Consider the following 114,351-nt stretch of genomic DNA (forward strand, 5'->3'; position numbering starts at 1 on the left):
TAATCGGGGAGATTTCCATGGCATTCCGTCGTTCGTTCATTCTGGGCCTCAGCGCCCTCATACTTGCACCTTTCGCCGCGTTCGCAGCCGATCTGCCTGACCTCAAAGGCAAGACGGTCGTTGTCGTCACGGAGAATGCCTATCCGCCGCTGCAGTTCATCGATCCGAAGACCAACAAGGCGATCGGCTGGGAATATGACGCGATGAACGAGATCGCCAAGCGCCTCAACTTCAAGGTCGAGTACCAGAACACCAGCTGGGATGCGATGATCCAGGCCGTCTCCGAAGGCCAATACAACATCGGCATGACCGGCATCACCATCAAGGATGACCGTAAGCAGAAGGTCGATTTCTCCGATCCTTACATGCGCTCCGAACAGTTCATGCTGGTCCGCGGCGACGAGAAGCGCTTCACCGATGCCAAGAGCTTTGCCGCCTTCAAGGACGGCCTGATCGGCGCGCAGCCGGGCACGACGCCCTTCTACACCGCCGTGTATGAAGTCCTGGACGGCAACGAGCAGAACCCGCGCATCAAGACCTTCGAAACCTTCGGCGCGACCGTCCAGGCGCTCAAGACCGGCGACGTCGATCTGGTGCTGACCGACGGCACGGCCGGCAAGGGCTATGTCGATGCCTCCAACGGCGGCCTCAAGCTGATCGGCGGCCCGCTCGGCTCCGAGGATTTCGGCTTCATCTTCCAGAAGGGTTCCGATCTGGTCGCGCCGGTCAACGCAGCGATCGCCAGCCTGAAGGCCGATGGCACCTTCGACGCGCTGAACAAGAAATGGTTCCTCGACTACAAGATGGGTCAATGAAATCCGCTGATCGACATACTGGAAGCCCGCTCTGATGGCCCCTATGACTGGCCCGGGCGGGCACCGCGGCAAGGATGATTTTCCCTGGTGGTTGATCGCCCTTGCCATCCTCGGCGTCGGCGCCTCCTTTGCAATCGCGGCAAACGGCCTGTACGCCCAGATTTTCACTCTCCTGCTGAATGGCATCGGCGTCACGATTTTCGTGACGCTTGTGGCGTTTACGCTCGCCATGCTGCTCGGCCTTGGGCTCGCACTGCTTGGCCTGTCGGATTTCCTCGTGCTCAGACAGGTTGCGCGATTCTATATCGAGATCGTGCGCGGCATTCCGATGCTCGTGCTACTCTCCTACGTCGCCTTCGTCGGTACGCCTGCCTTCGTCGCGGTCTATAATGTCGTAACGTCTCCGCTGGTCTCAGCCGGCTGGACAAACGCGCTCGTCACCCGCGACGTCCCCTTCGTCTGGCGCACGATCATCGCGCTGACCATCGGCTACTCGTCCTTCATCGCCGAAATCTTCCGCGCCGGCATACAGGCCGTCGATCAGGGGCAGATCGAGGCGGCGAAGGCACTCGGCCTCAGCCGGTTCCAGCGCTTCCGCCTCGTGGTCTTTCCGCAAGCGATCCGCGTTATCCTACCGCCGCTTTCCAACGATTTTATCGCGATGGTGAAGGACAGTTCGCTGGTCTCGGTGCTCGGCGTCGCCGATATCAGCCAGCTCGCCAAGCTCTATTACTCGGCCAATTTCCGCTATTTCGAGACGCTGTCGATCCTCGCCTTCATCTATCTGCTGTTGACGATCGGGCTGTCGCTGTTGCTCAGGCAATTCGAGGCCTGGATGCGCCGACGCTCAGGCAGCGATCGCTCCGCTTTTCGCCGCATGGCGCCCGGCCAGCCACCGGATGCGCAAATGTGATCGATATCGAGAGCGCGACCGTACCGATACACCCCATCGTCGCCATTGCCGAAGGTTTTGAAAATTGATATGAGCATGCCCATGAGTAAGATCATGAGCAAGGACGGACGTTACGTCACGGCTTTCGTGCTGCAGGACCACAAGCGCCTGCCGGCACGTTTCTTTGCGATGATTTCGGGCGCGCTCAACAGCCGACTTCGCTGACCACACCCGAGGCCGACGGTCCTTATCCGTCTATCCCCTTTTCGACACCGCCAATATGGATCTGTAGCCATGAGCGCTCCACGCACACTGTATGATAAAATCTGGGACGACCACCTGGTCGACGCGCAGGATGACGGCACCTGTCTTCTCTACATCGACCGCCACCTCGTTCATGAGGTGACCTCGCCGCAGGCCTTCGAAGGCCTGCGCATGAGCGGTCGAAAGGTTCACGCGCCGCAGAAGACGCTGGCTGTCGTCGACCATAACGTTCCGACCTCGACGGATCGCCACCTCGGCATCAAGAACGAGGAAAGCCGCATTCAGGTCGAGCAGCTGGCCAAGAATGCCGCTGAATTCGGCGTGGAATACTACTCCGAAAGCGACAAGCGTCAGGGCATTGTCCACATCATCGGCCCCGAGCAGGGCTTCACCCTACCCGGCATGACCATTGTCTGCGGCGATAGCCACACGTCCACGCACGGCGCCTTCGGCTCGCTCGCGCACGGTATCGGCACCTCCGAGGTCGAGCATGTGCTCGCCACGCAGACGCTGATCCAGAAGAAGGCGAAGAACATGCTGGTGCAGGTCGACGGCCAACTGCCGCCGGGCGTCACCGCCAAGGACATCATCCTTGCCATCATCGGCGAAATCGGGACCGCAGGCGGCACCGGCTACGTCATCGAATACGCAGGCGAAGCCATTCGCGCGCTGTCGATGGAAGGCCGCATGACCATCTGCAACATGTCGATCGAAGGCGGCGCCCGCGCCGGCCTGATCGCTCCGGATGACATCACCTTCGAATACATCAAGGGCAAGCCGCGCGCGCCGAAGGGCGAAGCGCTGGAGCAGGCGATCGCCTACTGGAAGACGCTGAACTCGGACGAAGGTGCGCACTACGACCGCATCGTCAAGCTCGATGCCGCGAGCCTGCCTCCGATCGTTTCCTGGGGCTCCTCGCCGGAAGACGTCATCTCCGTTCAGGGCGTCGTCCCGAACCCGGATGAAATCCAGGACGAAACCAAGCGCACCTCCAAGTGGCGCGCCCTGGACTATATGGGCCTGAAGCCGGGCACGCCGATGACCGAGATCAACATCGATCGCGTCTTCATCGGCTCCTGCACCAACGGCCGTATCGAAGACCTGCGCGCCGTTGCAAAGGTCGTCGAAGGCAAGACGGTGGCCTCCACAGTCGACGCCATGATCGTTCCGGGCTCCGGCCTCGTGAAGGAACAGGCCGAAGCCGAAGGCCTCGACAAGATCTTCAAGGCTGCCGGTTTCGACTGGCGCGAGCCTGGCTGTTCCATGTGCCTCGCCATGAACGACGACCGCCTGAAGCCGGGCGAACGCTGCGCTTCGACCTCGAACCGCAATTTCGAAGGCCGCCAGGGCTTCAAGGGCCGCACGCATCTGGTTTCGCCGGCCATGGCCGCAGCCGCCGCGATCGCCGGCCACTTCGTCGATATCCGCGAGTGGAACTGATCCTCTCCAAGGCAAGAATGACAAAGGGCGGCCCGTTGGCCGCCCTTTTCGTTTGAAGATGTTGCCGGACCTATCGTTTTGATAGGACAGGCTGGCTAACGCGTGAACCATGCCCTGCCCGCGGCGCCTGTTGCGCCCGCTGACTGAGCCAGACGCTGCCGAGCACGATCACGATGCCGAACATCTGCATCGGGCTGAGTTGCTGGCCAAGCACCACCCAGCCGAGGATCACAGCCGTCGTCGGGCTGAGAAAGCCGAGCGGGGAAACGACGGAGGGCTCAAGCCGCGAGAGGCCACGGAACCAGAGAATATAGGTGAGCGCCGCACCGATCAGCCCGAGATAGGTGAAGCCGAGAATATTGGCACCGGTCAGATGCGGCAGCGGCGGCTCGAGCAGCAGTGCGGCCGGCAGCAACAACAGGCCACCCGACGTCAGCTGCCACGCCGTAAAGGTCAGCGGCGAGACATCGGGCCGCCAGCGGCGGCTGAGCACGGTTCCACCAGCCATGGAAAAGGCGCCCCCGATACCGGCGGCGATGCCGATCGGATCGAGCGTTGCATTCGGCGTCAGGATCAGCAGCGCGACACCGCCGATGCCGGCAATAGCGGCGACGATGGAAAGGCTCCGAATCGGCGACCCCAACAACAGCCGCGCCAGCACGATGACGATCAGCGGCTGGACGGAACCGACGGTCGCGGCCACGCCGCCAGGCAGCCTATAGGCCGAAATGAACAGCAGCCACCAGAAGACAGAGAAGTTCAGCGCCCCGAGGACCAGCGCCTTCAGCCACCAGACGCCGTGCGGCAGTTTCCTGACGATGGCGAGCAAGAGCAGCCCGGCCGGCAGCGCACGGAGCATCGCGACCGTGAGGGGATAACCGGCCGGCAGAAGCTGTGTCGTCACCAGATAGGTGCTGCCCCAGATCGCCGGCGCGATAGCGGTCAGCAACAGGTCGAGATTGCGGTTCATGATCCTGGCCCCGGAATTTATCTTGACCTCAAGATAATACAAAATACCTTGACGTCAAGATAAATTCATGGCGAGGTCCCGACATGGACCGCATCGACAAAATTCTTGAACAATGGCGCCGCGAACGGCCGGATCTCGACACCACGGCCATGGGCCTCTTCGGGCGCATGCGCAATCTTACGCTTCACCTCTCGCGCGAGATGGAAAAGACCTTCGCCCGCTTTGATCTGAACTCGGCAAATTTCGACATGCTGGCGACCCTGCGCCGCTCGGGCGAGCCCTATACCCTCTCCCCCAGCGATCTGATGGAGACGATGATGGTGACTTCGGGCACGATGACCAATCGCATCGATCAGCTGGAAAAGGCCGGCCTCGTCGCCCGCAGCCAAAATCCGAATGATGGCCGCAGCTTCCTGATATCCTTGACGCCGAAGGGGTTCGAGTTGATCGATGCAGCCGTGACGGCGCATGTCGAAACACAGGCACGGCTGGTTTCGAGCCTTTCGGATGAAGAGCGAACGGCACTGAACGGCTTGCTGCGCGACTACTTAGCCGACTTCGAGCCCCGTCTCTAGGCTTGCCCGCCGTTCGCCACACACCTCGCGAATACAGCTGCGCAGCCAGCGATGCGCCGGATCCGCATCCAGGCGCGGATGCCAGAGCAGCGAGATCGTGACATCCGACGTCGGCACCGGCAATGCGAAACTGTGCATGCCGACACGCAGATTGCCCGTATATCCCTCCGGGACGCTGACGATCAGGTCGGAGGCGCGCGCCAAGGCCAGCGCCGCTGAGAAGCTGCCGACGATTGTTGCGATTTGGCGCTCTAGGCCCAGCGTGTTCAGTGCCTCGTCGATCTGGCCTTTCTGCAGCCCGCGCCGGGAAACGAGGATATGCCGGCCGGCGGCATAGCGCTCCGGCGTCATCTCTCCTTCGCTCAACGGATGCCCGCTGCGCACGACGCCGATAAAGCGATCATGGAACAGCGCCTGCGCGCGTAGTTCCGGCCCGGTATCGTCGCCAACCACGCCGGTCTCCAGATCGATCGAGCCATCCCGCAGCGGCGTGCTGTCCTTGTCCAGCTTCTGCGTGAAATAGAGCCTCACGCCCGGCGCCTGTTCGGCAATGCGGGAAATCAATGCAGGCCCGAAATTCTCCACGAAGCCCTCGCGGGTGCGGATCGAGAAGGTCCGAACGAGTTGTTTCAAATCCAGGGTTTCGGCCGGACGCAAGGCGGCCTCCGCCTCCTGCACGAGACGACCGATGCTTTCGCGCAATTCCAGCGCCCGCGGTGTCGGCACAAGCCCGCGCCCGGCCCTGACAAGCAGCGGATCGCCCGTCGTCTCGCGCAGCCGGGCCAACTGTCGGCTCATGGCGGAAGGGCTGAGCCGTAATCGGCGAGCCGCTCGCGCAACGCTGCCTTCGGCAAGCAGCACATTCAAAGTGACGAGCAGATTGAGATCAGGGATCGACATGGCGCGACCATAACATGTTTTTCCGATACATAGCGTCAAACGCACGAATGAAGTGCAAACGATGCGCATTCCGCCATATCGCTTTCACAACTACGTTTCTGCCGAGACTTTTGTAACGCCGCCAGAAATGGAGCTCATGGTGACACCAATCATCGAAAAACCGGACGGGACCACCTCCGCAAACGTCAAGAATACATCCTCGGTTCGCTGGGCACTTGCGAGCCTTTCGCTGTCCATGCTCATGCCCTCGCTCGATACCAGCATTGCCAATGTCGGCCTGCCGACGCTTGCAAGGGCCTTCGACGCGTCCTTTCAGGACATGCAATGGGTCGTGCTTGCCTATCTCCTCGCCATCACCACCTTGATCGTCAGCGTCGGGCGTCTGGGCGACATTTTCGGACGGCGCCGCATGTTGCTGATCGGCATAGGCCTTTTCACGCTCGCCTCACTCTTTTGCGGCATAGCGCCGACACTGCCGCTCCTGCTCGCCGCCAGAGGCCTGCAGGGCCTCGGCGCGGCCATGATGATGGCGTTGACGGTAGCCATGGTCGGCGAAACCGTGCCGAAAGAAAGGACGGGCAGCGCCATGGGCCTGCTTGGCACCATGTCGGCAATCGGCACGACGCTCGGCCCTTCGCTGGGCGGCATGTTGATCGCCTGGTTTGGCTGGGAAACCATCTTCCTGGTCAATGTGCCACTGGGCGTCGCAAACCTCCTGCTCGCAATCCGTTACCTGCCGGCGGATCGCGGCGACCGGAAAGTCGCCCAAGGGCGTCCCGATGCGATCGGCACCCTGCTGCTGGCACTGACGCTCGCCGCCTACGCTCTCGCCATGACCATGGGACAAGGCCGTTTCGGCACGCTCAACCTCGGCCTGCTGTTCGCAGCCATCCTCGGTATCGTTCTCTTCGTCTTCGCCGAGGCAAAGGTGAAGTCGCCGCTGCTGCGCCTTTCCATGTTCCGCGACGCCTCCTTGAGCGCGGGCCTTGGCATGAGCGCTCTGGTCTCCACCGTCATCATGACGACGCTGGTTGTCGGACCTTTCTATCTCTCGCGTGCGCTTGGCTTCGATACCGCCCATGTCGGCGCCATCATGTCGGCAGGCCCCCTGGTCTCCGCCTTGACGGGCTTCCCGGCCGGCCGCATCGTCGATCGCTTCGGCGCCCGACGCATGACGATAACGGGACTTGTCGGCATGGCTGTCGGCCTGTCCCTGATGGCGGTATTGCAAGGAAGGTTCGGCGCCGCCGGCTATATCGGCCCGCTTATCATCGTCACGTCGAACTATGCGATGTTTCAGGCATCCAACAACACCGCGATCATGAAGGGCGTAAGCTCCGAGCAGCGCGGCGTCATCTCGGGAATGCTCAGCCTGTCCCGAAACCTCGGCCTGATCACCGGCGCAGCCGTCATGGGCGCCATCTTCTCGCTGGCCTCGGGTACGACCGATATCACCACGGCGTCTCCGGACGCTGTCGCGACAGGCATGCAGATTACGTTTGCGACGGGCGCGCTGCTGATCGTCGCGACGCTGATCATCGCCATCACCGGCCTGGCGCGTGCAAGGGGAGCCGTCTTGTCGCCAAAGGAATTGTAGGAAGCTTAACCGTATTTCCGGCGCTCTTTCGGCCGTGCGCACAATGTTAACCGGCATCGATTGTCATAGGCTCGGGAATAATATCAAGGTCAAGTCTCTGCAAATGCTCCTCGACGACGATAAGGGGTCCGTGACGGCGTCTGCGAAATTGACGTCCTTGGAAGCGATGCGCGGCATCGCCTCCATCATCGTCATGTTCCATCATTTCTGTCTGGCTTTCCTGCCATCGGTCAAAGAGCCCTTTCCCGTGGGCCTCGCTGAGACGCCGTTTGCCTGGCTCATGCGCGGGGAATCCGCGGTCACCTTCTTCTTTGTGCTATCCGGCTTCGTTCTGGCTCTGAAATTCTATAAAAGGCCCAACTATAAGGCTTTGGCCACGTCCACCTTGAAACGGCTTCCAAGATTGATGGGTCCCGCCGCCATCTCGATCGGCCTCGGCTTCCTGATCCTGTTTTTTCGTCTCAACTATAATGGGGACGCCGCCTCGATAACGGGATCGGATTGGCTCAAGACATTCGGCAATGCGCACCTGCCGTCGGGTTTCACCCCGACGGCGGAATCGGCAATCGGGCAATCCCTGCTCGTTTTCCTCCTGCCGGATCATTTCGGCTACAATTCAAATCTCTGGACGATGAGATTTGAATATTACGGCAGTCTCCTTGTTTTTCTGCTGTGCGCACTCGCCATGCGCGTATCACCGGTTACGCAGCTTATATTGACGATCGTTTCAGCCTATTTATTCTGGGTCTACGGTCACGCATTCCTGCCGTTTGCTGCGGGAGCCTATCTGGCGTTGCTGTTTGCATGGAGTGGGCCAAGAGCAATTGGCAACATCTGGATCGCTGCCCTGATCGGCCTCGCCTCGGTGTTCCTGTTGTGCTCGCTGGATCAGGATTTACAGGTTGCCGGCTCGATAGGGCTGATGATCAGCCTTCTATACTGCCCCAAACTCGCGCGCCCTCTCTCCGGCAGGCTGGGTCGTCTGTTGGGCCGCTTCTCCTTTCCGCTCTACCTCGTGCACTTCCTGGTGATCGCATCGGCGTCATCTTTCGGCTTTACCACCCTGTACACTTGGTCCGGTTCCTACGCATGCGCCGTAACAGTAGCGGGAGTGGTGACCGTCTTTGTCAGCCTAGCGGCCGCAACTCCATTGTTGCTTTTCGATCAGAAGTGGGTCGCAGCGATCAATAGCATAACTGCGACTTTGAGCCGGAATGCAGCCACCATGTACCGGACGTATTGCTCACGGTCCAAGGGGTCAACAGAAACGCAAAAGGCCCAGGCGCGATCGCACCCGGGCCTTCTCTAAATCGTGGTTTGCTTCGAAGCCTGATCAGAAGCTCGCCTTGACCGGATCTGGACCAATGCGGCCGCCGGCGGAATCGAGCTTGGCAAGTTCCGCAAGATCATCGCTATCGAGCTTGAAATCGAAGACCTTGAAGTTTTCCTCGATGCGGCTCGGCGTGATCGACTTCGGGATAACGATCAGACCGTTATCGATATGCCAGCGAATGACGACCTGTGCCGGCGTGCGGCCGTGCTTGGCGGCAACCTTGCCTATCACGGCATTGCCAAGCAGCTTGCCCTGGCCGAGCGGGCTCCAGGATTCGGTCTTGATGCCGAGCTTGTCATGGACGGCGCGCAGCTCTTTTTGCTGGAAGGTCGGATGCAGCTCGATCTGGTTCAGGACGGGTGTCACGCCGGTCTCGCCGATAATGCGGTCGAGATGCTCCTTGGCAAAATTGGAAACGCCGATGGAATGAGCGCGCCCTTCTTCCTTGAGGCGCACGAAAGCCTTCCATGTATCCAGGTAGCGGTCGCGATGCGGCGACGGCCAATGGATGAGATAAAGATCGACATAGTCGGTGCCGAGACGCTTCAGGCTTTGGTCGAAGGCTTTCAGCGTGGAATCGAAGCCCTGCGCCTCGTTCCAAAGCTTGGTTGTGAGATAGACGTCCTTGCGGGCGACGCCGGACTGGCGCATGCCCTCGCCGACGCCATCCTCGTTGGCATAGATGGCCGCGGTATCGACATGGCGATATCCGGCTTTCAAAGCCGTGCTGACGGCCATCGGCGCGACGTTTTCCGGTGTCTGCCAGACGCCGAGGCCAACCTGCGGAATGGATTTACCGTCATTGAAAGTGATTGTCGGTTGTGTGGTCACGATAAGTCTCCAAAAGATAAGACGGGTGTGGAGTGAAGGCGTGATTCAAATTCTGAAAAGGGAGGACCATTTCCGCGCGGGCGCGCCGGTCGAAAACCCATATAGTGGAGAATATTGGGATTTTAACCCCGAGCCGCCGTTCAGACAACTCGGACGGTCGTCCCCTTGCGCAGCAGAGGCAGGATACGGCGCATATCGCGAAGGCTGATCGCAACACAGCCCGCCGTCGGCTCGTAACCCGGTCGAATCAAGTGAAAGAAGATGGCCGATCCGCGATTGCGTCGCCGCGAGCCGATATTCCAATCAAGCACGAGGCAGATATCGTAGAGACCGTCGCCACGGCGCATGTCCTCATGGCTCGGCTTGAATGGCGCCTTAACCAGGCGATTGTAGTTGGCATCGCCCGATTGATCGCACCAGAGCATATCTTTGCGGATGCGCCGCATCGGCAAACCCGTCTGCGGAAGCTGAACCTGGTCGCCACGTGTGAAGCCATAAAGCAGTTTCATGGCGGCAATCGGCGTCGCGCCGTCCCCCTCGCGCTTCAAGATGCTGCGACCGGATCTGCCGATTGCGGCCGGGATGGTCAGTGATCCCACCTGCACCAGTGCTCGCGTCTTTTTACCCGGCGCAGGACGCACAATGATGGTGGAAGAGGCCCGCCCGCCCCTCGCCCTTGTCTTTTCCATTTCGCTCACATGTTTTTGCTTTGCGCGTGATTTCATTTGAAATCATAGCAGTTTCAAGCAAACGACCAAGCCTGAGCCGCCTGCCGACTTGCTAAAAATGCAATTTGGCGTAGGACTTAGGTGGGATTAGAACAAGGATCCGAACGGCATGACCGCACGCACCATTCTTCTGGTGGATGATGACAACGACCTGCGCGAGATGCTGGTCGAGCAATTATCGCTTTATGAGGAATTCACCGTCCTGCAGGAAGCGACTGCCGGAAAGGGTGTGCAGACAGCGCGCACCGTGCCTGTCGATTTGCTCATCATGGATGTCGGCCTGCCTGACATGGATGGCCGCGAGGCGGTGAAGCTGCTGCGCAAGAACGGCTTCAAGGCGCCGATCATCATGCTGACGGGCCATGACACGGATTCCGACACCATCCTCGGCCTGGAAGCCGGCGCCAACGATTATGTCACGAAGCCCTTCCGTTTCGCGGTGCTGCTTGCCCGAATTCGCGCCCAGCTGCGCCAGCACGAGCAGAGCGAAGACGCGACCTTCACTGTGGGACGATATCTCTTCAAGCCGAGCCAGAAGCTGCTGACGACCGAAGACGGCCAGAAGATCCGCCTGACGGAAAAGGAAGCCGCCATCATCCGCTACCTCTATCGCGCCGACAAGAAGGTCGTCACCCGCGATGTCCTGCTCGAGGAAGTCTGGGGTTACAATTCCGGCGTCACCACGCATACGCTCGAAACCCATGTCTATCGTCTTCGTCAGAAGATCGAGCGCGACCCCTCCAACGCCGAAATCCTGGTAACGGAAAACGGCGGCTACAAGATCATTCCGTAGGCGATCGATGGCGCTGAACGACGATATCCGACTGCTGTCGCAACTGCCGCTCTTTCACGGCATGGGCGACGAGCCGCTGCGGCTGATCGCCTTCGGCGCCGACCGACGCCATGTGACCGAAGGCCAGACGCTTTTCAGGGAAAAATCCCCAGCCGAATGCGCCTATGTCGTCACACGCGGCAGCTTTGAGCTGAGTACGGCTGATGCCGCCGGACAGAAGCAGGTGCAAGCCGTGGTCCAGGCAGGCACCATGCTATCAGAGCTCGCGCTGGTGACACTCGTGGAGCGGAAATACACAGCCGTTGCCGCCGAGGAATCCGACGTGATCCGCATCACGCGCGCCCTCTTCCATCGGCTGATCGAGGAGTATCCGGACGCCGGACTTCTTATCCAGAACCGCATTCGCGACAATTTCGCCGCCCTGGCGAGACAGGCAGCAGCACTTCTTGGCCGCTTTTCCTAGAGCAATTCCAGGAAAAGTGCGTAGCGGCTTTCCGTCAGGAATTGCGTGAAAACAAACAGATAGAGCGGCTCGGGGATGCCGTGAAAAGCTGAACCGCTCTAAAACACCCTATCCCTTTTAGAGATCGAAATGCGCCACGACCGGCACGTGGTCGGACGGACGATCCCAGCCGCGGGCCGCCTTGAGGATCTCGATCCGCTGCAGATGCGGGCCGAGGTCCGATGACGACCAGATGTGGTCGAGGCGACGACCGCGATCGGCGGCCTCCCAATCCTTGGCGCGATAGCTCCACCACGTATAGAGCTTCTCGGTTTCCGGCACCTGCTGGCGCATCAGGTCGAGCCAGGCGCCACGCTTCATCACCTCGAGCAATCCGTCCGTCTCGACGGGCGTATGGCTGACGATCTTCAAGAGCTGCTTGTGCGACCAGACGTCATGCTCGAGCGGCGCGATATTGAGGTCGCCGACGAGGATTGCGGAGGTGTTCTGTTCTGCATTGGCGTGCAGATGCTTCATTTCCTCGATGAAATCGAGCTTATGACCAAATTTCGGATTGATGGCACGATCCGGCTCGTCGCCACCAGCCGGAACATAGAAGTTATGGAGGCGAATGCGCCGACCGCCGCGTTCAAAGATCGCGGAAATGTGCCTGCTGTCGCCGACATTGCAATAGTCCTGGCGATGATCTTCCGTCAGCGGGAAGCGCGAGGCGATGGCGACGCCGTGATAGCCCTTTTGGCCATGGATGATGATATGCTCATAGCCAAGCGCGCGCAGCGGCGCGTGCGGGAAGAGCTCATTGGGGACCTTCGTCTCCTGCAGGCAGAGGATATCGGGCCGAGCTTGCATGACGAATTGCTCGACGATGGGCATGCGCAGCCGCACCGAATTGATGTTCCACGTCGCAATCGAAAATCCCATGCCGATACCTTCCCAAGGGAGCAATTCCGGAAAGGACGCAGCGGTTTTCCGTCGGGAATTGCATCAGAACAGACAGCTGGAGCGCTTCGGTTACATCGCGAAAGCGCTCAGACCGGGAAAGGCTTTAGACCGGCTGGCGCGGAAAGGAAAGCGCCATTCGGCGCTTCCATGGAGGTCAGGGAAGAAGGCGGCGATCAGCGCGTGTAGTCGATGCGGAAAACACTGTCGTCGAAAGAGACGTTGGTCTTGACGTTGTTGATGATGACGTCGGTCGTCTTGCCCTGCGGGTCGATCACCGTCCACTGGCGCAGATCGTAGCTCTTGGAATCGAAGATCATGGTGATCTGCGAATCGCCAAAGACCGTGCGGTTGCCGAGCGTGATCTTCGTCAGATCCGGCTGAGAATCGACGCTGCGCACCATATCGGCCGACAGGTCGATCTTGTTGGCAAGCAAGAGGCTCAGCGGCGTCTTGGACAGCTGATACATATTTCTGGTCTGCGTCTGGTCGTTGATGACCTGAACGTTGTTACCGTCGCAGATGACGCGCATACGAGACGGGGGATCGTAGTTGAAGCGCATCTTGCCCGGACGCTGAATGAAGAAGGCGCCGCTCATCTGATCGCCGCGCGGGCCGATCTGCAGGAAGCCGCCCTTCATCGTCTTGATGGACGAGAAGTGATCTGCAATCGCCTGGGCAATACCGGGATTAAGGCCTGCTGCCTGCTGCGCGAAGACGGATGCGGGCGCAGCACCTGCCGCACCGACAGCGACCACGGCGCCGAGGAAATGCCGGCGGGTCAGGGACAATCGGTTGGAGGGCTGCGCATCAAATTTTGTCATCGAATTCTCCTTCATGCTGTGTCCATGGCGCTCAAAATCGGCGTCTTCATGGCGCAACGGCCCATGGGCGGTTGTGGGCCGCGATCAAATTTGCCTGAACATAGGTAGAATAAAAATGTGACACGGAAAGACGGATCGCCTTAGCGATCCAGAATATCCGCTTCGGTGGGAACGAGGATCTCGCGCTTGCCGGCATGGTTGGCCGGGCCGATGACGCCCTCCTGCTCCATGCGCTCGATCAGCGATGCGGCACGGTTGTAGCCGATGCCGAGACGACGCTGGATATAGGAGGTCGAGGCCTTGCCATCACGCAGGACGATCGCAACCGCCTGGTCGTAGGGATCTTCCGAATCGGAGAGATTGGATGTGCCCGCCGGACCGCGCCCGTCGTCGTCATCCTCGTCGTCATCGGCCGTAATCGCATCGAGATATTGCGGCGCGCCCTGCGTCTTCAGATAAGCGACGATGTCTTCCACTTCGCCATCGGCGACAAACGGACCGTGCACGCGCTGGATGCGCCCGCCGCCGGCCATGTAGAGCATGTCGCCCATGCCGAGCAGCTGTTCGGCGCCCTGTTCGCCAAGGATGGTGCGGCTGTCGATCTTCGACGTCACCTGGAAGGAGATGCGCGTCGGGAAATTCGCCTTGATCGTGCCGGTGATGACGTCGACCGAGGGACGCTGCGTCGCCATGATGACATGGATGCCGGCAGCGCGCGCCATCTGCGCCAGACGCTGCACCGCGCCTTCGATATCCTTGCCGGCGACCATCATCAGGTCGGCCATTTCGTCGATAATGACGACGATATAAGGCATCGGCTTCAGATCGAACTCTTCCGTCTCGTAGATCGCCTCGCCGGTATGGCGGTCGAAGCCCGTCTGTACGGTGCGGCTGATAGCCTCGCCCTTGGCGACGGCCTGCTCGACGCGGGTGTTGAAGCCGTCGATATTGCGCACGCCGATTTTCGACATCTTCTTGTAGCGCTCTTCCATCTCGCGGACGGTCCATTTGAGCGCAACGACGGCCTTCTTCGGATCGGTGACGACAGGCGAAAGAAGGTGCGGAATGCCATCGTAGACGGAGAGTTCCAGCATCTTCGGATCGATCATGATCAGGCGGCACTGCTCCGGCGTCATGCGATAGAGCAGCGACAGGATCATGGTGTTGATCGCCACGGATTTACCCGAGCCGGTGGTGCCGGCGACAAGCAGATGCGGCATCTTGGCCAAATCGGCAATGACGGACTCGCCGCCGATCGTCTTGCCGAGCGACATGGCGAGCTTCGCCTTCGAGCCCTCGAAATCGCGGCTGGCGATAAGCTCGCGCAGATAAACGGTTTCGCGCGTCGAGTTCGGCAGTTCGATGCCGATGGCATTGCGGCCGGGGACGACGGCGACACGCGCGGCGATCGCGCTCATCGAACGAGCGATATCGTCGGCAAGGCCGATGACGCGGGAGGACTTGATACCCGGTGCCGGCTCAAGTTCGTAGAGCGTGACCACAGGGCCGGGGCGAACATGAATGATCTCACCCTTCACGCCGAAGTCTTCCAGCACGCCTTCGAGCATGCGGGCATTCTGCTCCAGCGCATCGGCAGAGAGCGTGGCATCGCGGGCAACGGCCTTCGGCTCGGCCAGCAGATGAACAGCAGGAAGCTGGAAGCCATAGGGGCGAATGAACGAGGTTTGCGCCTCACGCTCGGCGCGCGGTCCCGGCTTCGGGCGCGGTGCGGCGGGCGTGACGCGATGGCCGGCGGCGGCGCTCTTGGGCGAAGACGCCAGCGGCCATGCCTCATCCTCGTCGTCAGGCAGGATATCGGCGGGACGACGCGAATCGCGATCGTAGAAGGCATCCTCGTCCTCATCCTCATCGTCGCCGAGGCTGATCGAGGGCGCGGAAACGACACGGCGCGCGGCCGGGGCATCCATGGAGGGGTCGAGGCGGTCGCCGCGAGCCATCGGCGCCTTGGCGCGCACCGGCTCGTTCAGCGTGCCGAATTCGTCGTCATTGAAGTCGTAGGGCGCATCGAAGGCATGATCGCGGCGCTTGCGCGGCCCCATGCCGAAGAGACGGCGAATGCGGGCCTGGGCATTGTACCAGGCATGCATGACCGCACCGAAGGCCATGAAATTGCCGAGGAAGCTGCCGCGATCGTCATCCTCGTCCTCGTCGCCGACACGGCGGGCGCGGCTGCGGGTTTCCTCGTAGTCGTCCTCATCTTCATCCTCCTCATCAATGATGTTCTCGCCAACGACGCCGGCGGCAAAAAGCATCAGCCAGATGGCAGGAACAGCAAGGATCGCACCGATGATCGTCGCGACGACGCCGCTCGGATAGGTGCCGATGAAAAGGGCGGGAAGGCGCAGAAGGAGATCGCCGACAACGCCACCGATGCCGTTCGGGATCGGCCAGGTCGGCGGCGCGGGAAAGCAGGCGATGGCACCAGCCGCGACGATGCAGCCGCCGATCCAGGCACCAAGGCGCGACGGCACGCGATGAAGCTTGCGGTTCGAAATCATCGCGAAGGCCCAGGCGACGACGGGCAGCATCGCCAGCACCGAGGCAAGGCCGAGCGACTGCATCATGATGTCGGCAAAGGCGGCGCCCGGAAAACCAAGCAGATTGGTCGGCGCATTGGCCGTCGCGTAGGAATAGCTGGGGTCCATAACGTTCCAGGTCGCCAGCGCCGCAACGGCAAGCGCCAGAAGGAACAGCAATGCGAAGCCGGTCAGACCCTTGACCTGACGCCAAACCACACTCGATAGCGACAAACGGTCGGGACGACCGCTCAACGCCGCCGAATTGCTTCTGCCCATGATACCCAGCCCCGTTCCTTGTCGATAGCGCAAGCGAATCGGTCGATGCCCACTCGCCGGCAGGTTAGAGCTACCTAATCAGAGGAGGGTTAATGGCATGTTAACCATGCGCGCCAACCAAAGGAATCGCCGACTTTTACAGCGAAACATCGTCGCGCAAACAAAAAGGGCCCGAACCGAGGTCCGGGCCAAAAGCGACCTACTTGCGATGAAATAGGACGCGACGGGACGTTAAGCGATGCCGGAGGCGTTGCTCCGGCATCGCAAGCCTTGATCAGGAATTGTGGTAGGCGGCTTCACCGTGCGAAGCGAGGTCGAGGCCTTCGCGCTCGGCTTCGGCCGGGACGCGCAGACCCATGACCACGTCGACGATCTTGTAGAGGATCGCAGAGCCGATGCCGCACCACAGGATGGTGGTGACGACGGCGGTCAGCTGCACGACGACCTGGCTGCCCATGGTGACGCCATCGGCATAGCCGACGCCGCCGAGCGAGGCGCTGGCGAAGATGCCCGTTGCAATGGCGCCGAAGATGCCGCCGACGCAGTGCACGCCGAAGACGTCAGCCGTATCGTCGTAGCCGAACTTGTTCTTCACGACGGAGACGAAGAAGTAGCACAGCGGAGAAACGATGAGGCCCATGACGATCGCGCCCATCGGGCCGGCGATACCGGCAGCAGGCGTGATGGCGACGAGGCCGGCGACCATGCCCGAAGCGCCGCCGAGCATGGAGGCCTTGCCGCGGGTGAAGGTTTCAACCAGCGACCAGGAGATGATGGCGGCTGCGGTGGCAACGAAGGTGTTGACGGTGGCGAGCATGGCGCCGCCCGAAGCTTCGAGGTTCGAACCGGCGTTGAAGCCGAACCAGCCGACCCAGAGCATGGATGCGCCGACCATGGTCAGCGTCATGGAATGCGGAGCCATCATGTCCTTGCCGAAGCCGACGCGCTTGCCGACGAGGATGGCGCCGACGATGCCTGCAATGCCCGCATTGATGTGAACGACGGTGCCGCCGGCGAAGTCGAGCGCGCCCATCTTGAAGAGCATGCCGTTGGAATCCCAGACCATGTGAGCGATCGGGAAGTAGACGAACGTTGCCCACAGCGCGCAGAAAAGGATGGCTGCGCCGAACTTGATGCGCTCAGCGAAGGCGCCGATGATCAGGGCCGGGGTGATGGCGGCGAAGGTCATCTGGAACAGCATGAAGATGAATTCAGGAATGACGACGCCCTTGGAGAAGGTCGCAGCCGTCGTCGAGGTCGAAACACCCGCCAGGAACATCTTGGCCGTGCCGCCCCAGTATGGGCTGGTGCCGCCGCCGAAGGCGAAGGAATAGCCGTAGATGACCCAGAGGAGCATCACGACGGCGCCGATCATCGTGCACTGCATCAGCACGGAGAGCATGTTCTTCGAGCGAACAAGGCCGCCGTAAAACAAAGCGAGACCCGGCACGAGCATGAACAACACGAGGATGGTGGAGATGAACATGAAGGCGGTGTCGCCCTTGTCCGGAACCGGAGCAGCAGCGGCGGCAGCGGCAGCAGCCGGAGCGGCATCCTGAGCGAATGCGATCGCCGGCGCCAGCAGGGCTGCCGACAGCGCGCCCACTCGCGTCACGGTCGAAGAAAGCTTGAAAAATGACATGCAAATAACTCCCTGATCGGCCGTGTCTTACAGCGCGTCTGAATCGGTTTCGCCCGTACGGATGCGCACGGCATGGTCAATGGAATAGACAAAGATCTTGCCGTCGCCGATCTGGCCGGTCTTGGCAGCGGCCGCGATGGCCTCGACGGCCTTGTCGACGGTTTCGGATGCGACGGCGACCTCGATCTTCAGCTTCGGCAGGAAGCTGACGGCGTATTCGGTGCCGCGATAGATTTCGGTGTGCCCCTTCTGGCGCCCGTAGCCCTTCACTTCGGTCACAGTCAGGCCCTGGATGCCGACTGCCGTGAGGGCCTCACGGACCTCATCGAGCTTGAACGGCTTGATAATGGCCATCACAATTTTCATCTGGTTTCCCATCCTTTGTTTACCCTCGGCGAGGAGCCGACCTTCCTTGCTGCCGATCCATGTTTCGGCAGCGACTGGGTATACACATTCAAGGGGCGTGCCAGATTCACGACACATTTATAACATTTTGAAATCAAAGGATTTTATTGGAAATACCCAATAAAGCGGCACTTCGCGTCGCCGCAAAAGCACAAATAAAGTGCAATTTTATAAGTTTGCCATTTATTTAATCATTTGCCTTTTTACGAATCAGGCCTTCCTGCGCCACCGACGCAATCAGGACACCGGATCGCGTAAACAGGCTGCCGCGCGTAAATCCGCGTGCGCCGGAAGCGCTGGGGCTTTCCTGGCTGTAAAGCAGCCAGTCATCGAGCTTGAACGGGCGATGGAACCACATGGCATGGTCAAGGCTTGCGACCTGCACGGTGGGGTCGAGCACCGACGTGCCATGGGCGTTCAGGGACACATCAAGCAATGTCATGTCGGAGAGATAGGCGAGCACCGCATTCTGATAGAGCCGATCATCTGGCACAGGCCCGGTGAGCCGGATCCAGATATTCTGCCGCTGGCTCGGCTGCGAGCGGGAGAAATAGCTCTCGATGGAGACCGGTCGGATTTCGATCGCCCGCTTGCGCTCCCAATAGCGGCGCACATTCTCGGGCGCATGGGCGAGGTAGCGTTGCTTGATCTGCTCCTCGTCCATCAGATCCTCCGGCATGGCGACATCAGGCATGTCGCCCTGATGCTCGAAACCGGTTTCATCCAGCTGGAAGGATGCGGTCAGCGCAAAGATCGCCTTGCCGTGCTGAACCGCAAGCACCCGACGTGTATTGAAGCTCGAACCGTCCCGCAGACGGTCGACCTGATAGAGGATCGGCACGGCAGGGTCGCCCGGCAGCATGAAATAGGCATGCAGCGAATGCGCGAAGCGATCGGCATCCACGGTTCTCTGTGCCGCCATCAGCGCCTGCCCGATGACTTGGCCGCCGAAGACGCGCTGCCAACCGACCTGCGGACTGTTGCCGCGAAACAGGTTCATCTCGATGGTTTCGAGATCGAGCGTTGCGAGCACGACTTCCATCGGGGTGAGCTTATCGGTCTCTCGCGACATTTTGCTTGAACTCCAATGGTAGGAACCACGATCAGGATGCTCTATATAGAACACGAAGTGACAGTAAGACACAGGGAAGCGCGAATGTTGGACATGCTGGTAGTGGGTGGCGGATATGTGGGTCTTGCCGCAGCGGTCGCAGTCAAGCAGGCAGCACCGCATCTCGACGTCATGATCGTGGAAGCCGCGCCCGAATCCGTTTGGAGGAAGGACATGCGGGCGTCGGCGATCATCGCAGCCGCTTCCAAGATGCTCGATGTTCTCGGTGTCTGGAACGAGATCGCCCCCGAAGCCGAACCGATCACCCGCATGGTGGTTACGGATTCGCGCACCGGCGACCCTGTCCGCCCGGTCTTTCTCACCTTCGATGGCGAGGTGACCGAAGGACAGCCCTTTGCCCATATGGTCCCGAACGTGACCATGGTTGGCGCATTGCGCGGCGCTTGCGAGCGTCTGGGCATCTCGATCAAGCACGGCCTCAGCGCCACCGGCTTCGTCACCGACGACAGCAAGACCACACTCACCCTTTCCGATGGCAGCACGCTGGAAACGCGGCTGCTGGTCGCCTGCGACGGCGTGCGCTCCAAGCTGCGCGACATGGCAGGCATCAAGACCGTCAACTGGGAATACGGTCAGTCGGGCATCGTCGTCACCGTCGAACACGAACGGCCGCATGGCGGCTGCGCCGAAGAGCATTTCCTGCCTTCCGGCCCCTTTGCCATCCTGCCCTTGAAGAATAATCGCTCCTCGCTGGTCTGGACGGAGAGGACTAGCGATGCCGAGCGGCTGATCGCCTCCGACGATCTGGTCTTCGAAGAGGAGCTGGAGCGCCGCTTCGGCCACAAGCTGGGCGCGCTGACCGTCATTGGCGACCGCCGCGCCTTCCCGCTCGGTCTGACGCTCGCCCGTGATTTTGTCGCTCCACGCTTCGCGCTTGCCGGTGACGCCGCCCACGGCATCCACCCGATCTCCGGCCAGGGCCTCAACCTCGGCTTCAAGGATGTCGCAGCCCTTGCCGAAACCATCGTCGAGGCCGATCGCCTCGGCCTCGATATCGGCTCGATCAATACGCTCGAGCGCTACCAGACCTGGCGCCGCTTCGACACCTTCCGCATGGGGGTGACGACCGACGTCCTCAATCGGCTCTTCTCCAACGACAACACGCCCCTGCGCATCGCCCGCGATTTCGGCCTCGGCATTGTCGAACGGCTGCCGAGCCTCAAATCCTTCTTCATCGGACAGGCGGCCGGCACGACCGCGAAGCACAATCCGCGCCTGCTCGCCGGAGAAACGATCTGAAGATCAAGGACAGAGCGGGCGTCCGAACCGCAGCTTCAGCCGCCGGATGAGGCCGTGAAGACAGCTAGTTGAGCAGCGAATGCCCGTTGGTATGCAGGCCGCGCTTCTCCGCGAGCGACATAGGCCGCAAGGTTCGGATATTCGTCGACGATTCCGGAGCTTTTCAAGCGAAGCAGCACCGAAATCATCATCAGGTCGCCGGCGCTGAAATCGCCATCGAGCCAATCGGCATCGCCAAGGTGATTGGAAAGGTCGTTCAACCGGCTGCGGATGTTTTTGTCGAGAACCTCAAGGCGCTTTTCGTACCAGGGCTCGTCACGCTCGAGGATCGTCGCAAGGCTGCGCTCGAAAATCGGCAGCTCGACGGTATTGAGCGCGGCAAAGATCCATGTGATCGCCCGCGAGCGCGCATGCGCATCCTCCGGCAGCAAGCCCTGGTGGCGCTCCCCAATGTGAAACACGATCGACCCCGACTCGAACAATGTCAGATCGCCCTCTTCATAGGTCGGGATCTGCCCGAAGGGATGACGCGCGCGATGCTCGGCCTCCTTCATCGTCTTGAACGAAACAAAGTGCACATCGTAGGGCTGACCAACCTCCTCCAGCGCCCAGCGAACACGCATGTCGCGAGCCAGCCCCTTGCCGCGATCCGGCGACTTCTCAAACGCGGTGATGGTAATCGTCATGGGATCCTCCATAGCTTGCCTGCTTAGAAGACGACTGGCTCGCCCTGATTCCGACATTCCATCGTTAAAATAATCCTCGCAATCGCTTCGATCAGCCTTTCGAATACGAACGGTTGCTAACGACCTGCGCTTGAAGCTCTTCCAGCTATTGCCGTCAGACAATCACAACCTCCCATCCTTGGTAATTTGACTCGTCATTCATCATGTAATAGTGAAAGTTACATGAGTAGAGATAGTCGTCTTTCAGATGTGTTGCACATCCTGCTGCACATAGCCTTTGAGCGCGCTCCGGTGACCTCCGAGACCATGGCGAGCTCGCTGAATACGAATTCGGTCGTCGTGCGTCGAATCATGGCCGGACTGCGCGATCGCGGCTACGTGCGCTCTGAAAAGGGCCATGGCGGCGGCTGGGTGCTATCTCGTGAGCTGTCCGAAATCACCCTGCTCGATATCTATCTGGCGCTCGGCAGCCCTGCTCTCGTGTCATTCGGCAGGCGCTCAGACACATCCGAGTGTCTGGTCGAACAGGCCGTCAACGCCAACCTTGATCAAACCCTGCAGGAAGCGCAGCGGCTGATGCTGGCCCGCTTCGGCGAAATTACCCTCGACAGGCTTGCCGCCGATGTAGAGCTGGGGATCGAGGGCCGCAGGAAATCGCTCAATCTGGAGAGCATGCATGCCTCAAAATCATGAATCCAACTTTGCTGGCAACGCCGTCAATTCTTACCTCGAGGGTCCGCCACGGCAGGTGCCAGGCTTTGCAAGTCTGCATCGCATGACGGCCATGCTGCTTGCCGAGCGGACGCAGGAGAATGGACGAATCCTGGTGCTGGGTGCTGGTGGCGGGCTGGAGCTGAAGGCACTGGCCGATTTCGGGCAGGGCTGGTCCTTCGACGGCATTGATCCATCCGGCGATATGCTGCAATTGGCCCGACACGTCGTCGTAGATCACAGCGAGCGGATCGGTCTTCACCAAGGCACCATCGATGCCGCGCCGGACGGCCCGTTCGATGCCGCCACCTGCCTGCTGACCTTCCATCATGTGCCGCTTGAGCAGCGTCTCGATACACTGAAAGGCATTCATCGCCGCCTGAAGCCGGGCGCGACCTTTGTTCTGGCGCATGTCAGCTTTCCGCAAACCGAACCGCAGCGCACGCTGTGGATCGACCGCCACATTGCTTATGGCGCGCCGGAAGCCGCCGATGAGGCGAAACTGGAAAACGCGCGCACAGCGATGCGCGAAAGATTGTGCATCCTTTCTCCCGACGAAGAAGAAGCAATGCTGCACCAGGCCGGCTTTTCCGACGTCACGCTGTTTTACGCTGCTTTCAGTTTCAAGGGATGGGTCGCCTACGCATAGACGACGACGGCACAGGACATCTTTCGGATCTCAATCCTCGATACGCCGCGCCTCCGAAATCAGCATGATCGGAATGCCGTCGCGAATCGGATAGGCGAGCCGCGCCTTTTCCGACACCAGCTCGTTTCTTTCGCGATCGTAGCTCAAACGCCCCTTGGTGAGCGGGCAGACGAGCAGCTCGAGCAGTTTCGGATCGACCTTGCTGACCGTAACATCCACTGGCCGACTCCTATTGCAGAACCGAACCGGTGTCGCCCGAGCCGGCAAGCACGATCTTGATGATGGCGATGAAGGTTTCCGCCCGGGTCTTGAGATCTGGAGCCTCCAGCAGCGCCTGTTTCTCGGCCGGATCGAAAGGCGCCATCATCGATAGGGAATTGACGAGCATCATGTTGTCGGCTCGCTCGACACTTTCCCAATCCGCTTCCAGCTTGTTGGCATCGAGATAGGCGCGGAACGCCGCAAGCAATGCGGGGCGATCGACCGTATCCTCCTCGTCGCGCGACTTGAGATCGGAGATGAACGGCGTGATTCGGAATGTCCGGTATGGCTCATGTCCCGTCACCTCTTCCATCAACCGGAAACGGCAAATGCCCGTCAGCGACACGATATAGCGTCCGTCACCGGTTTCAGCGATGGAGGTAATGCGCCCGAGACAGCCGACATGCGACAGATTGGGCGAATCGGCTTGCTCGCCAAGCGCCGGCTGAACCATTCCGATCAGACGATTTCCGGCGATGGCCGCATCGAACATGGCGAGATATCGCGGTTCGAAGATGTTGAGCGGGAGTTGGGCGGCGGGCAAAAGCAGGGCGCCCGGCAAAGGAAAGACCACCACGGTTTCAGGCAGATCGTTCGGCTTCAGATATCTGGCATTACCAACTTGCATGTTTTCCATCCTGCTGGATCACTGCGCCGCGCGCCTTGGCCAGCGCGCGGAAACGACACACAATCGCGGCCGTTGCCCATCTAGCGCCGCGCACCGACAGTGTGGTCTCGTCTGCCGAAAACACAAGGATATTCTGAGCCAAAACGTTGATACGTCCTGCCGCAGTCGACCGCCACGAGGCGATCGAGCATGCGGAAGGCGTGACGCCAAGCCCTCTCGATCAGGAAAACAGGATCGACGAAAGCTTGCGTCGGGCTGCGATCGTTGCAGGATCCTTCGGACCCCAGACCTCGAAGAATTCGAGCAGTTGACGGCGGGCGCCGTCATCATCAAAGCTGCGATCCTTGCGCATGACCATCAGCAGATGATCGGCAGCCTCGTCACGCTTGCCTTCGACATTGCGGATCTTGGCAAGTTTGACACGTTGTTCGTGATTGTCGGGGTTCGCGGCCAACTCCTGCTCGATGGCGACAGGGTCGCCAAGCTTGCGGGCTTCGTCGATCTGATCGAGTTTCTTCACGACGGCCTGGATACCGGCATCGTTTGCCAGCGTTTCCGGCAGGTCCGTCAGTGCTTCACGAGCACGTTGGCTCTGGCCGGCTGCAATCATGCATTCCGCCATGCCGGCGAGCGCCTTGGCATTTTCCGGATCGGCCTGCAGCACGGCGCCGAACAATTCCGCAGCGCCATTGATGTCCTCGGCGGCAAGCAAGCCCGTCGCCTCTTCAAGGACGGCCGCGATCTCAGCAGCCTGGTCTTCCGCGCCACCTGCAGGACCGCCAAGACGATCGATGAACTGACGGACCTGACTTTCGGGGACTGCGCCCATGAAGCCATCGGCCGGGCGGCCATTGACGAATGCAATGACAGCCGGGATCGACTGGATGCCAAGCTGACCGGCGATCGACGGATGATCGTCGATGTTCATCTTGACGAGCTTGACGCGGCCCTGAGCCTCGGTGACGACCTTTTCGAGAACCGGCGTCAGCTGCTTGCACGGGCCGCACCAGGGCGCCCAGAAATCGACGAGCACCGGCTGGTTGCGCGACTCCTCGATTACATCCTTGGCGAAGTTGGCCGTCGTCGTATCCTTGATGGGTGCAGCGCCAGAAGCCACGGGCGCGGCTCCATAGGAAGCCGAGGCCGACATCTGTCCGCCGAAGGAAGCGTTATAGGGGTTGTTCGGACCGCTCATGAATGTCTCCCGCCTGCCGGCATCCTGGATCTTGTGAAAAGCATGATTTCCGAAACGGATCGATGAAATCCGGATGGCAGCACGCTCAATGAAATGTTCGAGGCGATCGGTCAATCCGAAGACGCATCGCTCGCCACGATCTTAGCGCTAAAATCGTAGCTTAGCCCGTCACTTTCAAGACTAGTGGCGTATGACCCGTCGCCTCCATGAAGCGCAGCAGATCGGCGCTGGCAATCGATGTCGTCGCGTCATTGGAGAGAGGGTGGCAGTTGACGATGTCATGCGCCATCAGCTCCGCATCGAGCACGAACGTGACGTTCTTGTCCGTATCGTTGATCGCGCCGAATGCCGTCACGGAGCCGGGAACCACGCCCAGATATTCCATCAGCTTTTCCGGCTTGCCGAAGGACACCTTGCTCGCAGCGCCGATCAGCGTGTGCACCGTCTTCAGATCGACGCTCGCATTTTCCTCGACGGTGAGCAGGAAGAAATTATCCTTCTTGTCCTTCACGAACAGGTTCTTCGTATGGCCGCCGGGGATCTCGTCGCGCAGCGACACCGATTCGGCAACGGTAAAGACCGGTGCGTGATCCTTGGTGCTGTGGGCAATGCCAAGCCCGTCCAGGAATCGGAAAAGATCGTCGCGGGTCTTCGGGCTGCTCTCGGTCATGGCGTCTCGCAATAAAAATTGGTCTGCCTCTGATACGTCGCCCACAATTTCATTGCAATCTTTCCGGCGACAAACCCCGACGTTTCAAGGCTTTATCGCCGCTTCGGAGGACGCGCCGAAATTTTTCTTCGCGAACTCGTCATTTCCCTGTTGCATTTGAAAATCGGTTAGGCCATATAGCGCCCGTCGCCGCAAGACGACGCCCAGCGGTCCAACAACTACCCCGGATCGCGACGGGATTGAGCGGGTGTAGCTCAGGGGTAGAGCACAACCTTGCCAAGGTTGGGGTCGAGGGTTCGAATCCCTTCGCCCGCTCCAGTTTTCCTAAAGATGATCGAATATGATATCGCCCTTCGGGGCTCGATCGTTTCTATCGCAGCGTCCTCACATCATCACGGCGACCTTGCCATACCGCCATACCAGGCAACGAATGCTTTGAGCGGCTCCGCGAAATCGCTTTGCTGCATGAACGCATTTTGACCGTCGGAACATTGACGGTCCCTCAAAAATGCCCAATCGGCCCTCTCAAACGTAAGCCGTGCCTGCCAGTGCGGCCTTGAGGCCTACGCTTCCCTTGTCGATGATCGCAAGAAAGATCGCATTTGCCGCAGCCGTGTCTCGCGTCTGCCGGAAAGTCATATGCGCCTGCACATATGCGACGCTCCAGGTTCCCAGAAGCAGGCCGGCCGCCAGGTTCGCATCCGGATCCGCCGTTTCCCGTCCGACGCATTCCGATAGCGCCGTCGATACGAGCTGAGCAATCTCGTCGCGAATCGCTCTCACCCGCGCCTTCAGGGTTTCACTCCCCTCGATCGTTCTGACGAAGCCTTCACTGCGGGCGGAAAAATCCACCGCTGGGCTTTTTTCCGCAACGAGCCGATGGGCCAGCAGACGATACGCTTCGATTGGCGAAATACCCGCATCGCGCAGCAACAAGGCTTCGCGCAGCATGTCCCGCGCCTCCTCGTCACGATCAAACAGCATGTCCTCCTTGCGGGGGAAATGGTTGAACACCGTCATGCGCCCGACATCCGCGGCGGTTGCTATCTCGTCCACCGTCACCTGATCGAAGCCACGCTCCATAAAGAGGCGCGTGGCGATGTTGGAAATGTTTTGCCGTGTGGCAAGACGTTTGCGGGTTCGACGATCGATTGGTTCGGACATGCCAGCATCGATAGCAGAAAATTTATACTGAGTACACATTCCACGTTGACGCGCCAGTTTTTAAGCGTATAGATAATCATACTCAGTACATATTTGTACTAGATATCTAATCTTCGCCTCAGGCATAGCGCAAAGCCGACATTCGCAATGCAGCGTGCCGGCACCGCTGCCATGCGGGCTCATCAATCCTGGATTGAAATCGATCATGAACAGACCTCTTCTCGTCATCTTTTCCGCAATATGCCTGGATGCCATCGGCATCGGACTCATATTCCCCATTCTCCCAAGCCTTCTCGAGGATGTGACGCACTCGCAGAACATTGCGCCCTATATCGGCATCATGACCGCTCTCTATGCCGTCATGCAGTTCATCTTCGCGCCGGTGCTCGGTGCCTTGAGTGACAATCTCGGCCGCCGGCCGGTTCTCTTGATCTCTCTTGGCGGTGCCGCAATCAATTATCTCGTCATGGCATTCGCTCCGCAGCTTTGGATGCTGTTGCTCGGTCGCGCCATTGCCGGCCTCACCAGTGCCAATGTCTCCGTCGCGATGGCCTACATCACCGACATCTCCCCGGAAGATAAGCGGGCGCGCCGCTTCGGCATGTTCAATGCCATGTTCGGGGCGGGCTTCATCATCGGGCCCGTTCTCGGCGGTCTGCTTGGCGATTACTGGCTGCGGCTTCCTTTCATTGCCGCCGCTATTCTCAACGCCTGCAATCTGCTGCTTGCCCTGCTTGTCCTGCCGGAATCCCGCACGCCGTCACGGCAGAAGATCGATCTTGCCGTGCTCAATCCGCTTCGGCCGCTGCGCTGGGTCCTGTCGATGAAAGGTCTTTTGCCCATCGTGCTCGTCTATTTCATTCTGAGCGCCACGGGCGAGGCCTACGGGACATGCTGGGCGCTGTGGGGCTTCGACGCCTTCCACTGGAACAGCCTTTGGATCGGCCTTTCGCTCGGCGCTTTCGGTATTTGCCAGACGCTGGTGCAGGCGATCCTGCCCGGTCCCGCAGCCAGGCTGTTCGGCGAGCGCTGGGCCGTTATCGTCGGCATTGCCTTTGCATGCGTCGCTCTTCTTGCCATGGCGTTTGCCAGCCAAGGTTGGATGGTGTTTGCCATCATGCCGATCTTCGCGCTTGCAGGCATCGGCACTCCGGCGTTTCAGGCGCTGGCCACCCGGCAGGTCGAGTCGGCCCACCAAGGCCAGCTCCAGGGCGTTTTGACATCGGCCATCAGCCTTGCCTCCATCATCAGCCCGCTGGCGTTCTCAACCGTCTATTTCGTCGTCCAGAAGAATTGGCCTGGCGCCATCTGGCTCTCGGTGCTGGTCATCTATGCCGCCGCGGTGCCGCTGGTGCTGGTCGGCACTCGCAATGCTAACAAAGCGCAAGCGATGGCTTAAAGCCAACCCGGGTCACCGGCGGCATGATGAAAGTCGCCGGATCGTTGCAATTCGGCGGCTTCGCAGCAATAAGGTTCAAGCCTGCCGACGCGGCTGAGAGTCTCAAATCAGTCTCATTTGCCGTTCAGATCAGCAGCCATCCTGACGCTCGGAACGCGGTATTGCCTGCATGATACGAAAGACGCCCCTGCTGATCGCGATGCTCTCGCTTCTGCCCGTGCCTGCGCTTGCTCACCCGCACATCTTCATCGACGCCAAATTCGAGGTCGTAGCCGCGCCGGATGGCTCGATCAGCGAGTTGCGCAATGTCTGGAGCTTCGACGAGGTTTTTTCCTCTTCGGTCGTGATGGATTTCGACAAGGGCGGCAATCCGACGCTCAGCGCAAGCGAGTTGAAGGCCGTGGGCAAGACAGTCAGGGATTCGCTGGCGCAATACGGTTACTACACCAACGTGACCAGCAACGGCAAAGCGGTGCCGATGGCCAAGCCGGACACCATCCAGGCCGACTACAAGGACGGCTCGCTGACCCTCACCTTCTCATTGAAGCCCGAGCAGAAGACCTTCCTCAAGGGCAATACGATCTTCGGGATCTACGACAAGACGCTTTATACCGCCGTCGATTTCGCCACGGATGACGACATGAAGGTCTCCGGCCCCAATATGGGCCGCTGCAAGCGCAAGGTGATCAGGCCCAATCCCAAGGAAGTCATGGCAGAGAACCAGGCGGCCCTCACCAGCATGTTTTTCAGCGACCCTCAGGGCACCGATTATTCGCTGCTCGTGGCGACACGGTTGGAAGTCCAATGTTGATCCAGCCGCGCCTGCCGGGTGTCTGACGGTCACTCAAGCGGCGGATGATTGGCGGGTGTCGGCTCTACGGTTCCGCGTGAGAGCGATATAAAGCGCCGGGCGACGATCCAGCAGCCGAGCGCCCAGCTGGCGCCGGCGCACCAACCACCAAGAACATCGCTCGGATAATGTACGCCGAGATACACGCGACTCATGCCGATCATCAGCGTCAGCAGGATGCCCGCCGCGATAATGAAGATGCGTGTCGACCGATAAGGGCGCGTCCCTGAGATGAGCGCCGCAAGCGTCAGATAAGTCACCGCCGACACCATCGCATGGCCGCTCGGGAAGCTGAGATCGTTGACCTCGACCAGATGCGGCACGATATCGGGCCTCGCCCGCGCGACGCCAAGCTTCAGAACCGTGCTCAGCGCCCAGCCGCCGAGCACCGAACCCAGCACGAAGATGGCTATGGCGCGGCGGCGATCCAGCAGCAGATAGATCGTCACCAGCACAGTCATCAGCGTCAGCACGGTGGTGCCGCCAAGGCTCGTAATGTCCTTGACCGCATGCGTCAGCCAACCCGGCCCGATGGGTGTCGCGAGATCGCTCGGTTGGCGAAGCGCCAGCAGGATCGCCTCGTCGACGCTCTTCGTGCTTCCCTCGATCACCTCGCCCGTCAGATAGACGAATAGAAGTATGCCACCGGAAAGTGCTGCGAACATCACAAGCAGCAGAGGCTCGTAGCGGCTCAGCCATCCCGTCATGCCCGGCGTCGGAGATCGTCGATCGTTCATGCTCTGAAACCTGCCTCCTATTGTCCAACAGATCGCCCATAGAGGATCGATCTCTCCCCGTCGGCGTGCGACGGGGATATTGGCTATCTAGGGATGAAGTTGGCGACGGCCAACAGCATCAAACGCACAATCGCTCTGCATTTTATCCGCGTATTTTCAGCTTGGTGAAATGTTGCAGGTCTATTCTGATCTGCACGTGATGATCGTCGGCAGCCGCGGAGGACCCTTTCATTCATGCCGGAAAGTCCAGCAATTGCAGTTCATTGAGCCCGATAAAGCAGCCATGCCCGAGCAGCGATCATTGAAAATCGCGCGATCCGGAAGGCCTTTTTCCTCAACCGGTAGAAAAGGCTGCCGCCGTCATCCCGGCGTAATGTTTGCAAGCAGAATTTTTGCTATTTCCGGGGCATTGAGCTGTGATAGTAGTGCCTCAAGGGCGATCAGGGATCGGGTGTTGTCAGAGTGTTGAGTGTTGGAGCATCTTTCTCGGCCCGCTTGCTGGCGCTGGCTGGAACCGGCTTGCTGACGGCATCGACTGTCGCCGCATTTCCAGCCTCGTCAAAAGCGGAAGACGCCGCAAACTCATCGAAAAGCACCTGGGTCGTCACGCTTGGCGCCACCGTGGAATATGGTCCGAGCTACGAAGGTTCGAAGCACTATACCTTCGGCGCCCTGCCGTCCTTCGATCTCCATCGGCTCGGCGAGACGCAGGAATACAGCGCTCCGGACGATAACTTCGACTATGGTCTCTTCGACTTCCACGGCCTCGAAATCGGCCCCGTAGTCGGCCTGAGAGACGACCGCTTCGACCTCAATAATCTGCAGCTGCAGAGCCAGCGCAAGGTTCGCTGGAATTTCGATGCCGGTGGCTTCGCGCAATATTGGCTGATGGAAAATCAGCTGCGGTTTCGAACGGAAGTACGCCAGTCTCTATGGGGCGGCGACGGCCTGGTCGGTGATTTCGCGCTGGACTGGTTCCAGCCGGTCGGAGACAAGTGGCTTCTGTCTGCCGGGCCTCGCCTGTCGATGGCGAACTCGGTCTATATGCGCAGCAACTTCGGCATTTCGGAAAGCCAGGCTGCGAGAAGAGCCCATATCGGCGCCTTTGACGCCGGCGCCGGCATCAAGACGGTCGGCTTCACCCTGGCCGCGACCTACACGATCTCGCCCGAGTGGAGCGTACAGGTTTACGGGAAATATAACCGTCTGGTGGGTGATGCGGCCGACAGCCCCATCACCGCACGCTTCGGCTCACCCAACCAGAACATTATCGGCTTTACGCTCAACCGATCCTTCAACATCAACTTTTGAGGCGCTGAGCGCTTCGTTCTCGGCGATGTAATTGCGTGTCAGCGGGATGATATCGTTGCGCTTGCTCATCTGAATCTGGAAGACGACGAGATCCTCGTAGCGGAAAGCAGCCTCGGCGGTCGCGAGATAATATTCCCACATGCGGCAGAAACGCTCGTCATAGAGTTTGGAGACATCGCCCCAGCGCGCCATGAAACGCTCTCTCCAATGTTCGAGCGTCTTCGCATAATGAAGCCGCAGCACCTCGACATCGGTCACCGCAAGCCCAGCCGCCTCGATCTGCGGAATGATTTCCGAAAGTGCCGGAATATAGCCGCCCGGGAAAATGTATTTGTCGAGCCACGGCGTCGTGAAGCCCGGCGTTGCAGAGCAGCCGATCGTGTGGAGCACCATGATGCCGTCATCCTCGAGCAGCTCAGCGCATTTGCGGAAGAAGGTGCCATAGGATGCCAGCCCGACATGCTCGAACATTCCGACGGAAACGATCCTGTCGAAACGGCCCGTCAGACTGCGATAATCCCTCAGTGCGAACTGCACTTCCGCCGGCGTTCCGCCGACCTTTTCGGTGACGCGCCGGGTGGCATATTCATGCTGCTCCTCAGATAGGGTGACACCGAGCACATAACCGCCGGGCGCATGCTCGGCCATATGCAATCCAAGACCACCCCAGCCGCAGCCGATGTCGAGAATGCTGTTGTTCGGCTCGATCAGCAGCTTGGCGGCAAGATGCCGTTTCTTGGCAAGCTGCGCATCCTCCAGCGATTGATCGGCATGCTCGAAATAGGCGCAGGAATATTGCCGGTCGGGATCGAGGAAAAGCTCGTAAAGCCGCCCATCCAGATCGTAATGATGCGCCACGTTCGTCTTCGAGCGCCCGGGCAGATTTCGATGGCGAAAGATCCGCAGCTTGGTCCTGGCCTGGTCGATCAGGCGGGCAATCAGCGGATGCTTGCTGTTTTGCGCCTCGCGCAGCATCATGGCGACGAAATCGTAGAGCGTGCCACTCTCGACGATGAAACGGCCGTCCATATAGAGTTCGCCGAGTCGCATATCGGCATCGATGAGGAAAGCCCATTCGGCCCGGTCATCAGTGAAACGGACATGAACCGGCTCGCCGCTCCCATCGCCGAATGTCAACACGCGGCCGCCGGCCGTCGTCACCGTCAGCGCACCGCGCGTCACGATGGACGATAGTGCGCGTTTCACACACCAATCCACCAGACCGGAGAAAACGGTGGCGCCCTTGCCCTTGAGGCGATCTTCAGCTTGCAGGTTGGACATCATCGATCCTTGCCGGCGCCGGTGGGCAGCCCATCGCGTTTCGCGTCCCAATCGCCGCGATCTTCCGTTTCGACATTCGCGCCGGCAATCAGCCAGACGCCCAATAGAATGAGGCCGCTTCCCACCACCTGCAGAGCGACGACACGCTCGCCGAAAGCGAACCAGCCTGTCGCAATGATCAGCACATAGCTGATGCCCGAAAGCGGGAAAGCACGACTAAGATCGAGCTGTGCGAGCACATTCATCCAGATGAAGAAGCAGACGACCTCGACCGCGATCGCCGCCAGTATCCAGTAGGACGATACCGCCTGCCACAACCAGCCGTCGGAGCCGCCATCGCTCAGCTGCTCGGCGCCAAGCTTGATGAAGAACTGGAACAGGGTGTTGAGCACTGGCACGGCAAGCCAGGAAAAACGCATGGTCATCAGGCATCTGCCTCATCGGTCGAGAACAACGGCGACACGAGACGCAGCAGTTTCTGAAGGAAAGGGTTGCGATGGCGGAAATACATCGCATTGGCGGTCAGCTGGCTGCCGAGGCGCACCTTGTTTTCGTAGTAGGCCTGGCCGCTCTGGTAACGGCGGATGCCGTGATCGAGGCAATAACGCAGATTGGTAAACCAGCTGAGAAAGTAAAGATTGTAGGGTCGCCCCTTCTCGCCTTCCATGCAGAAGAACTTGTCGATGGCGATCCGGTCGTCGTGGACGATCAGGTTGGCGGCCAGCAGCTTGTCTTCCACGAAGTAGAAGGCGCAGTAGCAACGGCCGCTCATACGGGTAAGAATGCCGTCGAAATATTCCGGCGTCAGCTCTTCGAACTGCCAGTCGCTACGGTTGCGCGTATCGTGATAGAGCGCCATGACCTCCGGCAGGAACTCCCCGAAATCCGTGCGGATTTCGACCTTGACCTGCTCGAAAGACTTCAGCTTGCGGCGCATGTCCTTGCGGGTGCCGGACGAAAGCTTGGCGAGGTATTCGTCGATCGTCTTGAAATCGATATCGAGCCAGGCCGTTGGAAGTCCGCCGATCGAGGCATAGCCACGCTCGGAAAGCGGCGCGCCAAATTCTGCCGAAACCTGTTCCGGAATGTCCTTCAGCCCGATCAGCGAGCAACGCTCGGTCGCGGCGAATTGCTCGAAGAAGGACAGGAGCTCCGTAAACAGGACGCTGCGGCGTTCCTTGGGCACGTCCGGGTGAAAACCGATGGCGCCGGTCTCCGTGCAAGGCGACCCCAGGCAGGCAAGGCGCAGCTTCAGGAAATTTGGGAAGTAACCCTGTACCCGGCGCACGGACCTGCGCAACAACCCTTCCTCCAGCGTCGTATCCAGCGCATAGAGGCAAATGAAGGCCGGCATAGCCGCGCTGATGCGCCCATTTTCGACGATGGTGACATAACGCCACTCGAAACCTTCGATCCCGGCCTCCTCGATAGCGAGCAGGCAATCGTAATCTTCGACCTGATCCTGGAAGCAGGCGTTCCACGCATCGCGACCGATCGCGCGGATGCTGAAATGAACTTCCGCCTTGGCGCTTTCCACCGGGTTCGGCACGAGCTTAAGCAGCGGCTGCGACATGACGCGCCTCGAAGAAATCTGCGGTATAATCAGCCACCTGGCGATGTTGTCGATCCACATGGATCATGTGATAGCTGTCCTTGATCCATTTCAGCTCATGCGGGCTGCCGATGTGATCGGAAATATAGCGGGCGTGCTTGGGGCTGCTGAGATCGTCGTCCTCGGCATGCAGGATCAGCGTCGGCGTCTGCATATCCGGCAGCTTGCCGCGAAGCGTCTTGCCGAGGCGGTGCATCTCGACCAGACCCTTGCCGGGGAATTTTTCCAGCACGCCTTCCGTCACCATGCCTTCGATCAGGCGGCGCATCCGCTCGTCCTTGATGCCGAGCGAGGAGGTTTCGCTGAAACTCAGGCGGTCGAGGAACGGAACGCGGGAGAGCCAGCCGATCTGCGATGCCAGCAACGGATAGTAGAAAGGAACATCCCAGCCGTCATAGCTGAAGCAGGGCGAATAGATGGCAACCGCACTGATGGCTCGCGGCTGCTTCTCGGCTGCGAGCATGGCAAGCTTGCCGCCCACACAAATGCCGGCTGCAAAGACTTCCTGCGTTCTCGATGCGAGCAGAGCTGAGGCTTCAACCACACTTTCGAGCCAGTCTTCCCAGCGGGAGCCGCGCAAGGTTTTGACATCGACGCCATGGCCGGCCAGCAACGGCGCGTAGATGCTGTAACCCCTGCGATGAAGGTGCCGAGCAACGAGCTTCATTTCGGCCGGCGCCCCCGTCAGTCCGTGGACCAACAGGACGCCCTTGCCGTTCGAGCCTTCCATATAGAAGCTCAGTTCATCAGCTTTCATGAGACAGCTCCGACTGCCGGTTTTCCTTGGCCATGAAGCCAAGTGCGTGGCAGGTGCTGATCACATGCGTGCCGTTCTTTTCCTGCTCGTCCTTGATCTGCTCGTGCAGGGTGCGCAGCTTCGTCCAGTGCGTCCGCGGCCGATAGTGATGCTCGGCATGATAGCCATTGCCGAACCAGAGCCAGTTATAGAACGACTTGTGGCTGGAAACGCCCCAGGCGATCGGCTCATCCGGATCGCCGTGCAGGTGCTCGTAATAGCCGTTCAGCGACGACAGGCAGTTGCCGAGATAATAGAACGGCACGAAGAACAGAACCGCCTTCCAGTCATAGATCAGCGCAAGCGCCGCCAGGCCAAGGAAGAAGAACAGCTCGAACCGCCCCCAGGCCGCATCGAACGGGCGGTTGCGGGAAATCGCCTTGTGAATGTCGCCGATGCTGTCGCGAAAGAAGCTCATGAACGTGTAGGACCACACGTTCTCAGGCTGGCCGTCATGGCCGTGACGATAGATCGACAACAGGTCGATCGTATCGCCCTTTTCATCCGGCCGGTCGCTGTTGCCGGAATGATGGCGCATATGCACCCAGTGATAATAGGTTTGCGAAAAACCGATCGCGACGGATTCCAGCAGGCTGAAACCGTAGTTCATCCAACGCGGCTTGAAATAGGGCGTGTGAATGAAATTGTGCGAGATGCTGTTGATGTTCCAGGAGATCGACACGGCATAAAGGCAGCCGAGGATCACGGAAAGCCATAACGGGCGGCTTTCGAAGCCGACGATCAGATAGACATCGAATGCGAGATGTGCGACGGCAGCCAGAACCGGCGCCACATCCCATCTGGTGTGCGCAAAGATTTTCATAGTCCGGTAACTCCCACACAGGCCACGCCGGCGGTCACGAGGAACACGCCCGTCGCATGACGTAGGTTGATGTTTTCCTTGAAGATCACGGCGCCCGCGAACACGATGACGACATAGCTGAGCGCCATAAGAGGAAAGGCGATGGTGAGCGGGACGTGTTCGAGAACAGCCGTCCAGGCAAAGAGTTCTATCGCCCAGAAAAATATGCCGATCCAGGTCACAGGCTTTGCCAGTGCTGAAAGCAAGGCATCCTCACTGGCCGTCTGCTTGAAGCAGACTTCGCGGGCAGTCTCTGCAAGAATGCAGAAGAGGATGAGCCCGAGCATGGGCAAGGTCAGCGTACCAGTCATTGCATATACTCCGCCAGCACTTCAAGCAGCGCGTGATTGGCCGCGCTGTTGATGTTTCTGGTCGTCTCGGCACCTTGGCGAAGGCGCGGCTGATCAATGAGGATTTCGGCTCGCTTCATGAGCTTGGTCCGCAGGTTGCCAGCATAGCTCGGGGTCGAATAATCCCCGATGACATCGGCGCCGATAATGCGGTGACGGCTGCCGATTTCGCTGATGAGAGCGAGCAGATAGGGAAGCCGCATGCGGCCCTGGTCCCAATTCGTCACCGCGTCGTCCGCGGCCAGCACATCCTTGTCGATCGTGACATAGACGGCTTCGGTGCGAATGCGGCTGAGCATCCTGTCGATGAAATTCTCTTCACCGATTTCCGAAATCGAATTCCAGTGCAGCGCGCCCCGTTCCTGCCGATAGCTCGCGCCATTGCCATAATCGGCGAGGACCTTGCTGGGCGGATGCTCGTAGGGATAAAGCTCCAGCTTTCCCTCGCCGAGCCAATGAAGGTTCGCACCCTTGCGCTCAGGGCTGCGCAGATCGTTGCTGCAGACGCCGATCGTGATGACCTTCTGGATATTGGAGTTGCCAAGGGCGCTGTTTACCCACGAGCCGCAATGCATGCCGCCGTCGAAGGTGACCCAATCCGGGTGGTTGTCGAAATGGATGAGCGTGGCGGGACCGGGATTGCGTTCCAGCGCACCTTCGAGAAGCAATGCCGTGATATGATGGAAGTCGCCGGAACCCATGAAGCAGAGCTGCGGATCCTTGCCGGTCGCAGGTGTATTCTTGACGATTTCGCGGCTGAGATTGGCAAGGGCGTTCTGCTTGCCCCAAAGCCGGACCTCACGCCCCGCATCCTTGTCGAAATACTGGTGCGCGCCGGCGAACTTGCAGGCGCGCACGAAATCCGGCTGCAACTCCAGCGCATCATCGAGATGAAGAAGCAGGAGTTGCACAGGCTTATCTCCGGGCAGCGCGCGTCAGAAGCTGATCGAGCAGCGCGAGCGCCAGATCGATCTCTTCATGCGTGATGAGCAGGTTCGGCGCGAAGGTGATGACGTTCTTGTGGTAGCCGCCGACGTCGAGCACGAGACCGTAGGTCTTGGCGCCGACCTGCATGTCGCCCTTCATGCCTTCGTCGCACATCCAGTCCATCGTCGCCTTGTCGGGCGTGTAGCTGTCGTCCTTGCAGATTTCCATGCGGAGCGCGAGGCCGAGGCCATCGACTTCGCCGACGATGGCATGGCGCTTCTGCAGCTGCTTCAGACCGTCGAGGAAATAGGCGCCCTTGGTCATGATCCCGGCGCCGAAATCTTCTTCCTCGAGCATCTTCATCGCTTCGAGAGCGACGGCGGTGCCCATCGGGTTGCTGGCGAAGGTCGAGTGCGTGGAGCCGGGCGGGAAGACGGTCGGATTAATCATTTCTTCCTTGGCCCAGACGCCGGAAAGCGGGTTGAGACCGTTGGTGATCGCCTTGCCGAAGATCAGAGCATCCGGCGAAACGCCGAAGTGCTCGATCGACCAGAGCTTGCCGGTGCGGTAGACGCCCATCTGGATTTCGTCGACGACGAGCAGGATGCCGTGATCATCGAGAACCTTCTTCAGTTCGACGAAGAAGTTCATCGGCGGAATGACATAGCCGCCCGTGCCCTGGATCGGCTCGATGTAGAAGGCGGCATATTCGGACTTGCCGGCCTTCGGATCCCAAACGCCGTTATATTCGCTCTCGAACAGGCGTGCGAACTTCTGGACGCAATAATGTCCGTATTCTTCCTTCGACATGCCCTTCGGGCCGCGGAAGTAATAGGGGAACTCGACGAACTGGGCGCGATCGCCGAAATGGCCGTAGCGACGGCGATAACGATAGCTCGAGGTGATGGCAGACGCGCCGAGCGTGCGGCCGTGATAACCGCCTTCGAAGGCGAACATCAGGCTCTTGCCACCGGTATAGTTACGCACCAGCTTCAGCGAATCTTCCACGGCCTGCGAGCCGCCGACGTTGAAGTGGACGCGGCCCTTGTGACCGAACTTGCGCTCGGCATCCTGGGCGATCATCGCGGCAAGCTCCACCTTTTCACGGTGCAGATACTGCGAGGCAACCTGCGGGAGACGGTCGAGCTGGCGATGCGCAGCTTCGTTCAGGCGCTCGTTGCGATAGCCGAAATTGACGGCGGAGTACCACATCTGCAGATCGAGAAACGGCGTGCCGGTCCGATCGTAGACGAAGGATCCCTCGCATTCCTCGAAGAATTTCGGCTTGTCCGTATAGTGAACCGTATCGCCGTGGGAGCAATAGAGCTCCTCAAGGGCGCGCAATTCTTCTTCGGAGCGGACGGACTCGGTCTCGCCGCTGAAGGCTTCGGCTACATTCGTTTTCATTCAATGCCTCTTGGTCTGGTTCACGCCGTCTTGACTTGCGGCAGTGCACGGGAGCGTCGCTCGACGCTCGGGAGAACGGCTTCCATCTTGGGAAGCAGATCGGAAAAATCGTCGAAGCCGACATAGGGAATGCCGTTTTCTTCGCAGTAATCGACGAGCTTCGCCTTTGCGAAGACGAGGTCGACCTTGTCGGACACGCAGAAATCGCTGCGACCGTCGCCGATGTAGACCCGCAGGTCATTGTTATCGACGACGCGGCACTTGCAGACGCCGGCACCGGACAGGCAGCCCGTTGCGGCGAAGGGCGGAAACAGCGAATAGGATTCGCGCCCCTGAGTGACGCTGCACGTCAGCACATTGGCGATGATCGGCAGGCTATCGATTCCATGCCGCGCCAGGATGCGGCGAATGAAATGATCGACGCCATCGCTGACGATCGTGACGGGCAGGTCGTTGCGGCGGCAATAGGACAGAAAGCCGGCAAAACCCTTATCGATCGCCAGCGTATCGAGAAACTGGTCGAGTTCGACCCTCGTCGCCTGGATGAGAGCGATCTGACGACGCATGCATTCGCCGGAGCCGATCTGCCCCTGCTTCCACAAGCGTTCGATATCTTCCCACTCGGAACCGGCGAAACGGGTCAACACCATATCCGTCGCGTCTTCGATGGATATGGTTCCATCAAAATCGCAAAACACCTGCATGAATTACCCTTTCGCCTTGTCTAAGGCTGCGTTTAACAACCTCGGATGAGCCGGGCATGAGGGCAAAATGAAGTGAAAATGAAAAACGACGCGGCGTTGATTTTTAGCTTGCTAACAATCGCAGGTCGACCTGCAGACCTTTGCTCCAACGCGGCGTGGAAAGCTCGACGACAGCCGAAAGGCGATCCGCTGTATCGGCAACGATGGCAAGCCCCAGCCCCGCACCTTCGGTGTGGAGCGTATTGAGGCGATAGAAGCGCTGGAACACGGCTTCACGCTCGTGAGGAGGAATGCCCGGCCCGCTGTCGCTGATCGAAATCTGGCCTGATCCGTCTTCCGCTGAAACCGAAACCCTGATCTCGCCACCGACGGGCGTGTACTTGATGGCATTGTCGAGGAGATTGGTGACCATCATGCGCAGGAGCGATTCGTCCGTCTTGACCTGAACCGCTTCGTCTCCCTCGAGAACAACGTCGAGCTCCCGGCTGGTGATGATGTTGCCGAATTCGGCAAGCACCGAGGCGACGAGATGATAGAGCGTGACCGAAGTCAGATTGAGGGGATGATGACTGACGCGCGCCAGCCGCAGCAGCTGCTCGATCAGGTGCGTGGCGTGATTGTTGCTGGCGACGAGATCGGTGATGATCGCCTGGCGTTCAGACTCGTTATCGCTTTTTCCCAACATCTGCAGCAACAGCTTCACGCCGGCCTGCGGCGTGCGCAGCTGATGCGCGGCCAGATCGGAAAAGCGTCGCTCAAGCGTCAGCGATTGGGCAAGCTTCTCCAGCAGCTGATTGATCGAGCGGCCGAGCGGCAACAAATCCCGCGGCAGGTTCTCGACGGGGATCGCCGAGAGATCGTCCGGCGACCGGGTGCGGATCTGCCGAACCACCCCATGGATCGTGCGCAGACCGCTATTGATGCCAAGCCAGATGAGAAAGCCGATGACCGGCACCAGCATCAGCAGCGGAAAGAAGAGATTGAGCAGAATGTTGGAGACGAGCGTTTCGCGAAGCGCGATTTTTTCGCCCAGCTCGATGACAATGGTCGTGTTTGGGATCGGCAGCGAATAAAGGCGCCATTCTTCCCCGCCATAGGTCAGGGTCGTAAAGCCCACCTTCTGCTGCGGCACGTCCGAAAGGAAGGCCGTGCTGCTATAGAAGCGGATATTGCCATCGACCCAGGCGCGGAACATATGCGCATCGGCGTAATCGTCCGCGTCCTCGTTGAAGGCGAGCTGATTGTCCATGTTGAAGTCGATATCGTCGATCTGCTTTGCCGCGTGGTCGGGCGCCTTTTCCAGCGGCCGGCGCAGCAGGCTCCAGATCACGTTCGCATCGTCGATCAATTGCGCGTCGTAGATATTGTTGATCTCACGCGTCGCGCTGTTGAAGGCAAAGGCGGCAATCACGACAATCGTCACCACGACCACGGGCGCGATGCGGAAAAACAGTTTGCGGGTGAGCGTGGAGTTGTTCATCGCTCGATCATGTAGCCGACGCCACGGATCGACTTGATGAAGTCGGTACCAAGCTTCTTGCGCAGATTGTAGATGGTCACTTCGATTGTATTGCTCTCGACGGTATTGTCGGCGTCATAGAGCGCATATTCGATGTCGTTCTTCGTCACGTAGCGGCCGCTGCGCTCCATCAGAAGCTTTAGCAGATGGAACTCCTTGGCCGTGGTATGCACCTGTGCACTGCCTTTGCGAGCCACCATCGCCGATGGATCGACCTCGACATCGCCGCAGCGAATAACGCTTTCGGTCCGACCGTCGCGACGCCGGATCAGCGCTCGCAGGCGCGCCAGCAGCTCATCGAGATCGAAGGGCTTGACCAGATAATCATCCGCGCCTTCATCGAGGCCCTCGACCTTCTGGCGCACAGAATCCATGGCCGTGAGCAGCAGCACCGGCACGGAATTTCCACGCTGACGAATGCGCCGCAGCACTTCCATGCCGCTCAGCTGCGGCAGGTTGATATCCAGCACAATCGCCGCAAAGTGCGAATGCTCGGCAGCTTCCAGACCGGACTCGCCATCGCGCATCCAGTCGACGCCATAAGCGTGCTTTTCCAGCGCCTTCTTCAGCGATGAGCCGAGAATATTGTCGTCTTCAACAAGCAAAACACGCACGGTCGACCTCATTTAGCCGAAATTTTTCGTCGCCGATGTGGACAGCAATTGGAGCGACCTTGTGGCAAAGCTATGACGGATCATTTCCGTCTGGCAAGGGGAACAGCTCATAGCACTCTTCGAAGTCCGCGGAAAATCAAAGCGCTCGCTGCTTCCTGCCGCTTCATCTCAAGGCTCGCATCGATGCCTTGAGCACATCGAAGATCCGGGGATCGGTCGATTGCGCGACGTTGAAACGCATGAAGCCGCCGGCCGTATCGGACTGACTGAAGACATTGCCGGGCGCAAGCACGATGCCTTCCGCAAGACAGGCACGCGCCACATCGGCGGCATCCAGTCCCTCCGGCAACCGACACCAGAGAAACATTCCCGCTTGCGGCTTCAGCCACGGCACGATGCCGATGGCCTCCAGGCGCGCCGATACCTCCGCCATCGTCTTGGCGAGCCGCAGGCGCAGCGCCTCCACATGCTTGCGGTAGCTGCCGTCCTTCAGGGTCAGATAGACCAGTTCGGCGGAGAGCTGCCCGGAGCTGAAACTGCTCGCAACCTTGAGATCGACCAGACCGTCGATCCAGTCGCGCCTCGCGGCAATAAAGCCGCAGCGCACCGACGCCGACAGGGTCTTTGAAAAACTGCCGATGTGGATCACCCGGTCAAGCCCGTCGAAAGCTGCAAGCCGTGGCGCCGCCACCTCCTCGAAATCGGCGAAGATATCGTCCTCGATAATGATGAGGCCGGAAGCCTCGGCCAGTTTCAGCAGACGATGCGCCGTCACTGGCGAGAGCACCGCGCCAGTCGGGTTGTGGATGGCCGAATTGGTGATGTAGAGCCGGGGCTTGTGCCGCTCGATGGCCTCTGCGAACCGCTCGATATCAGGCCCCGTCGGCGTGAAGGGCACACCGACGACATTGACACGATGCGCCCGCAGCAGCGCATGGAAATTGAAGTAGCAGGGGTCGTCCACCAGAACGGTATCGCCGGGCTCGATCAGGAAGCGGCAGAGAAGATCGATCGCATGCGTTCCGGATTCCGTCAGCATGATCTGATCGGGCGGCGCTGCGATCCCATGATCACCGAGGCGCCTTGCCAGCAGCTGCCGCAAGGCCGGAAGGCCGAGCGGCGTCCCATAGTTGGCAAGCACGCCCATATCGCCTCGCGCCAGCGTTCGCAATGCGCGCCGCAATCCCGGTTGCGGCAGCCAGGACGGCGGAAGCCAGCCGCAACCGGGCTTCAACACGTCGTCTCCCATCTCGAGCGATTGTCGCGCAATCCATAACGGATCGACATCGGGATCCGAGGCCGCGCCACTTTCCGACAGGGATAGCGGCGGCAGCGGGCCGCACACGTAGAATCCCGAGCCCGGTCGCGAGCGGATCGTGCCTTCGGCGGCCAGCCGCTCATAGGCCTCGACCACGGTGGATACCGACACCTGCATCGTCTTTGCGAAGCCGCGCACAGAGGGAAGGCGCGCCCCCGGCATCAGACTGCGACTGGCGATGCGATCGGAAATCGCCGCCATGACGTCCTTGATGCGAGTTGTCCCACCGGCGTTCAACGTCGACAGATCATCCATCCGTACTGCCTCTCATACCATAACAGTTCGCGAAAATTGTACTGCACTGTCTCTGGTTTGACCAGCCGAACTTTCCGATACAGCTGTCATCAAGAAGGAGCATGGCAATGGACAAGACAACGACGGGATGGATCTATGGTTTGGCGGGCGTGGTGATCTTCAGCGGCTCGCTACCAGCAACGCGCGTGGCCGTGATGGATTTCGATCCGCTGTTTCTGACGGTCGCCCGTGCCGTCATCGCCGGACTGCTGGGACTTGGCCTGCTGCTCGCCTTCCGCGAAAAGCGCCCCGCCCGGAGCGACGTCGTCTCGCTTGCCATCGTTGCGCTCGGCTGCGTCGTCGGCTTCCCCTTGCTGACGGCCCTGGCGCTGAAGCATGTCACCTCGGCCCATTCGATCGTCTTCATCGGATTGCTTCCATTGGCAACCGCCATCTTCGGCGTGTTGCGCGGTGGCGAGCGCCCAAGGCCGGCCTTCTGGATATTCTCCGCGCTCGGCAGCGCACTGGTCAGCGGCTATGCTCTTGCTCAGGGCGTCTCCGCCTCGCCGGTCGGCGATTTGCTGATGCTCGCCGCCGTCATCGTCTGCGGCCTTGGTTATGCCGAAGGCGCCGTTCTCTCGCGTCGGCTCGGCGGCTGGCAGGTCATCTGCTGGGCACTCGTGCTTTCGCTCCCCGTAACGATCGCGCTCTGCGTCCTTACCATGCCGCATAGCATCGCCAACATCGGCCGCCCGGCCTGGATTGGCCTGACCTATGTCTCGCTCTTCAGCATGCTGATCGGCTTTGTCTTCTGGTATCGCGGGTTGGCGCAAGGCGGCATCGCAGCCGTCGGTCAGTTGCAATTCCTGCAGCCCTTCTTCGGCTTCGCACTGGCCGCAGCGCTCCTTAAGGAAAGCGTCAGCTGGTCCATGATCGTCGTGACTTTCGCCGTCGTCGCCTGCGTTGCCGGCGCTCGAAAGTTCGCGCGCTGATGCGTTTAATTCAGCGCTCACATCATCGCTTGACCTTCTAAACCGATCGGTCTATAAATAGTCAATCGGTTTAGAAGGAGCACATCATGCCGACCCCACTCGTTCCGCCTTTCACCCTGGAAACCGCAATCGCCAAGGTCCGCGTGGCCGAAGATGGCTGGAACAGCCGCGATCCCGAGCGTGTCTCCAAGGTCTATACCGAAGACAGCCAATGGCGGAACCGCGCCGAATTCCCGCGTGGACGCAAGGAGATCGTCGAATTCCTGACGCGCAAGTGGGCAAAGGAACTGGACTATCGACTGATCAAGGAACTCTGGGCCTTCGACGGCAATCGCATCGCGGTGCGCTTCGCCTATGAATGGCGTGACGACAGCGGCCACTGGTTCCGCTCCTACGGCAACGAGAATTGGGAATTCGATGCGGAAGGCCTGATGCAGCGCCGCTTTGCTTCCATCAACGATATGCCGATCAAGGAAGCAGACCGGAAATTCCACTGGCCGCTCGGCCGCCGGCCGGACGATCACCCGAGCCTGTCGGATCTCGGTCTCTGAGATGGTGCGAACCGTCTTTGAAAAGCCGGATGCCATCGCTCTTGTCGCCGAGGTCTTTCGGGAGCTCGGCTACGAGGGCGCGTCGATGAGCGAAATCACGGCCCGTACCAAACTGTCGAAAGGCAGCGTCTATCACTTCTTTCCAGGCGGCAAGGAAGAGATGGCGGCTGAGATCATGGCGCATATCGACACGTGGTTCGTGACAGAAATGTTCAGGCCGCTCGAAGAGGAAGACCCGCGCGAGGCCATTGCCCGCATGTGGGAGACGACCGATAGCTATTTCCGCTCCGGCCGCCGTGTGTGCCTGATCGGCGCTTTTGCACTCGATGAGACCCGCGAACGCTTTCCACGCCCCATCCGCGATTACTTCCATCGCTGGATCTCGGCGCTATCCGGAGCATTGGCGAGAGCAGGCAAGCCGCAACCGGAAGCTCAAGCACTGGCGGAAGAAGCCGTGGTCGGCATCCAGGGCGCCCTGACGCTTGCCAGAGCGCTCGGCGACGAGGCCGTCTTTGGCCGAACACTGGCACGCTTGAAGCAACGACTGGAGACAGCCGTCGCATAGCGTGCCCGGCACCCGCAAATCGTTCTAATTTTTCGGTGATTCGCTGACTTTCCAGAGCGTGACAGTAGAAATTCGTCCTGGAAAACCAGGAGCCGCATGCCTGTTCCACGGGTAAAATTCGACACAACCCACTGATATTAAAGAAACGTCCACAAAAGTGTGGCATCGTTAATCATGTTTGATTTGCAACTATCCGAGCTCCTATGTTCAGCAAGGGTTGGGAGCGCCGTGGAGATGGGTGGCAGATGCTGCAGCAGGTAAATGAGACTGACGAAGCGTTGATCGATCGTTTGCAACGTTCGGCGTTTGAATATTTCATGCTTCATACCAATCCGGAGAACGGATTGGTGGCCGATACCTCGATCAAGACGAGCCATTGCAGCATTGCCGCAGTCGGCTTTGCGCTATCGAGCTATCCGGTTGCCGTCGAGCGCGGATGGATCAGCCGAGCCGAGGCTGCCGAACGCGTGTTGACCGCACTCGATTTCTTCGCCGACAGTCAGCAGGGCACCGAACGTGGCGCCACCGGCCACCGCGGCTTCTATTATCACTTCCTCTACATGGACACCGGAAAGCGCGCCTGGAACAGCGAGCTGTCGACGATCGACAGCGGCCTGTTCCTGATGGGCGTACTGGCGGCGGCAGCCTATTTCGATGGCGCCAGCCAGATCGAACAGGACCTGCGCAAGCAGGCGCAATATCTCTACGAGCGCTGCGATTGGCATTGGGCCCTCAACAAAGGTCAGACCATCAGCATGGGCTGGAAGCCGGCAAGCGGCTTTCTGCGCTGGCGCTATCAGGGCTATGACGAGGCGATTTTCCTCTACGTGCTTGGCCTCGCCTCGCCCACACACCCGATCCCATCGTCCAGTTACGACGCCTTCGCATCGACCTATACGTGGATGATGTTCAAGGAAACGCCCTTCCTCTACGCCGGGCCGCTGTTCATTCACCTGTTTTCGCATGCCTGGATCGATTTCCGCGGCATTCGCGACAAGCATGTGGCCGACAAGGGTGTCGACTATTTCACCAACACGCAGACGGCCGTCGCCGTCCAGCGCGACTATACGGATCGTAATCCGAGCCACTTTATCGGCTACAACAAGGATGTCTGGGGTCTTTCGGCCTGCGACGGCCCCAACCCGACAGGCACCAAGCATAGCCTGCGCTATGCGCCGAAGGTCTTCGGTTATGCCGCGCGCGGCGCACCGCTCGGACCCGACGACGGCACCATCGCTCCCTGGGGACCGCTCTCCTGCCTGCCGTTTGACCGCGACGCCGCGCTCGACGGCACGAAAGCCCTGCTCTCGAACTACCCGAACCTGCTGCTCGACGGCCGCTTCCCGGGCGGCTTCAACCCGAGCGTCAAGGGACCCGGCCCGGAAGGCTGGGTGGACGATCGTTCGGTCGCTCTCGACCAGGGCCTGCTTGTCATGATGATCGAAAATGCCCGTACCGGCATGATCTGGGACCTGATGCGGCAATCCCCGGTGCTTCGTCGCGGATTGGAACGCGCAGGCTTCACGGGCGGTTGGCTCGACGAGAAACCAGCCGTAGCGGCAACCGCCTGATCTGAGGATCATCCGATCGCACCGGAAACTCTGCCAAGGGCTGGGACAATCCGATGCGTGCGAGCTAAAGCTTCTCGATCGCGGCGATAACCTCGTCTTCGACGGTAATGCCGTGCACAAGCGCAAGCCGTCGTGAACTCTGACCGCGCCGGCCCGGCAGGCGAACATTCGGATCGCTCGTGATTTCGTCTGCCAGAAGCGCCAGTCGCTGCGCCGTATCTGCCGCACTCGTCGCCGAAGGGTTGATCGCAATGATCGCATGCCCAAGCGCCGGCGGTGCGCCTTTATCATCGAACAGCGACGAGGATTCGAAAGCGTAGTTGGCGCCGGTCAGGCCCGCTGCCAGAATTTCCACCATGAGGGCGAGCGCCGCACCCTTGGAATCGCCCGCCGGGATCATCGTGCCGGCCAAGGCTTCCTCGGCATCCGTAGTCGGCCTTCCCTCGCGATCGAATGCCCAGTCTGCAGGAATGGAGGCGCCCTGCTGCCGGGCGGCCATCACCTTGCCCCGCGCCACCTTCGACAAAGCCAGATCGATCACGATCGGCTCGTCACCCGGAAGCGGAGCAGCAAAGGCGATCGGGTTCGTGCCAAACACAGGGGTCTTGCCGCCCCAGGGGGCCATTGCGGCCGGTGCATTGGCGACCATCAGCGCCACCAATCCCTGATCGGCAAAGCGCTCCACCGTCAAGCCCATGACGCCCGCATGGTGAGATCGGCTGATGGCGGCAAGCGCGATCCCCTGCTCGCGCGCAATCTCGGGAAGCGCTGAAACGGCAAGATCGAGCGCCGGATAGGCATAGCCATTGCCGGCATCGATACGCAGCACCGCCGGAAAGGGCCGGCTCATCCGCGGCATGGCAAAACCATCGGTCTTGCCGGCCTTGGCTTGTCCGGCATAGGCGGGTACGCGCCGCAGGCCGTGACCGCCCTGCCCGGCAGCCTCGGCTGCCACCAGCGCAACGGCCACGGAGCGAGCGTTTTCAGCACTTACCTTGCTGCGCCGCAGCGCCTCCACGACCAGCGTTTCGGCTTCGGCGAGCGACAGGTGCATGAGATAGACCTTGAAAAAGATGAGGCGGATAAGGACTTTTTACGCCCACATCCGCCTTATCGCAATGCAGCAAAATTGAACCTATTCGACGTCGAACTTGACGCCCTGGGCGAGGGGCAGGGTGCGGCCGTAATTGATCGTGTTGGTCGCCCGGCGCATATAGGCCTTCCAAGCATCAGAGCCGGATTCACGCCCACCGCCGGTCTCCTTCTCGCCGCCGAATGCGCCCCCGATTTCGGCACCCGAGGGACCGAGATTGACATTGGCGATGCCGCAATCGGAGCCGCGCGCGGATACAAAAGTCTCTGCTTCCCGCATGTCGTTGGTGAAGATCGAGGACGACAGGCCCTGCGGCACGGCGTTGTGCAGCGCCAGCACTTTGTCGAAATCGCTGTACTTCATCACATAAAGGATCGGCGCGAAGGTTTCTTGTTCGACGGGACCGGTCTGCTCCGGCATTTCGACCAGAGCCGGCCGAACGTAGAAGGCATCGGCAACTCCGTTTTCGACACGCTCGCCGCCGGTGACCGTGCCGCCGGCCGCCTTCGCTGCGGCAAGGGCCGACTGCATGCGATCGAAAGCCTGTTTGTCGATCAGCGGGCCGACGAGGGTTCCTGCTTCAAGCGGATTGCCGATCGTCACCGAACCGTAGGCCTTCTGCAGGCGCGGAACGAGCTGGTCATAGACGCTGTCATGGACAAAAAGGCGGCGCAGCGTCGTGCAGCGCTGACCGGCCGTGCCCATCGCGGAAAAGGCGACGCCGCGCAAGGTGAGGTCGAGATCGGCCGTCGGGCAGACGATCGCAGCATTGTTGCCGCCGAGTTCGAGGATGGCGCGGGCGAAACGGCCGGCAAGGCGCGGGCCGACCGCGCGGCCCATGGCCGTCGAGCCGGTCGCCGAGACGAGAGGCACCTGCGGATGATCAACCATCAGCTCGCCGAGATCACGACCTCCGATCAACAGAGTCGAAAGATTGGCCGGCGCTTCGCCACCTTCGGCGACGTAGCGCTTCAGTGCCTTTTCGAACAGAGCCTGCACAGCAAGCGCCGTCAGCGGCGTCTTTTCCGATGGCTTCCAGATGGTGGAATTGCCGCACACGATGGCGAGCGCCGCATTCCACGACCAGACGGCAACCGGGAAATTGAAGGCGGAAATGATGCCGATCGCCCCAAGCGGATGCCAGCTTTCCATCATCCGGTGCTCCGAACGCTCAGTGGCGATGGTCAGACCGTAAAGCTGGCGCGAGAGGCCCACCGCGAAATCGCAGATATCGATCATCTCCTGCACTTCGCCGAGACCTTCGGAGGTGATCTTGCCGACTTCGACGGAGACGAGACGGCCGAGCGCCGCCTTGCCGGCGCGGAGCTCCTCGCCAAGCAGGCGGATCAGCTCGCCGCGCTTCGGCGCCGGCACGTTGCGCCAGGCGAGAAACGCCTCGTGCGCCGCCGCGATCGCACCTTTCGCTTCACCGGCCGAATGCTCCCTGAGCCGGCCGATCTCGGCGCCGGTGACCGGCGAGGTGACGGCCAGCGTCCCGCCGGTATAGCGATCGGCCGATACGCCAAGCTCCGTCAGTATCGCCTTGGTTTCGGCGGCAAGATCTGATGTCGCGGTCATCCTGTTTCCTCTTCCCGTAATGCTGGTTCGGTAACTTTTTAAACTCTGGCGCCGACGAAATGCGCGGCCTGAGCGCCGGCCTCGTACCACATTTCCTTTGCCGCCCTGAAGCTCGGCTCGACGATGTCTGTCACCGGCAGCGGCAGATCGGCCTCGGAAATCTGCCCGAGAATATGGCCGGCAAGCACCTTGCCGAATACGGTGCCCGGCGCAATGCCGCGACCGTTATAGCCCGAGAAGCCGACGACATTCTGGTCGAGCTTATGGAAACGCGGCAGCGCGTTATCGGTCATGCCGATCTTGCCATACCATTCGCATTCGAACGGAATATCGCCGAGCTGCGGAAAGAGCTTCCTGATCGCCCGACGCGCCCAGCTCTTGTGGATCGCCAGACCGGTATTACGCAGCGCGCCGACGCTGCCGAAGACGAGCCGGCCCGCCTGGTCCATGCGGAAGGATGAGAGCACTTCCTTGGTATCCCATGCGCCCTCACGCCCCGGCAGCACGGATTTGCGCAAGTTGTCGCCGAGCGGCACCGTCGCGAAATTAAAATAGGGCAGATGCACCTGCTCGTTCCTGATCGCCTCCCAGGGGCCAGTGCTATAGGCATCCGTGGCCACCACGATCCAGTCGGCACTGACCTTGCCGCCATCGGTCGAAACCACCCATTTCGCCCCATGTCTTTCCGTAGACGTCACCCGACTGCCGGTATGTATGGCAACGCCTGCTCTCGCAACGGCATGGGCAAGGCCGCGCGCATAAGCGAGCGGCTGCAGCGTACCGGCGCGCATGTCGAGCAGCGCGCCCGCGTAAGCCGAGCTGCCGACCCGGCGCTCCGTCTCGCGCGCATCAAGCACCGTGACTGGCGCGCCGCGCTTGCTCCACTGGCGGGCGCGCTCCTCGATTTCCTTCAACCCCTCCGGCCCGACCGCGCAATGCAGCGTGCCGTTGCGCTCGAGCTCGCAGGCAATAGCGTGCTTGTCGATCAGTTCCATGACCAGCTTCGGCCCGTTGCCGAGCAGCTCGAGAAGACGCTCGCCGTGAACGGGACCCAGTTCGCCCGGCAGATCGTCCGGCATCACCCACATGCCGGCATTGATGAGGCCAACATTGCGCCCGGCACCGCCAAAGCCGATTTCATTGGCCTCCAGCAACACGACATTCGTGCCGGCTTCCGCCAGATGCAGCGCCGTCGAAAGACCGGTATAGCCACCACCGACCACCACGACATCGGCAGATATCTCGCCGGAAAGCGGCTTCGTTGCCGGCGGCAAGGGGGCGGTCTTTTCCCAGAGACCATGAGAGCGGGGGTCATTCAGCATGAAATCGGTCCAATCGACAGAAATAATCGCGCCAATCTAGCGCTGTGCGCGAAGTTGCGGAAGCGGCAAGAGCGACATCCGATGGACATAGCATGATGACGAAAAATCATCCGCTCTGGAGAAAAACTTGCATGGCGATGGCGCCTTCGACCATTATAGGGAAAAGCTGGCCGCCATCGTGGTCGCAGGCAAAAGCAGGACACACCAATGAAGCCTATTTTCGTTCAGCTCCAATGCTCTCCCGGCAAGACTTATGAGGTCGCCGACGCAATCTACCAGACGGAGCTGGTTTCGGAGCTATACTCCACCAGTGGTGAGTACGACCTGCTGATGAAAGTCTACATTGCCGAAGAGCAGGATATCGGCAAGTTCATCAACGACCATATCGCCAATATTCCGGGCATCATCCGCTCGCTGACGACGCTGACATTTCGCGCTTTCTAAGTATTAACGCAGCCGGGGCATCGCCCCACCCGCATTAACCTTTCTGCCCGAAACATTACGCGTATCCATTCGCGATTAAGCCTTTTTTAACCGACGTGATGGTCTGTTTTTCGGACTGATCAAAGGGCGGCGCGCTGGAGCGCTTGTTTGCCGGCACATGGCGCGGCATAGGGGTCGAGGGTGGATCGATGACATCGGCTGTTGCGGATATTCAGGCAAGCAAGCAGGCCGGACCGCTGATCGTGCACGTCGTGCGCCAGTTCCTCCCGAACAAGGGCGGCCTGGAAGACGTCGTCGCCAACCTCTGCCGACAGCTGATTTCCCGCGGCTATCGCGTGCGCGTCGTCACCTGCAACAGCCTGTTTTCCGATCCTGGTCGCGAACTCCCGGCAAACGAGACCATCGACGGCATCGAGATCGTGCGCATTCCCTGGTCCGGCTCCACGCGCTATCCCGTGGCGCCGAAAGTCTTCCGCCATCTGGTCGATGCCGATCTCGTCCATGTCCACGCCGTCGATTTCTTCTTCGACGCACTCGCCTGGGGCAAGCTGATGCACGGGCGCCCCATGGTCGCCACCACCCATGGCGGCTTCTTCCACACGCAGAAATATGCCGCCATCAAGAAGATCTGGTTCAACACGGCGACGCGGCTTTCCGCGCTCGGTTATCATTCGCTCATCTGCTGCAGCCAGTCCGACGCGCGGCTCTTTTCCAAGATCGCCGACAAACGCGTCCGTCTGATCGAAAACGGCGCCGATGTCAGCAAATTCTCCAATTGCGCCGCCTTGGAAGCTCGCCGCCGCATCGTGACCATCGGCCGCTTCTCCGTCAACAAGCGGTTGGACCATCTCCTGGATGCGATGAAGGCGCTGGTCGCTCGCCATGACGATTGGCATCTCGATATCATCGGCGCGGAATCGGATCTCAATCGAGCAACGCTGCTGAAGGAAATCGCCGATCGCAGTCTGGAGCGCAATGTCGCGCTGCACGTCTCGATCGACGATTGCTCCATCCGCAACATCATCGCCCGCGCCTCGCTCTTCGCATCCGCCTCGGAGTATGAAGGTTTCGGCCTGGTGGCGATCGAGGCCATGAGCGCCGGCCTCTTGCCGGTGCTCAATGCCAACGAAGCCTATAAGGCAATGGCGGAAACGCACCCGGCCCTCATGCTCACGGATTTTTCCGATCCTGAGGCCGCAGCCGATACTCTGACAGCGGCTTTCGCCCGGCTTGAAGGCGATGACCTGACCTTGCGGCGGGAACTGTTGAGCGATGCCCGCGCCTATGCATGGGACGAGGTCGCCCAGCGCTACATGGATGTCTACACCGAAACGTTGACGCCGAAAGGCAAGTCGCCTCAGCTTTTACGCCACCGAGGCCAGGCCGCATAACCTTCCAGGATGCCCATGAGCCAGGCGCGCTTGTAGCGGGCAGCATCGAAGTTGAAACGCGCAAGCGCCGCCAGCCAACCGGCAACAGGGCGAAACAGCCGATAGCCGACATAATAAAACGGAAAGGCCTGCTTGCGCATCAGCGCACCGAACCCCCGTCCATATTTGCGCGCGCGCTCCACCTGGCGCGGGCCATATTCGCTGGTGACCTGATCGTGGTGGACGATCAGCTCCGGAAAGAACATCGCGCCTTTGCCAGCCGAGAGTGCGCGCAACAGAAAATCCGCTTCTTCGCCGCTCTGGAACGGTGAATCCGAACCGACACCCAGATTCTCGTCAAAGCCGCCAATGCCGGCAAGCGCCACCCGCCGGACAAAGATGCCGTTGGAGTTGCCGCACTTGAGGTAATTCCAGCGCGTCAGCGCCAGCCGCGTTTCCCCCGTCGGGCTGACGGAGGCCACACCCTCTGCATCCAGTGTGCGGCCGGTGACGATCGCCAGCTCCGAATGTGCCGAAAATAGCCCTGCAGCGGTCGAGAGCGTATCGGGCTCGTACCAGCAATCGTCATCGGGAAAGCAGACATAATCGCCTGTCGCCACGGCCATGCCATTGTTACGCGCCCGGGAAAGCCCTTTTGGCGAGCGGATATGGCGAATGGTGAAATCCAGTGAAAATCGATCGATAAGTTCGCGCAGCCGATCGTCGAGGTTCTGGTCGACGACAATGACCTCGAAATCTGCATGGCGTTGGCCCGCCAAAGAACGGAAAAGCCGCTCCAACTGGTCGAAACGATCGACCGTGCAGACGATGAGGCTGAACAATGAAACCCTCCGCGCAAGCCCCAGGCGGCCAATATCGGGCAGAAAGTACGTTGGCCGAAGTAAAAAACGAACTTAGCGCAGCATTAAACCCTAAATATTAAGGCATATGAAATAGAGCTGACGCTATCTCCACGAAGAGCCGACATGCGCATCTAGGTTCGGCGAATTGAGGAACGGTCATCTTCATGACGAAGAGCATCATGGCAAACTCGGTATTGAACGCGGTAGCGGGTTTGACCCTGCTCGCGACCGGTTTTGCATGTTCGATCATTGCCGCTCGCCTGCTTGGCCCGGAAGCCAACGGCATCATCGCCTTTTCGCTCTGGCTGACGACGACAGGCGCGCTCATTGCCGAACTCGGCGCCGGCGTCACCCTGCTGCGCATCCTGCCGCAACTGAAGGGAAACGGCTATTCGGCGGAGGAACGGCGGGGCTTTGCCGCCTATCTCCTGCAGCCGACGATCCTTGCAACCGTGATCCTGGTCCTCGGCTATGCCGCCTATTACTGGGATGAGGAGCGTTTGCACTGGGCCGGCGACGCGTCGGCCGTCATCGCCATTACCGGCGTCTTCTTCGTTCTGCAATCGCTCGGCGCTTACAGCAAGAACTACCTGATCGGGGAGCAACAGCTCGGCACGTTCCTGCGCATCACGCTGACGAGTTCCGTGCTCCAGCTCATCGGCGTCCTGATCGGCGCAATCTTCTTCGGCGTCAGCGGCGCGCTTGTCGGCTATACGATCGGGCAGCTGCCCATGTTCGTCGCAACGCTCAGGATCGCGATCGCGCGCAAGAACAATTGCGGGGTCGGCCTTTCCGCCCTCATCAGCTCATCGCTCATTCTGTCGATCGAACTCATCAACAGCTCGATCTTCCTCAATCGTATCGAGCTGCTGTTCCTGCAGCGCTACTGGGGCATCGAAGCCGTCGGCTTTTACGCCGTCGGATTGTCGCTCGCCAATCTGGCGCTGCAATTGCCGGTGCAGCTGAGCGGCAGCCTCTTGCCCTATTACTCCGAACAGATGCATGCCCGCGCATCCGACAAACTGCCGGTCGATGTCTTTGCGGGAGTGGCCCGCAGCATCGCCTATATCACCCTGCCGATGAGCTTCGGCCTTGCGGCCATCGCGCCGGAACTCGTGGTCACGGTCTTCGGCGCACCCTTCGCCCCGAGCGGTGGCATGGTGGCGCTGCTGTCGCTGACAGCCGCACCTTATGTCTTCATGCAGATCTGCACGCAGTATCTCTATTCGCTCGATCGCGTACGCGAGCGCACCATCATCGGCGGCATTGCCAGTGTCGTCATGGTCGTCGGCTGCTTTGCTGCAGTACCCTTTTATGGGGGCGAGGGCGCCGCCCTGATCCGATTCCTAGCCTTCACCGTCATGTGTCTTTTGATGGTGCGTCGCATGGAGTTCGAAGGCTCCACGCGGGATATGCTCGTCAACCTGGCGAAGGTGACGATTGCCGCCCTTCTCTGCGCCGCTGCCGCCTATGGTGTCCTGCAGGCGCTGCCCGGTATCGCCGGTCTTGTCGGCGCCGTCATTGCCGGCGCGCTCGCCTATGGCATCGCGCTCAGACTGCTGAAAGCCATACCGACCGAGGACATCGACGTCCTTCAGAAAATTGCCGCACGATTGCCAGCCCGTGCTCACCCAATTGCCGTTCAAGCCTTGGCGTTATTGGCGCCGCGTCGCATGTGAGGAGACTGTCATGGCTGGTTGGGGAGCCGCCGAAAATCCGAGTGAAACGAAAGATGTGAGATCGGCCGCTACGCCGGTGACCTTTGCAGGCACCGTTGGCCTGTTCATGTCCGCTGCAACGCCCCCGGCCGGCACCGCAGTTTTGTTCCTCAGCCCCTGGGGTTTTGAAGAAATGTGCGTCCGCAAGTTCTGGCGCATCCTTGCCGAGGACCTCGCCGATATCGGCATACCGAGCCTGCGCTTCGATTATGCCGGCACCGGCGACGCCCTCGACGTTGTCGATGAGGGCGAAGGCCTCTCGCTCTGGGAACAGACGGCACTTGCGGCCGCTGCCGAACTGAAATCGCTGTCCGGCTGCGAACGGTTGATCCTCGTCAGCCAGGGCCTTGGTGGTACGATCGCAGCCCGGTTGTCGGAACGCCTTGCCGATATCGACGGCATCGCCTTTCTTGCGCCCGTCATTTCCGGCCGCGCCTATCTGCGTGAACTTACCGTCTGGTCGAAGATGATCGACGAGGGCATGGGGCTCGAGGAGGCGCAACGGCAAACGGACGGTGTGACTGTCGCCAGCCTGCGCATGCCTGACACGGTTGCCGACGCGGTCAAGAAACTCAATCTGATGAACCTCGCCAGCCTCGGAACACCGAACTGCCTCGTGCTGACGCGGCCCGGTCGCCCCGGCGATGCGGATTTTGCCCGCCACCTCGAAACACTTGTCCCGCATGTCGAGCAATCGACATATGAAGGCTACGACGATCTGGTCTCCAACCCCACGATTGCCGTGATGCCGGCGGTTTCAGGCAGCAGGGTCGTGGAGTGGGCGCGATCCCTGGCATCCGGCCAAACGCGGCCGATAGCATCAAGCCCCGCCAAAATGGCGAACGCTGCGCCTCTCATCGGGGACGGCTTTCGCGAGACGCCGCTCCGCTTCGGCAAGGGCGGCCGCATCTTCGGCATTCTTTGCGAGCCGGAAGGCGAAAGGAGGGGTGCAACCGCCCTGCTCTTGACCACGGCCTATGACAGACACGCCGGCTGGGGCCGAATGTCGGTCTCGATGGCGCGCTCACTCGCTCATGACGGCATTGCCTCTTTGCGCTTTGACAACGCCAATGTCGGCGACAGCCCGCCGCTGCCCGGCGCCCCGGGACAGGTGCTCTATTCGCGTGAGCAACAGCAGGACGTGACCGAAGCGCTCGATCTTCTGGAAGCCCGCAAGCTGTTGCCCGCCTTTGCGGTGGGACGCTGCAGCGGTGGCTATCTGGCCTTCCATGCCGCCCTGCGCGATGCTCGCTGCGAGGGCCTGGTGACCGTCAACCCCTACAGCTTCACCTGGGATGAAAGCCGCTCGGTCGATGAAGCCTTGCGTTATGCGCCGCGTTCCCTCGAAACCTATGGGCGGAAATTTTTGCAGATGGAAACGCTGAGGCGTCTGTTTGGCGGCCAGATCGATGCCAAAAGCGCGCTGCGCAACCTGGCAACCGTGCTCGGCCGGCGAGCGTTGCGATCAAGCCGCCAGTTGCTCAGCGCCTTCCCTTTCCTTGCCGCCACGCAGGGACCTGTCATCAATGGCTTCCGGACGCTCACCAGACGCAAGGTCGATATATCGCTGCTTTACAGCGCCCACGACATCGGTCTCGATCATCTCCATGAGCAGTTTGGACAGGATGGCGACGGCCTGAAGCACTTCCCCGGCATACGCCTGACCATCATCCCTGAAGCGGACCACAATCTGACGCCGCCCTACGCGCGGAAGGTCTATCTGCACGAGGTGCGGGAAATGGGATTGAGGCTTGGAAAGGCATGAATTCCGGCTGCAACAATGACGTGAAATACTCGCCATATCCGGCACTTGCTGTATAGTCGATCCATGAGGCTCCTGATCGTCGAAGACAACCGCGAACTGGCGTCCTGGCTCGGCAAGGCGCTGCGTCAGGCGCAATATGTCGTCGACATCGCCTATGACGGCGAAGACGCCGAGCACATGCTGAAAGTCGCGGCCTATGCGGTGGTCATCCTCGATCTGTCTCTGCCGAAAATGGACGGTCTGACGCTGCTGAAGCGCCTGCGCCAGGCAGGCAACAAGGTTCCTGTCATCATCCTCACGGCCAACGCCAGCCTTGACGGCCGGGTCGCCGGCCTCGATAGCGGTGCCGACGACTATCTCGCCAAGCCTTTCGAGAACGCCGAGCTGGAAGCCCGCATCCGCGCGGCAGTCCGCCGTGGCCACGACCATGCCGCTCCCGAGATCGCCGTCGGCGACCTGGTCTTCGACGGCGGCACACGGCAATTCTATCTGGCGGGAGAATCCTTGGCGCTGACGCCGCGCGAGCATGCGGTGCTCGAGCATCTCGTCATGAAGGCTGGGACGACGGTGACCAAGACCACGCTCTCGGAAAGCGTCTTCGGCTTTGACGACCTCGCCGACACCAGCGCCATCGAGATCTATGTGCATCGCGTGCGCAAGAAGCTCGAAGGCAGCACCGTGCAGATCGCGACGCTGCGTGGCCTGGGTTATCTCCTTCGCCATGCACAATGACGAGACCTTCCCAACAAGAGGCATTCTGAGCCGCGCCTTGGGCGGGGTGGCAAGCAGCCTTCGGGCACAACTGTTTGCCTGGGTGGTGCTGACGCTGATCGGCGCCATCTGTATCAACCTCTATCTCAGCTATCGCTCGGCCGACGCCACAGCCGATCTTGTCACCGACCGCACGCTGCTCGCCTCGGCCCGCGTCATCGCCGAGGCCACCCATGTCGACGGCAGCGGCACCGTGCAGATCGATATCCCTCCGGCGGCATTGGAAATGTTCGACACCGGCTATGGCGACCGCGTCTTCTATCAGGTGGTCACGGCGTGGGGGAACCTCATCGCCGGTTTTCCCGATCTGCCACGGCCGAAACGGGATTTGAACGGCGAGGACATGACGTTTCGCACCGACGGGGTGCGCGTGCTCATGCTCAGCCATCCCGTGGTCGGTCTCGATCAGGACAGCACGATTTCCGTCACCGTCGCCGTCACCCATAACAGCCAGTATGCGATGCGCCGCAGGCTCTGGCTGTCGGACTTCACCAAGCAGCTCGCACTCGTGTTGCTCGCCGGCCTCGTGACCATCATCGGCCTGCAGCGCGGCCTCGCCCCGGTGCTGCGGTTGCGCGACGCCGTGCGTGAGCGTGGCCGCGAGCGTCTGGATCCATTACAGCCGGATATGGTGCAGAACGAGCTTCGGCCGCTCGTCCATGCCCTCAACGACCATATGGAGCGGGTGCAGAACCAGATGGCGGCACAGCGGCGCTTCGTCTCGAACGCCGCACATCAGCTGCGCACGCCGCTCGCCCTGATTTCGACGCAGGCAAGCGTTGCCGCCCGCGAAACCGACAGCAGCCGGCGCGACGAGGCGCTGACGGCGTTGCGCTCCAGCACGCGGCAGGTGACACGCCTTGCAAGCCAGCTTCTCACCCTCTCCCGCGCCGAGCCCGGCAGTCGCCGACCGCGAAACGATACGATCGAACTCACGGAAACCGCACGTCGGGTCCTGGAAACGCTGGCCGAAGAGGCCCTGCGCCGCAATATCGATCTTGGGTTGGAGGCGGACGAAACGCCGGTTCGTATCGAAGGTGACGGCACCATGCTGCGCGAAATGCTGGTCAACCTTGTCGACAACGCCCTGCGTTATACGCCGCCGGGCGGGCGGGTCACCGTAGGCATCGGACGGGAAGACGATACGGCCCTTCTATGGGTCGAGGACAATGGTCCCGGCATTCCTGAAGCCGAGCGCGCCCAGGTGTTCGAGCGCTTCTATCGCATCATGGGCACCGAGCCGGAGGGCAGCGGCCTGGGACTTGCCATCGTCCGCGAGGTCGTCGACGGCGCCGGTGGTTCGGTGACGCTCGGCGAGCCGGCAGGCGGTGGGCTGCTGGTGAGTGTACGCTTGCCGGCGGTTTGAACGGTGAAGTTAAGCCGCGGTATTTGGTTGTCGAGTGCGGCAACCGCGGAATTGTCCCCTCTCTGCGCCTGCGGGAGAGAGTCGCCGGCTTAAACAAAAAAGGCCGGGCAAGATGCCCGGCCCCTGGCCTTGGGAGGTACCAGAAAGAAACGCTTAGTGCGTGTCGAGGCTCTGCTGCGGACGCCAGCGGGTGATGCGGTTTTCGATGAGCGTCATCACATATTCGGCACCGAGCGTGACGACCATCACGAGGATGATCGCGGCATAGAGGCCGGCCGCGTCATAGGTGCCCTTGGCGATCGAGATCAGGTAGCCGATACCGGCCAGCGATCCGACGAATTCGCCAACGATGGCGCCGATGATGGCGAAGGAGAAGGAGATGTGCAGGCTTGCAAAAATCCAGCTCATTGCCGACGGCAGGATAACGTTGCGGGTCACCTGCCAGTTGGAGGCGCCGAGGATGCGGGCATTGGCGATCATATTGCGGTCGGCTTCGCGAACGCCCTGGAAGGCATTGGCGAATACGACGAAGAACACCATGATGAAAGCCAGCGCCACCTTCGACGGCAGGCCGAGGCCCATGATCATCACGAAGATCGGCGCCAATACGACGCGAGGGATCGAGTTGATCGCCTTGATGTAGATCGACAGGATATCGGAAGCGAGCTTGTTGCGGCCAAGGGCGACGCCGACGAGAACGCCGGTCACCGAACCGATGATGAAGCCGATCAGCGCTTCTTCCATGGTAACGCCGAGGTGGTACCAGAGCGAACCGCTTTCCGTGCCGTCGACAATCCATTCCCATAGGCGCAAGGCGATACCGTACGGGCTCGAATAGAAGAACGGGTCGATCCAGTGCAGGTCCGAGGCGAGCTGCCAGAGGCCGATGATGCCGAGCAGAATGCCGATCTGCCAGGCCACCACGACGTATTTGCGGCGAGCGAGCGCCTTCAGCGCTGCGGCTTCGATTTCCGCATCCGAGGTGCCGGCGCGGAAGATCGGGGCATTGCCTGCTTCGAGAGCTGTGTTTGCCATGATCAATCCTCCTTATGCCGCTTCGGCGGCACGGCGATAGCTGGTTTCGACCTCTTCACGCAGGTCGTCCCAGATCGTCTTGCAATAATCGATGAAGTTCTGCTCGTAGCGGATCTCCGAGACGACGCGCGGGCGCGGCAGGTCGATCGTGTAGACCGATTTCACCGTTGCCGGGCCGGCCGTCAGCACATAGACCTTGTCGGCAAGCGCGACGGCTTCTTCGAGATCGTGCGTCACGAAGACGACCGATGCCTGGCGCTCGGCCCAGAGCTTCAGGAGCTCTTCATGCATGACCGTGCGGGTCTGCACGTCGAGCGCCGAGAAAGGCTCGTCCATCAAGAGGATTTCCGGCTCGTTGATGAAGGTCTGTGCCAGCGAAACGCGCTTGCGCATGCCGCCCGAGAGCTGATGCGGATAGTGATGCAGAAACTTCGAAAGGCCGACGCGGGCGAGCCAGTCCTTGGCCATCTTTTCGGCCTCGGACTTCGACTTGCCACGAAACAGCGGGCCGGCCATGACGTTGTCGATGACGTTCTTCCACGGAAAGAGTGCATCCGTCTGGAAGGCGAAGCCGACGCGCGGATCGATGCCATTGACCGGACCGCCCATCAGGCGAACTTCGCCGGCGCTCGGCTTAGCAAGGCCGGTGACGAGATTGAGCGTCGTCGACTTGCCGCAGCCCGTCGGTCCGACGACGGCAACGAACTCGCCGCGTTCGACGGTCATGTTGAAATCGCGCAGTGCGGTCAGCGACTTTCCGGTCGGCGAGACGAAACGGCGGCTGACATTGATGAGCTCGATCGCCGGGGTACGGCGTTCATCCTGTTGCATGGTGCTGATCCTGACGCGTGCCTTCAGGGCGTGCACGCAAAGCCCGATGAACTGCCGCTTCCGGAACCCGTCTGAAAACTGGCCGGAAGCGGCGTTATGACTGCTTACTTGACGTTCTTGACGAATTCCGTCGTGTAGGTCTTGGACAGGTCGATCGTCTTGCCCTTCACGTTCTTGGAGAACTGCGAGAGCACGGCGAGAACCGTCTTCGGACCGTCTTCCGGCATCACGCCGTCAGCCGTGAACATTTCCTTGCCGGCGTCGAGAGCCTTGATGTAGCCGTCCTTGTCGCCGACGTAGAAGTCCTTCGGCATCTTGTCGGCAATTTCAGCGGCGGAATGCGTGTTGATGAAACGCAGAGTCTTCACGAAAGCGTTCGCAAGCTTCTGCACGTCTTCCTTATGAGCGTCGACCCATGCGGCATCCATGTAGAGCGATGCGGCCGGATAGGTACCGCCGAGTGCTTCCTCGGTGCCCTTCAGCGTACGCAGATCGACGAGGATCTTGGCTTCGCCTGTTTTGAGCAGGCGCGAAATCGTCGGTTCGGTGGTCATGCCGACCTGGATGGCGTCCTGTTGCATGGCGGCGATGAAAGTCTGGCCGGCGCCGACCGGAACGGGCGTGATGTCCGCAGCGGAAAGGCCAGCCTTCGACGCCATGTAGAGCGTCAGGAAGTTTGTGGACGAACCGAGGCCGGTGACGCCGGCGCGCTTGCCCTTGAGGTCGGCGAAGGACTTGATGTCAGGATACTTCGACGAAACCAGCTCGACTTCGCCCGGTGCCTGGCTGAACTGCACGACGGACTTGATGAACTTGCCCTTGGCTTGCAGGTCGACGCAGTGATCGTAGAAGCCGACAACGCCCTGAACGGCGCCAGCGAGCAGCTGGTTTTCAGCGTCGACACCGGCGGATTCGTTGAGAAGCTCGACGTCGAGGCCTTCATCCTTGAAGTAGCCGAGGGATTCGGCGAGCTTGGCCGGCAGATAGATCTGTTTTTCGTAGCCGCCCACCATGATGGAAATCTTGTCGGCCGCATTGGCGGCCGTGGCTGCAAAGGAAGCAGCAGTCATGACGAGGGAAAGGGCTACGGTATGAAAAAAGGTGCGCGATGGACGCATCAATGTCTCCTCCTGTTTTAATTCTTGCGCCACACGACGCTTTGGAAAGGCGCTTCCTCCACGAAGCTCAGCAAACCTAGCGCGGGCAACCTTTCAGTCAGCTTTCAGCGCAAAATCTCAAAGCAAGACGGCGCAATTTTATTTGGCCGCCGGGTATGCGGGTGTTGAACGACGCCAGATCATGACGGACTCCGCCGGTCTTTGTATTTCCGGCACGGCGCCTATCTATATTGAACGATAACCGTTGGGGGACGATCGATGAGAACCGCAGCCATTGCATTGATTGTGATGACGACCCTGAGCGCCGCACCGGCCTCTGCCATATCGCGCTACCAGTCGCTGGGGAAGGACTGCGCGGCCGTCCAGCAGGTGATCGCCGGCGAACGCGCCGTCATTTTGCGCTACCCCTCGCGGGATGGCCGCATCGTACTTTATGACCGCTATGTTTCCGACAGCGATCAGTGCGGCATATCCGGCTATGCGGCGCGCACCTATGTGCCGACGCGCGACAACCCATTGTGCCCGGTTTACAATTGCAAACCGTCCTCGGTCTTCAATCCCCATTGACGTGAATCGTCTTTTCTGCCGTTTATTGGCCAACGGGATGACAAAACATAACGCAAAAAAGACTTTTGGTTGAATTTCACTCTTATTTCACACACATTGTGCGGGCAGATTGACCGCGTGTCTCTTACCACAGAGTTCATGGGTAAGACGGCATCCACTGGGGGCCCCTACTAATAAGGAGATTGCGCAGTGAGTGCAAAAGTACCGAATCCGATTGATGCCTATGTCGGTTCACGCGTGCGCACGCGGCGGCTCATGCTCGGCATGAGCCAGGAACGTCTTGCCGAACAGATCGGCGTGACGTTTCAACAGGTTCAGAAATACGAGAAGGGCACCAATCGTATTGGTGCAAGCCGGCTTCAGGCCATTGCCAGCGTGCTGGCAGTGCAGGTCGCCTTCTTCTTCCAGCAGGACAATTCGCAGCCGCTTAATACCGATGGCTTGGGTGCGATCAATGGTCTTGAGGATCTGTCGGAATTCCTGACGTCCAAGGAAGGTCTGAACCTCAACAAGGCGTTCATGAAAATCAATGACCCGAGCATACGCCAGTCCGTGCTGACGTTGATCAAGTCGTTGGCAAACGCTTCCGAACCGGTCGCAGGCCATGTGCCGCGCGCGGCGGATGCAGCGATAGGCCTTCGCAACTGACGTTTAGCCTGCCGTATCAATAAGGGTCGAGGCGCGCACTATGGTGGAATGTGCTGCCTCGATACTGCCGGGAACCAGCCTGCAAACCGTCTCTGGCCGACAGCCGGCCGGCTTTCTCTCATGAGCATCGTGGATGGCAGATACAAAGCTGCCGTTCGATCTGATGTTGATCAATATTCAGCTTTCCGATGGCGATAATGGTTGCGGATCGTTCCCTTGCCGAATTTTTCGCCAGCCAATCGGACCAGACGGCATCTGAGATTGCCGCATCACTCTATTCGGATCGTGCCTGCCCGGCAGAGGAAACCCTTCGCCGCATTGAGCCGCATCTCCCCACCCACGGCATTACCCGTCTTGCTCGCCTGACTGATCTTGATCGGCTAGGCATTCCCGTGTGGCAGGCGGTCAGCCCGAACGCACGATCGATCGTCATTCACAACGGCAAGGGCATTGCGGATATCGATGCAAAAGTTTCAGCCGCCATGGAGGCGCTGGAGCGGGCCACCGCCGGCATGCCGGCTCTTGACGACCTGACAAGCAACCGGGCACGCCTGATCGCCGACGGGCATCGGGTCGATGCGCTGCCGGCGCTCATAGCCGCGGGCCAGGCCGATATCGCTGATGACGAGAATATTGACTGGGTCGAAACCCACGACCTCATCGCCGGTCACGCCGTATGGGTGCCGCTGGACGCGGTCAAGCTCGATCGCACCGTCAGCAATCCGCGCTTCTGGCAATCATCGGACGGGCTCGCCTCCGGCAACACTGTCATCGAGGCCACGCTGCATGGCCTGCTGGAACGCATCGAACGCGATGCGACCGTGCTTTGGAATGTTTCATCGCTGAAGCAGCGAATGGAAACATGTCTGGATCCCGCGTCATTCGATGATCCGATCGTAACCGAGTTGATGGCGAGGATCGAGAATGCCGGCCTGATGTTGCGCCTGTTCGACATTACCAGCGATATTGATGTTCCGGTTGTGCTGGCCCTGCTCGGTCCAGCCGACATAGGCACCACGAGCCGCTCCTATCGCTATTTCGATGTCACGCTCGGATGCGGCGCGCATCCCTCGCCACTCCGGGCTGCCATCCGCGCCATTACGGAAGCGGCGCAATCGAGGCTGACCTTCATCAGCGGCGGCCGTGACGACATCGATCCCAAAAGTTTCCTGCAGGAATTGCCGAGGGATGTCGGAGCCTGTTTCCAAGCGCACCCCAAACGGACAGTCACGCCACGCGCCGCCTTGCCGTCGGGCGCCGAGGCGCTGCTGCAACTGACAATCGACAGGTTGAAATCCGCGGGCATCGGCTCGGCGATGGCGCTCCGGCTCTCATCCGGCTCGCTGCCGTTTGCCGTTGCCAAGATCCTCGTGCCACAACTCGAAAATCCGGATGGAAGTCGCAAGCGCCCCCTTGGCCACCGGGCCATTTCCCGGTCATTGCAGCTGATTTGATCAGCAAAAAGAAAATGTAGCAGGCGAAAACACAGCCTCGCCCAACGTTTCCGGAATGCCGATTTCACCTCCCTCAAATTGCAATCATAGATGTGCGTCACAATCAAACCTCGTGTCACGCTTTGTGTCACGCGCCAAGCGTTGAAACATCCTGTAGGATTTACTCATGTTTTCGGCTGGACACGGCTCGTCTGGCCAAAGCGAGGGCAACAGAGGGTATAAAATGACGGCAGTACTTCCGATGGGAGCAGCAAACCAGGATTCGGATTCGCTCAAGGAACTGGCATCGATCGCTCGACTCATCACCTATGCGCGCCAGAGCGCAAAAAATCTCAACGCGGAATTCCCCGTATGGTGCCTGGATCTGGCGCTCGGGGCAGTCCTGCAGGAAATGTACGCAAACGGCCTGCAGGCACCTTTGTTCGAAGAGGGCGCGGACACGCCGAACATGGCCGTTGCGCACTGAACTTTAAAAGCGGGGCTCGGGCGGGAGCCTGCAAAATGCCGGCAGGGTGTAACGGCCCTGCCGGCATTATTTTTTTTGAATACCGGGACCAGGCTGGCAGACCTTGCGCGGTTGCACGCCGGCGACGAAGATCGCAATGCATTGGCGCAGATGCCGCAGGCGTGTCTCACGATCGGGCCAGTCGTGCGGATGGCCCGGCTTCGAAATCATGGCCCCGAAAATCATCGTCATCAGCATGCGCGCGGCGCTGGCCAGATCCGCGATTTCGATCAGGCCCCGTTGCTGCTGCAGGCTCAGCCAATCGGCAAGCATGTTCTGCGATTGCTTGGCGCCATAGGTATGCACCAGTGTCGCGACTTCCGGATACTGCTGTGATTCGCTGATCGCGAGGTGAATGAAAGCTTCGCGCTCACGCTCCTGCTCTTCATCCATATCGATCATAAAAATGTGTTCGAGCGCCTCGTCGAGGGGCAGATCTTCCCCCGGAGGTCGCGGAAGCGCCAGCATGGACGCCCGATGCTCGGCAATGATCGCCATGAACAGATCGGTCTTGCCGGGAAACAATCGATAAAGAGTTTGCTTCGAAATGCGGCATCTGGCGGCGACCAGATCCATGGTTGTGCCGCCATATCCCAATTCATAGAATGTCGCGCGCGCCTCACTGACGATCTCCGCTCGGCGATCATCATCGTTTAAGATCTTAGGACGACCACGCGGGCGACGGGCAACAGCCGCATCCACCGCGCCTCCCCTGTCCTTTACTCGCACTTCCATCCTGACCCCAACAGTCGAATGCGATTGACATTTGAAGCAATACAAATATTTTCCGTACGACCTCGTACTATAAATAAGGCAACAGGAAATAGCAACGTGCGAAAGCTTGCCTCTCCCACCTCCGCATCCGCCTGTCTCACGGCGTCCACAAGCCGTTTGGCCAGCCGCACCACATTGATGGTCGCAGGCATCGCCGCGACGATATTGCTTGCTGGCTGCAATGAGCAGAAGTCCGCACAGGCCAACGCGCCTGCCGTCAAGATTGAAGTAAGCGCGACGGCGCTGCATCCGCAGTCAGTCGCCATCACGGCCGAGCTGCCGGGCCGCACCAGCGCCTATCTGGTCGCCGAAGTGCGCCCGCAGGTCGGCGGCATCATTCGCAACCGCAATTTCAAGGAAGGCAGCGAGGTCAAGGCGGGCGACGTTCTCTATGAGATCGACCCGGCTTCCTATCAGGCTTCCTATGACAGCGCCGCCGCCGCTTTGCAAAAAGCGCAAGGTGCCTTGCCCAGCGCTCAATCGAAGGTCGATCGCTATAAGAGCCTGACGGCGCAGGACGCAGTCAGCAAGCAGAATCTGGACGATGCGATTTCCACGCTTGCCCAGGCGAACGCCGATGTAGCGTCGGCCAAAGCTGCGCTCGAAACGGCGCGCATCAATCTCGACTACACCAAGATGCGTGCGCCGATCGGTGGACGCGTCGATGCTTCCGCCGTAACCGTCGGCGCGCTCGTCACCGCCGACCAGACGACCGCGCTGACGACCATCCGCCAGCTCGATCCGATCAATGTCGATGTCACGCAGTCGAGCACCAACCTGCTTGAGTTCCGCCGCGCCGTCGCCGAGGGCCGGCTGAAGACCAGCGGCGATAACGTCTCCGTGCATCTGACGCTCGAAGACGGCACCCAGTACAAGGAAACGGGCAAGCTCGAATTTGCCGAGGCGTCCGTGGCGGAAACCGTCGGCACGATCACCGTGCGCGCCGTCTTCCCCAATCCCGATCGCATCCTGCTGCCCGGCATGTATGTTCGTGCGACGATCCAGGAAGGCATTGCCGAAAACAGCTTCCTGGTGCCGCAGCGCGCCGTCACACGCAATACGAAGGGCGAGCCCATCGCCATGTTCGTGACCGCCGACGGCAAAGTGCAGCAGCGGGTGCTGAAGATCCAGCGCAGCATCGGCAACAGCTGGCTCGTCAATGAAGGCATTGCCGATGGCGATCGCGTCATCGTCGAGGGCGTTCAGCGCGTGCGTGACGGCCAGGAAGTGACCGTTTCGCCAGTGACCATCGATGACGCCACCGGTGAACTGAAGCAGGCCGCCGCCGACACCAAGCCGACACAGCAGGCAGAACTGGAAAAAGCCGATACCAAGGCCGCCTCCGGCGCCCAGAAGTGAGGTTAGACGATGTCTCGTTTCTTCATTGACAGGCCGATCTTTGCCTGGGTTATCGCCATCGTCATCATGCTGGCGGGCGCTCTGTCCATCCTGACCTTGTCGATCTCGCAATACCCGCAGATTGCGCCGACGACCGTGCGCATCAGCGCCACCTACCCCGGAGCTGATGCCGCGACCGTCGAAAACTCGGTGACCAAGGTCATCGAGCAGGGCATGACGGGTATCGACAACCTCGATTACATGACGTCGACGTCGACCTCGACGGGACAGGCATCGATTTCGGTGACCTTCACCAACAAGGCGGATCCCGACGTCGCGCAGATGCAGGTGCAGAATAAGCTGCAGCTCGTCACCGCGCAGTTGCCGCAGACAGTTCAGTCCACGGGCATTACCGTTTCCAAGTCGACGTCGAACTTCCTGATGGTCGTCGGCTTCGTCTCCAAGGACGGCAAGCTGAATTCCAATGACCTTGCCGATTATGTCTCCAGCACGCTCAACGATACGCTGAAGCGCATCGATGGCGTGGGCGATACGCAGATCTTCGGCGCCGGCTATGCCATGCGCATCTGGGTCAATCCGGATAAGCTCGCCAAGTATCAGTTGATGGTCAGCGACGTCACGGCCGCCATCCAGGCCCAGAACTCGCAGGTCTCCGCAGGTCAGCTCGGCGCGCTGCCGCAGCGCCAGGGCCAACAGCTGAACGCGACGGTTACGGCCAAAAGCCGCCTGCAGACACCGGAACAGTTTGAAAACATCATCCTGAAGAGCCTGCCCGACGGTTCGCTCGTGCGCTTGAACGATGTTGCGTCCGTTGAGCTCGGAGCATCGTCCTACAACACGTCGAGCACCTACAACGGCCATCCTGCGGCCGGTCTCGCCGTGATGCTCGCGTCGGGTGCGAATGCCATTAGCACCGCCGAGTCGGTTACGACGACCATTGCGAACCTCAGCCAGACGCTGCCGCCGAATGTCGAGGTGGTTTACCCCTACGACACGACGCCGTTCGTGAAGCTGTCGATCGAGGATGTGGTCAAGACGCTGTTCGAAGCCATCGTGCTCGTCTTCATCGTCATGTTCGTCTTCCTGCAGAACATCCGCGCCACCTTGATCCCGACGCTCGCCGTCCCGGTCGTGCTGCTCGGCACCTTCGGCGTGCTCTCGGTCTTCGGCTATTCGATCAATACATTGACGATGTTCGGCATGGTGCTAGCCATCGGCCTTCTCGTCGATGATGCCATCGTCGTGGTCGAGAATGTCGAGCGCGTCATGGAGGAAGAAGGATTGTCGCCGCGCGAGGCGACGATCAAGTCGATGCAGGAAATCACCGGCGCCTTGATCGGCATCGCCACGGTGCTCTCGGCGGTGTTCATCCCGATGGCCTTCTTCTCCGGCTCCGTCGGCATCATCTACCGTCAGTTCTCGGTGACGATCGTCTCGGCGATGGTGCTGTCGGTCATCGTCGCCCTGATCCTGACGCCGGCGCTGTGCGCGACGCTTCTGAAGAAGCCGGCGCATGGAGCCAAGGAGCGCGGCCTGTTCGGCTGGTTCAACCGGAATTTCGAGCGGGCGACGCTGCGCTACCGGCGGGGCATCAACGGCATGATCCGTTATACCGTCGTGTTCCTGCTGATCTTCGTGATGATCGGCGGCGCCGTTGCCTACCTGTTCAACCGTCTTCCCAGCTCGTTCCTGCCCGATGAAGACCAGGGCATTCTGCTGACCGCTATTCAGCTCCCGCCTGGCGCCACGGCGTCACGCACGGGATCGGTGCTCGACACGGTCCGTGACTACTATCTGAAAACCGAAAAAGACTATGTCGATGGCGCATTTGCCGTCTCGGGCTTCGGCTTCAGCGGTCAGGGCCAGAACGTCGGTATCGTCTTCGTCAAGTTGAAGGACTTTGACCTGCGCAAGACGCCGCAATCCAAGGCTCAGGCGATTGCCGGCCGTGCGATGGCGGCGTTCTCGAAGATCAAGGACGGCAGCGCCTTCGCTCTGGCTCCGCCGGCCATTCCCGGCTTCGGCAGCTCGAGCGGCTTCGACTTCTTCATCAAGGATATCAATGGTGCCGGCCACGCGGCGCTGATCGAAGCCCGCAACAAGTTGCTCGGCGCAGCGGCGAAGGACCAGAAGCTGTTCGGCACACGACCGAATGGGCAGGAAGACACGCCGCAGTATTTTGTCAACATCGACCAGGAGAAGGCGAGCGCGCTCAATATCAACCTGTCCGATATCGACACGACACTGTCGACGGCGTGGGGCGGTACCTACGTCAACGACTTCATCGATCGTGGCCGCGTCAAGCCGGTCTATGTTCAGGCCGACAAGGATTTCCGCATGCAGCCTGAGGACTTCGGTCGCTGGTATGTGCGCAACTCCGGTGGTGACATGGTGCCGTTCTCGGCCTTCTCCAGCGGTCAATGGAACTACGGCTCGCCGCGTCTCGAACGCTATAACGGCTCGTCCGCCGTCGAAATCCAGGGTGCGGCCGCTCCCGGCGTTTCCTCCGGCGACGCCATGAACGAGATCGACAAGATCATGGCAACCTTGCCGCCCGGCTTCAGCCATGAATGGACCAGCCTGTCGGCCCAGGAAAAACTCTCCGGCAACCAGGCAAGCCAGCTCTACGCGATCTCCATCCTCGTCGTCTTCCTGGCGCTCGCAGCCCTCTACGAGAGCTGGTCGATCCCGCTCGCCGTCATGCTCTCGGTTCCGATCGGCATCTTCGGTGCGCTCCTGGCCGCGACCATCTTCGGCCAGTCCAACGACGTCTACTTCAAGGTCGGTCTGCTGACGACCATCGGTCTGGCGGCCAAGAACGCCATCCTGATCGTTGAATTCGCCATCGAGCAGCAGAACCATGGCAAGAGCCTGATAGATGCGACGCTCGAGGCATCGCGTCAACGCCTGCGGCCGATCCTGATGACCTCGCTCGCCTTCATTCTCGGCGTTCTACCGTTGGCCATCGCCAACGGTGCCGGCTCGGGCAGCCAGAACTCCATCGGCATCGGCGTCATGGGCGGCATGATCTCCGCAACCGTCCTCGGCGTCTTCTTCATCCCGCTGCTCTTCGTCTCCGTCAGACGCGTCTTCAAGGGCAAGGTGAAGTCGACCGCAGCGACCACCCCGGACACACCGACCACAGGCACGGCGCATTAAAAGAAAATCCGCCCGCTTCCAGCATCGGCAAGCGGGCGTATCCATTCAAGACGGTTAATCGAAGGGGCTCTCGTCATATGACGAGAGCCCCTTTCGCGTGCATATCCGGCCAAACACGCTGGCTGCCGAGCATCCGCAATGCGATCCCTCATCCCGTGCATCATGTCCAAAAGTCTGAAAGCAACGCCTGCAATCCAGGGCGGCGGCCATCCGGTACGGCAGCCGAAAGTGAATCCGGCAGATATCATCCCGCCATGCCGCACATTCGATAAGCGACCGAGGATTGCTTAAGTGGAGGAAGGGACAGCCGGCGACGTAACGCGCGGCTTTGGCGACCATTTGGCGTGCAACTTGGCCAGCATCAGATAGATGATCGGCGTCGTATATAGGGTCAGCACCTGCGATACGACGAGACCGCCGACAATGGTGATGCCCAACGGGCGTCGAAGCTCCGCACCGGGACCGGTGGCGATGATCAAGGGAATGGCGCCCATCAGCGCCGCGAGCGTGGTCATCAGGATAGGACGGAAGCGCTTGAGGCACGCCTGATAGATCGCCTCCTCGGAGGACAGGCCCAGCGTGCGCTCGCCCTGCAAGGCGAAATCCACCATCATGATACCGTTCTTCTTGACGATACCGATCAGGAGGATGATGCCAATAAAGGCAATCAGCGTCAGCTCCGTGCCGCTGATGACAAGCGCCAGCAACGCACCGAGACCGGCCGACGGCAGGGTGGAGATGATCGTCAGCGGATGCGCCAGGCTCTCATAGAGGATGCCGAGCACGATATAGACCGTCAGCAATGCCGCCAGAAGCAGCAACGGCTGGCTGCCGGAAGATTGCGTGACGCTTGCCGCGTCCCCGGCAAAATCCGCATGCAACGTATCGGGCAGGTGCATGTCGAGCACCGCCTTCTGGATCGCATCGTTCGCCACCTGCAAGGGTGTGTTGAGCGCCAGATTGTAGGAAATGGTCACCGACGGATATTGGCCCTGGTGATTGACCACCAGCGGCGCAAGCGTGCGGTCGATCGAGGCGACCGCGCTAAGCGGCACCTGTGTGCCGCCGGATGCCGGAACATAGAGCTTGGAAATATCGTGCGGATCGAGCGCGTAATTCGGATCCGCCTCCAGCACGACACGATACTGATTGCGCTGCGTATAGATCGTCGAGATCTGGCGCTGCGCGAAGGCGTTGTTCAGCGCCGCATCGATGGATTGTATGTTGACGCCAAGCTGGGAGGCCACGCTGCGGTCGATGTTGACGGTTGCCTGCAGCCCGTTGGGTTGCCGGTCCGTCGCCACATCGGTCAGGCTGGGAAGGGTCTGAAGACGCTCCATAACCTTGGGCGCCCACTCCACCAACTCGTCGTAATTCGCACCCCACACCGTGAACTGATATTGCGACTGTGACTGGCGCGCGCCGGCCCGGATGTCGCCCGGCGAAAACAGGAAGGTGCTGAGCCCGGGAACGGCCATCAGCCGTTTGCGGAGCCGGTCGATGATCTCGGCCGTCGGCGCACGCTCCGATTCCGGTTTCAGCGAAATGAAAAGCTGCCCACGATTGACGGAGCTGGAAAAGCCCCCGCCGCCAACCGATGAGCCGAGGCCCGAGACAGCGGGATCCTGCGCGACGATATCTGCCGCCTGCTGCTGCAGCTTGACCATTGCCGGGTAGGAAATATCCGTCGCCGCCTGCGTGCCACCCTGGATGAAGCCGGTATCGTCCTGCGGAATGAAGCCCTTCGGCACCTTCACATAGAGATAGGCCGACATGACCACGCAGGCGATGATGACCAGCACCGACAGGACGCGGTGGTGCAGCACGGCTTTCAGCGTGCGGCCGTAGAAATTGGTGATGGCGCCGAGCGAACCCTCGACAAGACGTCCGAACGGGCCGGGCTTGGCATCGAGATCGTGCTGACGCAGGCGATGACCGCAGATCATCGGCGTCAGGGTCAGCGACACCAGTGTTGACACGACGATGGTGAAACCAAGCGTCAGTGAGAAAGTCTGGAAGAAGCGCCCGACGATGCCGCCCATGAAGAAGAGCGGAATGAAGGCTGCAAGAAGCGACAGGCTGATGGATATGACGGTGAAGCCGATCTGCTTTGCGCCCTCCAGCGCCGCACGCATCGGCTTCATGCCGGTTTCCAGATTGGCGTAGATATTCTCGATCATGACGATGGCGTCGTCGACGACGAAGCCGACTGACACCGCGAGTGCCATCAGCGAGAGATTGTCGATCGACAGCCCGAAAAGCCACATCGCCGCAAAGGTGCCGGCAAGCGAGAGAGGCACGGTGACACCGGCGGCAAAGGTCGGTGTCGCACGCCGCAGGAAGACGAAAACCACCGCCATGACCAGGCAGATGGTCGCAAGCAGCGTCCACTGCATGTCGTTGACGCTGGCATGGATCGTCGTCGTGCGGTCGGAAAGGATGGAGACATTCACCCCTGACGGAATGAGCCGCTTCAGCTCGGGGATCAGCTGCTTGACGCCATCGACGGTGGCGATGACGTTCGCATCCGCCTGCTTGGTGATGTTGAGCAGCACCGCCGGCTTGCCGTCATACCAGGCATCCGAACGGCTGTTGCGCACGCCTGGCTCGACGGTGGCGATATCGGACAAGCGAACCGCTGTGCCATCGCCGCTTCGCACGATGATCCGGCCGAACGCTTCCGGCGTCTTCAATTGGCTGTTGACAGCCACGGAGAAGGCGCCGCTGGCGCCATCGATCGAGCCGAAGGGGCCAAGCACATTGGCATTGACGATCGCGGTGCGCACGGCATCGAGCGATAGCCCCATCGCGGAAAGCCGGTCCGGATCCAACCGGACGCGGATTGCCGGCTGATCGGCGCCGCTCACGGTTACGCCACCCACGCCATCCACCTGCGAAATGCGCTGCACCACCACCGTATCGGCGGCATCGTAGATGGCACTCGGCGAAACATTGTCCGATGTCAGCGCCAGGATGAGGACGGGGGCGGCCGCCGGGTTGATCTTGCGGAAGGATGGGAGAGTGGGCAGATCGCCGGGCAGGTCCGTCGCCGCCGCATTCAACGCCGCCTGCACATCCTGCGCGGCTCCATCGACGCTGCGCGACAGATCGAACTGCACGATGATCGTGCTCGATCCGAGCGAGCTGACGGAGGTCAATTGGGTGACGCCGGCGATCGTGCCGAGGTGACGCTCCAAAGGAGCAGCCACGCTCGCCGCCATGCTGGCCGGGTCGGCGCCGGGACGGCTTGACGATACCACGATCGTCGGAAGGTCGACGGTCGGCAGGCTTGCAACCGGCAGGAAGCGATAGGCAACGATGCCGAGAATGATCAATCCGATCGCCAGAAGCGTCGTCCCGACAGGGCGTTTGACGAACGGCTCGGAGATGTTCATGTCTCGCCACCCGCCATTTCATCCATCTCCGGGCTCGGCGTTCCGCTCGTGCGGCCGACGACCCGGGCTCGCAGGCTCTCGAAGGCCAGATAGATCACCGGCGTCGTGTAAAGCGTCAGAAGCTGCGACAGCACGAGGCCGCCGATAATGGTGATACCGAGCGGAATGCGCAGTTCGGAGCCCGTGCCCTGTGCGAGCGCCAAAGGCAATGCGCCAAAAAGGGCCGCCAGCGTAGTCATCATGATCGGCCGGAAACGCAGGATCGATGCCTTGAGAATAGCCTCGCGCGGCGCCAGCCCTTCCTTGCGCTCCGCCTCCAGCGCGAAGTCGATCATCATGATGGCGTTCTTCTTGACGATACCCATCAAGAGCACGATGCCGATCAGAGCGATGATCGACAGATCTTGACCGAACAGCATGAGCGCCAGCAACGCGCCGACACCCGCCGAAGGCAGCGTCGACAGGATCGTGATCGGGTGCACGGCGCTCTCATAGAGAAGACCCAGCACGATATAGATCGTCACGATGGCGGCGAGGATCAGCCAGGGCTCGCCGGCGAGCGAAGAGGCAAACTCCTCCGCGTCGCCCGAATACTTGCGCTGGATATTGTCGGGCATGCCGATGTCCTGCTCGGCCGCCTTGATCTCGGCCACGGCATCGCTGAGGGATGCTCCCTTGGCAAGGTCGAAGCTGAGCGTCACCGCCGGAAACTGCTCGTCATGGCTGATCACCAGCGGGGCAGTGGTGAAAGTAGCCGTGGTAAAGGCATTGAGCGGAACCTGCGTATCGCTGGCGCCGGCCACATAGAGCTTGTCCAGCGACTTCGGATCCGACTGATATTGCGGCGCTGCCTCCAGAATGACGCGATACTGGTTGGCCTGCCCGTAGATCGTTGCAATCTGGCGCTGGCCGAAAGCATCGTTCAAGGTATCGCTGACCGCCTGCATCGAGACGCCCAATCGCGAAGCGGTTTCGCGATCGACGTCGACAAAGATGCGGCCGCCGCCCATTTCGACCTCTGAGGAGACATCGATCAGCTTGGGGCTCTGCTGCAGTTGCTGCGCCAGCTTCGCCGACCAGTCGACGACGCTTGCCGTATCCGTCCCGGTCAGTGTGTATTGATAGGGAGCGCGGCTTGCGCGTGTGCTGATGGAGATATCGCGCACGCTCTGGAAAGTGGCGTGGATGCCGGGCAGGCCGGCAACCTCATCGCGCATGCGGTCGATGATCTGATCGGCCGATGAATCTCGCTGATTGCGCGGCTTCAACACCAGGCTGAGATTGCCTGTATTCAGCGTCAGATTGCTGGCGCTGGCGCCGATGACGGAAACAACGCCGTTGACATCCTTGTCCTTGCGCAACCGGTCGGCGACGGTGGCCTGCACCTGCTTCATGGTCTCGAAGGAAGTCGTCGGCTCCGCTTCGATGACGGCGGTGATCAAGCCAGTGTCCTGCGCCGGCAGGAAGCCCTTTGGAATGACGACATAGAGTGCGATGGTGGCAGCAAGCGTCACGACGGTAACAATGAGCATCAGGGCGCTGCGATCGACAGCCCAGACGAGACTGCGCCGATAGCCTTCGATCAGCCGGTCCATAAGATGGTCGGCGCCCGCCAGAATGCCGCCTTGACGCTCTTTCGGTTTGCGCAGGATGCGCGCGCACATCATCGGCGTCAGCGTCAGGGAAACGACGGCAGACACCACGACGGCGATGGTGAGCGTCAACGCAAACTCGCGGAACATACGCCCCACGATGCCGGTCATGAACAGCAGCGGAATGAACACCGCAACCAGCGAGACGGTCAGCGAAATGATGGTGAAGCCGATCTCGCCCGCACCCTTCAGTGCCGCCGACATCGGGTCCTCGCCCTCCTCGATATGGCGAGCGATATTCTCGATCATCACGATGGCATCGTCGACGACGAAGCCGGTGCCGATGGTCAGCGCCATGAGCGAGAGATTGTCGAGACTGAAGCCGGCAAACCACATGACGCCGAAGGTCGCAATCAGCGATAGCGGCAGAGCGACACCGGCAATGAAGGTTGCCGTCACGGTGCGCAGGAAAAGCAGGACGACCAGAATGACAAGGCCGATACTGACGACCAGCGTCCATTGCACATCGTGGATCGAGGCGCGGATCGTCTCGGTGCGGTCATTGACGATCTCGAGCGACACGCCAGCCGGCATGGATTGCTTGAGCTTCGGGATCTGCTTGAGCACGTTCTCGACGGTCTGGATGACGTTGGCGCCCGGCTGGCGCATGATGTCGAGGATGACGGCGGGCTGCCCCTGATACCAGGCGCCGACACGATTGTTCTCCAATCCCTCGACAACGTCCGCAACGTCCTTCAACCGCACAGGCGCCGTATTGCGATAGGCGACGATGACGGACTTGTAGACATTCGGATCGACGATCTGGTCGTTGGCGGCAAGCGTGAAACTCTGCTGCGTGCCGTCAAGCGCACCCTTGGCGCCGGCGACGCTGGCATTGGTGATGGCGGTGCGAATATCCTCGAGCGCCAGGCCATAGGAGGCCAGACGCGGCAGGTCGACCTGAACGCGGATGGCAGGCTTGACGCCGCCCTGGATATTCACGTCGCCCACGCCGGAGACTTCGCTCAGGCGCTGCGCCATCATCGTATCGGCAAAATCGCTGAGCTCGCGGATCGAATAGCTGTTGGAGCGCAAGGCAAGCGTGACGATCGGCGTATCGGCGGGATTCACCTTCGAATAGGTCGGCGGATAGGGCAGCGTGCGCGGCAGCGTCGAGCCGGCCGCATTGATCGCCGCCTGCACATCCTGCGCCGCGCCATCGATATCGCGGCCGAGATCAAACTGCAGCGTGATCTGGCTGATGCCGAAGGCGCTCGACGAAGTCATGGAGGCAAGCGATGGGATCTGACCGAGTGGCCGCTCCAGCGGTGCGGTCACCAGCGCGGCCATCGTGTCGGGATCAGCCCCCGGGAGCTGTGTCGTCACCTGAATCGTCGGAAAATCCACCTGCGGCAGCGGCGCGACCGGCAGAAAGAGAAAGCCGAGAATACCGCCCAGCAGAACCGCCACCCCGAGAAGCGAGGTGGCAATGGGGCGGCCGATGAAGAGCGACGAAACGTTCATTGTTGCTGCGTCGGCGCTGCGGACGAGTTGCTGGGCGCAGAATTTCCGCTGGAATCGGCTCCCTGGCTGGCACCTGCGGCATGTTCGCCATCCTGACCGGCCTCGCCGTTCTGGCCGCCGTTCGCGCCCTTTCCACCTTGGCCGCCTTTTCCACCCTGGCCGTTATGCCGATGATGTTGCCGCTGGCCGCCATTGGCGTCGGCCTGACCGCTCTGCGGATCGTTCTCGGCAACGGGCTTTGCCTGATCATCCGCGGCAGGCGCATCCGGCGTCGCCTGATCGGCATTCTTCGAAATCTCGATCTTCGATCCGTTCTGGAGCCGTGCGAAACCGGTCGTGACCACCTTGTCACCCGCTGCGACGCCCTCGGCGATGACGGCGAGCGTATCATCCTGCTGGCGCACCTTCACCGGCTTCATGGCAACGGTCTGGTCCTGATTGATGATATAGACGAAGGTGCCGTTCGGCCCGCGCTGAACGGACGCGCTCGGAATGACGATGACGCCCTTCAACGTTTCCACCAGCAACCGGGCATTGACGAAAGCGCCGGGCCACAGCGCCAGCTTCTCATTGGGAAAATTCGCCTTCAGCCGCACCGTGCCCGTGGTCGGGTCGACCTGATTGTCGACCACGCCGAGCGTGCCGTTGTCGACGACGGTCTGGCCGTCATTGCCGATTGCCTGCACGGAGAGTGTCCCGGCGGCACTTGCGGCATTGACCCGTGCGAGCTGCTGTTGCGGAATGGAGAAGAGCACGGAGATCGGCTTGATCTGTGACAGCGTCACGATGCCGGTCGCATCGCCGGAGCTGACGAGGTTGCCGATATCGACATTGCGAATGCCGGTGCGCCCGTCGATCGGCGCCTTGATCGTCGTATAGTCCAGAGTGGCCTGCGCGCTCTCGATCGCAGCGGCATCGGCCTGGATCTGGGCCGTATATTGCGCGACGAGCGACATCTGCGTATCGACCTGCTGCTGCGTGCCCGATGCGCTCTTCACCATGAGCTGGAAACGAGCGAGATCGCGCTGGGCACCGGCAAGCAGCGCCTCATCCTGTGCCTTCTTGGCCACCGCCTGGTCACGCTGGGCCTTGTAAACGCCATCATCGATGCGGGCGATGACATCGCCCTTCTTGATGTCCTGACCTTCGTCGAAATCGATTTCGACGATCTTTCCGGTGACCTGTGCACGTACGGTCACCGTATTCAGAGCCTTCACCGAACCGACACCGTCGATATAGACGGGCACGTCATCCGCTTTCGCATCGGCCGCAAGCACGGGAACCGGACCGCTGAACTGCGACATGCTGCGCCGCCGCCCGCCACCACCCTGACCCTGGTTCTGGCCGCCACGGCGTTCACCGCCAGCTTGCTGGCCGGGCGCCGAAGCAGTCTGATAGCCGAGCAGCCGCTCCGCGCTGGCAAGCCAGCGATCGCGCGTCGCATAAGCGCCATAGGCCACGGCACCGATCACTGCCAATGACATTACGACCCGGAACGCACGAGCCATCAATACACCTTCCTTCAAAGCCTTCGGCGATCAAGGATCAGCCGTCATTTTATGGCGCGACTTTAGCTTGCATGACATCGCTTAGGAATTAGCTATGGCCATTAAATTTTGTCCATTTTAGAGCGACTTAGCGAAATAAATTGTTACATTGGACAAAACTGCGGTTGTAGCATCAGGGGGGCTATGCCGACAAAAGTTGCCGTCGTCAGCTCGGCTCAGAGCACACCCCAACCGCGATAACGCCCGCGGCCCGTCATCTCGCGCAGACCAAGCTCGCTAACGAGATTGAGCGCGCCGCGAGGCGTAACCCCGACATGACGAGCAACCATCTTTGCCGACACGATCGGCCGCGACAATACGATATCAATGACATCGGGAAGGCTGCTGTTCGATCGCCGATCCTTGAGCCGCAGTTCCATCTGCAGCTTGGCGAGCGAAAGACGATCCAGTTCCTTCAGGCCGGAATCGGCAGAAAGCGCCATCGCCTCCAAAAATGCGATGAGACGCGTGACGCGGTCCGAAGCACGGCGACGGTCATGCCGAACGACCTTCAGACCGACATTCAAACAGAAGAGATGCGACGTGACCTTGCCGCGATTGCGCAGATAGGCGCTGACCAGCAGACCACCGAGCCAATGCTGCCGCCTGAGTGGCTCGATCCGCTCCCAGGCATCGAAAAGCACGGCAGCCCCAAGAACCGGCGGCAGCTGATCCGCCTCATGCATCACCGCGCGCCAGCTCTGCAGGCGCTCCTCCTCATCCCAATCCTCATCGCGGACAAGAGCCAAAGGATCGTCGATCACCTCGGGCCTGGCATCGGGAACGCCGCCGTTCAGAACCTTTTCGGACCGGGCGAGAATGGCGTCGATCTCGGCAAAATCCACGCCGAAGTCATCCTCTTCGCCGCCGTTGATGGCCTCCCGCACATCGGGCTCGGCATCGTCTGCAGACGTGCGGCGGCGATGGATGGCCTCGTCCGCCTCACCGACATCGCCACGCAAGACGGCAAGCCCGGCCATTTCCAGCCCCCAAGAGGGATCGGCATTCCAGAGACGGCGCCGAACGCGCAGGACGGCATGGGCGATGGTCAATTCATGCGTTGGCGCGCGCGCATCCATGCGCGCATCATGCAGCACCAGATCTTCGACGTGGACCAGTTCGCCGCCGACCCAGAGCGAGCCGGCCGCATCGAAAAAGTGCCCGCGCTCGCGAAAACCATCTGCCACGCCATGCCGCAACACGCGCTCATCCAGCCGCGCCAACATGTCCTCCGCCTTGACAATAGCAGGCAGAAGCGTTGTCAGCGGGAGATTGCTCAAATCATATCGCATTGGAATCGCGTCGATGAATCGGTCTTACGGAACTTATCATCGCAATACGCTACACGATACAAAGCCGGCTCTTTGAATTGTGGACGGCAATCATTATTTTTAGCTTGACCTTCCAGTGACGGGAAGGTTCATAACCCTGTCCAACGCTCCCCACGGAGCAATGGAGTCAGACATGACATTGCATGACGAACACGATCACAGCCATCATGGCCACGATCATCATCACCACCATCACGACCACGATGGTCAGCAGGACGCGGTAACCCGCGATCCCGTCTGCGGCATGACGGTCGATCCGAACGCCGGCAAGCCGTCGCTGGATTATCAGGGCCGCACCTTCCATTTCTGCTGCAACGGTTGCCGCACCAAGTTCGAGGCAGCACCGGAAAGCTATCTGACCGCCAAGGATCCCACCTGCGGGATGACGGTGGACCGCGCCACCGCGCGCCATTTCCTGAAGCACGAGGGCGAGAAATTCTATTTCTGCTCCGCTGGCTGCAAGACAAAGTTCGAAGCAGACCCTTCCGCCTACCTTGACGGCAACAGGCCAGCGCCGAAGCCGGTACCAAAGGGCACGCTTTATACCTGCCCGATGCATCCCGAAGTCGTCAGCGACCATGCCGGCGACTGCCCGAAATGCGGCATGGCGCTGGAGCCCATGGGCGTGCCCGCTGCCGACGAAGGGCCGAATCCTGAGCTGATCGATTTCACGCATCGCCTTTGGATCAGCGCCGCCCTCTCCCTGCCGTTGCTTGTCATCAGCATGGGTCCGATGATCGGCCTGCCCGTTCGCGACTGGGTCGGCGAGCCGATTGCCACATGGGTCGAACTCGTGCTGGCGACCCCGGTCGTGCTGTGGGCTGCTTTGCCCTTCTTCCGCCGCGCCCGGAACTCGCTCGTCAACCGCAGCCCCAATATGTGGACGCTGATCGGTCTTGGCGTCGGCACGGCCTACCTTTACAGCGTCGTCGCCACGCTGGCGCCCGGCCTCTTCCCCATGACGTTTGGCGGGCATGGCGAAAGTGTGCCCGTCTATTTCGAGGCAGCATCCGTCATCGTCGCGCTGGTCTTCGTCGGCCAGGTGCTGGAGTTGAAAGCGCGCGAACGCACCGGCTCGGCCATCCGCGCCCTGCTTGACCTCGCCCCCAAGACGGCGCGGCGGATCGGCGCCAACGGCAGCGAAACCGACGTGCCTGTCGACGAAATCCAGGCTGGCGACCAGCTGCGCGTGCGCCCCGGCGAGCGCGTTCCGGTAGATGGCTCCGTCATCGAGGGTCAATCCACCATCGACGAATCGATGATCACGGGCGAGCCTCTGCCGGTCGAGAAAGCCAAGGGCGACGCCTTGACGGGTGGCACGATCAACAAGAACGGCACGCTAATCATGCAAGCCGAAAAGGTCGGTGCCGACACGACGCTGTCGCGCATCGTCGAGCTCGTCGCAAAGGCGCAGCGCTCTCGCGCGCCGATCCAGACGATGGTCGACCGCGTTTCCGCCGTCTTCGTGCCGGCCGTCGTTGCGGCTGCCATCATCGCCTTTGCCGTCTGGGCTGTTGTCGGGCCGGAGCCCAGGCTGGCGCATGCGCTGCTCGCCGCCGTTGCCGTGCTGATCATTGCCTGCCCCTGTGCCCTCGGCCTGGCAACGCCGATGTCCATCATGATCGCCACGGGCCGTGGCGCGCAGGAAGGCGTGCTGGTTCGCGATGCCGAGGCCCTGGAGCGCTTCGCAAAGGTCGATACGCTGATCGTCGACAAGACAGGCACACTGACTGAAGGCAAGCCCAATTTGACTGATATCGCCGCCGTCAACGGCGTCGAGCAAGCCCGCCTCCTGTCGCTTGCGGCCAGCCTGGAGCGTGGGTCTGAACATCCGCTTGCCGAAGCCATCGTCGCCGGCGCCGAGGAGCGCGGTGCGCAGTTCGTCGAGATCTCCGGCTTCTCGGCAGTGACCGGCAAGGGCGTCGAAGGCCGTAGCGGCGAGACCGCGATCGCGCTCGGCAATGCCGCGATGATGGCAGATCTTGGCATCGCGACCGATACCTTGAAGGCAGAAACGGAACGCCTGCGCGGCGAAGGCAAGACCGTGATGTTCATTGCCGTTGATGGAAAGCTCGCCGGCCTCGTTGCCGTCGCCGACCGGATCAAGCCGACAACTGCGGCCGCGATCAAGGCGCTGCATGACAGCGGCCTCAAGATCGTCATGGCGACCGGCGACAACGGCAAGACCGCCGCTGCCGTTGCAAAGCAACTTGGGATCGACGAAGTACGCGCCGATATGCTGCCTGAGGGCAAGAAGGCACTGATCGACGAGTTGCGCGCCAAGGGCAACATCGTCGCGATGGCCGGCGATGGCGTGAACGATGCTCCGGCACTTGCGTCAGCCGATGTCGGCATCGCCATGGGCACGGGTGCCGATGTCGCCATGGAAAGCGCCGGGATCACTCTGGTAAAAGGCGATCTCAACGGCATCGTGCGGGCGCGCCACCTGTCGGAAGCGACGATCCGCAACATCAAGCAGAACCTGGCTTTCGCCTTCGGCTACAACGCGCTGGGCGTGCCGCTGGCCGCCGGCATCCTCTATCCGGTCTTCGGCCTGCTTCTGTCGCCGATGATCGCGGCAGCGGCGATGAGCCTGTCCTCGGTCTCGGTCATCGGCAACGCCCTTCGGCTGAGGCTGGCGAAATAGGACAATTCCGGGAAGCTGCGCAACAGCTTTCCCGGAGGCATGACGTCAAACCAATAGAATGAGCGGTTCAGCGAGAGGCGGAACCGCTCGCAGGAGATTTCAGATGAACATCGGCGAAGCATCCGGCCGCTCCGGCCTGCCGGCCAAGACGATCCGCTACTACGAGGACATCGGCCTGATCCGACCCGACCGAGGCGACAACGGCTACCGCGATTACGGCACCGACGACGTGCACAAGCTGCGCTTCCTGCACCGCTCCCGCAGCCTCGGCTTCTCGGTGGAGGAGTGCCGGCAACTGCTGGCGCTATACGAGGACAAGAGCCGTGCCAGCGCCGACGTCAAGGACATCGCCGCCACGAAGCTCACCGAGATCGACCGCAAGATCCGCGAACTGACGGAACTGCGCCACACGCTGGAACACCTCGTTCACGCCTGTCACGGCAACGAGCGGCCGGACTGCCCGATCCTGGAGGAGTTGTCGGAGTCCGCGCAGTAGTCTGACTTACCCGCCATCGCCCTTCGAGGCCCCGGCCTTTAGCCCATGCGCCTGGGGGTAAAGGCTGGCTCCTCCTTCAGCAAGCCGGCTCATCCCGAGCTGCCAGATGATGGGTCGTCAGTGGAGGCAACTATGCCTCAAAGAACGAGGTGGCCGCCGTGCTTGCCACTGCTCAATTCACCCGCTCAACCGCAATCGCCGTTGCTTCGCCGCCGCCAATGCATAGCGCCGCAATTCCCCTCTTGGCACCCTGACGCTCGAGGGCATGCAACAGCGTCACGATCAGCCGCGCGCCAGTGGCGCCGATAGGATGACCGAGCGCGCAGGCACCACCATTGATGTTGAGGCGATCGCGCGCAATGCCGAGCTCCTTCGCCGCCGCCATGGCGACGACGGCAAAGGCCTCGTTGATCTCGAAGAGATCGACGTCACCAATCTTCCAGCCAGTCTTGTCGAGCACCTTGCGGATGGCAGGGATTGGCGCTGTCGTGTACCAGGCCGGCTCCTGGCTATGCGTGGCGTGCGCCTTGATCTCGGCCAGGATCGGCAACCCCTCACGCTCGGCCAGCGAACGACGTGTCAGGATCAAGGCTGCCGCTCCATCGGCATTGGCCGAGGCGCTGGCTGCCGTAATCGTGCCGTCCTTCCGGAAAGCGGGCTTCAATGTCGGAATCTTTTCTGGCGAAACCTTTTGCGGATGCTCGTCCTTGGAGACCGTGACGGGGCCGCCCTTGGCCATCACCGAAACCGGAGTGATCTCAGCCTCGAATGCGCCGGTCTCAAGGGCGTTGCGCGCACGAGACAGGGTCTCCACTGCATAGGCATCCTGATCATCGCGGCTGAACTGATAGGCCTCGACGGCCATTTCGCCGAAATCCCCCATCGAGCGGCCCTTTTCGTAAGCGTCTTCCAGCCCGTCGAGCATCATATGGTCGAAGATGCGGTCATGCCCCATGCGATAGCCGCCCCGCGCCTTGGCGAGCAGATAGGGCGCATTCGACATGGACTCCATACCGCCTGCAACGGCGATGGAGGCCGAGCCGGCAAGAAGCAGGTCGTGTGCCAGCATCGTCGCCTTCATGCCCGAGCCGCAGACCTTGTTGATGGTGGTGGCGCCGACGGCATCCGGAAGGCCCGCTCCGCGTGCCGCCTGACGGGCCGGAGCCTGCCCCTGCCCCGCCGGCAGAACACAGCCGAACAAAACCTCGTCCACCTTGTCGGATGAGAGCCCGGCCCGCTCCAGCGCGGCGCGTATGACATGTGCGCCAAGCTCGGGCGCTTGCAACGACGAGAGTTCGCCCTGAAACCGGCCAAGCGGCGTGCGGGTGGCAGATACGACGACGACGGGATCGATAGCGGACATGACAGCTCCTCACGGTCAGCAAACGGTGTCTCGATAGTGCTATCACGTTAGATGATGTTCGTCATATAAATATTAAGCAAAAGATGATCGGCTTCACAGTCCACCGCTGGACCGACGCCCACGACCAATTGCCCCGACGAAAATCATCGCTTATGGATATCGAAAATTTGAAACTGGATATCCCATGCCGCTCTACATCAAGGATGATGCGATTGATCGTTTGGCCCGCCGCTATCAGGCGCTGACCAGGGCTCCCACGAAAACGGAGGCCGTGCGCCTCGCTCTGCAGAAGGCGCTGGATGAAGAGCTGACGAAACCAGCGCTTGCCGACATCGCAGTCGCTTTCTGCCGCAATCTCAAGCAGAAAGCCACCGCAAAGACGGACGACGCTGCCGACATGGGAGAGGCTTGATGTTTATCGACGCTTCGGTTTTGGCGGCCATGCTGACCGATGAGGAGATGGCCCGGGCCTTCGCCATCCGCATGCAGGCAGCAACCGCGCGCACGACCTCGCCGCTTTCCGCACTGAACGCCGCGATACAGATTTCCGCTAGTTTGGGATTGTCGCCGGTCGAAGCTGGCGATGCCGTAGGGACGTTCCTGCAGCTGATGAACATTCAGCAGCTTGCCGTACCGCCCCGCGCCGCCGCTCTGGCAACGGAAGCCTATGAGCGCTATGGCCAAGGCGACCACGAGATGCGCCTCAGCCTTGACGATTGCATGACCTATGCCTGCGCTCGCTATTATCGCCAGCCGCTATTGTCCAACAGCGACTGGTTCAAACAGACGGATATCGAGCTGGCCTAAGGCTTTCTTTGTCGACACGCTCCAAAGGGAACGCCATACGCGTTTCCCCGGGATTGCGTCGGGCCGCTCAGATCCTCAAGCCCTTACGGGCAAAGCGAAGCCGAACCTGCTGCGAACGTGTTCGAGCGCGCGCCGACGGAGTTCGGGGCAGCAGCGCACTGCAGACGGGTGACCGAGTCACCAGCGCGGATCGGGCCGGTCACCGACGGATCGGTGTTGATAGTGCCGTCCGGAAGAATTGCGTCCTTCGAATGGTCGACATAGCTGGTATCCGGCTGGAACGCTTCGACATTGACGCGCTTCGGATGATGCTTGTGAGCCTGCTCTGCCATGGCGGCGCTGGACATGCCGACGATGAGAGCGGAGATGGCGAGGGTTCTAAGCAGCATGGGACTGCCTCCTATGGGAGTTGAGCAAGATTTATATGGGGACGCACGCGCCGTTTTTACACCGGCCAGCATCTCAATATCGTTAAGAATTTGAGGCTTTTGATTAGGTCTTCACTTTATGGCGGGACACCTCTGCGCCGGCATCGTGCGGCAGGCTGATAAAACGCAATGCGGAGACGCCACCGATAAGCCCAACGACAAGGAAAGCCCAGCGAAAATCGACGAGCGAAAGCGTTTCCCCACCATGAATGGTGCGAGACAGATTGAGGACGGCTGCCGCGACTGCAACACCGAGCAGCAGCGAAACCTGCTGCAGCATGCTCGACAATGTCGAGGCTGAACTGCGCTGTGCGGCGTGGATATCGGCAAAGCCAAGCGTGTTCAACGCCGTGAAATTCATCGACCGCGACAGGCCGGCGATGAATAGCAGGCAATATATCAGCAGATCGGGCGTCGACGGAGACAGGAAACCGCAGCCGGCGATGCTCGCCGACGAGACAAGGCCATTGACGACAAGGACGTTTCGAAAGCCGAAGATCCTCAGCATCTGCGTCGTGATCGCCTTCATGCCGAGGTTGCCGGCGAAGTAAAACAGCAGATAGGTGCCGGCATCGATCGCGGTGCGGCCAAAGCCGACCTGAAACAGCAGCGGGATGAGGAAGGGCGTGGCATTGATCGCGACGCGGCTCGCAGTCCCTGCCGAAAGCGTCGACATCGCGAAGGTTTGCACCTTGAAGGCGGAGAGATCGAGCAAAGGTGCGTCGACCTTCATGAAGTGCCGGGTGGCGACGACGGAGAAAACGACGCCGGCAGCAATCAAGCCGATGCTCGGCGCCAATCCTGTCGTCCCCTGAACCACGAATTCGAGGCCGGCGAGCAGGAACGTCAGACCGACTGCGGATTGCAGGAAGCCGACGAAATCGAGCCTCGCCACCTTTTCCTCCCGCTGGTCCGGTACGAAGCGCAGGACCAGACCGAGACCGATGATGCCGATCGGGATATTGATCAGGAAATTCCAGTGCCAGCTGAGATAGGTGGTGATGAAGCTGCCAAGCACTGGGCCGATGACCGGGGCCGTCAACGCCGGCCAGGTAATCATCGACATCGCATGCACCAGATCGGACTTACGTGCATTTTTCAGCACGATGATGCGTCCCACCGGCGTCATCAAAGCACTGCCGACACCCTGGACGGCGCGGGCAATGATGAATTCGGCGAGACTACCCGAAAGACCGCAAAATAGCGATGCCACGGTGAATATGGTGATCGATGCCAGGAACACGCGACGCGCGCCAAAGCGGTCACCCGCCCACCCGGCAAGCGGCACGAAGGCGGCCATCGTCAGCAGATAGACCGTGATGCCGATGCTCATCGACACCGGCTCGACGCCGAACGTCGTCGCCATCTGCGGCAGAGATGTGGTGACGATGGTGCCGTCCAAAATCTGCATGAAGAAGGAAACGGCCACGACCAGCGCGATGATGCGCGACTGCCGGCCGAAACTGGTCTCGGTAGGCTCTTCTGTGGTCCTGGCAACGGTCATGGCATGAAATTTCGGAGAAAGGCGTTCAAGGGAGGCTGCTTGCGCAGCGCAATCGTACGATCATTGAATACGCCCATGGCATGGGATTGCAAAGCCGCAAACCTATCTCGTCGCCATCAAAAATTGCCGGAATGACATGAGTGCACGATTCCGAAGAACCATCGGCCAGGGAGGACGCGCGCATCAATCGTCGGAGTAGCGCTGCTCCCGCCAGGGGTCGCCATACATGTGATAGCCGTTTTTCTCCCAGAAGCCGGCGCGATCGGAACCGATCAGGTCGATACGGCTCAGCCACTTCGCGCTCTTCCAGAAATAGAGATGCGGCACGACAAGACGCATCGGGCCACCGTGTTCGCCAGTCAGCGGCTGCCCCTCCCAGGCCGTCGCCAGGATTGCATCCTCGGCCGCAAAATCTGAAAGCGGCAGGTTGGTGGTATAGCCGTCATAGCTCGTCAGCAGCACATGATGTGCCTCCGGTGTCGGCATGACGAGATCAAGAAGATCGCGCGTCGAAACCCCTTCCCAGCGATTGTCGTAGCGCGACCAGGTCGTCACGCAATGAATGTCGCTGATCCGAGTGCTTTGCTCGATGGCCTGGAAAGCCGCCCAATCCAGGCTGAGCCGCTTTTCGACAAAACCGAAAACATCGAGCCGCCAGCTTGATAGGGATATCTGCGGCTGCTCGCCGAGATCGAGTACCGGCCAGTTCTTCACCAGATGCTGCCCCGGCGGCAGCCGGTCGGTCTCCGGCCGGCTGATCCGGCCGGTCAGAAACTTGCCCTCCACCGCCCAGCGGCGCTTGGAGGTGGTGAGCTTGCTATCGGTGGGGATATGGTCGTCGCTCATGCAGCAATCCTCTCTGCGGCACAGAGATAGGATAACCGCACAAGGAAAGTGTCAAGCCGACTGCGATGTATAGCCGACTATATTGCCGCGATCGTGATCTGGAAAAGCTGCGCCTTTCCCGAGATCGAGCATCGTGCGGCGTTAGCGTTCGAGACGAGCAGACAATCGCCCGTATCAAGCGCGAGATCATCGATTTCGGCATTGCCGCGATGGCACAAAACAAGGGTTGTCCCCGCTCCGAAATCCGCGTCGCCCGGTCCATCGACGGAAATACGCCGCACCGAATGCGTCAACCGGCCCCTCCGTGTCATCACGTTGAGATCGATGATCGTGCCATTGATCAGTGTCGCCGAGGTTGGTGCATCCGCCGCGAAGGGCAGCGGCTCGCTCGCCTGCGTCAGGCGCTCGGGCGCGCGTCCCTCGATGAAGAGGGTCATTCCCTCTCCATCGAGGATGGATAGCGTGCGATCGATGCCGGCAAAGACCGAGAACGGTCCATCTGTGGCAACGGTCGCCATGCTGACGCGCCAGTCGAAGTCGGCAAGCCCGGCGCCGTCGGGTGAAACGGCGATCTCCACCGTTTCACCGCCGCCGTTTTTCCAGGGCATGCGCTTGTGATCACTGGCGCGTAGCAGCTTCATCTCAGTTCCCCAGGATGCCCGGAAGGCGCAAGCCCTGCTCCTTGGCGCAATCGATGGCGATGTCGTAGCCGGCATCGGCGTGACGCATGACGCCGGTTGCCGGGTCGTTCCAGAGAACGTTTCCGAGGCGGCGAGCCGCGTCATCCGTGCCGTCGGCGCAGATGACCATGCCCGAATGCTGGCTGAAGCCCATGCCGACGCCGCCGCCGTGGTGCAGCGACACCCAGGTGGCGCCCGACGCGGTGTTCAGCAGCGCGTTGAGCAGCGGCCAGTCGGAAACGGCATCCGATCCGTCCTTCATGGCTTCCGTTTCGCGGTTCGGCGAAGCGACCGAGCCGGAGTCGAGATGATCGCGGCCAATGACGACAGGTGCCTTCAGCTCGCCGTTCTTGACCATTTCGTTGAAGGCGAGGCCGAGGCGATGACGGTCGCCGAGACCGACCCAGCATATACGTGCCGGCAGGCCCTGGAAGGCGATGCGCTCGCGCGCCATGTCGAGCCAGTTGTGCAGGTGCTTGTTGTCCGGCAGCAGCTCCTTCACCTTGGCGTCGGTCTTGTAGATATCTTCCGGATCGCCAGAGAGAGCAGCCCAGCGGAACGGACCGATGCCGCGGCAGAACAGCGGACGAATATAGGCCGGCACGAAGCCCGGGAAGGCGAAGGCGTTTTCGAAGCCTTCGTCCTTGGCGACCTGGCGGATGTTGTTGCCGTAGTCGAGCGTCGGAACGCCGGCATCCCAGAAGGCGACCATGGCTTCGACATGCACCTTCATCGAGGCGCGGGCGGCAGCTTCGACGGCCTTTGGATCGCTTTCGCGCTTGGCCCTGTGTTCGGCAACGGTCCAGCCGGCCGGCAGATAGCCGTTCAGCGGATCGTGCGCGGAGGTCTGGTCGGTGACGATGTCGGGACGCGGTCCACCGGCCTTCATGCGCTGCACCAGTTCCGGGAAGATTTCGGCGGCGTTGCCGAGCAGGCCGACGGACTTGGCTTCGCCGGCCTTCGTCCACTTGTCGATCAAGGCAAGCGCTTCATCGAGCGTCTTGGCCTTCTCGTCGACATAGCGGGTGCGCAGGCGGAAATCGATGCGGGTTTCGTCGGATTCGACGGCCAGGCAGCAGGCGCCGGCCATCACGGCTGCGAGCGGCTGTGCGCCACCCATGCCGCCGAGGCCGCCAGTCAGGATCCACTTGCCCTTGAGGCTGCCGTTGTAGTGCTGGCGACCGGCTTCCACGAAGGTCTCGTAGGTGCCCTGAACGATGCCCTGTGTGCCGATGTAGATCCACGAGCCAGCTGTCATCTGGCCGTACATGGCAAGACCCTTCTTATCCAGCTCGTTGAAGTGATCCCAGGTCGCCCAGTGCGGCACCAGATTGGAATTGGCGATGAGGACGCGCGGCGCATCCTTGTGGGTGCGGAACACGCCGACCGGCTTGCCGGACTGCACGAGCAGCGTCTCGTCTTCGTTGAGCGTCTTCAACGTCGCTGCGATACGGTCGAAATCATCCCAGGTGCGCGCAGCGCGGCCGATACCGCCATAGACGACCAGCTCGTTCGGGTTCTCGGCGACGTCCGGGTCGAGGTTGTTCATCAGCATGCGCAACGGCGCTTCGGTCAGCCAGCTCTTGGCGTTGAGCTCCGGACCACGGGGTGCGCGGATTTCGCGGATATTATGGCGTGGATTGGTCATGTCACATCTCCAAGGAAGGCAGGATGTCGGTTGAAATCGAGGCATTCAGTGCGCCGGAGCCAATAAGGTCTGCGGCGGATTTCAGGTCGTTTGCCATGTAGCGGTCTTCCTCCAGCGACGGCACGGCGACGCGGATGGCTGATATGGCAAGCGTCAGTTCCGGGCTGGTCGTCAGCGGCGCGCGCAGCTCGACACCCTGAGCGGCGGTCAGCGCTTCGATGCCGATGATGCCGAAGAGGTTTTCGGTCATCTGCAGAAGACGGCGCGCGCCATGGCAGGCCATGGACACATGGTCTTCCTGGTTGGCCGACGTCGGCGTCGAATCGACCGAAGCCGGATGCGACATCTGCTTGTTTTCCGACATCAGCGCTGCCGACGTCACTTCGGCGATCATCAAGCCCGAGTTCAGGCCAGGCTTCTTGGCGAGGAAGGCCGGCAGGCCATAGCTCAGTGCGGGATCGACGAGCAACGCGATACGACGCTGGGCGATCGCGCCGATTTCACAAACGGCGATGGCGATCTGGTCGGCCGCAAAGGCGACCGGCTCTGCATGGAAATTGCCGCCGGAAATGACAGAATTGTCCGAAAGCACCAGCGGATTGTCGGTCACGGCATTGGCTTCGATTTCGAGCGTGCGGCCGACGGAGCGCAGAAGGTCGAGGCAGGCGCCATCCACTTGCGGCTGGCAGCGGATGCAATAAGGGTCCTGCACGCGCTCGTCGCCCTCTATATGGCTTTCGCGGATCACGGAGCCGGCCAGAAGGCCGCGAAGGGCAGCGGCGGTATCGATCTGGCCCTTATGGCCACGCAGAGTGTGGATATCCGGATGGAACGGGGCGGAAGAGCCCATGGCCGCATCCGTCGACATGGCGCCGGTGATGAGAGCGGCCTGCGCGGCGCGATGGGCACGGAAGAGGCCGGCAAGCGCAAGACCGGTCGACACCTGCGTGCCGTTGATCAGCGCCAGACCTTCCTTGGCGGCGAGCACGACCGGCTTCAAACCGGCCTTCTCGAGCGCTGCCGCGCCCGAAAGCTGTTCGCCAGCGTAGAAGGCTTCGCCATGACCCATCATGACGGCGGTCATGTGCGCGAGCGGCGCAAGATCGCCCGACGCGCCGACGGAACCCTTTTCCGGAATGAGTGGAATAACGCCCTTCTCGAGCATGCCTTCGATCAACCGCACCAGTTCCAGCCGCACGCCGGACGCACCGCGACCGAGAGAAACCAGCTTCAGCGACATGATCAAGCGAACGACGTTTTCAGGCAGCGGCTGGCCGACGCCGCAGCAATGCGACAGAATAAGGTTGCGCTGCAGCGTCGCAACATCGGCACTGTCGATCTTGATGGATGCCAGTTTGCCGAAGCCGGTGTTGATGCCATAGACCGGCGCGTTGCCGGCCGCGATTTCAGCGATGCGGGCAGCCGCCTTGGCGATACCGGCATCGAAGGAGGCATCGAGTTTGGCGGGCTCACCGGTCCAGTAGATTGCCGCCAGTTGCTGCAGCGAAACGGAGCCGGGATGGAGAACGACGGTCATCGGTGGAACCTTTTTCCCTTGAAGACATGGGCATGGAGGGGATTGAAGCCGATGCGGTAGACGAGCTCCGCCAGGCTTTCGACATCCCATATGGCAAAATCGGCAGACTTGCTGGCTTCGAGCGTGCCCGTTTCGGAGAGCAGCCCAAGGGCGCGGGCGCCTTCACGCGTCGCGCCGGCTATGCACTCTTCCACAGTCAGGCCAAACAGGGTCGCGGCCATGTTCATGGTGAGGAGCATCGAGGTCAGCGGCGACGTGCCGGGATTGCAATCGGTCGCAATCGCGATCGGCACGCCGGCATCGCGCAGCGCCTGAACCGGCGGCTTCTGCTTCTCGTGAATGGCGTAGAACGCGCCAGGGAGCAGCACGGCCACGGTGCCGGAGGCCGCCATTGCCTTGACGCCATTCTCATCCAGATACTCGACATGGTCGGCAGACAGCGCGCCATAGGAGGCCGCAAGTTTCGCGCCGCCGAGATTGGAGAGCTGCTCCGCATGCAGCTTCATCGGAATGCCGAGGGATTTTGCAAGATCGAAGACGCGGGCGATTTCAGCCGTCGAAAAGGCAATGCCTTCGCAGAAACCATCGACGGCATCGACGAGCCCTTCGGCATGAGCCTGCTTAAGGCCCGGCAGCACGACATCGGTGATATAGTCGCCGTTGCGACCCTTGTAGTCGGCCGGCGTGGCATGGGCACCGAGATAGGAGGTGACGACACGAACGGGGCGAACATCGGCGAGCTTGCGCGCAGCGCGCAGCATCTTCAGTTCAGATTCGATGCTGAGACCATAGCCCGACTTCACCTCGATGGTGGTGACGCCTTCGGAAAGTAGCGTATCGAGCCGCGGCAGAGCGATGGCCACAAGTTCATCGACGGCGAGCGCGCGGGTCGCGTTGACGGAGGAAACGATGCCGCCGCCGGCGCGGGCGATCTCTTCGTAGCTCGCGCCTTCCAGCCGCATCTCGAATTCGCGGGCGCGGTTGCCGCCATAGACGATATGCGTATGGCAATCGACCAGACCCGGGGTCACCCAGCGGCCTTCGAGGTCGATCGTTTCAGCACCGGACGCGTCGGGCACGTCGGCTTCATGGCCGGCAAAAACGATCCGGCCGTCCCTGGTCACGATCGCACCCTTCTCAATGATGCCAAGCCGTGCCTCGCCCTCTTTCAGGGTCGCCAGACGGAGATTGCGCCACAGCCGACTTGTCGAGCCGTTTTCCTTGCTATCTTCGGAAAAATTGTTCCCACGCATCAGCTTTACGCCTTTCATCGTTGGCTCATAATGTATATACATAATAAAAAGGCTGACAAGAGGGATTTTGGACTCCGTGTCCGAAAGGAAAGGGTGAGACCATGACGAAACTTCATGCACGCACTGCACTGCTTGGCGACGGATGGCACGAGAATGTGCGGTTAACCCTCGAAGGCGGCCGGATCGCCGAGATCGCGACGGATGTTGCGCCCGAAAGCGGCGACGACAGACAGGGCATCCTCGTGCCGGCTGTGCCGAACCTTCACAGCCATGCCTTCCAGCGCGCCATGGGCGGCCTTGCCGAAGTCCGCGGCCCGGCCAACGACAGCTTCTGGAGCTGGCGTACCGTCATGTACAAGTTCGCGCTGTCGATGACCCCCGACCACGTCGAAGCGGTTGCCGCGCAGCTTTATATGGAAATGCTCGAAGCCGGCTTCTCGCGCGTCGGCGAATTTCACTACCTGCATCATGACAAGGACGGCAGCCACTATGCCAATATCGCCGAACTGGCCGAGCGCATCGGCGCAGCCAGCGCCGAAACCGGTATTGCGCTGACGCTTCTGCCCGTTTTCTACGCCCATTCCGGCTTCGGTGGTGCTGCACCCATCGAGGGCCAGCGCCGTTTCATCAACTCGATCGACAGCTTTGAAGCGCTGATGGCAGGCTGCCGCACGATAACCGGTCGCCTGCCGGGCGCAGAGCTCGGCATCGCGCCGCATAGCCTGCGCGCCGTGACGCCGGAAGAATTGGCGAAGCTCGTGCCGATCGCGGGCGACGGGCCGATCCATATCCATGTTGCCGAACAGGTGAAGGAAGTCGAGGATTGCATCGCCTGGTCAGGCGCCCGCCCGGTGCAATGGCTGCTCGACAACGCGCCCGTCAATGAGCGCTGGTGCCTGATCCATGCCACGCACATGACCGAGGACGAAACCCGGCGCATGGCAAGAAGCGGCGCTATTGCCGGCCTTTGCCCCATCACCGAGGCCAATCTGGGCGACGGCGCGTTTGCTGCCCCGCTCTTCCTGCAGGAAGGCGGCCGCTACGGCATCGGTTCTGACTCCAACATCCTGATTTCAGTCCCGGAAGAACTGCGGCAGCTCGAATATTCGCAGCGTCTGGCGTTGCGCGCACGCAATGTCATCGCCGAAACCGGCGGCTCGACCGCCCGCATGCTGTTCGATGGCGCGTTGGCCGGTGGTGGCGCAGCCCTGAAAGCGCCGGCAGGCCTTGCCGTCGGCAACCAGGCCGACATCGTTTCGCTCGACACGAGCGCCGTGCCCTACCTGTCCGGCGATCGGCTTCTCGATCACTGGACCTTTGCCGGCGGCGTCAAGGTCGATGGGGTCTGGGTATTCGGTCGCAAGCAGGTCGAAGACGGTCGGCACCAGAAGAGGGAAGCCATCTCCGCGCGGTTCCGCAAGGCAATGGCAGAGCTCCTCGCGTAAAAAGCGCTTTTCCTCTCCGCGATTGATCCCTAAGTAATCTGCGGGAGATCCATGTCTCACACGGAAAAGACGGTCGGTATGAATACGAGCAAAGAGGCCACACTGCATCAGCGTATCCTCGGCGATATCGAGAACCAGATCGTCTCGGGCGCCTGGCCGCCGGGGCACCGCATTCCATTCGAAATGGATCTGGCGGCGCAGTATGACTGCTCGCGCATGACGGTGAACAAGGCGCTGACGCAGCTTGCGCGCGCCGGCCTGATCGAGCGGCGCAAGCGCTCGGGCAGCTTTGTCACCCATCCGCAGGCGCAATCCGCCGTGCTCGAAATCCACGACATCGAGTCCGAGGTCCTGTCGCTCAACCTGTCCTATTCGCATAGGCTGACGAAGTTGAGCGAGCGACGCGGACGAACGGAGGATGCACGACGGTTGCAGTTTGCCGGATCGGTTCCGGTGCTTGAAATAACCTGCGTCCATTATGCCGGTCCCCGCCCCTTCTGCCTGGAGGACCGGGTCATCAATCTCGACGCCGTGCCGGATGCGGCCAAAGCCGATTTCGCCACCCTGCCGCCCGGTCCCTGGCTGATCAATCAGGTTCCCTGGAGCACTGCGGAACATCAGATCCGCGCCATATCGGTGGAAGGTGATGCCGCCGCAAGCCTCGATGTCCCGAAAGGGACAGCCTGTCTCGTGGTCGAAAGACGCACATGGAGTTCGAGCGGCCCTATAACCCACGTCCGGTTGACGTATCCCGGCGACAGGCACAGCCTGGTGGCGCGCTTTACGCCATCAAGCTGAACCGTGCCACACGTTACGGCCGCTGCTGCGCAGGCTCTGTCTGCATCGGAATGAGACTGTCGGATTGACGCAGCGGCTGCGCGGGATCGACGAGCAGAATACTGAGCGCAATCAGCACCAATGCCAGAATCAGAATGATGCCGATCAGAAGTGGACGAATCGCGGTCATATCGGTTCTCCAATCTCCCCAGCCCGGCGCCACAGCGCGATAGGGATTTCGAAACAACCGCCTCAATCTAACGTCAAACATTAAGTAAAGCTTGATGTTTTCAAACTTATTTAGCCTTTTCCGAACAATTCTCGATCGGGCGGCGATTTCAGCTCACGCTTGTTTGAATAGCGGGCGGCCACACCGCCGCATAGGATCGATGCGTCGATGGCCACGCCCGTCCGCCTGTTCAAGGAACCCGCCGGCCCACTTCAGCTTCGCGTCAAACATGGCCGGCAGCCTGCGCGGCCGATACTCAAGGGAGACATCGCCATGCATCGCAAACGTCTGATCACGGGGGCGCTGACGCTCACCATCGCAGCCCTCGCCGCGCTGCAAAGCGTTGAAGCGGCCGAGCGCGTCAAGGTGCGCGGCACTATCGAAAGCCTCGATGGCGACACGCTCAAGGTCAAGTCACGCGACGGCAAGGACGTCACGGTAGCCCTGAAGGCCGGCGCAAACGTCGGCGGCGTCGTCAAGGCTGCCGTCGGCGATATCAAACCCGGCGATTTCGTTGGCATTGCCTCGCAGCCGACGGACAGCGGCATCAACGGCGCCATCGAAGTTGTCATTTTCCCGGCTGCAATGAAGGGCACCGGAGAGGGCGACCGCCCCTGGGACACGCCCAACAGCTCGATGACCAATGCCACGGTCGCCAACGCGGTAACCTCGGTCAATGGCCCTACATTGACGCTGAAATACAAGGGTGGCGAGCGCAAGATCAACATCCCCAACGGCACGCCCATCGTAACCCTGGCATCGGCCACCAAGTCCGATCTGAAGCCTGGCGCCGGCGTCTTCATCACCGGAGAGCGCAACAGCGATTCCACGGTATCGGCCGAGCGTGTCGCTGTCGGCCTCAACGGCACGATGCCGCCGATGTGACAGAGCGTCCGGCTTCAATCGGTTGCTGAACGAAAACAGGCGGACCGCAATATTGCGATCCGCCTGTTTTTATAGGTGAAAGCATTCAACTCCTTTATTCCGCCGCCTGCGCGTGCGGGCGATTGTCGAGCGCTTCATCGTCGTCATCCTCATCCGGCTTCGGCTGTTTCCAGGCGATCAGGCGATAGAACATCGGGATGAAGAAGGTGGCGATAAAGGTTGCCGCAAGCATCCCGCCGATGACGCCAGTGCCGATCGCATGGCGGCTGGCCGAACCGGCACCGTTGCTGATGGCGAGCGGCACGACGCCGAGGATGAAGGCGAGCGAGGTCATGACGATCGGGCGGAAGCGCAGCCGCGCCGCCTCGAGTGCCGCTTCCGCAGCACTCATGCCGTCCTTGCGTTTCAGCACCGCGAACTCGACGATCAGAATGGCGTTCTTGGCCGCCAGGCCGATCAGCGTCACCATGCCGATCTGGAAGTAGACGTCGTTGGTAAGCCCGCGCAGATAGGTGGCAAGCAGCGCGCCGAACAGCGCGAAGGGGATCGCGGTGATGACGGCAAGCGGCAGGCTCCACTTTTCATACTGAGCAGCGAGAATCAGGAACACCATGATAATGCCGAAGATCATCGCCTGCGTGCCGGCGCCGCTGGTCTCAAGCTCCTGATAGGCGGAGCCGGTCCAGGCGATCTGGAAGCCTTGCGGCAAGGTTTCGGCTGCCACCTGCTGCATGGCCTTGATCGCATCGCCTGACGTATAGCCGGGCGCCGGATTGCCGGTGATCTTGGCGGCATTGAAGGCGTTGTAGCGTTCGAGCTGGTCCGGGCCGATGGTGCGCGTCACCTTGATGAGCGTATCGAGCGGGATCATCTTGCCGCTATCAGAGCGCACGAAGACCTGGCGAAGATCATCAGGCGATTCGCGGAACGGCGCTTCCGACTGCAGGTTGACCTGATAGTTGCGGCCATAAAGCGTGAAATCGTTCACGTAGAGGCTGCCGAAGGTCGCCTGCATGGCGTCGAAGACGGAGTTGATCGGCACGCCGAGCGCCTTCGCCTTTTCACGGTCGAGATCGGCACGGAACTGCGGAACATTGGTGTCGAGCGTGGTGCGCACACCTGCAAGTTCCGGCCGCTTGGCGGCGGCCGCCACGAGCTTCTGAGCCTCATCCGAAAGTCCGGATACACCCTTGCCGCTGCGATCCTGCAGATAGACTTCGAAGCCGCCGGTCGTCGAAAGACCCATGATCGGTGGCGGGTTGAAGGCAAGCACCATGGCATCCTTGATGCCCATGTTGGCACCGATCATCGGGCCTGCCAGATTGCGGGCATCGAGTTCTGGCGTCTTGCGCTCGCTCCAGTCCTTCAACGTCACGAAGGCGACGCCTGCACTGCTCTTCAAGCCGCCAGAGAGGAGGTCGAAGCCCGAGACCGCAAAGACGTTTTCGACGCCCGGCAGCTTCTGGGTGTTGACCAGTGCCTCGTCCATGACGGCCTGCGTACGCGTCAGCGAAGCGGCAGGCGGCAGGATGGCGATCTGGAACAGCGACCCCTGGTCCTCATCCGGAACCAGCGATCCCGGCAGCGTGTAGAACAGATAACCGGTGACACCGAGGAGACCGGCGACCAGCACGCAGCCGACGATGACGCGCTTGAGGAAGAAGGCGACGCCGGCGGCATAGCCCTGCGTCAGCCGGTCGAACGCACGGTTGAAGATGCGGAACGGCAGGATCGGCTCGTGATGGCCGGGCTTCAGGATCAGCGCGCAAAGCGCCGGCGTCAGCGTCAGCGCCACGATACCGGACAGCGTGACCGAGATCGCAATGGTGACGGCGAACTGTTTGTACATCTGGCCGGCCAGACCGCCCATGAAAGAGACGGGAATGAACACGGCGCAGAGCACCAGCACGATGGCGATGACGGGACCTGTGACTTCGCCCATCGCCTTGATGGCCGCCTTCTTCGGCGACAGCTTCTCCGTCGACATCAGGCGCTCGACGTTTTCGAGCACCACGATGGCGTCGTCGACCACGATACCGATGGCAAGCACCAGCCCGAACAGGGTCAGAAGGTTGATCGAGAAGCCGAGCAGATACATGCCGGCGAACGTGCCGATGATCGAGATCGGCACTGCAATGATCGGAATCAGCGTCGCCCGCCAATTCTGCAGGAAGACGAAGACCACGATGACGACGAGCAGGATCGCCTCGATGAAAGTATGAATGACCTCCTCGATCGACACCTGAATGAACTTCGTCGTGTCATAGGGGATCTCGTAGGCGACACCCTGCGGGAAGGACTTCTGCAACTCGTCCAGACGCGTCCTCAGCGCCTTCATCGTGTTGAGGGCGTTGGCGCCGGGCTGCAGGTAGACGGCGATCGGGATCGCCGGCGTGCCGTTAAGGCTGCTCTGCACCGAGTAGCTCTTGGTGCCGAGCTCGATGCGCGCCACGTCCTTGAGGCGCAGCGTCGCGGCATTCGCCGTCGAGCGCAGGATGATTTCACCGAAGGCGTCGACGTCGGGCAAGCGACCCTGCGTCGTCACGGTATAGGTGAAGGCCTGTGGATTGTTGCTCGGCTGGTCGCCGAAGCGGCCGGCGGCAAACTGCGAATTCTGTTCCTGGATGGCGGTCGAGACATCGCTCGGCGTCAGATTGTACTGCGCGAGCTTGTCCGGCCTCAGCCAGATGCGCATGGAGTAGTCGATGTCGCCAAGCAGGTTGACGTCACCGACACCTGGAATGCGCTTGAGATCGTCGACGACGTTGAGCAGCGCGTAGTTGCCGACATAGGCGCGGTCGTAGCGACTGTCGGTCGAATACATGGCGATGAAGCCGAGGATCGAGGTCGAGCGCTTGGTGACGACGACGCCGAGGCGCGTGACGTCCTGCGGCAAGGTCGTGACGGCACGCTGCACGCGGTTGTTGACGTTGATCGCCGCCTGGTCGGGGTCAGTGCCGAGCGCGAAGGTCACCGTGATCTGCATCGAGCCGCTGTTGGAGTTCGTCGACTGCATGTAGAGCATGTTTTCGACGCCGTTGATCTGCTGCTCCAACGGAGCGGCAACGGTCTGCGCCACGGTCTCGGCGCTGGCACCGGGATAAGTCGCGGTGACCACCACCTGTGGCGGCGTCAGCTCCGGATATTGCGCGATCGGCAGGATGCGCAGGCAGACAGCGCCTGCGAGCAGGATGACGATCGAGATCACCGCCGCGAAAACGGGGCGGTCGATAAAGAATCTGTTGCCTAACATCAGTTCTGCGCCACCTTTTTCGCGTCTTTAGGCGTTGCATCTGCGGTCGCCTGCACCGGAGCGCCCGGACGCACCTTGATGATGCCTTCGGTGATAAGCTTGTCGCCGGCCTTCAGGCCTGAGAGCACCAGCCAGCTGCTGCCGATCTTCTGGCCGAGCGTGACCGGATTGACGTGTGCCTTGCCATCCTGATCGATCGTGTAGACGAACTGGCCCTGCGGGCTCTGCATCAGCGCCACTTCGGGGATCGTGATGGCGTTGTCGAGCGAAACGCCCGTCACCTTCGCCCGCACGAACTGGCCCGGCAGCAGCCGGCGATCGGGATTGTCGACCACGGCGCGCGCCTGAAGCGTTCCGGTGGACACGTCGATCGTGGAGGACGTGAAGTCGACGACACCGTCATGATCGTAGGACGAACCATCGCCGAACGAGATCTTCACACCGAGATTCGGCGCCTCGCCCTTGGCCTTCTTCATGTCGATCAGGCGGCGCACTTCGGCAGCCTCGGCATCGGAGAAGGAGAAGTTGACATAGACCGGATCGAGCTGGGTGATGCTGGTGAGCAAGCCGCTGTCGCCCGTCGTGCCGATCAGGCTGCCTTCGGAGACCTGTTCGAGGCTGGTAATGCCGCCGACCGGGGCCGTGACCTGGGTATAGTCGAGATTGAGCTGCGCCGTCTGAACCTGTGCTTGCGCAGCCGCAACGGCTGCTTCCGCCAGCTCCCGCGCCGAAATGGCATCATCACGCGCCTTCTGTGTCGCGGCATTCTGCTGGAAGAGCGTGACGTTGCGCTTCTCTTCGCGCTGGGTCTGGGTCAGCTGCGCCTGGCTTTGCTGCAATTGCGCCTGAGCCTGCGCGAGGGCTGCCTTGTACGTCGCGGGATCGATGAGGAAGAGCACGTCGCCGGCCTTCACCTCGGCACCTTCGACAAAGTTTCTTTTCAACAGGATACCGCCGACGCGAGCCCGCACATCGACTTGCCTAAAGGCGGAGATGCGCGCAGCATATTCGTAGGAGAGCGCCACGGTCTGCGGCTTGACGTCGACCACGGTTACCTGCGGCGGCGGCATCTGTCCGGCCTGTTGCGCGAATGATGGGGATGCGCAGAAAAAGAGCAGCCCGGCTGCAAGAAGACTGCTGCGCAGAAGGAGGGTTTTATGCGTCGTCATGGGAAAGTCACCGCGATTTCAGACATTTTTGTTGCGTTGCAATATACAAACATTCATGAATGATTGTAAATATCAAATCGACATCGCTCGTGCGGCCGGCATCGGGAACCTTTTGCTGGCTCCAAATATTACCGTATGGAATCATGACGATAGAGCGCGGCGAATCCCCCCGTTTCGCCCGCGGAAAGTTTGAGGAGGAGCATGCGCAGAACCAAGGAAGATGCCGCCAAGACGAGGGAGGATGTCCTCAGGGCCGCCGCCGAGATTTTCTATGAGAATGGCGTCAGCGGCTCCAGCCTCGAAAAGATTGCCCAGCGCGCCGGCGTAACGCGCGGTGCGATCTACTGGCATTTCAAGGACAAGGCAGAGGTGCTGACGGCGCTTCACAGCGAGATCCGCCTGCCGCAGGAAACCATCGTCGACTATGCGATCGAGCATGGCCATGAAGACCCGCTCGGTCTCATCGAGCAGGCGACGATCGAGGTTTTACAGATCCTGGTGGAGGACGAACATCAGCAGCGCGTCTTTGCCATCATGATCCTCGGCTGCGAATTTACGGAGCATCCGTCCGACGCAGCCCAGCGCATCGTCATGGCCAATGACGAGATGTTCGGCAAATTGCAGAAATTGATCGAGATGGCCAATGAGCGCCATACACTCGGGCCGGTATGGACCGTGAATACGGCGGCACGCGGCATTCAATGCTCGATGAATGGCCTACTGGCGGAATGGCTGCGCGCCGGAAAGTCTTTTCCCCTGGTCGATGTCGGCGAGCGGCTGATCCGCAGCCTCGTCGGCTCGATGCGATGCGGCGACAACCGGTAACTATGCGCCAGCATGCCGCATGGCTTCGGCCAGTGAAATATCCGACTTGATTTCCCGCGTCGACATGGACGTGACCGTGTGGCGCACGCCGGGCAGCCGGTTAAGCTCCTGTCGCAGCAGGCGGTCGAGCGCCGCCATGTCGGTCGCGAGAATATGCAGGAGATAATCGGCCTCCCCCGTCGTCGCATGACAGCGCCAGATCAGCGGATGCCGGCGCACGGCGGCCTCGAATGCGTCGAAGCGCTCGACATCGATCGATACCTGCACGAAAGCTTCGAGGCCAAAGCCCAGACGAGGCGGATCGAGCAGCGTTCGATACCCACGGATCACACCCGCCTCCTCCAGCGCCTTCACCCGCTTCCAGCATGGCGTTTTGCTGAGACCGACCACGTCAGCAAGTGCTGCAAACGAGATGCGGGCATCGGCTTCAAGAGCGGAAATGATCTTGTGATCCACTGCATCCAATTCCATCGTTCTCTCCAAGCGCTATCTGCATATACGATCGTACTATATTTTTCCTGTTTTGGATGACAAATAGGAACAATGTTCAAGCTGAAATTTCGTATTCTTGGGGAAGAGCAAATGTGCTTGCCGGCGCAAAGCCGGAACCAAAGGGAACGGACTATGCAGAAGCAAGATTATTACGCGCGCATCGAAACGCCCGAAATGCGCGATTACGGCGTCTACCTGCAATGTGACAAGCTGCTCGCCTGTCAGAAGCCGTTGAACGGGATGGTCAACGGCGATGAACTGCAATTCCAGATCGTTCATCAGGTCGAAGAGCTCTGGATGAAGCTCATGGCCTACTCGCTGGTGGATGTCATCGGCTTCATGGAGGAGCGCAACACCCATCGCGTCGTGACGCTCATGGGCCGTGTCCATCGGATCATGCGGATGATGACAGTCCAGCTCGACCTTCTGGAGACCATGTCGCCGAAGGAATATCAGCAGATCCGCCTGCAGCTGGGCAACGGCAGTGGCCAGGAATCGCCTGGTTTCGGCTTTTTGCTGCGCATGCCGCCCGATCTCTGGCACGCCTTCAAGGCCAATTATCTCGATGCCGCTGGCCTGACGGTCGCAGACATCTACGATGGACAATACGATCACGGCGACAGCTATGTCGTTGCCGAAGCTTTGGTCGAATATGATGAGCTGTTCCAGAAGTTCCGCGCCAACCATATGTATCTCATCCAGCGCTCCATCGGCCTCGGCTCGAAATCGCTGAAGGGCCGCCCCGTCGAACTGCTGCAGGCCGGCGCGCGCCATCGCTTCTTTCCCGATCTGTGGGATATCCGCGCCGAGATGACGGACCGCTGGGGCAGCCACTATGGTGTCGTCCGCGATTCCATTTCCAAACCCGACGCCGCCGAATAGACGCTGCTCGAATATGCCCTCCGTTGCCTGACGCAACGGAGGTTCCCCATATGCAGTTGACGGATCCGCCATCGGCGCTTCCGCTGCGGAACCATTCAAGCCGCCACAGGCCGGCTTGATCCGCCATCACCAACTAGCGCCCCCTTTCATCGATGACACCTGCCGCGAATCGCGCCGCAAGGCTCGCCGCATGTCCTTGATCGCAGCGCTCACGGCCTCGCCGACCGTCCCCGACAGACCGTAGCCATGACCTTTCCTTGAGGAGACACCGGCGAATTTGCCGCAAGAATTGCCAAAACCAAGAAATATAGCCTATTGCATAATGTTGATAACAGGCATATTTGTTTAGTCAATTCACAGTCTAACCCTCCCCGGAGCCTCCATGACGCAGATTCAGGAAGCCGCCGCGCGACAGCGCGCATGGAAATTTGCCAGCGCTGACGAAGACGACCGACCGAGCCTTCCTGAAGTCAATGCGACGGTGAAAGTCCCCCACACGGGCACCTGGATCCGCCGTCTGCTGGCGTTTGTCGGGCCGGGCTACATGATTTCCGTCGGCTACATGGACCCAGGCAACTGGGCGACCGACCTCGCCGGCGGCGCGCAATTCGGCTATACGCTGCTGACCGTCATCATGCTGTCCAATCTGATGGCGATCCTGCTGCAGGCGCTGTCGGCAAGGCTCGGTATCGTCACCGGCCGCGACCTGGCCCAGGCCTGCCGCGATCACTATCCACGTCCGGTCAATCTGGCGCTGTGGTTTGCCTGCGAACTCGCCATCATCGCCTGCGATCTTGCGGAGGTCATCGGCACGGCCATCGCGCTGCAGCTGCTCTTCGGCATCCCGCTGATCGGCGGCGCCCTGATTACCGCGCTCGATGCCTTCCTGCTGCTACTTCTGATGAGCAAGGGCTTCCGCTATCTCGAAGCCTTCGTCATCGCGCTGTTGATCGTCATCGCCACCTGTTTCGCGATCCAGATCGCCGCAGCCTCGCCACCGATCGCTGCCATCCTCGACGGCTTCATTCCATCGCCTGAAATCGTCACCAATCACGAGATGCTTTACATCGCCATGGGCATCATCGGCGCGACTGTCATGCCGCATAACCTCTACCTTCACTCCTCGATCGTTCAGACACGCGCCTACAAGCGCAATGACGAGGGCCGCCGCGACGCCATTAAGTGGGCGACCATCGACAGCACCGTCGCGCTGATGCTGGCTCTCTTCGTCAACGCCGCGATCCTGATCGTCGCCGCAGCTGCCTTCCACACCAGCGGCCATGCCGATGTCGCCGAAATCGGTCAGGCATTCGAGCTGCTCTCGCCATTGCTCGGTCTGGGCATCGCCTCGACGCTGTTTGCGATTGCCCTGCTCGCCTCAGGCCTTAATTCGACCGTCACCGCCACACTTGCCGGCCAGATTGTGATGGAAGGCTTCCTCCGCCTGCGGATTCCGCATTGGGCAAGACGACTTTTGACCCGCGGCCTCGCAATTATTCCCGTTGTTTTCGTCACTGCCGTTTATGGTGAAAAAGGTACTGCGGATTTGCTCGTTCTCAGCCAGGTCGTGCTGTCCATGCAGCTGCCTTTCGCGGTCATTCCACTGGTCCAATTCGTGACAAACCGCGAGAAAATGGGCAGTTTCGTCGTTTCCAGAAGCATTGCAGCTCTTTCGTGGATTGTCGCTGCAATCATACTGGCGCTGAACTTCAAGCTGCTCTACGACACCATCTTCAGTTGACGAATCACCCGGAACGCGCGAATCTCCCCCTGTGGACGATCACGGCAATTAACGGACTCGTAATATTTGCCTAGATTTCGCCATGATTTGCCCTAGTTTGGGCCCACCGCAAACTGCAGGGTTCCTTACTTCATGGTCGAAAGTCCATTGCGCGTCCAATTTCCTGCAGAAGCTGCTATCCAGGCGCGGCCGCATTACGATTTTCATATTCCTTTCCTGCCACGGTCGGCGCATCTGCGTCACCTGATCGCCATTGGCCTGGCAGGAACCGCATCCTTCGGTCTGCTTGCCACGGTGCTTTATCCATTGCTGGCGCGCCATACGATCGAGCAGGCCGTGCCGATGCGCACGGCCCAGCTGGCGCCATCGCAGCCGGCAATGCCAAAGAGCACACGGCTGGCCGCAAAACAGCGCTTCGACGGCTCCCGCTTCGCCCAGGTTGCCGAGAAGGTTTCGAGCGGCGAAACCCGCATTTTCACCTATCACCGCACGACGCTGGTCTTCAAACCGGACGATACGGCGAATGCACGCGATACCATCGGCGCCATCAACGCGTCATACGGCGGCGGACGCACGGAGGAAGCGATATTCTCGCCGCCGTCCCTGTCGGATATCCGTCACGGCATCTATCCGCAGGCCACGCATTATGATGCCGTGCGCCGCTCCCGCTTTCCCGTTCGCGGCGTACCGCTGAACGTCAGCGTATCGCGGGCAACGACGGGTGAATCGGGCCGCGAGTTCCGCCGACTGGTTTCCATGCCGAAGGACAAGCAGGACCTGCAAGATATCCTGGCTTCGGCAGGCCTGAGCAGCGACGCCGGCGACGAGCTGCAGCGCGCGCTCGAAACCGATACGGTTTCGCCCGGCGATAGCCTGGAACTGCTTCTCGAAAAGAAGGGCCCGGGCGCCCGCCCGAAACTGATCATGGCGCGCCTGAGCGGCGACAAGACGCCTGAGCGTGTCGTTGCGCGCGACGACGCCGACAGCTTTGTGCCGATGGCCAACGACCAGCTGTTTTCTGCCTTGTACAGCGAGAGCCAGATCGATGCGCCGTCTTCCTCGGAAGTGGCTGCGGTCGATCTCAAGGACATAGACGAAAAGGATGAGGCCGCCGTCAGCGCCAAGCTCGAAAAAGCAGGCCTGACCAAGGAATGCGCATCCCAGCTCGTCAAGCTCGCCAGGGCCAAGGGCATTTCGCTCACCAACCTCGAAGAAGCGCCCGATAGCGTCGATCTGCTCTTCCGCAAGGCCGACGACGGCAAGAACGAGCTGATGTTCATCGAGTTTCATGCCGATGGCGACACGCATCGTTTCTACCTGCACAAGGATAGCGGCGAAGGTCCTTCGGAATTCTATGACGAGGGCGGCCACTCGATCGCCAAATCGCTCGTGCATCGCCCTGTGCCGAACGGCACGCTTGGCGACGGTTTTGCCTGGCGTATCCATCCGATCCTCGGCGTGAAGAAATTCCATAACGGCGTCGATTTCCGCGCGCCGATGGGCAGCCCGATCCAGGCGGCCGGCGATGGCGTCGTCGAGAAGATCTCCTGGGAAACCGGCTACGGCAAATATGTCCGCATTCGCCACGATGGCGGCTACGAGACGACTTACGCCCATATTTCGGCAACCCCGTCGGATCTGCGCATCGGCCAGCGTGTCACCCAGGGTCAGGTCATCGCCTATGTCGGCTCGACCGGCTATTCCACCGGCCCGCATCTCTATTACGAACTGCGCGTCAACGGCCGTTACGAAAATCCGCTGACGGCGCAATTGCCTGCCGGCACCAATCTCACCGGCAAGTCGCTCGACAGCCTGCGCTCGCAGGTGAGCCACGTCGACAACATCATGAGCTATCTCGATGTGCCGACGACGCGCGACAATGCGCCTCCGGCCTTCTCGGGATTCGAGCGCGAAACGGCGTTCGGGTCGAAGCACTACGGCGCTCCTTAAGCCCTTCCACACAACACATCTCATGCGCAGAGACGATCAGATGGCGGTGGTCTGTCGACTGCAACTCCTCGCGCGCGCCGAACCACAGGCATCGATCTGCAAAGCAGCCCTGATAATCGGCAATAGGCTTCCTATATCCTTCTTCGAATGCAGAACGTCAGGCCCATTGCCGCTCGAACGGCCTGGCCTGTTCTTTTAGGTCAGGAGGCCCAGCATGCCGGAAAAGACAATCAAGATCCCGGGACCGGATCATCCGATCGCGATCGAGGAGAAGCATGCCCACATCAAGGTGTCGGTCGCCGGCAAGGTGATTGCGGACACGCGTGAGGCGCTATCCTTGAAGGAGGCTTCGTATCCGGCCGTCGTCTATATCCCCCGCAAGGACGTCGATATGGCGTTGCTGGAAAAGACCAGCCACGAAACCTATTGCCCCTACAAGGGAGATTGTTCCTATTACAGCATCCCCGCCGGCGGCGAGCGTTCGGTAAATGCGATCTGGACCTACGAAAATCCGTATGAGGCCGTTGGCCGCATCAAGGATTACATGGCCTTCTATCCCGACCGTGTCGATGCCATCGACATCATCACCTGACGTCTGCCGACAGCGCTAACGCCGGGCACGCGAACGTGCTCTGCGGTTTTGCGATGAAGCCAGACGTCAAGCACGGGGCGCGAGCCAGCAACATGTGACACGCCTTAAAGAGCCAGTCCGCTCGAGGCATCGAAGACATAGACCTGCTCCGGGCTGATCGAAACATTGAGCGGCTGTCCGTAACGCACCGGTGCCTCGCCATCGACAACGGCCGTCACCTGATCGCCGGCGAGATCGAAAAGCACATGCGTCTGCGCGCCCGTCGGCTCCACAAGCAGTGTCTGGCCAGACAGCGGCGAACCGCCGCTGGCAAGGCTCAAATGCTCGGGCCGGAGACCGATCTTGACGCTCTGCCCTGCCTTGACTTTGCGTTCGCCTGCAATGCGCACCGGCGTGCTGTCCTTCAGGCGCACGGCAGGCGCACCATCGACCCCTTCGACCGTTCCGTCGAGGAAGTTCATGGCCGGCGAGCCGATGAACCCGGCGACGAAGAGATTGGCCGGCCGGCGATAAAGATCGATCGGCGTGCCCTCCTGTTCGATGCGGCCCTGGTTCAGCACCACGATCCGGTCGGCAAGCGTCATGGCCTCGATCTGGTCGTGGGTCACGTAGATCGAGGTGGTCTGCACCTTCTGATGCAAAGATTTGATTTCGGAGCGCATCTGCACGCGCAGCTTCGCATCGAGGTTGGAGAGCGGCTCGTCGAACAGGAAGACGGCGGGATTGCGGACGATGGCGCGGCCCATGGCGACACGCTGGCGCTGGCCGCCGGAAAGCTGCGCCGGCTTGCGGTCGAGTAGCTTGGTAAGATCGAGCATGCGTGCGGCTTCATTGACCCGCTGTTCGATGGACTGCTTGGTCTCGCCCGAGAGCTTCAGATTGAAGCCCATATTCTCGGCGACAGTCATGTGCGGATAGAGCGCATAAGACTGGAAGACCATCGCGATGTTGCGCTCGCGCGGCGTCATGGCGTTGACCACCTGCCCGCCGATCGACACGTCGCCATCGGTGATTTCCTCCAACCCGGCGATCATCCGCAGCAACGTGGACTTGCCGCAGCCCGAGGGGCCGACCAGCGCGATGAACTCGCCGTCCTCGATCGACAGCGAGATGTCGTGGATGACGGTAAGCGCTCCATAGGCCTTGTGGATGTTGTGCAGTTCGACGGATGCCATTTGTTTGTACTCCAATAAGGCTCAGGATTTCACGGCGCCGGCGGTGAGGCCGGCGATGATGTGTTTCTGCGCCAGGAAGAAGACGATGATGGTGGGCAGGATGGTCAGCGTGATGAAGGCCAGCACCAGCTCCCACTCCGTGCCGAACTCGCCGCTATAGACCATCATGCCGAGCGGCCAGGGATAGATCGAGTCCGAATTCAGCATGATCAGCGGCAGGATATAGCTGTTCCAGCTGCCGACGAAGGAGATGATGCTGACCGTCGCGATGATCGGCCGTGAGAGCGGCAACGAGATATGCCAGAAGAAGCGGATATAGCCGCAACCGTCGACAAAGGCGGCCTGGAACAATTCTTCCGGAAGGTTTCGAAAATAGTTTCGGAAGAGCAGAATGCTCATGCCGAGGCCGAAAGCCACCTGCGGCAGCACCACGCCCCAATAGGTATTGAGCAGGCCGAGATCGCGGATACGGATGAACAGCGGCAGGATGGCGGTGGCTGCCGGAAACATCAGACCGATAAGGAAATAGTTCAGCAGGAAGTTCGAGCCAAAGAATTTCACATGCGCGAAGGCAAAGGCTGCCATTGCCGAGACCGACAGCGTCAGAAACACGGTGAGCACGGCGATGATCAGGGAATTCATCATCTGCCGCCAGTAGCGGTCGCCGAACAGAATGCCGGTGTAATTCTCGAAATGCCATTCGACCGGCAGGCCGAAGGGATTGGTTCTGAGATCGCCGAGCGTCTTGAAGCCGCCGAGCGCGGTCGTCAGCAGCGGAATCAGCACGATGGCGGCAATGATGGTCAGCGACACATAGAGATAGATCTTCGTGCCGGTGGTCAGTCGAACGGATGAAGCCATATCAGTCATTGCGCATAAAGATCCGTTTGTAGCCGAAGGCGAGGGTGACGCAGATCACGAACAGCACGACGCCGACGGCGCTGCCGAGGCCGACCTGCATGCGGGTGACACCGAAATTGAACAGGAACGTCACCATCGTCTGGGTCGAGTTGAACGGTCCGCCGCCAGTGAGCGGCATGATCATGTCGAAGAGCTGCAGCGATCCGACGACGGCGAAGAAGACCGAGAGGCGTAGTGTCGAGCCGAGCAGCGGCAGCGTCACGTAGCGAAACTTCTGCCAACCGGTGGCACCATCGATCTCGGCCGCTTCCAGCACGCTCTTGTCTAGGGATTGCATGCCGGCGATGAACAGCATCATGTGAAAGCCGAAATATTTCCACACGATCACGCCGAGCACGGCGTACATCGCCAGATCCTTGTCGGCGAGCACGTAAGGAGTTGGCGTGCCGAGAAAATGCGCGATCGCGGCGAACAGGCCGTAATCGCCGTCATAGACGAAACGCCAGATCAGGCCGGCGGCGACTTCGGCAAGCACATAAGGCAGGAAGAAGATCAGGCGGAAGAGCACGACGCCGCGAATGCGGTTTGCCAGCATCGTCGCCAACCAGATGGCAAGCGGCACCTGGATCGCGATCGACACCACAATGATCAAAGCATTATTTTTGAGCGATGTCAGAAACGCGCCGTTCTTGAACAACACCTCGAAATTGCGCAGGCCCACGAACTCGGTCGGCGGCCCATAGCCGTTCCAGCGATAGAAGCTGTACCAGGCCGCCTCCCCCATCGGCAGGATGACGAAGATCGTGAACAACAGGAGTGCTGGCGGCAGGAACAGCAGAATGACCGGCATACGGCCGCGCGCGGCCGGCGATTTGCGCTTCGCGGCGGGCCTCGCTCTTGCGACGGAAGGCATGGTGGTCGTGGCGCTGACATCGGTCATGGGCAGTCTCGACTATTGCAGTTCAAATAAAAACCGGCGCCGGCACAAGGGAGCGGCCGGCGCCGGATGCCGCTAGAGCTGGTCCTGTTCGAAGGCGTCCTGAACCTGCTGCGCGCCATCCTTGGGAGTCATCTGGCCCGAAACGATGCCGACGGAGATGTCGTTGACGACACGGCCGACGGAAGGACCGAGATCCTGGTCGAAGAAGTTTTGATGCCAGGTGGAATGCGCCAGCTGATCGGCCGCACCGCGCATAAGCGGCGACTTGATGCCATCCTCGGCACCATTCGCGACGGGGATGATCAGGCCGGCCTGCGCAATGGTGCGCTCATTCTCGGCATTCGTGAGATAGGCGAGGAAATCGAGGGTTTCCGGCGGCGCCTTCTTGGTGACGGCCCAGCCGTTCAGGCCGCCGAGCGTATCCGTTGGCGCCCCCGCGCCGCCGGTCACAGCCGGGAAGGCGAAGCGGCCGATATTGTCGTCGGCAAGGCCCTTGCCGTCGCCGGCATTGACGCGCTGGGTGGCGACCGTCGTCTCGAAGCTCAGGATCATCGCAGCCTTGCCGTCACCGAAAACGCCAAGCGTCTGCGGCCAGGTGGCGCCGAGATAGCCGGGCTGGAAGGGATCGAGCTTGCCGAGTTCGGCCAGCTGCTCGCCAGCCTTGATGATGGCCGGATCGTTAAAGCCGTTGCCCTTGCCGTTCTTGGCGTCGTTGAACACCTGCTGGCCGCCGTCGCGCATGACGAGGTAGCTCCAGTAGAAGTGGATCGGCCACTTCTCGCCACCGCCGCCCGCAATCGGCACGATGCCGGCCGCCTTGATCTTCTTCACGGCTGCGAGATAGTCGTCCCAGGTCTTGATGGCATCGGCATCGACGCCGGCCTTGGCGAAGAGGGCCTTGTTATAGAAGAAGGAAACGGTGCCCATCTGATAGGGCACTGCGCTGATCTTGCCGTCGAAGGTCAAGCCCTTGATGGCGGCCTGATTGTAGCTCTTCTTCCAGGCGCCGTCCTTGGCATCCATGGCCGAGGTCAGGTCGAGCAGCGTGCCGGTCTGCTGCTGTTGTTTCAGCACGCCGCCACCCCAGCTGTAAAACAGGTCGGGAGCGTCCTTGGACTGCAGCAAGGTCGGCAGCTTGGCCTTGAAGGCTTCGTTGGCCAGGAACTGCATCTCGATCTTCGTGCCGGGATGCTTGGCCTGATATTCATCGGCAATCTTGCGCCAGATGGCGACATAGGCCGGATTGGCCTCAAGGTGCAGCCACTTCACCGTTGTATCGGCGGCAGCGCTCGTCACACCGGCCAGAATTGCCAGCCCGCTTGTCGCAGCAATAGCCGCGATGCGAAGGGCCTTGGCCCCACGTAGATGGATCATGATTTTCTCCTCCCAAGGGAACCAAGAGCCTCAATATTTTTTCCCTTATGCGGAATAATTCAACGGAGCTTTGCCCAAATGTCAACCGGCATCGCTAAATTTTCGGCATGATCGCGTCAAAATGGCTTGACATTGGGCAATGCCCATAGGTTATTTAATTCGCATTCCGTTAAAAATACCAGTCCGCAGCCGAGCGGGACCGTCATTCGGCGCCATTTTTATGAAAACAGCAGATCCCGAGCTTATGCGGGCGATAAACCGCTTCAATGTGCTGGATACCATCCGGCGGGCAGGCTCCATCGCACGTATCGAAATCAGCGACCGCACCCAGCTTTCGACCACCACGGTGTCGGCGATCACGGCATCCTTGCTGGACGACGGGCTGATTCTCGCCCGCACCGAAGGCGATCTGCGCGAGTCCGCCAGCCGCGGCAGGCCACGCGTGATGCTGGAGCTCAATCCAGATGCCGCGCGCGTTGTCGGTGCGAAAATCGCCGCCAATCGGATGGTATTCGTCGTCACCGATTTCTGCGGCGAGGTACTTTCGACGTTGACGCTGGCGCTGCGCGTCGATCGACAGCCGATCGGCGTCATCGCCGATCTTCTTGAAGATGGCGTGCGCCGCTGCGTCGTAGATGCCAATCTGGCTCTCGACGAGATCGATTCCGTCTGCCTCGGCCTGCCCGGCGTCGTCGAACATCGCACCGGCCATGTCCGCACCAGCCCGATCTTTCGCGAGACGGGCGTCGATTTCGCCAAGGAAATGTCGGAGCGGTTGGGTGTGACCACCATCGTCGAAAGCGATGCGCACGCCATTACACTGGCACATCACTGGTTCGGCAAGGCCAGGGACCTCGACGACATGGTGCTCGTGTCGCTGGAGCAGACGCTGGGTCTCGGCGTGCTGCACGGCGGCCAGCTCTTTCGCGGCGCCGGCGGCCTCAGCCACAATCTCGGAGACCTTGTGCTGGGCATGGGGTCGCAGGGCTTGATCAGACTGGCCAGCCTTGCCGGCGAGAGCGCCATTCTCGGTGACCAGCCGAATGGCGGCCGCTTTGCCGAAGCTGTTCGCCTCGGACGGGGTATGGCCCATGCCAAGACGCTGATCGATGCCGAAGACAACACGTTGATCAACGCGGCCATCCGCGCCGGCGAGGCCTGCGGCATGGCGCTTGCCAACATCGTCACGCTGTTTGCACCGCCGCGCGTCATCCTCGTGGGATCGAGCCTGGCGCTCGGCCAGCCCTTCCTCGACAGCCTGCGGGAGGCCTATTCGCTGGCCATTCCACCATCGATCAAGGGTGTGACCGAGCTGGTGTTCGACCAGTCGACCGACGAGACCTGGGCACAGGGCGCGGCAGTCGTCGCGCTGCGCGAACTCTACGAATCGCCCTGGGGGACGACGGGACCGGCGCCGGCTCTCTGATCCGCAGGACAGCAAAGACAATTCATCTGGAGGAAATCTATGAATAAGGTCGGCATCGGCATAATCGGCTGCGGAAACATTTCCGGCGCCTATCTCACCGCCATGAAATCCTTTCCCATTCTCGACATCAAAGGCGTCGCCGATCTCAATCGCGAGTTGGCCGAGGCGAAAGCTGCGGAATTCGGCCTGAAGGCCGTCGATATCGCCACCCTGCTGGCCGATCCCTCGATCGAGATCATCGTCAACCTGACCATTCCGAAGGCACACGTCGCTGTCGGTCTGCAGGCACTGGACGCCGGCAAGCATACCTACTCGGAAAAGCCCCTCGGCATCACCTTCACGGAAGGCAAGAAGCTCGCCGACGCGGCAGCCTTCAAGGGCCTGCGCATCGGCGCAGCGCCGGACACCTTCCTCGGCGGCGGTCACCAGACGGCGCGCGCCATCATTGATGAAGGCGCCATCGGCATTCCGGTCGGCGGCACAGCAACCTTCATGTGCCCGGGACATGAGCGCTGGCATCCGAATCCGGCTTTCTACTACGAAGTCGGCGGCGGCCCGATGCTCGATATGGGTCCCTACTACATCGCCGATCTTGTCAATCTGCTCGGGCCCGTCTCGCAGGTCGCCGGCTTTGCCGTGACGCCGCGCAAGGAGCGCATCATCACCAGCGAGCCGCGCAACGGCGAACACATCCCCGTGCATGTACCGACGCATGTTGCCGGCGTCATGGCCTTTGCCAATGGCGCGGTCGTCCAGATCGGCATGAGCTTCGATGTGGCCGGCCACAAGCATGTGCCGCTCGAAGTCTACGGCACTGAGGGCACGCTGATCGTGCCCGATCCGAACCGCTTCGGCGGTCCCGTGGAGTTTTTGAAGAAGGGCGGCGAATTCGCCGAGCGCGAGATCACCGCACCCTATGCCGACGGCAACTACCGCTCGCTCGGCGTTGCCGACATGGCGCATGCCATCCGCTCGAACCGCCCGCACCGCGCCAACGGTAGCCTTGCGCTGCATGTGCTCGAGGTCATGGAAGCCTTCCAGACGGCTTCCGACGGCGGGCGCACGGTCACCATCACGACGCAAACGGAGCGTCCAGCCCCTCTGTCCGAATCCCTGGTGGATGGGCAGATTGGCCGCTAATTACTCAATTTCAGGAGGATTATCATGCGTGAAGCACTTATCGTCTGGGGCGGCTGGAGCGGCCACGAACCACAGGAATGCGCCCACATCATCCGCGACATGCTGGAGGAGGACGGCTTCAAGGTCTACCTCGAAAACAGCACCGAAGCCTTCGCCGATCCCTCGATCCACGATCTCAGCCTGATCGTGCCGATCGTCACCATGTCGAAGATCGAGAAAGAGGAGGTCAAGAACCTTGCCGCCGCGATCGAAAGCGGTGTTGGTATTGCCGGCTATCACGGCGGCGCCGGCGACTCGTTCCGTGAAAGCGTCGAGTACCAGTTCATCATCGGCGGCCAGTGGGTCGCCCATCCCGGCAATATCATCGACTACACGGTCAATATCACCCGCCCGGACGACCCGATCATGGAGGGGATCACCGATTTCCCCTACACGTCGGAGCAATATTACATGCATGTCGACCCGTCGAACGAGGTGCTGGCGACCACGACCTTCACCGGCGACCACGCCTACTGGATCGACGGCGTCGTCATGCCCGTCGCCTGGAAGCGCAAATACGGCAAGGGCCGCGTCTTCTATTCCTCCCTCGGCCACCAGGCCAAGGAATTCGAGGTTCCGCAGATGAAGACCATCTTCCGCCGCGGCGCCAACTGGGCCGCGCGCTAAAGCAATTGCAGGAAAAGTGCGAAGCGGCT

104 protein-coding genes and 1 tRNA gene (1 of these 105 running past the window's edge) are annotated in these 114,351 nt (G+C 60.7%); 47 read left to right on the forward strand and 58 right to left on the reverse strand.

The window, feature by feature from the left end; genetic code table 11:
• Positions 1–19, reverse strand: the beginning of a protein-coding gene (locus HGP17_RS20545; protein ID WP_168812307.1) for a hypothetical protein. It extends 134 nt beyond the left edge of the window; the window shows 19 of its 153 coding nt (coding positions 1–19); its start codon is at positions 17–19; its stop codon lies off the left edge, out of view.
• On the opposite strand from HGP17_RS20545, the gene HGP17_RS20550 reads away from it, so the two are divergent.
• The 4 genes from HGP17_RS20550 (at position 18) to leuC (ending at position 3,411) form a co-directional block, all read left to right on the forward strand.
• Positions 18–815, forward strand: coding sequence for a basic amino acid ABC transporter substrate-binding protein (locus HGP17_RS20550; RefSeq protein ID WP_168812308.1), 798 nt, complete (start codon positions 18–20; stop codon positions 813–815). The two genes, HGP17_RS20545 and HGP17_RS20550, sit on opposite strands and share 2 nt — an antisense overlap.
• 34 nt (positions 816–849) lie before the next feature.
• Positions 850–1,728: an amino acid ABC transporter permease gene (locus HGP17_RS20555; RefSeq protein WP_168812309.1), complete on the forward strand. Its 879-nt coding sequence runs from the start codon at positions 850–852 to the stop codon at positions 1,726–1,728.
• Between the two features lie 81 nt (positions 1,729–1,809).
• On the forward strand, positions 1,810–1,932 hold the full coding sequence (locus tag HGP17_RS33945; protein WP_280117190.1) for a hypothetical protein: 123 nt from the start codon (positions 1,810–1,812) through the stop codon (positions 1,930–1,932).
• A gap of 69 nt (positions 1,933–2,001) precedes the next feature.
• Positions 2,002–3,411 (forward strand): 3-isopropylmalate dehydratase large subunit, encoded by a 1,410-nt coding sequence (leuC, locus tag HGP17_RS20560; RefSeq protein WP_168812310.1) that lies wholly within the window; start codon positions 2,002–2,004, stop codon positions 3,409–3,411.
• A 70-nt stretch (positions 3,412–3,481) separates the two neighbouring features.
• Here leuC and HGP17_RS20565 read toward each other — a convergent pair whose 3' ends face one another.
• Positions 3,482–4,381, reverse strand: coding sequence for an EamA family transporter (locus HGP17_RS20565; protein WP_168812311.1), 900 nt, complete (start codon positions 4,379–4,381; stop codon positions 3,482–3,484).
• A gap of 83 nt (positions 4,382–4,464) precedes the next feature.
• Between HGP17_RS20565 and HGP17_RS20570 the strand changes: the two genes are divergently transcribed.
• Positions 4,465–4,956, forward strand: coding sequence for a MarR family transcriptional regulator (locus tag HGP17_RS20570; RefSeq protein ID WP_168812312.1), 492 nt, complete (start codon positions 4,465–4,467; stop codon positions 4,954–4,956).
• On the opposite strand, the gene HGP17_RS20575 is transcribed toward HGP17_RS20570, so the two are convergent.
• A complete protein-coding gene (locus HGP17_RS20575; RefSeq protein WP_168812313.1) occupies positions 4,930–5,856 on the reverse strand; it encodes a LysR family transcriptional regulator in 927 nt (308 codons plus the stop codon). The two genes, HGP17_RS20570 and HGP17_RS20575, sit on opposite strands and share 27 nt — an antisense overlap.
• 127 nt (positions 5,857–5,983) lie before the next feature.
• On the opposite strand from HGP17_RS20575, the gene HGP17_RS20580 reads away from it, so the two are divergent.
• Both HGP17_RS20580 and HGP17_RS20585 read left to right on the forward strand, forming a co-directional pair.
• The gene (locus HGP17_RS20580) at positions 5,984–7,453 is read left to right on the forward strand and encodes an MFS transporter (protein WP_205926070.1); all 1,470 of its coding nucleotides are present in this window, start codon (positions 5,984–5,986) and stop codon (positions 7,451–7,453) included.
• A 130-nt stretch (positions 7,454–7,583) separates the two neighbouring features.
• Positions 7,584–8,762, forward strand: coding sequence for an acyltransferase (locus tag HGP17_RS20585; RefSeq protein WP_168812315.1), 1,179 nt, complete (start codon positions 7,584–7,586; stop codon positions 8,760–8,762).
• A 24-nt stretch (positions 8,763–8,786) separates the two neighbouring features.
• On the opposite strand, the gene HGP17_RS20590 is transcribed toward HGP17_RS20585, so the two are convergent.
• The gene (locus HGP17_RS20590; protein WP_168812316.1) at positions 8,787–9,617 is read right to left on the reverse strand and encodes an aldo/keto reductase; all 831 of its coding nucleotides are present in this window, start codon (positions 9,615–9,617) and stop codon (positions 8,787–8,789) included.
• Between the two features lie 140 nt (positions 9,618–9,757).
• Positions 9,758–10,306: a L,D-transpeptidase gene (locus tag HGP17_RS20595; protein ID WP_168812317.1), complete on the reverse strand. Its 549-nt coding sequence runs from the start codon at positions 10,304–10,306 to the stop codon at positions 9,758–9,760.
• A gap of 148 nt (positions 10,307–10,454) precedes the next feature.
• On the opposite strand from HGP17_RS20595, the gene HGP17_RS20600 reads away from it, so the two are divergent.
• The gene (locus HGP17_RS20600) at positions 10,455–11,138 is read left to right on the forward strand and encodes a response regulator transcription factor (protein WP_168812318.1); all 684 of its coding nucleotides are present in this window, start codon (positions 10,455–10,457) and stop codon (positions 11,136–11,138) included.
• A gap of 7 nt (positions 11,139–11,145) precedes the next feature.
• Entirely contained in the window at positions 11,146–11,601 is a 456-nt protein-coding gene (locus HGP17_RS20605) for a cyclic nucleotide-binding domain-containing protein (RefSeq protein ID WP_168812319.1), read from the forward strand.
• Between the two features lie 117 nt (positions 11,602–11,718).
• Here the strand turns inward: HGP17_RS20605 and HGP17_RS20610 are convergent, their stop codons facing one another.
• The 6 genes from HGP17_RS20610 to tesB all read right to left on the reverse strand — a co-directional run bounded on the left by HGP17_RS20610 (position 11,719) and on the right by tesB (position 19,299).
• The gene (locus tag HGP17_RS20610; RefSeq protein ID WP_168812320.1) at positions 11,719–12,522 is read right to left on the reverse strand and encodes an exodeoxyribonuclease III; all 804 of its coding nucleotides are present in this window, start codon (positions 12,520–12,522) and stop codon (positions 11,719–11,721) included.
• A gap of 194 nt (positions 12,523–12,716) precedes the next feature.
• Positions 12,717–13,364, reverse strand: coding sequence for an outer membrane lipoprotein carrier protein LolA (locus HGP17_RS20615; RefSeq protein WP_168812321.1), 648 nt, complete (start codon positions 13,362–13,364; stop codon positions 12,717–12,719).
• Between the two features lie 140 nt (positions 13,365–13,504).
• Positions 13,505–16,180 carry a DNA translocase FtsK gene (locus HGP17_RS20620; RefSeq protein WP_168812322.1) on the reverse strand — a complete coding sequence of 892 codons (2,676 nt, stop codon included), beginning with the start codon at positions 16,178–16,180 and terminating at the stop codon, positions 13,505–13,507.
• A 274-nt stretch (positions 16,181–16,454) separates the two neighbouring features.
• On the reverse strand, positions 16,455–17,822 hold the full coding sequence (locus HGP17_RS20625) for an ammonium transporter (RefSeq protein ID WP_168812323.1): 1,368 nt from the start codon (positions 17,820–17,822) through the stop codon (positions 16,455–16,457).
• Positions 17,823–17,849: 27 nt separating this feature from the next.
• Complete coding sequence (locus tag HGP17_RS20630) at positions 17,850–18,200, reverse strand: P-II family nitrogen regulator (RefSeq protein ID WP_168812324.1); 351 nt, start codon at positions 18,198–18,200, stop codon at positions 17,850–17,852.
• A gap of 214 nt (positions 18,201–18,414) precedes the next feature.
• Positions 18,415–19,299, reverse strand: a complete 885-nt coding sequence (gene tesB, locus HGP17_RS20635; protein WP_168812325.1) for an acyl-CoA thioesterase II — start codon at positions 19,297–19,299, stop codon at positions 18,415–18,417.
• A gap of 84 nt (positions 19,300–19,383) precedes the next feature.
• On the opposite strand from tesB, the gene HGP17_RS20640 reads away from it, so the two are divergent.
• The gene (locus HGP17_RS20640; RefSeq protein WP_246704157.1) at positions 19,384–20,598 is read left to right on the forward strand and encodes a ubiquinone biosynthesis hydroxylase; all 1,215 of its coding nucleotides are present in this window, start codon (positions 19,384–19,386) and stop codon (positions 20,596–20,598) included.
• 35 nt (positions 20,599–20,633) lie between these two features.
• Here the strand turns inward: HGP17_RS20640 and HGP17_RS20645 are convergent, their stop codons facing one another.
• The gene (locus HGP17_RS20645; RefSeq protein WP_168812327.1) at positions 20,634–21,284 is read right to left on the reverse strand and encodes a glutathione S-transferase family protein; all 651 of its coding nucleotides are present in this window, start codon (positions 21,282–21,284) and stop codon (positions 20,634–20,636) included.
• Positions 21,285–21,506: 222 nt separating this feature from the next.
• On the opposite strand from HGP17_RS20645, the gene HGP17_RS20650 reads away from it, so the two are divergent.
• Positions 21,507–21,977 carry an Rrf2 family transcriptional regulator gene (locus HGP17_RS20650; RefSeq protein ID WP_168812328.1) on the forward strand — a complete coding sequence of 157 codons (471 nt, stop codon included), beginning with the start codon at positions 21,507–21,509 and terminating at the stop codon, positions 21,975–21,977.
• Positions 21,961–22,644 (forward strand): class I SAM-dependent methyltransferase, encoded by a 684-nt coding sequence (locus HGP17_RS20655; RefSeq protein ID WP_168812329.1) that lies wholly within the window; start codon positions 21,961–21,963, stop codon positions 22,642–22,644. Before HGP17_RS20650 ends, HGP17_RS20655 begins: the two co-directional genes overlap by 17 nt.
• Before the next feature lie 30 nt (positions 22,645–22,674).
• On the opposite strand, the gene HGP17_RS20660 is transcribed toward HGP17_RS20655, so the two are convergent.
• From HGP17_RS20660 to HGP17_RS20675, 4 genes are all read right to left on the reverse strand, one after another.
• On the reverse strand, positions 22,675–22,863 hold the full coding sequence (locus HGP17_RS20660) for a Trm112 family protein (RefSeq protein WP_168812330.1): 189 nt from the start codon (positions 22,861–22,863) through the stop codon (positions 22,675–22,677).
• Positions 22,864–22,873: 10 nt separating this feature from the next.
• Complete coding sequence (locus HGP17_RS20665) at positions 22,874–23,533, reverse strand: LON peptidase substrate-binding domain-containing protein (RefSeq protein WP_168812331.1); 660 nt, start codon at positions 23,531–23,533, stop codon at positions 22,874–22,876.
• A 220-nt stretch (positions 23,534–23,753) separates the two neighbouring features.
• The gene (gene trxA, locus HGP17_RS20670; RefSeq protein ID WP_168812332.1) at positions 23,754–24,728 is read right to left on the reverse strand and encodes a thioredoxin; all 975 of its coding nucleotides are present in this window, start codon (positions 24,726–24,728) and stop codon (positions 23,754–23,756) included.
• A 160-nt stretch (positions 24,729–24,888) separates the two neighbouring features.
• Positions 24,889–25,398, reverse strand: a complete 510-nt coding sequence (locus HGP17_RS20675) for a prolyl-tRNA synthetase associated domain-containing protein (protein WP_168812333.1) — start codon at positions 25,396–25,398, stop codon at positions 24,889–24,891.
• Between the two features lie 243 nt (positions 25,399–25,641).
• Between HGP17_RS20675 and HGP17_RS20680 the strand changes: the two genes are divergently transcribed.
• A tRNA-Gly gene (locus HGP17_RS20680) sits at positions 25,642–25,716 on the forward strand.
• Positions 25,717–25,923: 207 nt separating this feature from the next.
• On the opposite strand, the gene HGP17_RS20685 is transcribed toward HGP17_RS20680, so the two are convergent.
• On the reverse strand, positions 25,924–26,562 hold the full coding sequence (locus HGP17_RS20685) for a TetR/AcrR family transcriptional regulator (RefSeq protein WP_168812334.1): 639 nt from the start codon (positions 26,560–26,562) through the stop codon (positions 25,924–25,926).
• A gap of 205 nt (positions 26,563–26,767) precedes the next feature.
• Here HGP17_RS20685 and HGP17_RS20690 point away from each other — a divergent pair, with 205 nt between their 5' ends.
• On the forward strand, positions 26,768–27,961 hold the full coding sequence (locus HGP17_RS20690) for a TCR/Tet family MFS transporter (protein WP_168812335.1): 1,194 nt from the start codon (positions 26,768–26,770) through the stop codon (positions 27,959–27,961).
• A 169-nt stretch (positions 27,962–28,130) separates the two neighbouring features.
• Complete coding sequence (locus HGP17_RS20695; RefSeq protein ID WP_168812336.1) at positions 28,131–28,772, forward strand: DUF1007 family protein; 642 nt, start codon at positions 28,131–28,133, stop codon at positions 28,770–28,772.
• A 29-nt stretch (positions 28,773–28,801) separates the two neighbouring features.
• On the opposite strand, the gene HGP17_RS20700 is transcribed toward HGP17_RS20695, so the two are convergent.
• Positions 28,802–29,548, reverse strand: coding sequence for a phosphatase PAP2 family protein (locus HGP17_RS20700; protein ID WP_168812337.1), 747 nt, complete (start codon positions 29,546–29,548; stop codon positions 28,802–28,804).
• Positions 29,549–30,010: 462 nt separating this feature from the next.
• Here HGP17_RS20700 and HGP17_RS20705 point away from each other — a divergent pair, with 462 nt between their 5' ends.
• Complete coding sequence (locus HGP17_RS20705) at positions 30,011–30,859, forward strand: MipA/OmpV family protein (protein ID WP_168812338.1); 849 nt, start codon at positions 30,011–30,013, stop codon at positions 30,857–30,859.
• Here HGP17_RS20705 and HGP17_RS20710 read toward each other — a convergent pair.
• From HGP17_RS20710 to HGP17_RS20765, 12 genes are all read right to left on the reverse strand, one after another.
• Positions 30,800–32,140: a cyclopropane-fatty-acyl-phospholipid synthase family protein gene (locus tag HGP17_RS20710; RefSeq protein ID WP_168812339.1), complete on the reverse strand. Its 1,341-nt coding sequence runs from the start codon at positions 32,138–32,140 to the stop codon at positions 30,800–30,802. The genes HGP17_RS20705 and HGP17_RS20710 overlap by 60 nt on opposite strands.
• Positions 32,140–32,565, reverse strand: a complete 426-nt coding sequence (locus HGP17_RS20715; RefSeq protein ID WP_205926056.1) for an EamA family transporter — start codon at positions 32,563–32,565, stop codon at positions 32,140–32,142. The genes HGP17_RS20710 and HGP17_RS20715 overlap by 1 nt, the downstream gene beginning before the upstream one ends.
• Complete coding sequence (locus HGP17_RS20720; RefSeq protein WP_168812340.1) at positions 32,565–33,713, reverse strand: GNAT family N-acetyltransferase; 1,149 nt, start codon at positions 33,711–33,713, stop codon at positions 32,565–32,567. Before HGP17_RS20720 ends, HGP17_RS20715 begins: the two co-directional genes overlap by 1 nt.
• Entirely contained in the window at positions 33,694–34,509 is an 816-nt protein-coding gene (locus tag HGP17_RS20725) for an alpha/beta fold hydrolase (protein WP_168812341.1), read from the reverse strand. Before HGP17_RS20725 ends, HGP17_RS20720 begins: the two co-directional genes overlap by 20 nt.
• Positions 34,499–35,371 carry a fatty acid desaturase gene (locus HGP17_RS20730; RefSeq protein WP_168812342.1) on the reverse strand — a complete coding sequence of 291 codons (873 nt, stop codon included), beginning with the start codon at positions 35,369–35,371 and terminating at the stop codon, positions 34,499–34,501. The genes HGP17_RS20725 and HGP17_RS20730 overlap by 11 nt, the downstream gene beginning before the upstream one ends.
• The gene (locus HGP17_RS20735; protein ID WP_168812343.1) at positions 35,368–35,721 is read right to left on the reverse strand and encodes an EamA family transporter; all 354 of its coding nucleotides are present in this window, start codon (positions 35,719–35,721) and stop codon (positions 35,368–35,370) included. The genes HGP17_RS20730 and HGP17_RS20735 overlap by 4 nt, the downstream gene beginning before the upstream one ends.
• The gene (locus HGP17_RS20740) at positions 35,718–36,671 is read right to left on the reverse strand and encodes an arginase family protein (protein ID WP_168812344.1); all 954 of its coding nucleotides are present in this window, start codon (positions 36,669–36,671) and stop codon (positions 35,718–35,720) included. The genes HGP17_RS20735 and HGP17_RS20740 overlap by 4 nt, the downstream gene beginning before the upstream one ends.
• A gap of 4 nt (positions 36,672–36,675) precedes the next feature.
• Positions 36,676–38,094, reverse strand: coding sequence for an aminotransferase class III-fold pyridoxal phosphate-dependent enzyme (locus HGP17_RS20745; RefSeq protein ID WP_168812345.1), 1,419 nt, complete (start codon positions 38,092–38,094; stop codon positions 36,676–36,678).
• A 20-nt stretch (positions 38,095–38,114) separates the two neighbouring features.
• Positions 38,115–38,798, reverse strand: coding sequence for an MtnX-like HAD-IB family phosphatase (locus HGP17_RS20750; protein ID WP_168812346.1), 684 nt, complete (start codon positions 38,796–38,798; stop codon positions 38,115–38,117).
• Positions 38,799–38,901: 103 nt separating this feature from the next.
• The gene (locus tag HGP17_RS20755) at positions 38,902–40,278 is read right to left on the reverse strand and encodes a HAMP domain-containing sensor histidine kinase (protein WP_168812347.1); all 1,377 of its coding nucleotides are present in this window, start codon (positions 40,276–40,278) and stop codon (positions 38,902–38,904) included.
• Positions 40,275–40,931 (reverse strand): response regulator transcription factor, encoded by a 657-nt coding sequence (locus HGP17_RS20760; protein WP_168812348.1) that lies wholly within the window; start codon positions 40,929–40,931, stop codon positions 40,275–40,277. Before HGP17_RS20760 ends, HGP17_RS20755 begins: the two co-directional genes overlap by 4 nt.
• Positions 40,932–41,094: 163 nt before the next feature.
• Complete coding sequence (locus HGP17_RS20765) at positions 41,095–42,504, reverse strand: PLP-dependent aminotransferase family protein (protein ID WP_168812349.1); 1,410 nt, start codon at positions 42,502–42,504, stop codon at positions 41,095–41,097.
• A gap of 107 nt (positions 42,505–42,611) precedes the next feature.
• On the opposite strand from HGP17_RS20765, the gene HGP17_RS20770 reads away from it, so the two are divergent.
• From HGP17_RS20770 to HGP17_RS20785, 4 genes are all read left to right on the forward strand, one after another.
• Positions 42,612–43,475 (forward strand): DMT family transporter, encoded by an 864-nt coding sequence (locus HGP17_RS20770; RefSeq protein WP_168812350.1) that lies wholly within the window; start codon positions 42,612–42,614, stop codon positions 43,473–43,475.
• Positions 43,476–43,561: 86 nt separating this feature from the next.
• A complete protein-coding gene (locus tag HGP17_RS20775) occupies positions 43,562–44,026 on the forward strand; it encodes a nuclear transport factor 2 family protein (protein WP_168812351.1) in 465 nt (154 codons plus the stop codon).
• Between the two features lies 1 nt (position 44,027).
• Positions 44,028–44,591: a TetR/AcrR family transcriptional regulator gene (locus HGP17_RS20780; RefSeq protein WP_205926058.1), complete on the forward strand. Its 564-nt coding sequence runs from the start codon at positions 44,028–44,030 to the stop codon at positions 44,589–44,591.
• A gap of 245 nt (positions 44,592–44,836) precedes the next feature.
• Positions 44,837–46,162 (forward strand): glucoamylase family protein, encoded by a 1,326-nt coding sequence (locus HGP17_RS20785; protein ID WP_168812352.1) that lies wholly within the window; start codon positions 44,837–44,839, stop codon positions 46,160–46,162.
• A 64-nt stretch (positions 46,163–46,226) separates the two neighbouring features.
• Here HGP17_RS20785 and HGP17_RS20790 read toward each other — a convergent pair whose 3' ends face one another.
• From HGP17_RS20790 to HGP17_RS20800, 3 genes are all read right to left on the reverse strand, one after another.
• A complete protein-coding gene (locus tag HGP17_RS20790; protein WP_168812353.1) occupies positions 46,227–47,216 on the reverse strand; it encodes an Ldh family oxidoreductase in 990 nt (329 codons plus the stop codon).
• A gap of 81 nt (positions 47,217–47,297) precedes the next feature.
• A complete protein-coding gene (locus HGP17_RS20795) occupies positions 47,298–48,833 on the reverse strand; it encodes an aldehyde dehydrogenase family protein (protein ID WP_168812354.1) in 1,536 nt (511 codons plus the stop codon).
• Between the two features lie 38 nt (positions 48,834–48,871).
• A complete protein-coding gene (locus tag HGP17_RS20800) occupies positions 48,872–50,155 on the reverse strand; it encodes an FAD-binding oxidoreductase (protein ID WP_168812355.1) in 1,284 nt (427 codons plus the stop codon).
• Positions 50,156–50,362: 207 nt separating this feature from the next.
• Between HGP17_RS20800 and HGP17_RS20805 the strand changes: the two genes are divergently transcribed.
• A complete protein-coding gene (locus HGP17_RS20805; protein WP_112795444.1) occupies positions 50,363–50,599 on the forward strand; it encodes an Lrp/AsnC ligand binding domain-containing protein in 237 nt (78 codons plus the stop codon).
• 188 nt (positions 50,600–50,787) lie between these two features.
• Positions 50,788–51,990, forward strand: coding sequence for a glycosyltransferase family 4 protein (locus HGP17_RS20810; protein ID WP_168812356.1), 1,203 nt, complete (start codon positions 50,788–50,790; stop codon positions 51,988–51,990).
• Here HGP17_RS20810 and HGP17_RS20815 read toward each other — a convergent pair.
• The gene (locus tag HGP17_RS20815; protein ID WP_168812357.1) at positions 51,957–52,811 is read right to left on the reverse strand and encodes a glycosyltransferase family A protein; all 855 of its coding nucleotides are present in this window, start codon (positions 52,809–52,811) and stop codon (positions 51,957–51,959) included. The two genes, HGP17_RS20810 and HGP17_RS20815, sit on opposite strands and share 34 nt — an antisense overlap.
• Positions 52,812–52,996: 185 nt before the next feature.
• On the opposite strand from HGP17_RS20815, the gene HGP17_RS20820 reads away from it, so the two are divergent.
• The 4 genes from HGP17_RS20820 to HGP17_RS20835 all read left to right on the forward strand — a co-directional run bounded on the left by HGP17_RS20820 (position 52,997) and on the right by HGP17_RS20835 (position 58,452).
• Positions 52,997–54,511 (forward strand): polysaccharide biosynthesis C-terminal domain-containing protein, encoded by a 1,515-nt coding sequence (locus HGP17_RS20820; RefSeq protein ID WP_168812358.1) that lies wholly within the window; start codon positions 52,997–52,999, stop codon positions 54,509–54,511.
• Positions 54,512–54,521: 10 nt separating this feature from the next.
• Positions 54,522–56,315: an alpha/beta hydrolase gene (locus HGP17_RS20825; protein ID WP_168812359.1), complete on the forward strand. Its 1,794-nt coding sequence runs from the start codon at positions 54,522–54,524 to the stop codon at positions 56,313–56,315.
• Between the two features lie 63 nt (positions 56,316–56,378).
• Entirely contained in the window at positions 56,379–57,047 is a 669-nt protein-coding gene (locus HGP17_RS20830; RefSeq protein WP_168812360.1) for a response regulator, read from the forward strand.
• On the forward strand, positions 57,037–58,452 hold the full coding sequence (locus tag HGP17_RS20835; RefSeq protein ID WP_168812506.1) for a sensor histidine kinase: 1,416 nt from the start codon (positions 57,037–57,039) through the stop codon (positions 58,450–58,452). The genes HGP17_RS20830 and HGP17_RS20835 overlap by 11 nt, the downstream gene beginning before the upstream one ends.
• Positions 58,453–58,605: 153 nt before the next feature.
• Here the strand turns inward: HGP17_RS20835 and HGP17_RS20840 are convergent, their stop codons facing one another.
• The 3 genes from HGP17_RS20840 to HGP17_RS20850 all read right to left on the reverse strand — a co-directional run bounded on the left by HGP17_RS20840 (position 58,606) and on the right by HGP17_RS20850 (position 61,436).
• Entirely contained in the window at positions 58,606–59,487 is an 882-nt protein-coding gene (locus tag HGP17_RS20840) for an ABC transporter permease (RefSeq protein ID WP_168812361.1), read from the reverse strand.
• A gap of 12 nt (positions 59,488–59,499) precedes the next feature.
• Entirely contained in the window at positions 59,500–60,318 is an 819-nt protein-coding gene (locus HGP17_RS20845; protein WP_168812362.1) for an ABC transporter ATP-binding protein, read from the reverse strand.
• A gap of 104 nt (positions 60,319–60,422) precedes the next feature.
• Positions 60,423–61,436, reverse strand: coding sequence for an ABC transporter substrate-binding protein (locus tag HGP17_RS20850; RefSeq protein WP_168812363.1), 1,014 nt, complete (start codon positions 61,434–61,436; stop codon positions 60,423–60,425).
• Positions 61,437–61,694: 258 nt separating this feature from the next.
• Between HGP17_RS20850 and HGP17_RS20855 the strand changes: the two genes are divergently transcribed.
• The 4 genes from HGP17_RS20855 to HGP17_RS20870 all read left to right on the forward strand — a co-directional run bounded on the left by HGP17_RS20855 (position 61,695) and on the right by HGP17_RS20870 (position 64,571).
• On the forward strand, positions 61,695–62,003 hold the full coding sequence (locus HGP17_RS20855; protein ID WP_168812364.1) for a hypothetical protein: 309 nt from the start codon (positions 61,695–61,697) through the stop codon (positions 62,001–62,003).
• Positions 62,004–62,192: 189 nt separating this feature from the next.
• Entirely contained in the window at positions 62,193–62,651 is a 459-nt protein-coding gene (locus HGP17_RS20860) for a helix-turn-helix transcriptional regulator (RefSeq protein ID WP_168812365.1), read from the forward strand.
• A 197-nt stretch (positions 62,652–62,848) separates the two neighbouring features.
• On the forward strand, positions 62,849–64,105 hold the full coding sequence (locus HGP17_RS20865) for a YcaO-like family protein (protein ID WP_205926059.1): 1,257 nt from the start codon (positions 62,849–62,851) through the stop codon (positions 64,103–64,105).
• A 223-nt stretch (positions 64,106–64,328) separates the two neighbouring features.
• The gene (locus HGP17_RS20870; protein ID WP_168812367.1) at positions 64,329–64,571 is read left to right on the forward strand and encodes a hypothetical protein; all 243 of its coding nucleotides are present in this window, start codon (positions 64,329–64,331) and stop codon (positions 64,569–64,571) included.
• A gap of 66 nt (positions 64,572–64,637) precedes the next feature.
• Here HGP17_RS20870 and HGP17_RS20875 read toward each other — a convergent pair whose 3' ends face one another.
• Positions 64,638–65,345, reverse strand: a complete 708-nt coding sequence (locus tag HGP17_RS20875) for a TetR/AcrR family transcriptional regulator (protein WP_168812368.1) — start codon at positions 65,343–65,345, stop codon at positions 64,638–64,640.
• A gap of 177 nt (positions 65,346–65,522) precedes the next feature.
• Here HGP17_RS20875 and HGP17_RS20880 point away from each other — a divergent pair, with 177 nt between their 5' ends.
• Positions 65,523–66,743, forward strand: a complete 1,221-nt coding sequence (locus HGP17_RS20880) for an efflux RND transporter periplasmic adaptor subunit (RefSeq protein ID WP_168812507.1) — start codon at positions 65,523–65,525, stop codon at positions 66,741–66,743.
• Between the two features lie 9 nt (positions 66,744–66,752).
• A complete protein-coding gene (locus HGP17_RS20885) occupies positions 66,753–69,902 on the forward strand; it encodes an efflux RND transporter permease subunit (RefSeq protein WP_168812369.1) in 3,150 nt (1,049 codons plus the stop codon).
• Positions 69,903–70,189: 287 nt separating this feature from the next.
• On the opposite strand, the gene HGP17_RS20890 is transcribed toward HGP17_RS20885, so the two are convergent.
• The 4 genes from HGP17_RS20890 to HGP17_RS20905 form a co-directional block, all read right to left on the reverse strand.
• Positions 70,190–73,297, reverse strand: coding sequence for an efflux RND transporter permease subunit (locus HGP17_RS20890; RefSeq protein WP_168812370.1), 3,108 nt, complete (start codon positions 73,295–73,297; stop codon positions 70,190–70,192).
• On the reverse strand, positions 73,294–76,413 hold the full coding sequence (locus HGP17_RS20895; RefSeq protein ID WP_168812371.1) for an efflux RND transporter permease subunit: 3,120 nt from the start codon (positions 76,411–76,413) through the stop codon (positions 73,294–73,296). Before HGP17_RS20895 ends, HGP17_RS20890 begins: the two co-directional genes overlap by 4 nt.
• A complete protein-coding gene (locus HGP17_RS20900) occupies positions 76,410–77,921 on the reverse strand; it encodes an efflux RND transporter periplasmic adaptor subunit (RefSeq protein ID WP_168812372.1) in 1,512 nt (503 codons plus the stop codon). Before HGP17_RS20900 ends, HGP17_RS20895 begins: the two co-directional genes overlap by 4 nt.
• Positions 77,922–78,136: 215 nt before the next feature.
• Positions 78,137–79,252 (reverse strand): RHE_PE00001 family protein, encoded by a 1,116-nt coding sequence (locus HGP17_RS20905; RefSeq protein WP_168812373.1) that lies wholly within the window; start codon positions 79,250–79,252, stop codon positions 78,137–78,139.
• Between the two features lie 172 nt (positions 79,253–79,424).
• Here HGP17_RS20905 and HGP17_RS20910 point away from each other — a divergent pair, with 172 nt between their 5' ends.
• Together HGP17_RS20910 and cueR are read left to right on the forward strand one after the other, a co-directional pair.
• Positions 79,425–81,938, forward strand: a complete 2,514-nt coding sequence (locus HGP17_RS20910) for a heavy metal translocating P-type ATPase (RefSeq protein WP_168812374.1) — start codon at positions 79,425–79,427, stop codon at positions 81,936–81,938.
• A gap of 103 nt (positions 81,939–82,041) precedes the next feature.
• Positions 82,042–82,434 (forward strand): Cu(I)-responsive transcriptional regulator, encoded by a 393-nt coding sequence (gene cueR / locus HGP17_RS20915; RefSeq protein WP_168812375.1) that lies wholly within the window; start codon positions 82,042–82,044, stop codon positions 82,432–82,434.
• A 172-nt stretch (positions 82,435–82,606) separates the two neighbouring features.
• On the opposite strand, the gene HGP17_RS20920 is transcribed toward cueR, so the two are convergent.
• The gene (locus tag HGP17_RS20920) at positions 82,607–83,797 is read right to left on the reverse strand and encodes an acetyl-CoA C-acyltransferase (protein ID WP_168812376.1); all 1,191 of its coding nucleotides are present in this window, start codon (positions 83,795–83,797) and stop codon (positions 82,607–82,609) included.
• Between the two features lie 184 nt (positions 83,798–83,981).
• On the opposite strand from HGP17_RS20920, the gene HGP17_RS20925 reads away from it, so the two are divergent.
• Both HGP17_RS20925 and HGP17_RS20930 read left to right on the forward strand, forming a co-directional pair.
• Positions 83,982–84,209 carry a type II toxin-antitoxin system VapB family antitoxin gene (locus tag HGP17_RS20925; RefSeq protein ID WP_168812377.1) on the forward strand — a complete coding sequence of 76 codons (228 nt, stop codon included), beginning with the start codon at positions 83,982–83,984 and terminating at the stop codon, positions 84,207–84,209.
• Entirely contained in the window at positions 84,209–84,604 is a 396-nt protein-coding gene (locus HGP17_RS20930) for a type II toxin-antitoxin system VapC family toxin (RefSeq protein ID WP_168812378.1), read from the forward strand. Before HGP17_RS20925 ends, HGP17_RS20930 begins: the two co-directional genes overlap by 1 nt.
• A gap of 83 nt (positions 84,605–84,687) precedes the next feature.
• Here the strand turns inward: HGP17_RS20930 and HGP17_RS20935 are convergent, their stop codons facing one another.
• From HGP17_RS20935 to hutI, 7 genes are all read right to left on the reverse strand, one after another.
• Positions 84,688–84,993 (reverse strand): hypothetical protein, encoded by a 306-nt coding sequence (locus HGP17_RS20935; protein ID WP_168812379.1) that lies wholly within the window; start codon positions 84,991–84,993, stop codon positions 84,688–84,690.
• Positions 84,994–85,096: 103 nt separating this feature from the next.
• Complete coding sequence (locus HGP17_RS20940) at positions 85,097–86,536, reverse strand: MFS transporter (RefSeq protein ID WP_168812380.1); 1,440 nt, start codon at positions 86,534–86,536, stop codon at positions 85,097–85,099.
• Positions 86,537–86,719: 183 nt separating this feature from the next.
• Positions 86,720–87,382, reverse strand: coding sequence for a sulfite oxidase-like oxidoreductase (locus HGP17_RS20945; RefSeq protein ID WP_168812381.1), 663 nt, complete (start codon positions 87,380–87,382; stop codon positions 86,720–86,722).
• Between the two features lie 77 nt (positions 87,383–87,459).
• The gene (locus HGP17_RS20950) at positions 87,460–88,023 is read right to left on the reverse strand and encodes a HutD family protein (RefSeq protein ID WP_168812382.1); all 564 of its coding nucleotides are present in this window, start codon (positions 88,021–88,023) and stop codon (positions 87,460–87,462) included.
• 1 nt (position 88,024) lies between these two features.
• Positions 88,025–89,710 (reverse strand): urocanate hydratase, encoded by a 1,686-nt coding sequence (gene hutU / locus HGP17_RS20955; protein ID WP_168812383.1) that lies wholly within the window; start codon positions 89,708–89,710, stop codon positions 88,025–88,027.
• A gap of 1 nt (position 89,711) precedes the next feature.
• Complete coding sequence (gene hutH, locus HGP17_RS20960; protein ID WP_168812384.1) at positions 89,712–91,247, reverse strand: histidine ammonia-lyase; 1,536 nt, start codon at positions 91,245–91,247, stop codon at positions 89,712–89,714.
• Entirely contained in the window at positions 91,244–92,500 is a 1,257-nt protein-coding gene (gene hutI, locus HGP17_RS20965; protein ID WP_168812508.1) for an imidazolonepropionase, read from the reverse strand. Before hutI ends, hutH begins: the two co-directional genes overlap by 4 nt.
• Positions 92,501–92,601: 101 nt before the next feature.
• On the opposite strand from hutI, the gene HGP17_RS20970 reads away from it, so the two are divergent.
• Together HGP17_RS20970 and hutC are read left to right on the forward strand one after the other, a co-directional pair.
• A complete protein-coding gene (locus tag HGP17_RS20970) occupies positions 92,602–93,945 on the forward strand; it encodes a formimidoylglutamate deiminase (protein ID WP_168812385.1) in 1,344 nt (447 codons plus the stop codon).
• Between the two features lie 78 nt (positions 93,946–94,023).
• Entirely contained in the window at positions 94,024–94,743 is a 720-nt protein-coding gene (gene hutC / locus HGP17_RS20975) for a histidine utilization repressor (RefSeq protein ID WP_168812509.1), read from the forward strand.
• Between the two features lie 13 nt (positions 94,744–94,756).
• On the opposite strand, the gene HGP17_RS20980 is transcribed toward hutC, so the two are convergent.
• Complete coding sequence (locus HGP17_RS20980; RefSeq protein ID WP_168812386.1) at positions 94,757–94,912, reverse strand: hypothetical protein; 156 nt, start codon at positions 94,910–94,912, stop codon at positions 94,757–94,759.
• Between the two features lie 312 nt (positions 94,913–95,224).
• On the opposite strand from HGP17_RS20980, the gene HGP17_RS20985 reads away from it, so the two are divergent.
• Positions 95,225–95,836 (forward strand): DUF5666 domain-containing protein, encoded by a 612-nt coding sequence (locus HGP17_RS20985; protein ID WP_168812510.1) that lies wholly within the window; start codon positions 95,225–95,227, stop codon positions 95,834–95,836.
• Between the two features lie 94 nt (positions 95,837–95,930).
• Here HGP17_RS20985 and HGP17_RS20990 read toward each other — a convergent pair whose 3' ends face one another.
• On the reverse strand, positions 95,931–99,089 hold the full coding sequence (locus tag HGP17_RS20990; RefSeq protein WP_168812387.1) for an efflux RND transporter permease subunit: 3,159 nt from the start codon (positions 99,087–99,089) through the stop codon (positions 95,931–95,933).
• Positions 99,089–100,258 (reverse strand): efflux RND transporter periplasmic adaptor subunit, encoded by a 1,170-nt coding sequence (locus tag HGP17_RS20995; protein WP_168812388.1) that lies wholly within the window; start codon positions 100,256–100,258, stop codon positions 99,089–99,091. Before HGP17_RS20995 ends, HGP17_RS20990 begins: the two co-directional genes overlap by 1 nt.
• Positions 100,259–100,459: 201 nt before the next feature.
• Here HGP17_RS20995 and HGP17_RS21000 point away from each other — a divergent pair, with 201 nt between their 5' ends.
• Positions 100,460–101,083, forward strand: coding sequence for a TetR family transcriptional regulator (locus tag HGP17_RS21000; RefSeq protein ID WP_168812389.1), 624 nt, complete (start codon positions 100,460–100,462; stop codon positions 101,081–101,083).
• On the opposite strand, the gene HGP17_RS21005 is transcribed toward HGP17_RS21000, so the two are convergent.
• On the reverse strand, positions 101,084–101,554 hold the full coding sequence (locus HGP17_RS21005; RefSeq protein ID WP_168812390.1) for an Lrp/AsnC family transcriptional regulator: 471 nt from the start codon (positions 101,552–101,554) through the stop codon (positions 101,084–101,086).
• A 153-nt stretch (positions 101,555–101,707) separates the two neighbouring features.
• On the opposite strand from HGP17_RS21005, the gene HGP17_RS21010 reads away from it, so the two are divergent.
• The 4 genes from HGP17_RS21010 (at position 101,708) to HGP17_RS21025 (ending at position 106,740) form a co-directional block, all read left to right on the forward strand.
• On the forward strand, positions 101,708–102,457 hold the full coding sequence (locus HGP17_RS21010) for a tryptophan 2,3-dioxygenase family protein (RefSeq protein ID WP_168812391.1): 750 nt from the start codon (positions 101,708–101,710) through the stop codon (positions 102,455–102,457).
• A gap of 382 nt (positions 102,458–102,839) precedes the next feature.
• Positions 102,840–104,198: an Nramp family divalent metal transporter gene (locus HGP17_RS21015; protein ID WP_168812392.1), complete on the forward strand. Its 1,359-nt coding sequence runs from the start codon at positions 102,840–102,842 to the stop codon at positions 104,196–104,198.
• A gap of 132 nt (positions 104,199–104,330) precedes the next feature.
• Positions 104,331–106,148 carry a M23 family metallopeptidase gene (locus HGP17_RS21020; RefSeq protein ID WP_246704158.1) on the forward strand — a complete coding sequence of 606 codons (1,818 nt, stop codon included), beginning with the start codon at positions 104,331–104,333 and terminating at the stop codon, positions 106,146–106,148.
• A 214-nt stretch (positions 106,149–106,362) separates the two neighbouring features.
• Positions 106,363–106,740: a DUF427 domain-containing protein gene (locus HGP17_RS21025; RefSeq protein WP_168812393.1), complete on the forward strand. Its 378-nt coding sequence runs from the start codon at positions 106,363–106,365 to the stop codon at positions 106,738–106,740.
• A 104-nt stretch (positions 106,741–106,844) separates the two neighbouring features.
• Here the strand turns inward: HGP17_RS21025 and ugpC are convergent, their stop codons facing one another.
• From ugpC to HGP17_RS21045, 4 genes are all read right to left on the reverse strand, one after another.
• On the reverse strand, positions 106,845–107,915 hold the full coding sequence (gene ugpC, locus HGP17_RS21030) for a sn-glycerol-3-phosphate ABC transporter ATP-binding protein UgpC (protein WP_168812394.1): 1,071 nt from the start codon (positions 107,913–107,915) through the stop codon (positions 106,845–106,847).
• Between the two features lie 21 nt (positions 107,916–107,936).
• Entirely contained in the window at positions 107,937–108,785 is an 849-nt protein-coding gene (locus tag HGP17_RS21035) for a carbohydrate ABC transporter permease (RefSeq protein ID WP_168812395.1), read from the reverse strand.
• Complete coding sequence (locus HGP17_RS21040) at positions 108,778–109,716, reverse strand: sugar ABC transporter permease (RefSeq protein ID WP_168812396.1); 939 nt, start codon at positions 109,714–109,716, stop codon at positions 108,778–108,780. The genes HGP17_RS21035 and HGP17_RS21040 overlap by 8 nt, the downstream gene beginning before the upstream one ends.
• Positions 109,717–109,788: 72 nt before the next feature.
• Positions 109,789–111,090 carry an extracellular solute-binding protein gene (locus tag HGP17_RS21045; RefSeq protein WP_168812397.1) on the reverse strand — a complete coding sequence of 434 codons (1,302 nt, stop codon included), beginning with the start codon at positions 111,088–111,090 and terminating at the stop codon, positions 109,789–109,791.
• Between the two features lie 220 nt (positions 111,091–111,310).
• Between HGP17_RS21045 and HGP17_RS21050 the strand changes: the two genes are divergently transcribed.
• The 3 genes from HGP17_RS21050 to HGP17_RS21060 are packed head-to-tail and all read left to right on the forward strand — an operon-like array spanning position 111,311 to position 114,322.
• Complete coding sequence (locus HGP17_RS21050) at positions 111,311–112,516, forward strand: ROK family transcriptional regulator (protein WP_168812398.1); 1,206 nt, start codon at positions 111,311–111,313, stop codon at positions 112,514–112,516.
• Between the two features lie 39 nt (positions 112,517–112,555).
• Entirely contained in the window at positions 112,556–113,656 is a 1,101-nt protein-coding gene (locus HGP17_RS21055) for a Gfo/Idh/MocA family oxidoreductase (protein ID WP_168812399.1), read from the forward strand.
• Between the two features lie 24 nt (positions 113,657–113,680).
• Complete coding sequence (locus HGP17_RS21060) at positions 113,681–114,322, forward strand: ThuA domain-containing protein (protein WP_168812400.1); 642 nt, start codon at positions 113,681–113,683, stop codon at positions 114,320–114,322.
• The last annotated feature ends 29 nt before the right edge of the window (positions 114,323–114,351 follow it).

The sequence above is a fragment of the Rhizobium sp. P38BS-XIX genome (assembly GCF_012641435.1).
GTDB lineage: Bacteria > Pseudomonadota > Alphaproteobacteria > Rhizobiales > Rhizobiaceae > Rhizobium.

What these genes read in the sequence shown, in the direction of transcription:
- HGP17_RS20550 (WP_168812308.1), top strand. Translation starts at nt 18, where the DNA reads ATGGCATTCCGTCGTTCGTTCATTCTGGGCCTCAGCGCCCTCATACTT.
- HGP17_RS20555 (WP_168812309.1), top strand. Translation starts at nt 850, where the DNA reads ATGGCCCCTATGACTGGCCCGGGCGGGCACCGCGGCAAGGATGATTTT.
- HGP17_RS33945 (WP_280117190.1), top strand. Translation starts at nt 1,810, where the DNA reads ATGAGTAAGATCATGAGCAAGGACGGACGTTACGTCACGGCTTTCGTG.
- leuC (WP_168812310.1), top strand. Translation starts at nt 2,002, where the DNA reads ATGAGCGCTCCACGCACACTGTATGATAAAATCTGGGACGACCACCTG.
- HGP17_RS20565 (WP_168812311.1), bottom strand. Translation starts at nt 4,381, where the DNA reads ATGAACCGCAATCTCGACCTGTTGCTGACCGCTATCGCGCCGGCGATC.
- HGP17_RS20570 (WP_168812312.1), top strand. Translation starts at nt 4,465, where the DNA reads ATGGACCGCATCGACAAAATTCTTGAACAATGGCGCCGCGAACGGCCG.
- HGP17_RS20575 (WP_168812313.1), bottom strand. Translation starts at nt 5,856, where the DNA reads ATGTCGATCCCTGATCTCAATCTGCTCGTCACTTTGAATGTGCTGCTT.
- HGP17_RS20580 (WP_205926070.1), top strand. Translation starts at nt 5,984, where the DNA reads ATGGAGCTCATGGTGACACCAATCATCGAAAAACCGGACGGGACCACC.
- HGP17_RS20595 (WP_168812317.1), bottom strand. Translation starts at nt 10,306, where the DNA reads ATGGAAAAGACAAGGGCGAGGGGCGGGCGGGCCTCTTCCACCATCATT.
- HGP17_RS20600 (WP_168812318.1), top strand. Translation starts at nt 10,455, where the DNA reads ATGACCGCACGCACCATTCTTCTGGTGGATGATGACAACGACCTGCGC.
- HGP17_RS20605 (WP_168812319.1), top strand. Translation starts at nt 11,146, where the DNA reads ATGGCGCTGAACGACGATATCCGACTGCTGTCGCAACTGCCGCTCTTT.
- HGP17_RS20610 (WP_168812320.1), bottom strand. Translation starts at nt 12,522, where the DNA reads ATGGGATTTTCGATTGCGACGTGGAACATCAATTCGGTGCGGCTGCGC.
- HGP17_RS20615 (WP_168812321.1), bottom strand. Translation starts at nt 13,364, where the DNA reads ATGACAAAATTTGATGCGCAGCCCTCCAACCGATTGTCCCTGACCCGC.
- HGP17_RS20620 (WP_168812322.1), bottom strand. Translation starts at nt 16,180, where the DNA reads ATGGGCAGAAGCAATTCGGCGGCGTTGAGCGGTCGTCCCGACCGTTTG.
- HGP17_RS20625 (WP_168812323.1), bottom strand. Translation starts at nt 17,822, where the DNA reads ATGTCATTTTTCAAGCTTTCTTCGACCGTGACGCGAGTGGGCGCGCTG.
- HGP17_RS20630 (WP_168812324.1), bottom strand. Translation starts at nt 18,200, where the DNA reads ATGGGAAACCAGATGAAAATTGTGATGGCCATTATCAAGCCGTTCAAG.
- tesB (WP_168812325.1), bottom strand. Translation starts at nt 19,299, where the DNA reads ATGTCGCGAGAGACCGATAAGCTCACCCCGATGGAAGTCGTGCTCGCA.
- HGP17_RS20640 (WP_246704157.1), top strand. Translation starts at nt 19,384, where the DNA reads ATGTTGGACATGCTGGTAGTGGGTGGCGGATATGTGGGTCTTGCCGCA.
- HGP17_RS20645 (WP_168812327.1), bottom strand. Translation starts at nt 21,284, where the DNA reads ATGACGATTACCATCACCGCGTTTGAGAAGTCGCCGGATCGCGGCAAG.
- HGP17_RS20650 (WP_168812328.1), top strand. Translation starts at nt 21,507, where the DNA reads ATGAGTAGAGATAGTCGTCTTTCAGATGTGTTGCACATCCTGCTGCAC.
- HGP17_RS20655 (WP_168812329.1), top strand. Translation starts at nt 21,961, where the DNA reads ATGCCTCAAAATCATGAATCCAACTTTGCTGGCAACGCCGTCAATTCT.
- HGP17_RS20665 (WP_168812331.1), bottom strand. Translation starts at nt 23,533, where the DNA reads ATGCAAGTTGGTAATGCCAGATATCTGAAGCCGAACGATCTGCCTGAA.
- trxA (WP_168812332.1), bottom strand. Translation starts at nt 24,728, where the DNA reads ATGAGCGGTCCGAACAACCCCTATAACGCTTCCTTCGGCGGACAGATG.
- HGP17_RS20675 (WP_168812333.1), bottom strand. Translation starts at nt 25,398, where the DNA reads ATGACCGAGAGCAGCCCGAAGACCCGCGACGATCTTTTCCGATTCCTG.
- HGP17_RS20685 (WP_168812334.1), bottom strand. Translation starts at nt 26,562, where the DNA reads ATGTCCGAACCAATCGATCGTCGAACCCGCAAACGTCTTGCCACACGG.
- HGP17_RS20690 (WP_168812335.1), top strand. Translation starts at nt 26,768, where the DNA reads ATGAACAGACCTCTTCTCGTCATCTTTTCCGCAATATGCCTGGATGCC.
- HGP17_RS20695 (WP_168812336.1), top strand. Translation starts at nt 28,131, where the DNA reads ATGATACGAAAGACGCCCCTGCTGATCGCGATGCTCTCGCTTCTGCCC.
- HGP17_RS20700 (WP_168812337.1), bottom strand. Translation starts at nt 29,548, where the DNA reads ATGAACGATCGACGATCTCCGACGCCGGGCATGACGGGATGGCTGAGC.
- HGP17_RS20710 (WP_168812339.1), bottom strand. Translation starts at nt 32,140, where the DNA reads ATGTCCAACCTGCAAGCTGAAGATCGCCTCAAGGGCAAGGGCGCCACC.
- HGP17_RS20715 (WP_205926056.1), bottom strand. Translation starts at nt 32,565, where the DNA reads ATGACCATGCGTTTTTCCTGGCTTGCCGTGCCAGTGCTCAACACCCTG.
- HGP17_RS20720 (WP_168812340.1), bottom strand. Translation starts at nt 33,713, where the DNA reads ATGTCGCAGCCGCTGCTTAAGCTCGTGCCGAACCCGGTGGAAAGCGCC.
- HGP17_RS20725 (WP_168812341.1), bottom strand. Translation starts at nt 34,509, where the DNA reads ATGAAAGCTGATGAACTGAGCTTCTATATGGAAGGCTCGAACGGCAAG.
- HGP17_RS20730 (WP_168812342.1), bottom strand. Translation starts at nt 35,371, where the DNA reads ATGAAAATCTTTGCGCACACCAGATGGGATGTGGCGCCGGTTCTGGCT.
- HGP17_RS20735 (WP_168812343.1), bottom strand. Translation starts at nt 35,721, where the DNA reads ATGACTGGTACGCTGACCTTGCCCATGCTCGGGCTCATCCTCTTCTGC.
- HGP17_RS20745 (WP_168812345.1), bottom strand. Translation starts at nt 38,094, where the DNA reads ATGAAAACGAATGTAGCCGAAGCCTTCAGCGGCGAGACCGAGTCCGTC.
- HGP17_RS20750 (WP_168812346.1), bottom strand. Translation starts at nt 38,798, where the DNA reads ATGCAGGTGTTTTGCGATTTTGATGGAACCATATCCATCGAAGACGCG.
- HGP17_RS20755 (WP_168812347.1), bottom strand. Translation starts at nt 40,278, where the DNA reads ATGAACAACTCCACGCTCACCCGCAAACTGTTTTTCCGCATCGCGCCC.
- HGP17_RS20765 (WP_168812349.1), bottom strand. Translation starts at nt 42,504, where the DNA reads ATGGATGATCTGTCGACGTTGAACGCCGGTGGGACAACTCGCATCAAG.
- HGP17_RS20770 (WP_168812350.1), top strand. Translation starts at nt 42,612, where the DNA reads ATGGACAAGACAACGACGGGATGGATCTATGGTTTGGCGGGCGTGGTG.
- HGP17_RS20775 (WP_168812351.1), top strand. Translation starts at nt 43,562, where the DNA reads ATGCCGACCCCACTCGTTCCGCCTTTCACCCTGGAAACCGCAATCGCC.
- HGP17_RS20780 (WP_205926058.1), top strand. Translation starts at nt 44,028, where the DNA reads ATGGTGCGAACCGTCTTTGAAAAGCCGGATGCCATCGCTCTTGTCGCC.
- HGP17_RS20785 (WP_168812352.1), top strand. Translation starts at nt 44,837, where the DNA reads ATGCTGCAGCAGGTAAATGAGACTGACGAAGCGTTGATCGATCGTTTG.
- HGP17_RS20790 (WP_168812353.1), bottom strand. Translation starts at nt 47,216, where the DNA reads ATGCACCTGTCGCTCGCCGAAGCCGAAACGCTGGTCGTGGAGGCGCTG.
- HGP17_RS20795 (WP_168812354.1), bottom strand. Translation starts at nt 48,833, where the DNA reads ATGACCGCGACATCAGATCTTGCCGCCGAAACCAAGGCGATACTGACG.
- HGP17_RS20800 (WP_168812355.1), bottom strand. Translation starts at nt 50,155, where the DNA reads ATGCTGAATGACCCCCGCTCTCATGGTCTCTGGGAAAAGACCGCCCCC.
- HGP17_RS20805 (WP_112795444.1), top strand. Translation starts at nt 50,363, where the DNA reads ATGAAGCCTATTTTCGTTCAGCTCCAATGCTCTCCCGGCAAGACTTAT.
- HGP17_RS20810 (WP_168812356.1), top strand. Translation starts at nt 50,788, where the DNA reads ATGACATCGGCTGTTGCGGATATTCAGGCAAGCAAGCAGGCCGGACCG.
- HGP17_RS20820 (WP_168812358.1), top strand. Translation starts at nt 52,997, where the DNA reads ATGACGAAGAGCATCATGGCAAACTCGGTATTGAACGCGGTAGCGGGT.
- HGP17_RS20825 (WP_168812359.1), top strand. Translation starts at nt 54,522, where the DNA reads ATGGCTGGTTGGGGAGCCGCCGAAAATCCGAGTGAAACGAAAGATGTG.
- HGP17_RS20830 (WP_168812360.1), top strand. Translation starts at nt 56,379, where the DNA reads ATGAGGCTCCTGATCGTCGAAGACAACCGCGAACTGGCGTCCTGGCTC.
- HGP17_RS20835 (WP_168812506.1), top strand. Translation starts at nt 57,037, where the DNA reads ATGCACAATGACGAGACCTTCCCAACAAGAGGCATTCTGAGCCGCGCC.
- HGP17_RS20840 (WP_168812361.1), bottom strand. Translation starts at nt 59,487, where the DNA reads ATGGCAAACACAGCTCTCGAAGCAGGCAATGCCCCGATCTTCCGCGCC.
- HGP17_RS20845 (WP_168812362.1), bottom strand. Translation starts at nt 60,318, where the DNA reads ATGCAACAGGATGAACGCCGTACCCCGGCGATCGAGCTCATCAATGTC.
- HGP17_RS20850 (WP_168812363.1), bottom strand. Translation starts at nt 61,436, where the DNA reads ATGCGTCCATCGCGCACCTTTTTTCATACCGTAGCCCTTTCCCTCGTC.
- HGP17_RS20855 (WP_168812364.1), top strand. Translation starts at nt 61,695, where the DNA reads ATGAGAACCGCAGCCATTGCATTGATTGTGATGACGACCCTGAGCGCC.
- HGP17_RS20865 (WP_205926059.1), top strand. Translation starts at nt 62,849, where the DNA reads ATGGTTGCGGATCGTTCCCTTGCCGAATTTTTCGCCAGCCAATCGGAC.
- HGP17_RS20870 (WP_168812367.1), top strand. Translation starts at nt 64,329, where the DNA reads ATGACGGCAGTACTTCCGATGGGAGCAGCAAACCAGGATTCGGATTCG.
- HGP17_RS20875 (WP_168812368.1), bottom strand. Translation starts at nt 65,345, where the DNA reads ATGGAAGTGCGAGTAAAGGACAGGGGAGGCGCGGTGGATGCGGCTGTT.
- HGP17_RS20880 (WP_168812507.1), top strand. Translation starts at nt 65,523, where the DNA reads ATGGTCGCAGGCATCGCCGCGACGATATTGCTTGCTGGCTGCAATGAG.
- HGP17_RS20885 (WP_168812369.1), top strand. Translation starts at nt 66,753, where the DNA reads ATGTCTCGTTTCTTCATTGACAGGCCGATCTTTGCCTGGGTTATCGCC.
- HGP17_RS20890 (WP_168812370.1), bottom strand. Translation starts at nt 73,297, where the DNA reads ATGAACATCTCCGAGCCGTTCGTCAAACGCCCTGTCGGGACGACGCTT.
- HGP17_RS20895 (WP_168812371.1), bottom strand. Translation starts at nt 76,413, where the DNA reads ATGAACGTTTCGTCGCTCTTCATCGGCCGCCCCATTGCCACCTCGCTT.
- HGP17_RS20900 (WP_168812372.1), bottom strand. Translation starts at nt 77,921, where the DNA reads ATGGCTCGTGCGTTCCGGGTCGTAATGTCATTGGCAGTGATCGGTGCC.
- HGP17_RS20905 (WP_168812373.1), bottom strand. Translation starts at nt 79,252, where the DNA reads ATGCGATATGATTTGAGCAATCTCCCGCTGACAACGCTTCTGCCTGCT.
- HGP17_RS20910 (WP_168812374.1), top strand. Translation starts at nt 79,425, where the DNA reads ATGACATTGCATGACGAACACGATCACAGCCATCATGGCCACGATCAT.
- cueR (WP_168812375.1), top strand. Translation starts at nt 82,042, where the DNA reads ATGAACATCGGCGAAGCATCCGGCCGCTCCGGCCTGCCGGCCAAGACG.
- HGP17_RS20920 (WP_168812376.1), bottom strand. Translation starts at nt 83,797, where the DNA reads ATGTCCGCTATCGATCCCGTCGTCGTCGTATCTGCCACCCGCACGCCG.
- HGP17_RS20925 (WP_168812377.1), top strand. Translation starts at nt 83,982, where the DNA reads ATGCCGCTCTACATCAAGGATGATGCGATTGATCGTTTGGCCCGCCGC.
- HGP17_RS20930 (WP_168812378.1), top strand. Translation starts at nt 84,209, where the DNA reads ATGTTTATCGACGCTTCGGTTTTGGCGGCCATGCTGACCGATGAGGAG.
- HGP17_RS20935 (WP_168812379.1), bottom strand. Translation starts at nt 84,993, where the DNA reads ATGCTGCTTAGAACCCTCGCCATCTCCGCTCTCATCGTCGGCATGTCC.
- HGP17_RS20940 (WP_168812380.1), bottom strand. Translation starts at nt 86,536, where the DNA reads ATGACCGTTGCCAGGACCACAGAAGAGCCTACCGAGACCAGTTTCGGC.
- HGP17_RS20945 (WP_168812381.1), bottom strand. Translation starts at nt 87,382, where the DNA reads ATGAGCGACGACCATATCCCCACCGATAGCAAGCTCACCACCTCCAAG.
- HGP17_RS20950 (WP_168812382.1), bottom strand. Translation starts at nt 88,023, where the DNA reads ATGAAGCTGCTACGCGCCAGTGATCACAAGCGCATGCCCTGGAAAAAC.
- hutU (WP_168812383.1), bottom strand. Translation starts at nt 89,710, where the DNA reads ATGACCAATCCACGCCATAATATCCGCGAAATCCGCGCACCCCGTGGT.
- hutH (WP_168812384.1), bottom strand. Translation starts at nt 91,247, where the DNA reads ATGACCGTCGTTCTCCATCCCGGCTCCGTTTCGCTGCAGCAACTGGCG.
- hutI (WP_168812508.1), bottom strand. Translation starts at nt 92,500, where the DNA reads ATGCGTGGGAACAATTTTTCCGAAGATAGCAAGGAAAACGGCTCGACA.
- HGP17_RS20970 (WP_168812385.1), top strand. Translation starts at nt 92,602, where the DNA reads ATGACGAAACTTCATGCACGCACTGCACTGCTTGGCGACGGATGGCAC.
- hutC (WP_168812509.1), top strand. Translation starts at nt 94,024, where the DNA reads ATGAATACGAGCAAAGAGGCCACACTGCATCAGCGTATCCTCGGCGAT.
- HGP17_RS20980 (WP_168812386.1), bottom strand. Translation starts at nt 94,912, where the DNA reads ATGACCGCGATTCGTCCACTTCTGATCGGCATCATTCTGATTCTGGCA.
- HGP17_RS20985 (WP_168812510.1), top strand. Translation starts at nt 95,225, where the DNA reads ATGCATCGCAAACGTCTGATCACGGGGGCGCTGACGCTCACCATCGCA.
- HGP17_RS20990 (WP_168812387.1), bottom strand. Translation starts at nt 99,089, where the DNA reads ATGTTAGGCAACAGATTCTTTATCGACCGCCCCGTTTTCGCGGCGGTG.
- HGP17_RS20995 (WP_168812388.1), bottom strand. Translation starts at nt 100,258, where the DNA reads ATGACGACGCATAAAACCCTCCTTCTGCGCAGCAGTCTTCTTGCAGCC.
- HGP17_RS21000 (WP_168812389.1), top strand. Translation starts at nt 100,460, where the DNA reads ATGCGCAGAACCAAGGAAGATGCCGCCAAGACGAGGGAGGATGTCCTC.
- HGP17_RS21005 (WP_168812390.1), bottom strand. Translation starts at nt 101,554, where the DNA reads ATGGAATTGGATGCAGTGGATCACAAGATCATTTCCGCTCTTGAAGCC.
- HGP17_RS21010 (WP_168812391.1), top strand. Translation starts at nt 101,708, where the DNA reads ATGCAGAAGCAAGATTATTACGCGCGCATCGAAACGCCCGAAATGCGC.
- HGP17_RS21015 (WP_168812392.1), top strand. Translation starts at nt 102,840, where the DNA reads ATGACGCAGATTCAGGAAGCCGCCGCGCGACAGCGCGCATGGAAATTT.
- HGP17_RS21020 (WP_246704158.1), top strand. Translation starts at nt 104,331, where the DNA reads ATGGTCGAAAGTCCATTGCGCGTCCAATTTCCTGCAGAAGCTGCTATC.
- HGP17_RS21025 (WP_168812393.1), top strand. Translation starts at nt 106,363, where the DNA reads ATGCCGGAAAAGACAATCAAGATCCCGGGACCGGATCATCCGATCGCG.
- ugpC (WP_168812394.1), bottom strand. Translation starts at nt 107,915, where the DNA reads ATGGCATCCGTCGAACTGCACAACATCCACAAGGCCTATGGAGCGCTT.
- HGP17_RS21035 (WP_168812395.1), bottom strand. Translation starts at nt 108,785, where the DNA reads ATGACTGATATGGCTTCATCCGTTCGACTGACCACCGGCACGAAGATC.
- HGP17_RS21040 (WP_168812396.1), bottom strand. Translation starts at nt 109,716, where the DNA reads ATGACCGATGTCAGCGCCACGACCACCATGCCTTCCGTCGCAAGAGCG.
- HGP17_RS21045 (WP_168812397.1), bottom strand. Translation starts at nt 111,090, where the DNA reads ATGATCCATCTACGTGGGGCCAAGGCCCTTCGCATCGCGGCTATTGCT.
- HGP17_RS21050 (WP_168812398.1), top strand. Translation starts at nt 111,311, where the DNA reads ATGAAAACAGCAGATCCCGAGCTTATGCGGGCGATAAACCGCTTCAAT.
- HGP17_RS21055 (WP_168812399.1), top strand. Translation starts at nt 112,556, where the DNA reads ATGAATAAGGTCGGCATCGGCATAATCGGCTGCGGAAACATTTCCGGC.
- HGP17_RS21060 (WP_168812400.1), top strand. Translation starts at nt 113,681, where the DNA reads ATGCGTGAAGCACTTATCGTCTGGGGCGGCTGGAGCGGCCACGAACCA.